At 67.4% G+C, this 115,343-nt stretch carries 103 protein-coding genes and 3 tRNA genes (2 of these 106 running past the window's edge); 51 read left to right on the top strand and 55 right to left on the bottom strand.

Going from position 1 to position 115,343, the window contains the following annotated elements:
• From dnaA to ABZ942_RS08855, 10 genes are all read left to right on the top strand, one after another.
• On the top strand, positions 1-355 hold the end of the coding sequence (gene dnaA, locus ABZ942_RS08900; protein ID WP_357380131.1) for a chromosomal replication initiator protein DnaA. 1,685 nt of this gene lie to the left of the window's left edge; only the last 355 of its 2,040 coding nucleotides appear in the window; its start codon lies beyond the left edge, outside the window; its stop codon occupies positions 353-355.
• A 971-nt stretch (positions 356-1,326) separates the two neighbouring features.
• Positions 1,327-2,502: a DNA polymerase III subunit beta gene (gene dnaN / locus ABZ942_RS08895; RefSeq protein WP_357380130.1), complete on the top strand. Its 1,176-nt coding sequence runs from the start codon at positions 1,327-1,329 to the stop codon at positions 2,500-2,502.
• Positions 2,503-2,724: 222 nt separating this feature from the next.
• Entirely contained in the window at positions 2,725-3,906 is a 1,182-nt protein-coding gene (gene recF / locus ABZ942_RS08890; protein WP_357380129.1) for a DNA replication/repair protein RecF, read from the top strand.
• 155 nt (positions 3,907-4,061) lie between these two features.
• Positions 4,062-4,619, top strand: coding sequence for a DUF721 family protein (locus tag ABZ942_RS08885; protein WP_357380128.1), 558 nt, complete (start codon positions 4,062-4,064; stop codon positions 4,617-4,619).
• 596 nt (positions 4,620-5,215) lie between these two features.
• Positions 5,216-7,270, top strand: coding sequence for a DNA topoisomerase (ATP-hydrolyzing) subunit B (gene gyrB / locus ABZ942_RS08880; protein ID WP_357380127.1), 2,055 nt, complete (start codon positions 5,216-5,218; stop codon positions 7,268-7,270).
• Positions 7,271-7,322: 52 nt separating this feature from the next.
• Entirely contained in the window at positions 7,323-9,845 is a 2,523-nt protein-coding gene (gyrA, locus tag ABZ942_RS08875; protein WP_357380126.1) for a DNA gyrase subunit A, read from the top strand.
• Between the two features lie 42 nt (positions 9,846-9,887).
• Complete coding sequence (locus tag ABZ942_RS08870) at positions 9,888-11,060, top strand: DUF3566 domain-containing protein (protein ID WP_357380125.1); 1,173 nt, start codon at positions 9,888-9,890, stop codon at positions 11,058-11,060.
• 191 nt (positions 11,061-11,251) lie between these two features.
• Positions 11,252-11,325: transfer RNA gene (locus tag ABZ942_RS08865), tRNA-Ile, on the top strand.
• 29 nt (positions 11,326-11,354) lie between these two features.
• Positions 11,355-11,462: a DLW-39 family protein gene (locus tag ABZ942_RS08860; RefSeq protein WP_357380124.1), complete on the top strand. Its 108-nt coding sequence runs from the start codon at positions 11,355-11,357 to the stop codon at positions 11,460-11,462.
• A 3-nt stretch (positions 11,463-11,465) separates the two neighbouring features.
• A tRNA-Ala gene (locus tag ABZ942_RS08855) sits at positions 11,466-11,538 on the top strand.
• A 351-nt stretch (positions 11,539-11,889) separates the two neighbouring features.
• Here ABZ942_RS08855 and ABZ942_RS08850 read toward each other — a convergent pair.
• The gene (locus ABZ942_RS08850) at positions 11,890-13,080 is read right to left on the bottom strand and encodes a hypothetical protein (protein ID WP_357380123.1); all 1,191 of its coding nucleotides are present in this window, start codon (positions 13,078-13,080) and stop codon (positions 11,890-11,892) included.
• A gap of 39 nt (positions 13,081-13,119) precedes the next feature.
• On the bottom strand, positions 13,120-13,830 hold the full coding sequence (locus ABZ942_RS08845) for a YoaK family protein (protein WP_357380122.1): 711 nt from the start codon (positions 13,828-13,830) through the stop codon (positions 13,120-13,122).
• A 457-nt stretch (positions 13,831-14,287) separates the two neighbouring features.
• Between ABZ942_RS08845 and ABZ942_RS08840 the strand changes: the two genes are divergently transcribed.
• From ABZ942_RS08840 to ABZ942_RS08825, 4 genes are all read left to right on the top strand, one after another.
• A complete protein-coding gene (locus ABZ942_RS08840) occupies positions 14,288-15,262 on the top strand; it encodes an acyl-CoA dehydrogenase family protein (protein ID WP_357380121.1) in 975 nt (324 codons plus the stop codon).
• A 784-nt stretch (positions 15,263-16,046) separates the two neighbouring features.
• On the top strand, positions 16,047-16,478 hold the full coding sequence (locus ABZ942_RS08835; protein WP_357380120.1) for a VOC family protein: 432 nt from the start codon (positions 16,047-16,049) through the stop codon (positions 16,476-16,478).
• 129 nt (positions 16,479-16,607) lie between these two features.
• A complete protein-coding gene (locus ABZ942_RS08830) occupies positions 16,608-17,615 on the top strand; it encodes an ATP-binding cassette domain-containing protein (RefSeq protein WP_357380119.1) in 1,008 nt (335 codons plus the stop codon).
• Positions 17,612-18,460 carry an ABC transporter permease gene (locus ABZ942_RS08825; protein WP_357380118.1) on the top strand — a complete coding sequence of 283 codons (849 nt, stop codon included), beginning with the start codon at positions 17,612-17,614 and terminating at the stop codon, positions 18,458-18,460. Before ABZ942_RS08830 ends, ABZ942_RS08825 begins: the two co-directional genes overlap by 4 nt.
• Before the next feature lie 150 nt (positions 18,461-18,610).
• Here ABZ942_RS08825 and ABZ942_RS08820 read toward each other — a convergent pair whose 3' ends face one another.
• A complete protein-coding gene (locus ABZ942_RS08820; RefSeq protein WP_357380117.1) occupies positions 18,611-18,811 on the bottom strand; it encodes a hypothetical protein in 201 nt (66 codons plus the stop codon).
• Positions 18,812-19,076: 265 nt separating this feature from the next.
• Between ABZ942_RS08820 and ABZ942_RS08815 the strand changes: the two genes are divergently transcribed.
• Both ABZ942_RS08815 and ABZ942_RS08810 read left to right on the top strand, forming a co-directional pair.
• Entirely contained in the window at positions 19,077-19,604 is a 528-nt protein-coding gene (locus ABZ942_RS08815) for a peptidylprolyl isomerase (RefSeq protein WP_357380116.1), read from the top strand.
• 4 nt (positions 19,605-19,608) lie between these two features.
• Entirely contained in the window at positions 19,609-20,475 is an 867-nt protein-coding gene (locus ABZ942_RS08810) for a rhomboid family intramembrane serine protease (protein WP_357380115.1), read from the top strand.
• A 167-nt stretch (positions 20,476-20,642) separates the two neighbouring features.
• Here the strand turns inward: ABZ942_RS08810 and ABZ942_RS08805 are convergent, their stop codons facing one another.
• Entirely contained in the window at positions 20,643-21,110 is a 468-nt protein-coding gene (locus ABZ942_RS08805) for a PH domain-containing protein (protein ID WP_357380376.1), read from the bottom strand.
• Between the two features lie 150 nt (positions 21,111-21,260).
• Positions 21,261-21,524, bottom strand: a complete 264-nt coding sequence (gene crgA, locus ABZ942_RS08800; protein ID WP_357380114.1) for a cell division protein CrgA — start codon at positions 21,522-21,524, stop codon at positions 21,261-21,263.
• A gap of 174 nt (positions 21,525-21,698) precedes the next feature.
• On the opposite strand from crgA, the gene ABZ942_RS08795 reads away from it, so the two are divergent.
• Together ABZ942_RS08795 and ABZ942_RS08790 are read left to right on the top strand one after the other, a co-directional pair.
• Entirely contained in the window at positions 21,699-22,343 is a 645-nt protein-coding gene (locus ABZ942_RS08795; RefSeq protein WP_357380113.1) for an aminodeoxychorismate/anthranilate synthase component II, read from the top strand.
• Positions 22,344-22,688: 345 nt separating this feature from the next.
• A complete protein-coding gene (locus tag ABZ942_RS08790) occupies positions 22,689-23,852 on the top strand; it encodes a dihydrofolate reductase family protein (protein WP_357380112.1) in 1,164 nt (387 codons plus the stop codon).
• Here ABZ942_RS08790 and ABZ942_RS08785 read toward each other — a convergent pair.
• The 8 genes from ABZ942_RS08785 to ABZ942_RS08750 form a co-directional block, all read right to left on the bottom strand.
• Positions 23,849-24,268: a CBS domain-containing protein gene (locus ABZ942_RS08785; RefSeq protein WP_357380111.1), complete on the bottom strand. Its 420-nt coding sequence runs from the start codon at positions 24,266-24,268 to the stop codon at positions 23,849-23,851. The two genes, ABZ942_RS08790 and ABZ942_RS08785, sit on opposite strands and share 4 nt — an antisense overlap.
• A gap of 104 nt (positions 24,269-24,372) precedes the next feature.
• Positions 24,373-26,277, bottom strand: coding sequence for a Stk1 family PASTA domain-containing Ser/Thr kinase (gene pknB / locus ABZ942_RS08780; protein ID WP_357380110.1), 1,905 nt, complete (start codon positions 26,275-26,277; stop codon positions 24,373-24,375).
• Complete coding sequence (locus ABZ942_RS08775) at positions 26,274-27,803, bottom strand: serine/threonine-protein kinase (RefSeq protein ID WP_357380109.1); 1,530 nt, start codon at positions 27,801-27,803, stop codon at positions 26,274-26,276. Before ABZ942_RS08775 ends, pknB begins: the two co-directional genes overlap by 4 nt.
• Positions 27,804-27,834: 31 nt before the next feature.
• Complete coding sequence (locus ABZ942_RS08770; protein ID WP_357380108.1) at positions 27,835-29,304, bottom strand: penicillin-binding protein 2; 1,470 nt, start codon at positions 29,302-29,304, stop codon at positions 27,835-27,837.
• Complete coding sequence (locus ABZ942_RS08765) at positions 29,301-30,791, bottom strand: FtsW/RodA/SpoVE family cell cycle protein (protein ID WP_357380107.1); 1,491 nt, start codon at positions 30,789-30,791, stop codon at positions 29,301-29,303. The genes ABZ942_RS08770 and ABZ942_RS08765 overlap by 4 nt, the downstream gene beginning before the upstream one ends.
• A complete protein-coding gene (locus tag ABZ942_RS08760) occupies positions 30,791-32,308 on the bottom strand; it encodes a PP2C family serine/threonine-protein phosphatase (RefSeq protein ID WP_357380106.1) in 1,518 nt (505 codons plus the stop codon). Before ABZ942_RS08760 ends, ABZ942_RS08765 begins: the two co-directional genes overlap by 1 nt.
• A complete protein-coding gene (locus tag ABZ942_RS08755; protein ID WP_014980860.1) occupies positions 32,305-32,772 on the bottom strand; it encodes an FHA domain-containing protein in 468 nt (155 codons plus the stop codon). Before ABZ942_RS08755 ends, ABZ942_RS08760 begins: the two co-directional genes overlap by 4 nt.
• Positions 32,773-32,977: 205 nt before the next feature.
• Positions 32,978-34,390 (bottom strand): FhaA domain-containing protein, encoded by a 1,413-nt coding sequence (locus ABZ942_RS08750; RefSeq protein ID WP_357380105.1) that lies wholly within the window; start codon positions 34,388-34,390, stop codon positions 32,978-32,980.
• A 227-nt stretch (positions 34,391-34,617) separates the two neighbouring features.
• Between ABZ942_RS08750 and ABZ942_RS08745 the strand changes: the two genes are divergently transcribed.
• Together ABZ942_RS08745 and ABZ942_RS08740 are read left to right on the top strand one after the other, a co-directional pair.
• Positions 34,618-34,700, top strand: a tRNA-Leu gene (locus tag ABZ942_RS08745).
• A gap of 807 nt (positions 34,701-35,507) precedes the next feature.
• Complete coding sequence (locus ABZ942_RS08740; protein WP_357380104.1) at positions 35,508-36,917, top strand: lipase family protein; 1,410 nt, start codon at positions 35,508-35,510, stop codon at positions 36,915-36,917.
• Positions 36,918-37,027: 110 nt separating this feature from the next.
• Here the strand turns inward: ABZ942_RS08740 and ABZ942_RS08735 are convergent, their stop codons facing one another.
• Positions 37,028-38,218 carry an NADH:flavin oxidoreductase gene (locus ABZ942_RS08735; RefSeq protein WP_357380103.1) on the bottom strand — a complete coding sequence of 397 codons (1,191 nt, stop codon included), beginning with the start codon at positions 38,216-38,218 and terminating at the stop codon, positions 37,028-37,030.
• 94 nt (positions 38,219-38,312) lie between these two features.
• Between ABZ942_RS08735 and ABZ942_RS08730 the strand changes: the two genes are divergently transcribed.
• On the top strand, positions 38,313-39,080 hold the full coding sequence (locus ABZ942_RS08730; RefSeq protein WP_357380102.1) for an SDR family NAD(P)-dependent oxidoreductase: 768 nt from the start codon (positions 38,313-38,315) through the stop codon (positions 39,078-39,080).
• Between the two features lie 29 nt (positions 39,081-39,109).
• On the opposite strand, the gene ABZ942_RS08725 is transcribed toward ABZ942_RS08730, so the two are convergent.
• A complete protein-coding gene (locus ABZ942_RS08725; RefSeq protein WP_357380101.1) occupies positions 39,110-39,754 on the bottom strand; it encodes a methyltransferase domain-containing protein in 645 nt (214 codons plus the stop codon).
• A 155-nt stretch (positions 39,755-39,909) separates the two neighbouring features.
• Here ABZ942_RS08725 and ABZ942_RS08720 point away from each other — a divergent pair, with 155 nt between their 5' ends.
• Positions 39,910-41,325, top strand: a complete 1,416-nt coding sequence (locus tag ABZ942_RS08720; RefSeq protein WP_357380375.1) for a hypothetical protein — start codon at positions 39,910-39,912, stop codon at positions 41,323-41,325.
• Positions 41,326-42,670: 1,345 nt separating this feature from the next.
• Here the strand turns inward: ABZ942_RS08720 and ABZ942_RS08715 are convergent.
• A complete protein-coding gene (locus ABZ942_RS08715) occupies positions 42,671-43,672 on the bottom strand; it encodes a stage II sporulation protein M (protein ID WP_357380100.1) in 1,002 nt (333 codons plus the stop codon).
• A gap of 43 nt (positions 43,673-43,715) precedes the next feature.
• On the opposite strand from ABZ942_RS08715, the gene ABZ942_RS08710 reads away from it, so the two are divergent.
• Entirely contained in the window at positions 43,716-44,510 is a 795-nt protein-coding gene (locus tag ABZ942_RS08710; protein WP_357380099.1) for an RDD family protein, read from the top strand.
• On the opposite strand, the gene add is transcribed toward ABZ942_RS08710, so the two are convergent.
• The 6 genes from add to ABZ942_RS08680 all read right to left on the bottom strand — a co-directional run bounded on the left by add (position 44,511) and on the right by ABZ942_RS08680 (position 50,657).
• Complete coding sequence (add, locus tag ABZ942_RS08705; protein ID WP_357380098.1) at positions 44,511-45,527, bottom strand: adenosine deaminase; 1,017 nt, start codon at positions 45,525-45,527, stop codon at positions 44,511-44,513.
• A gap of 33 nt (positions 45,528-45,560) precedes the next feature.
• Entirely contained in the window at positions 45,561-46,856 is a 1,296-nt protein-coding gene (locus ABZ942_RS08700) for a DUF58 domain-containing protein (protein WP_357380097.1), read from the bottom strand.
• 3 nt (positions 46,857-46,859) lie between these two features.
• Positions 46,860-47,849 (bottom strand): MoxR family ATPase, encoded by a 990-nt coding sequence (locus ABZ942_RS08695; RefSeq protein WP_357380096.1) that lies wholly within the window; start codon positions 47,847-47,849, stop codon positions 46,860-46,862.
• A 73-nt stretch (positions 47,850-47,922) separates the two neighbouring features.
• Entirely contained in the window at positions 47,923-48,951 is a 1,029-nt protein-coding gene (locus ABZ942_RS08690) for a DUF4129 domain-containing protein (RefSeq protein ID WP_357380095.1), read from the bottom strand.
• On the bottom strand, positions 48,948-49,817 hold the full coding sequence (locus ABZ942_RS08685) for a hypothetical protein (protein ID WP_357380094.1): 870 nt from the start codon (positions 49,815-49,817) through the stop codon (positions 48,948-48,950). The genes ABZ942_RS08690 and ABZ942_RS08685 overlap by 4 nt, the downstream gene beginning before the upstream one ends.
• A 264-nt stretch (positions 49,818-50,081) precedes the next feature.
• Positions 50,082-50,657 (bottom strand): TetR/AcrR family transcriptional regulator, encoded by a 576-nt coding sequence (locus ABZ942_RS08680; RefSeq protein ID WP_357380093.1) that lies wholly within the window; start codon positions 50,655-50,657, stop codon positions 50,082-50,084.
• 89 nt (positions 50,658-50,746) lie between these two features.
• On the opposite strand from ABZ942_RS08680, the gene ABZ942_RS08675 reads away from it, so the two are divergent.
• The gene (locus ABZ942_RS08675; protein ID WP_357380092.1) at positions 50,747-52,294 is read left to right on the top strand and encodes an MFS transporter; all 1,548 of its coding nucleotides are present in this window, start codon (positions 50,747-50,749) and stop codon (positions 52,292-52,294) included.
• A gap of 73 nt (positions 52,295-52,367) precedes the next feature.
• Here ABZ942_RS08675 and ABZ942_RS08670 read toward each other — a convergent pair whose 3' ends face one another.
• Positions 52,368-53,981 carry an adenylate/guanylate cyclase domain-containing protein gene (locus tag ABZ942_RS08670; RefSeq protein WP_357380091.1) on the bottom strand — a complete coding sequence of 538 codons (1,614 nt, stop codon included), beginning with the start codon at positions 53,979-53,981 and terminating at the stop codon, positions 52,368-52,370.
• 288 nt (positions 53,982-54,269) lie between these two features.
• Positions 54,270-55,970, bottom strand: coding sequence for a DUF4407 domain-containing protein (locus ABZ942_RS08665; protein WP_357380090.1), 1,701 nt, complete (start codon positions 55,968-55,970; stop codon positions 54,270-54,272).
• A gap of 277 nt (positions 55,971-56,247) precedes the next feature.
• On the opposite strand from ABZ942_RS08665, the gene ABZ942_RS08660 reads away from it, so the two are divergent.
• From ABZ942_RS08660 to ABZ942_RS08645, 4 genes are all read left to right on the top strand, one after another.
• The gene (locus ABZ942_RS08660) at positions 56,248-56,832 is read left to right on the top strand and encodes a chorismate mutase (protein ID WP_357380089.1); all 585 of its coding nucleotides are present in this window, start codon (positions 56,248-56,250) and stop codon (positions 56,830-56,832) included.
• 874 nt (positions 56,833-57,706) lie between these two features.
• Positions 57,707-62,356 (top strand): glutamate synthase large subunit, encoded by a 4,650-nt coding sequence (gene gltB / locus ABZ942_RS08655; RefSeq protein WP_357380088.1) that lies wholly within the window; start codon positions 57,707-57,709, stop codon positions 62,354-62,356.
• Between the two features lie 59 nt (positions 62,357-62,415).
• Positions 62,416-63,885, top strand: a complete 1,470-nt coding sequence (locus tag ABZ942_RS08650) for a glutamate synthase subunit beta (protein ID WP_357380087.1) — start codon at positions 62,416-62,418, stop codon at positions 63,883-63,885.
• A gap of 568 nt (positions 63,886-64,453) precedes the next feature.
• Positions 64,454-65,353, top strand: a complete 900-nt coding sequence (locus ABZ942_RS08645; RefSeq protein ID WP_357380086.1) for a cutinase family protein — start codon at positions 64,454-64,456, stop codon at positions 65,351-65,353.
• 68 nt (positions 65,354-65,421) lie between these two features.
• On the opposite strand, the gene ABZ942_RS08640 is transcribed toward ABZ942_RS08645, so the two are convergent.
• The gene (locus ABZ942_RS08640; RefSeq protein WP_357380085.1) at positions 65,422-65,724 is read right to left on the bottom strand and encodes a hypothetical protein; all 303 of its coding nucleotides are present in this window, start codon (positions 65,722-65,724) and stop codon (positions 65,422-65,424) included.
• A 115-nt stretch (positions 65,725-65,839) separates the two neighbouring features.
• Positions 65,840-66,451, bottom strand: coding sequence for a histidine phosphatase family protein (locus ABZ942_RS08635; RefSeq protein WP_357380084.1), 612 nt, complete (start codon positions 66,449-66,451; stop codon positions 65,840-65,842).
• A gap of 100 nt (positions 66,452-66,551) precedes the next feature.
• On the opposite strand from ABZ942_RS08635, the gene ABZ942_RS08630 reads away from it, so the two are divergent.
• Positions 66,552-67,130 (top strand): Uma2 family endonuclease, encoded by a 579-nt coding sequence (locus ABZ942_RS08630; protein WP_357380083.1) that lies wholly within the window; start codon positions 66,552-66,554, stop codon positions 67,128-67,130.
• Between the two features lie 130 nt (positions 67,131-67,260).
• On the opposite strand, the gene ABZ942_RS08625 is transcribed toward ABZ942_RS08630, so the two are convergent.
• Entirely contained in the window at positions 67,261-67,467 is a 207-nt protein-coding gene (locus ABZ942_RS08625; protein WP_357380082.1) for a hypothetical protein, read from the bottom strand.
• Between the two features lie 125 nt (positions 67,468-67,592).
• Entirely contained in the window at positions 67,593-70,916 is a 3,324-nt protein-coding gene (gene lysX, locus ABZ942_RS08620) for a bifunctional lysylphosphatidylglycerol synthetase/lysine--tRNA ligase LysX (protein ID WP_357380081.1), read from the bottom strand.
• A gap of 143 nt (positions 70,917-71,059) precedes the next feature.
• Between lysX and ABZ942_RS08615 the strand changes: the two genes are divergently transcribed.
• On the top strand, positions 71,060-71,278 hold the full coding sequence (locus ABZ942_RS08615; protein WP_040729260.1) for an RNA-binding S4 domain-containing protein: 219 nt from the start codon (positions 71,060-71,062) through the stop codon (positions 71,276-71,278).
• 10 nt (positions 71,279-71,288) lie between these two features.
• On the opposite strand, the gene rraA is transcribed toward ABZ942_RS08615, so the two are convergent.
• From rraA to ABZ942_RS08570, 9 genes are all read right to left on the bottom strand, one after another.
• On the bottom strand, positions 71,289-71,780 hold the full coding sequence (rraA, locus tag ABZ942_RS08610) for a ribonuclease E activity regulator RraA (protein WP_357380080.1): 492 nt from the start codon (positions 71,778-71,780) through the stop codon (positions 71,289-71,291).
• An 86-nt stretch (positions 71,781-71,866) separates the two neighbouring features.
• Entirely contained in the window at positions 71,867-72,232 is a 366-nt protein-coding gene (locus ABZ942_RS08605) for a DUF5313 family protein (RefSeq protein ID WP_357380079.1), read from the bottom strand.
• A 49-nt stretch (positions 72,233-72,281) separates the two neighbouring features.
• Positions 72,282-72,656 carry a DUF5313 family protein gene (locus tag ABZ942_RS08600; RefSeq protein WP_357380078.1) on the bottom strand — a complete coding sequence of 125 codons (375 nt, stop codon included), beginning with the start codon at positions 72,654-72,656 and terminating at the stop codon, positions 72,282-72,284.
• Positions 72,657-72,678: 22 nt separating this feature from the next.
• Positions 72,679-73,158, bottom strand: a complete 480-nt coding sequence (locus tag ABZ942_RS08595) for an SRPBCC family protein (protein WP_357380077.1) — start codon at positions 73,156-73,158, stop codon at positions 72,679-72,681.
• 37 nt (positions 73,159-73,195) lie between these two features.
• Positions 73,196-74,155: a CopD family protein gene (locus tag ABZ942_RS08590; protein ID WP_357380076.1), complete on the bottom strand. Its 960-nt coding sequence runs from the start codon at positions 74,153-74,155 to the stop codon at positions 73,196-73,198.
• Positions 74,152-74,661 carry a copper resistance CopC family protein gene (locus ABZ942_RS08585; RefSeq protein ID WP_357380374.1) on the bottom strand — a complete coding sequence of 170 codons (510 nt, stop codon included), beginning with the start codon at positions 74,659-74,661 and terminating at the stop codon, positions 74,152-74,154. Before ABZ942_RS08585 ends, ABZ942_RS08590 begins: the two co-directional genes overlap by 4 nt.
• Positions 74,662-74,693: 32 nt before the next feature.
• Positions 74,694-75,350, bottom strand: coding sequence for a YcnI family protein (locus tag ABZ942_RS08580; RefSeq protein ID WP_357380075.1), 657 nt, complete (start codon positions 75,348-75,350; stop codon positions 74,694-74,696).
• A 41-nt stretch (positions 75,351-75,391) separates the two neighbouring features.
• Positions 75,392-75,910, bottom strand: coding sequence for a hypothetical protein (locus tag ABZ942_RS08575; RefSeq protein ID WP_357380074.1), 519 nt, complete (start codon positions 75,908-75,910; stop codon positions 75,392-75,394).
• Positions 75,911-75,921: 11 nt separating this feature from the next.
• Positions 75,922-76,566 carry a DUF6474 family protein gene (locus ABZ942_RS08570; protein ID WP_357380073.1) on the bottom strand — a complete coding sequence of 215 codons (645 nt, stop codon included), beginning with the start codon at positions 76,564-76,566 and terminating at the stop codon, positions 75,922-75,924.
• 302 nt (positions 76,567-76,868) lie between these two features.
• Here ABZ942_RS08570 and ABZ942_RS08565 point away from each other — a divergent pair, with 302 nt between their 5' ends.
• The 3 genes from ABZ942_RS08565 to ABZ942_RS08555 all read left to right on the top strand — a co-directional run bounded on the left by ABZ942_RS08565 (position 76,869) and on the right by ABZ942_RS08555 (position 80,954).
• A complete protein-coding gene (locus ABZ942_RS08565; RefSeq protein WP_357380373.1) occupies positions 76,869-78,467 on the top strand; it encodes a TM0106 family RecB-like putative nuclease in 1,599 nt (532 codons plus the stop codon).
• A complete protein-coding gene (gene htpG, locus ABZ942_RS08560; protein WP_357380072.1) occupies positions 78,464-80,434 on the top strand; it encodes a molecular chaperone HtpG in 1,971 nt (656 codons plus the stop codon). Before ABZ942_RS08565 ends, htpG begins: the two co-directional genes overlap by 4 nt.
• Before the next feature lie 61 nt (positions 80,435-80,495).
• The gene (locus ABZ942_RS08555) at positions 80,496-80,954 is read left to right on the top strand and encodes a GNAT family N-acetyltransferase (protein WP_357380071.1); all 459 of its coding nucleotides are present in this window, start codon (positions 80,496-80,498) and stop codon (positions 80,952-80,954) included.
• Between the two features lie 55 nt (positions 80,955-81,009).
• Here the strand turns inward: ABZ942_RS08555 and ABZ942_RS08550 are convergent, their stop codons facing one another.
• Together ABZ942_RS08550 and ABZ942_RS08545 are read right to left on the bottom strand one after the other, a co-directional pair.
• Positions 81,010-81,777: an SDR family NAD(P)-dependent oxidoreductase gene (locus ABZ942_RS08550; RefSeq protein WP_357380070.1), complete on the bottom strand. Its 768-nt coding sequence runs from the start codon at positions 81,775-81,777 to the stop codon at positions 81,010-81,012.
• A gap of 126 nt (positions 81,778-81,903) precedes the next feature.
• Entirely contained in the window at positions 81,904-82,818 is a 915-nt protein-coding gene (locus tag ABZ942_RS08545; RefSeq protein ID WP_357380069.1) for a DUF4352 domain-containing protein, read from the bottom strand.
• Between the two features lie 43 nt (positions 82,819-82,861).
• On the opposite strand from ABZ942_RS08545, the gene ABZ942_RS08540 reads away from it, so the two are divergent.
• Positions 82,862-83,740: an SDR family NAD(P)-dependent oxidoreductase gene (locus tag ABZ942_RS08540; RefSeq protein ID WP_357380068.1), complete on the top strand. Its 879-nt coding sequence runs from the start codon at positions 82,862-82,864 to the stop codon at positions 83,738-83,740.
• A 25-nt stretch (positions 83,741-83,765) separates the two neighbouring features.
• On the top strand, positions 83,766-84,431 hold the full coding sequence (locus tag ABZ942_RS08535; RefSeq protein WP_357380067.1) for a TetR/AcrR family transcriptional regulator: 666 nt from the start codon (positions 83,766-83,768) through the stop codon (positions 84,429-84,431).
• 15 nt (positions 84,432-84,446) lie between these two features.
• Here ABZ942_RS08535 and ABZ942_RS08530 read toward each other — a convergent pair whose 3' ends face one another.
• The 4 genes from ABZ942_RS08530 to ABZ942_RS08515 all read right to left on the bottom strand — a co-directional run bounded on the left by ABZ942_RS08530 (position 84,447) and on the right by ABZ942_RS08515 (position 88,093).
• Entirely contained in the window at positions 84,447-85,172 is a 726-nt protein-coding gene (locus ABZ942_RS08530; RefSeq protein ID WP_357380066.1) for a TMEM165/GDT1 family protein, read from the bottom strand.
• 295 nt (positions 85,173-85,467) lie between these two features.
• Entirely contained in the window at positions 85,468-85,995 is a 528-nt protein-coding gene (locus ABZ942_RS08525; protein WP_357380065.1) for a peptidase, read from the bottom strand.
• A gap of 452 nt (positions 85,996-86,447) precedes the next feature.
• Positions 86,448-87,071, bottom strand: a complete 624-nt coding sequence (locus tag ABZ942_RS08520; RefSeq protein WP_357380064.1) for a superoxide dismutase — start codon at positions 87,069-87,071, stop codon at positions 86,448-86,450.
• A 410-nt stretch (positions 87,072-87,481) separates the two neighbouring features.
• A complete protein-coding gene (locus ABZ942_RS08515) occupies positions 87,482-88,093 on the bottom strand; it encodes a hypothetical protein (protein ID WP_357380063.1) in 612 nt (203 codons plus the stop codon).
• A gap of 569 nt (positions 88,094-88,662) precedes the next feature.
• Here ABZ942_RS08515 and ABZ942_RS08510 point away from each other — a divergent pair.
• The 4 genes from ABZ942_RS08510 (at position 88,663) to ABZ942_RS08495 (ending at position 92,101) form a co-directional block, all read left to right on the top strand.
• Positions 88,663-88,995, top strand: coding sequence for a rhodanese-like domain-containing protein (locus tag ABZ942_RS08510; RefSeq protein WP_357380372.1), 333 nt, complete (start codon positions 88,663-88,665; stop codon positions 88,993-88,995).
• Positions 88,996-89,018: 23 nt separating this feature from the next.
• Positions 89,019-90,083: a DUF4328 domain-containing protein gene (locus ABZ942_RS08505; RefSeq protein WP_357380062.1), complete on the top strand. Its 1,065-nt coding sequence runs from the start codon at positions 89,019-89,021 to the stop codon at positions 90,081-90,083.
• A complete protein-coding gene (locus ABZ942_RS08500; protein ID WP_357380061.1) occupies positions 90,080-90,847 on the top strand; it encodes a glycerophosphodiester phosphodiesterase in 768 nt (255 codons plus the stop codon). The genes ABZ942_RS08505 and ABZ942_RS08500 overlap by 4 nt, the downstream gene beginning before the upstream one ends.
• 333 nt (positions 90,848-91,180) lie before the next feature.
• A complete protein-coding gene (locus tag ABZ942_RS08495; RefSeq protein WP_357380060.1) occupies positions 91,181-92,101 on the top strand; it encodes a DUF5926 family protein in 921 nt (306 codons plus the stop codon).
• 259 nt (positions 92,102-92,360) lie between these two features.
• On the opposite strand, the gene ABZ942_RS08490 is transcribed toward ABZ942_RS08495, so the two are convergent.
• The 3 genes from ABZ942_RS08490 to ABZ942_RS08480 all read right to left on the bottom strand — a co-directional run bounded on the left by ABZ942_RS08490 (position 92,361) and on the right by ABZ942_RS08480 (position 94,863).
• The gene (locus ABZ942_RS08490) at positions 92,361-92,909 is read right to left on the bottom strand and encodes a ferritin (protein WP_357380059.1); all 549 of its coding nucleotides are present in this window, start codon (positions 92,907-92,909) and stop codon (positions 92,361-92,363) included.
• Between the two features lie 72 nt (positions 92,910-92,981).
• Positions 92,982-93,530, bottom strand: a complete 549-nt coding sequence (locus ABZ942_RS08485; protein ID WP_357380058.1) for a ferritin — start codon at positions 93,528-93,530, stop codon at positions 92,982-92,984.
• A 10-nt stretch (positions 93,531-93,540) separates the two neighbouring features.
• Positions 93,541-94,863 carry an LCP family protein gene (locus ABZ942_RS08480; protein WP_357380057.1) on the bottom strand — a complete coding sequence of 441 codons (1,323 nt, stop codon included), beginning with the start codon at positions 94,861-94,863 and terminating at the stop codon, positions 93,541-93,543.
• Positions 94,864-95,214: 351 nt separating this feature from the next.
• On the opposite strand from ABZ942_RS08480, the gene ABZ942_RS08475 reads away from it, so the two are divergent.
• Positions 95,215-96,009: a CPBP family intramembrane glutamic endopeptidase gene (locus ABZ942_RS08475; protein WP_357380056.1), complete on the top strand. Its 795-nt coding sequence runs from the start codon at positions 95,215-95,217 to the stop codon at positions 96,007-96,009.
• Between the two features lie 150 nt (positions 96,010-96,159).
• On the opposite strand, the gene ABZ942_RS08470 is transcribed toward ABZ942_RS08475, so the two are convergent.
• Positions 96,160-96,927, bottom strand: coding sequence for a DUF2470 domain-containing protein (locus ABZ942_RS08470; RefSeq protein WP_357380055.1), 768 nt, complete (start codon positions 96,925-96,927; stop codon positions 96,160-96,162).
• A gap of 171 nt (positions 96,928-97,098) precedes the next feature.
• Between ABZ942_RS08470 and ABZ942_RS08465 the strand changes: the two genes are divergently transcribed.
• The 3 genes from ABZ942_RS08465 (at position 97,099) to ABZ942_RS08455 (ending at position 99,387) form a co-directional block, all read left to right on the top strand.
• Positions 97,099-97,515: a hypothetical protein gene (locus tag ABZ942_RS08465; RefSeq protein WP_357380054.1), complete on the top strand. Its 417-nt coding sequence runs from the start codon at positions 97,099-97,101 to the stop codon at positions 97,513-97,515.
• 277 nt (positions 97,516-97,792) lie between these two features.
• Positions 97,793-98,707 carry a prephenate dehydratase gene (gene pheA, locus ABZ942_RS08460; protein ID WP_357380053.1) on the top strand — a complete coding sequence of 305 codons (915 nt, stop codon included), beginning with the start codon at positions 97,793-97,795 and terminating at the stop codon, positions 98,705-98,707.
• On the top strand, positions 98,704-99,387 hold the full coding sequence (locus ABZ942_RS08455) for a histidine phosphatase family protein (protein ID WP_357380052.1): 684 nt from the start codon (positions 98,704-98,706) through the stop codon (positions 99,385-99,387). Before pheA ends, ABZ942_RS08455 begins: the two co-directional genes overlap by 4 nt.
• A gap of 114 nt (positions 99,388-99,501) precedes the next feature.
• Here ABZ942_RS08455 and ABZ942_RS08450 read toward each other — a convergent pair whose 3' ends face one another.
• The gene (locus ABZ942_RS08450; protein ID WP_357380051.1) at positions 99,502-99,990 is read right to left on the bottom strand and encodes a MarR family transcriptional regulator; all 489 of its coding nucleotides are present in this window, start codon (positions 99,988-99,990) and stop codon (positions 99,502-99,504) included.
• 79 nt (positions 99,991-100,069) lie between these two features.
• Here ABZ942_RS08450 and ABZ942_RS08445 point away from each other — a divergent pair, with 79 nt between their 5' ends.
• From ABZ942_RS08445 to ABZ942_RS08435, 3 genes are all read left to right on the top strand, one after another.
• Positions 100,070-100,435, top strand: coding sequence for an antibiotic biosynthesis monooxygenase family protein (locus tag ABZ942_RS08445; RefSeq protein ID WP_357380050.1), 366 nt, complete (start codon positions 100,070-100,072; stop codon positions 100,433-100,435).
• 154 nt (positions 100,436-100,589) lie between these two features.
• Entirely contained in the window at positions 100,590-101,015 is a 426-nt protein-coding gene (locus tag ABZ942_RS08440) for a DUF4267 domain-containing protein (RefSeq protein WP_357380049.1), read from the top strand.
• Positions 101,016-101,065: 50 nt separating this feature from the next.
• Complete coding sequence (locus ABZ942_RS08435) at positions 101,066-101,527, top strand: DUF2871 domain-containing protein (RefSeq protein WP_357380048.1); 462 nt, start codon at positions 101,066-101,068, stop codon at positions 101,525-101,527.
• A gap of 65 nt (positions 101,528-101,592) precedes the next feature.
• Here ABZ942_RS08435 and ABZ942_RS08430 read toward each other — a convergent pair whose 3' ends face one another.
• From ABZ942_RS08430 to ABZ942_RS08405, 6 genes are all read right to left on the bottom strand, one after another.
• Positions 101,593-102,423, bottom strand: coding sequence for an ESX secretion-associated protein EspG (locus ABZ942_RS08430; protein ID WP_357380047.1), 831 nt, complete (start codon positions 102,421-102,423; stop codon positions 101,593-101,595).
• Positions 102,420-103,595 carry a PPE domain-containing protein gene (locus ABZ942_RS08425; protein WP_357380046.1) on the bottom strand — a complete coding sequence of 392 codons (1,176 nt, stop codon included), beginning with the start codon at positions 103,593-103,595 and terminating at the stop codon, positions 102,420-102,422. The genes ABZ942_RS08430 and ABZ942_RS08425 overlap by 4 nt, the downstream gene beginning before the upstream one ends.
• Before the next feature lie 42 nt (positions 103,596-103,637).
• A complete protein-coding gene (locus tag ABZ942_RS08420) occupies positions 103,638-103,958 on the bottom strand; it encodes a PE domain-containing protein (RefSeq protein WP_357380045.1) in 321 nt (106 codons plus the stop codon).
• Between the two features lie 159 nt (positions 103,959-104,117).
• Positions 104,118-104,468: a metallopeptidase family protein gene (locus tag ABZ942_RS08415; RefSeq protein ID WP_357380044.1), complete on the bottom strand. Its 351-nt coding sequence runs from the start codon at positions 104,466-104,468 to the stop codon at positions 104,118-104,120.
• A gap of 9 nt (positions 104,469-104,477) precedes the next feature.
• Entirely contained in the window at positions 104,478-105,608 is a 1,131-nt protein-coding gene (locus ABZ942_RS08410; RefSeq protein ID WP_357380043.1) for a septum formation family protein, read from the bottom strand.
• Between the two features lie 78 nt (positions 105,609-105,686).
• Positions 105,687-107,387, bottom strand: a complete 1,701-nt coding sequence (locus ABZ942_RS08405) for an aldehyde dehydrogenase family protein (RefSeq protein ID WP_357380042.1) — start codon at positions 107,385-107,387, stop codon at positions 105,687-105,689.
• A 92-nt stretch (positions 107,388-107,479) separates the two neighbouring features.
• Between ABZ942_RS08405 and serS the strand changes: the two genes are divergently transcribed.
• From serS to ABZ942_RS08390, 3 genes are all read left to right on the top strand, one after another.
• Entirely contained in the window at positions 107,480-108,742 is a 1,263-nt protein-coding gene (serS, locus tag ABZ942_RS08400) for a serine--tRNA ligase (protein WP_357380041.1), read from the top strand.
• Between the two features lie 237 nt (positions 108,743-108,979).
• Positions 108,980-110,845, top strand: coding sequence for a bifunctional diguanylate cyclase/phosphodiesterase (locus ABZ942_RS08395; RefSeq protein ID WP_357380040.1), 1,866 nt, complete (start codon positions 108,980-108,982; stop codon positions 110,843-110,845).
• 176 nt (positions 110,846-111,021) lie between these two features.
• On the top strand, positions 111,022-112,362 hold the full coding sequence (locus tag ABZ942_RS08390; RefSeq protein ID WP_357380039.1) for an MFS transporter: 1,341 nt from the start codon (positions 111,022-111,024) through the stop codon (positions 112,360-112,362).
• Here the strand turns inward: ABZ942_RS08390 and ABZ942_RS08385 are convergent.
• Complete coding sequence (locus tag ABZ942_RS08385; protein ID WP_357380038.1) at positions 112,359-113,003, bottom strand: TetR/AcrR family transcriptional regulator; 645 nt, start codon at positions 113,001-113,003, stop codon at positions 112,359-112,361. The two genes, ABZ942_RS08390 and ABZ942_RS08385, sit on opposite strands and share 4 nt — an antisense overlap.
• A 100-nt stretch (positions 113,004-113,103) precedes the next feature.
• On the opposite strand from ABZ942_RS08385, the gene ABZ942_RS08380 reads away from it, so the two are divergent.
• Positions 113,104-114,357: an oxygenase MpaB family protein gene (locus ABZ942_RS08380; RefSeq protein WP_357380037.1), complete on the top strand. Its 1,254-nt coding sequence runs from the start codon at positions 113,104-113,106 to the stop codon at positions 114,355-114,357.
• 151 nt (positions 114,358-114,508) lie between these two features.
• Positions 114,509-115,343, top strand: partial view of a DMT family transporter gene (locus ABZ942_RS08375; RefSeq protein WP_357380036.1) — the 5' portion only. The gene runs 110 nt beyond the window's last position; 835 of the gene's 945 nt are visible here — the first part of the coding sequence; its start codon is at positions 114,509-114,511; its stop codon lies off the right edge, out of view.

Below are 115,343 nucleotides of genomic sequence, written 5' to 3'. Positions count from 1 at the left end.
GCTGGATCTGCCGCTGGCCGAGGTGGTGCTGCGCGACCTGATGCCCGACACCGCGGCGCTGGAGATCAACGCGGCGACGATCATGGCCGTCACCGCCGAGTACTTCAACACCACGCTCGAGGAGCTGACCGGGCCGGGCAAGGCGCGGCCGTTGGCGCAGGCTAGGCAGATCGCCATGTACCTGTGCCGTGAGCTGACCGATCTGTCGCTGCCGAAGATCGGCCAGGCGTTCGGCCGGGACCACACCACGGTGATGTACGCGGAGAAAAAGATCCGCAAGGAGATGACCGAGCGGCGCCGGGTATACGACCAGGTGCAAGAACTAACAGCCCGAATCAAGCAACGCTCGCGCTGAGTTTCACTAACACCCCCGCACCGCCCCTGACCTGGGGCGGTGCTTTTTGTGGCCTGTGGATTCCTCGAGGAATCCTTGTGGAGTCCTCGAGTAAACAGCGAGTTGTGCACCGGATGGCTAACAGGCGTGGGGATGAACTGTGCGGCGTCCGCTAACAGGGTCTTATCCCCAGCTTCCCCAGGCGATCTTGCGCACAGGCGGTGACCAGCACCGCAGTCGGTCAAGGGGTTGGGGAATCCTCGAGGAGTCCATGTGGAGTCCTCGAGGATTCCTCGAGTTGTCCACGCATCGGTACACACGTGTGAACAACCGGGTGAATTCGGTGGAACAACTCGAGGAGCACTCGAGGATGAATGTGGGACAACTTCGGAACTCCACAGACGCCCCTCGTTCATCCTCGAGACACCCCGCGGTCATCCCCACGGCACCACGCTCGCTGACCTGCGGATACGGCCTCAGTGCACAGATTCCACAGTGCCTACTACTACTTCAGTTCTTCTCCTAGAAGAACCTTCTTTAAAACAGGTGTGTGGAAAGTCGGGTCGGGGAGAGTCACGACTCGAACCGCTCTCGTCCACAGGCAAGGAGGAGAGCCGGAGCAGATCTTCGATCGACACTTCGGTTGTTGGACTCCTCAGTGCTCGACATCGATCAACCCGATCGCTCAGTACGCCGATGGCCCATCGATGCGATTCACGAGACCCGTCCACTCGCGACAGCAGGATCCACACACACCCACCGCGCACTCACCGGCGTCATGAACATCGGGCCATCAAGAACCGCCGGAGGGTCGGGCTAGGCCACAGCTCTAGTCGCGGGTACGGTTTGGTGTCGGTCGCCTGTGCCACACTTTCCATGGCGGCTGATCCACATCCTGCGCGAATCAACGTTGAACGAGCCGACAGGCTTGGAGGACGAATGTCCGGCCACCGCATAACAGCTCACGGAACTGGGAGAGGACAGATCGGGCGATGGAGCTTGCAAGCATGAAGTTTCGGGTCGCCCGAGAGGACTTCGCGGAATCCGTTGCCTGGGTGGCACGTAGCCTCCCGTCCCGGCCTCCCGTCCCGGTGCTCGGTGGCGTGTTGCTCGTCGCCGACGAGGGCGGGCTGACCGTCTCCGGCTTCGACTACGAGGTCTCCGCGCAGATGCGCGTCGCCGCCGAGGTCGCCGGTCCCGGCGAGGTACTCGTCTCCGGCAGGCTGCTCGCCGACATCACCAAGTCGCTGTCGAACAAGCCGGTGGACGTGTCCGTCGACGGCACCCGCGTGCTGATCGCCTGTGGCAGTGCGAAGTTCTCGCTGCCGACCATGCCGGTCGAGGACTATCCCCAGCTGCCCGAGGTGCCGCAGCAGACCGGCGAGCTCAGCGTCGACGTGTTCGCCAATGCGGTCGGCCAGGTCGCCGTCGCGGCGGGCCGTGACGACACGCTGCCGATGCTCACCGGCATCCGGGTCGAGATCGAAGGCTCGAAGGTGGTGCTCGCGGCCACCGACCGATTCCGGCTCGCGGTCCGCCACATCGAGTGGTCGCCCGCCGACGCCGCCATCGAGACCTCGGTGCTCATCCCGGCCAGGACGCTGTCCGAGGCCGCCAAGACGCTCGGCGCTTCCGATGCGCCCGTGCAGCTTTCGCTCGGTACCGGTGCGGGCTCGGACGGCCTGCTCGGCATCGTGAACGCGGGCCGCCGGACCACCACGCGCCTGCTCGATGCCGAATTCCCCAAGTTTCGTCAGCTGCTGCCGAAGGAACATACCTCGATCGCCACCCTCCAGGTGTCGGTGCTGACCGAGGCCATCAAGCGCGTCGCGCTGGTCGCCGAGCGCGGCGCCCAGGTGCGGCTGGAGTTCTCCACCGAGGGCTTGCTGCTGTCCGCGGGCGGTGACGACGCCGGTCGCGCCGAGGAATGGCTGGAGGCCGACTTCCGCGGCGAATCGCTGACCATCGCGTTCAATCCCGGCTACCTGATCGACGGCCTGTCCGCGCTGCACGCCGACCGGGTCACCTTCGGGTTCACCACGCCGAGCCGTCCCGCGGTGTTGCTGCCCGCGGTCGACGACGAGCCGAAGGTGCTCGAGTCGGGTGCGTTCGCGGCCCTGGACAGCCCGTACACCTACCTGCTGATGCCGGTCCGGCTGCCGGGCTGAGCACCTGTGCACGACCGCGAGCCGAGTTCGACCAGTGCCTCGGTCGCCGCGAAACCGATAGCGACGCTGCGGGATTCGGCGACCAGGCGGTCGAGCTCGGCAGCATTCATGCACAGGTCATCCACACACTGTGGTTGGGCGCCAAGGGTTTCGGCACCCGTATCGAGACGTTGTGCACAACTCGGGATGGCGGAACTCGCGCAGGTAGGGGCCAGGTAGCGGATGTTCATCAGAACACTGTCGCTGCGTGACTTCCGCTCCTGGGACCACGCGGAACTCGAATTATCCCCAGGCCGAACGGTTTTCCTCGGCTCGAACGGTAACGGCAAGACGAACCTGCTCGAGGCGATCGGCTACCTGGCCACCCTCGGCTCGCATCGGGTCGCGGCCGACGCGCCGATGATCAGGCTCGGCGCCGACAAGGCGCGGATCGGCGCTTCCGTCGTCAACAGCGGCCGCGAATTGCGCATCGACATCGAGCTGAACCAGGGCACCGCCAATCGCGCGCAGATCAATCGCTCGCCGGCCCGGCGACCACGGGAGATACTCGGCATCCTGCAGACGGTGCTGTTCGCCCCCGAGGATCTCGCCCTGGTGCGCGGCGACCCGGGCGAGCGTCGGCGCTTCATGGACGAGTTGTGCACAGCCCGCCTGCCCAGGCTCGCCGCGGTCCGCAGCGACTACGACCGGGTGCTGCGCCAGCGCTCGGCGTTGTTGAAATCCGCTGGGCGGCAAGCCAGATCGAAGACCGAACTGGGCACCCTCGATGTGTGGGACGGCCACCTGGCCACGCACGCCTCGGTGCTGCTGACCTACCGGCTGCGCCTGGTGCACGACCTGTACCCGTATCTCGCGCAGGCCTATTCGTCGATCGCCCCCGAATCTCGCCCCGCCGCAATCGCTTACCGCAGCTCGACCCTGCCGCCCGAATTCCTGGACCCCGCAAGGGAACCCCAGCCGGACGACACCGAGGCGCTGGAAGCGATCATGCTGCGCGAGCTCGCCGCGGCCCGGCCGAAGGAGCTGGAACGCGGCGTCTGCCTGGTCGGCCCGCATCGCGACGAGCTCGAACTGAACCTCGGCGCGGCACCGGCCAAGGGTTTCGCCAGTCACGGCGAATCCTGGTCGTTCGCGCTGGCGCTGCGCCTGGGCGCGTTCGAGTTGCTGCGCGCCACCGGCTCCGAACCCGTGCTGCTGCTCGACGACGTCTTCGCTGAACTCGACCGCCGCCGTCGCACCGCCCTCGCCGCCGTCGCGGCGGGTGCCGAACAGGTGTTGATCACCGCCGCGGTCCCGGAGGACGTGCCCGCCGAACTCGCCGCCGTTCCGCTGCGGGTGGAAACCAGCGGCGGACCGGACGGCCGGACCTCGCGGATCGCCGAGCCCGCCACACCGGCCCCGTGACATTCGCATTCGCACTATGACGTATGCACAGAAAAGCATGGTTATCAACAGGCCCTGTGGAGAACTGATGCGTCCATCACGTCGCCCGAGGCCAGTGTTTTGTCGGTGCCCTGTCGTAGAGTGACCGTCTGGCCGCGCAATACGAGAGGAGCCTGGTGACCGATCAAAAAGGCGCCGAACCGGCAGGACAAGAGCCGGAGTTGCGCGGTATCGATCTGGCCAGGCGGGCGCTCGAAGAGGCCCGTGCGGCGGCCAAGGCGAGTGGCAAGTCCGTCGGACAGGGGCGATCTTCCCCGCAGCGCAAGCTGCGAACAGGCGCGCGTCGCCGCAGCGGTTGGTCGGGCGCGGGGCCGGATCCGCGTGATCCCCAACTGTTCGGCAAGCTGACCGGCTCGCTCGCCAAGAACCGCGGCTGGTCCACCAAGGTCGCCGAGGGCATGGTGTTCGGCCGCTGGGCCGGCGTCGTCGGCGAGGACATCGCTTCGCATGCCACCCCGTTGACCCTGAAGGACAACGTGCTGAGCATCGCGGCCGAATCCACCGCGTGGGCAACCCAATTGCGCATGTTGCAGAGCCAGATCCTGGCGAAGATCAACGCCGCGGTCGGGCCCGGTGTGGTGACATCGCTGAAGATCACCGGCCCGGCGGCACCGAGCTGGCGCAAGGGCGAACGTCACGTCAGAGGCCGCGGACCGCGCGATACCTACGGGTAAGCCGGCCGCGTTCCACGTGAAACCGCGCATCGGTATCGCTCGATGCGCCAACCGATTTCAGCCGACCAGTAATAGCTGAACCTTTCCGGCGGCGGCTCGGTGGTCCGCCCTCGACGATGGCCGAATCCCTCGCGACCTCGCCACATCACTGATATTTGATCTCCGCCCCTGTTCGGGGACTGATCCGTCGTCGTGAAGCGGATATCGCACATGATCTCGCAGGCGCTCTTAGTAATTTGTCGGCTACGCCCGGGAGCCTCGAAATGCGGGCATACCGCCCGGTGGCCGCATGCCGTCCCGACGGCCCGTCGGCCCGCACCGCCCGAATCCTTCCAGAGGCGGGCTAAAGCCTCGAAGGGCGGAACAGACTCGCGACAATCCGATTTCTCGCATTCACGGAGCCGTCAGGGGTGTCGTAGGTGCACTGTAGGTTGGGTGTACCAGTAGGATGGTGACGTAACTAGCGGCGATCACCTTCGGTGCGTCCCGTACAGCCCGCGTGGCCCTGTATTTCTCGAGCAGTCATGGCCAGGGATCAGCGCGTGCTGTGCAGTGCCTCGCCAGGAGGATCAGCAAGTAAGGAGAGCTACCGACCAGTGGCTGCCAACGACTCCAACGCATCGGGCTCGACCAACGCTACCTCGGGCAAGGCGGATTACGGCGCCTCGTCCATCACGGTCCTCGAGGGACTCGAGGCGGTCCGCAAGCGTCCCGGCATGTACATCGGTTCCACCGGTGAGCGTGGCCTGCACCACCTGATCTGGGAGGTCGTCGACAACTCCGTCGATGAGGCGATGGCCGGGTACGCGTCCAAGGTCGAGGTCACCCTGCTCGCCGACGGCGGCGTCGAGGTGGTCGACGACGGCCGAGGCATTCCGGTGGCCATGCACGCGCAGGGCGTCCCGACCATCGAAGTGGTCATGACCCAGCTGCACGCGGGCGGCAAGTTCGACTCCGACTCCTATGCGGTGTCCGGCGGTCTGCACGGCGTCGGCATCTCCGTGGTGAACGCGCTGTCCTCCCAGCTCGAGGCGGAGATCGACCGCGACGGCTTCCACTGGACCCAGACGTACAAGGATTCGGTCCCCGGCAAGCTGCTCCAGGGCGACCCGTCCAAGAAGACCGGCACCACGATCCGCTTCTGGGCCGACCCGAACATCTTCGAGACCACCACCTACAACTTCGAGACGGTGGCCCGGCGGCTGCAGGAGATGGCGTTCCTGAACAAGGGACTCACCATCACCCTCACCGACGAGCGCGTCACCGACGCCGAGATCACCGACGACGTGGTCAGCGAGACGGCCGACGCGCCGAAGCACGCGGAGACCGAAGACGTCGCCGCGCCGGTCGAACACAAGGTGAAGAAGCGCACCTACCACTACCCGGGTGGTCTGGAGGACTTCGTCCGCCACATCAACCGGACCAAGCAGCCGATCCACAACTCGGTCGTCGGGTTCACCGGCAAGGGCACCGGCCACGAGCTCGAGGTCGCCATGCAGTGGAACTCGGGCTACTCCGAGTCGGTGCACACCTTCGCCAACACCATCAACACCCACGAGGGCGGTACCCACGAAGAGGGCTTCCGCGCGGCGCTCACCACGGTGGTCAACAAGTACGCCAAGGACAAGAAGCTCCTCAAGGAAAAAGACGGCAACCTCACCGGTGACGACATCCGCGAGGGCCTGGCCGCCATCGTCAGCGTGAAGGTCTCCGAGCCGCAGTTCGAGGGCCAGACCAAGACCAAGCTCGGCAACACCGAGGTCAAGTCGTTCGTGCAGAAGGCGTGCAACGAACACCTTTCGCACTGGTTCGAAGCCAACCCGGCCGACGCGAAGACCATCGTGAACAAGGCGGTCTCCTCGGCGCAGGCGCGGGTCGCCGCCCGCAAGGCCCGGGAGTTGGTGCGCCGCAAGAGCGCGACCGACCTCGGTGGCCTGCCCGGCAAGCTGGCCGACTGCCGGTCCAAGGACCCGAGCAAGTCCGAGATCTACATCGTGGAGGGCGACTCCGCCGGTGGCTCGGCCAAGTCCGGGCGCGACTCGATGTACCAGGCGATCCTGCCGCTGCGCGGAAAGATCATCAACGTCGAAAAGGCTCGCATCGACCGCGTGCTCAAGAACAACGAAGTCCAGTCGATCATCACCGCGTTCGGCACCGGCATCCACGACGAGTTCGATATCGCCAAGCTGCGCTATCACAAGATCGTGCTGATGGCCGACGCCGACGTCGACGGTCAGCACATCGCGACGCTGCTGTTGACGCTGCTGTTCCGGTTCATGCGCCCGCTGGTCGAGCAGGGTCACGTGTATCTGGCCCAGCCGCCGCTGTACAAGCTCAAGTGGCAGCGCAGCGATCCGGAGTTCGCCTACTCCGACCGCGAACGCGACGGTCTGCTCGAGACCGGTCTGGCCGCAGGCAAGAAGATCAACAAGGAAGACGGCGTCCAGCGCTACAAAGGTCTCGGCGAGATGAACGCCAAGGAACTGTGGGAGACCACGATGGATCCCTCGGTGCGCGTGCTCAAGCTGGTCACCCTGGACGACGCGGCCGCGGCCGACGAGTTGTTCAGCGTGCTGATGGGCGAGGACGTAGAGGCCCGCCGCAGCTTTATCACCCGTAATGCCAAGGACGTTCGCTTCCTCGACGTATAAGCCGGTGCGCGTGCCACCCCACCGCAACCGCACCGCCCGCTAAGGAGACTTCATGACCGACACGACGCTGCCTCCGTACGGAGGCACCGGCGGCGACCGGATCGACCCGGTCGACATCCAGCAGGAAATGCAGAACAGCTACATCGATTACGCGATGAGCGTGATCGTCGGCCGCGCGCTGCCCGAGGTGCGCGACGGCCTCAAGCCGGTGCACCGGCGCGTGCTGTATGCCATGTACGACAACGGGTATCGGCCCGACCGCGGCTATGTGAAGTCCGCCCGTCCGGTCGCCGAGACCATGGGTAACTACCACCCGCACGGCGACAGCTCGATCTACGACACCCTCGTGCGCATGGCGCAGCCGTGGTCGCTGCGTTATCCGCTGGTCGACGGGCAGGGCAACTTCGGTTCGCGCGGCAACGACGGCGCGGCCGCCATGCGATACACCGAGTGCAGGCTCACGCCGCTCGCGATGGAGATGCTGCGCGAGATCGACCACGAGACGGTCGATTTCGTGCCGAACTACGACGGTCGTTCGCAGGAACCGACCGTGCTGCCCAGCCGGGTGCCCGCGCTGCTGATGAACGGCAGCAACGGCATCGCGGTCGGCATGGCGACCAACATTCCGCCGCACAACCTGCGCGAGCTGGCCGAGGCGATCTACTGGGCGCTGGACAACTTCGACGCTGACGAGGAGTCGACGCTCGCGGCCTGTATCGAGCGGGTCAAGGGTCCGGACTTCCCGACCTACGGCCTGATCGTCGGCGGTCAGGGCATCCACGACGCCTACTCCACCGGCCGCGGCTCGGTACGGATGCGCGGCGTGGTCGAGATCGAGGAAGACAACAAGGGCCGGACCACCCTGGTCATCACCGAGCTGCCCTACCAGGTCAACACCGACAACTTCATCAACGCGATCGCCGAGCAGGTGCGCGACGGCAAGATCGCCGGCATCTCCGACATCCACGACGAGTCCTCGGACCGCGCGGGCATGCGGATCGTCGTCACCGTCAAGCGCGACGCCGTCGCCAAGGTCGTGCTGAACAACCTGTACAAGCACACCCAGCTGCAGACCAGCTTCGGCTGCAACATGCTCTCGATCGTCGACGGCGTGCCGCGCACCCTGCGGCTCGACCAGATGATCCGGCACTACGTCAAGCACCAGTTGGACGTCATCGTCCGGCGCACCAAGTACTTGCTGCGCAAGGCCGAGGAGCGGGCCCACATCCTGCGCGGTCTGGTCAAGGCGCTCGACGCGCTCGACGAGGTCATCGCGTTGATCCGCCGCTCGGCCAACACCGACACCGCGCGCACCGGCCTGATGCAGATGCTCGACATCGACGAGATCCAGGCGACCGCGATCCTCGACATGCAGCTGCGTCGCCTCTCGGCGTTGGAGCGGCAGAAGATCGTCGACGAGTTGGCCAAGATCGAACTCGAAATCGCCGACTTGAAGGACATCCTCGAAAAGCCGGAGCGCCAGCGTGCCATCGTGCGCGACGAACTGGCCGAGATCGTCGAGAAGTACGGCGACGACCGGCGCACCCGGATCATCGCCGCCGACGGCGACGTTGCCGACGAGGACCTGATCGCCCGCGAGGACGTGGTCGTCACCATCACCGAGACCGGCTACGCCAAGCGCACCAAGACCGACCTCTACCGCAGCCAGAAGCGCGGCGGCAAGGGCGTTCAGGGCGCCGGGCTCAAGCAGGACGACCTGGTCAAGCACTTCTTCATCTCGTCGACCCACGACTGGCTGCTGTTCTTCACGAACAAGGGCCGGGTCTACCGCGCCAAGGCCTACGAGCTGCCCGAGGCCAGCCGCACCGCCCGCGGTCAGCACGTGGCCAACCTGCTCGCCTTCCAGCCGGACGAGAAGATCGCCCAGATCATCCAGCTGAAATCCTACGAAGACTCCCCGTACCTGGTGCTCGCCACCAAGAATGGCCTCGTGAAGAAGTCGAAGCTGACCGATTTCGACTCCAACCGCACCGGCGGCATCGTCGCGGTGAACTTGCGCGACGAGGACGAATTGGTCGGCGCCGTGCTCTGCTCGTCCGAGGACGACCTGCTGCTGGTCTCGGCGCTGGGCCAGTCGATTCGGTTCTCCGCGACCGACGAGGCGCTGCGTCCGATGGGTCGCGCCACCTCCGGCGTGCAGGGCATGCGGTTCAACGCCTCCGATGAACTCTTGTCGCTGAACGTTGTGCGCCCGGATACATATCTGCTGGTGGCCACCGCGGGCGGTTACGCTAAGCGGACTGCGATCGAGGAGTACACGGCACAGGGCCGGGGCGGTAAAGGCGTATTGACCGTCCAGTACGACCCCAAGCGTGGCACCCTTGTCGGTGCGCTCATCGTCGAGGACGAGGATGAGTTGTATGCGATCACATCCGGTGGTGGTGTCATCCGGACGGTGGCGAAGCAGGTTCGCAAGGCTGGACGACAGACCAAGGGCGTGCGATTGATGAACCTCGGCGAGGGCGATACGTTGCTTGCTATCGCGCGTAATGCCGACGAGCCCGATCCCGACCTGCTCGCCGGTGAAGACAGCGACACCGGTTCCTCTGAGTAGTAACCCAACAGCGGCGGCAACGAACGGATCTAAGGATTCCCATTGACCACTCCGAATCAGCCGAATGACGAGCGGCACCAGACGAACGGTGTGACCGAGCGGATCGCACCGTCCCCGATTCCGCCGCGGCCCATCCCGCGACCGGGCTCGTCGGCCGATAACGGCCAGCAGGGCGGCGGGCAGCCAGGTGGCGGCCAGCCGAACGGTGGCCAATCGGGTGGTGCGCAGTCCGCGCCCGGCCAGCAGCACGGCGGCCAGCCGGGAGGCGCGCAGTCCGGTGGTGGCCAGCAGGGCGGGCAGCAACGCGAAATGCAAGACAAGCAAGGCGATTTCGCGGGCCAGCCGAAGGGGTCGGAGCAGGCTCCCGGTCACACCGGGCAAGATCCGTTCGATCAGACTGTCCGCATGAACAACTCAGAGCCCGGCGCACCCGAGTCGGGGGATCAGTCCGGTGGCAACGGTGGTGGCCAATCGCCGTTCCAGGACGGCTGGGCACAACTGCCGCAGCGGGAACCACAGTCCAACCTGTACCGGCCCGGTCAGGCGCCGGTCACCGGACGCCCGAGCGGCTCAGGCGCCCAGGGCGGTGGCGGTGGTGGCCTCGGCGGTGGCGTGACCAACGCGCGCACCACCGCCGACCTCGCGGCCAAGGCGGCCCGCAAGGAAGCCGCCATGGTGAAGTCCGTCGGCATCGACGGACCGACCCGCAGCATCGCCCGGCCCGAGCTGATCAAGGACATGCCGGACCTCTCCGAGATCCGGCACCCGCTGCCGCCGTCGGCCGAGCACACCGGTCCGCAGACACCCATCTCGCCCGCGGTACCGGTCGCGGTAGCCGCGGCCGTCGCCACCGGCGAGCCGCTGCGGGCCACCGTGCAGATCCGCCGGATCGACCCGTGGTCCACGCTGAAGATCTCGCTCGTCATCAGCGTCGCCATGTTCTTCGTCTGGATGCTCGCCGTCGGCCTGCTCTACATCGTGCTCGAGGGCATGGGTGTGTGGGAACGGTTGAACAACACCTTCACCGACATGGTGTCCCAGGACAGCGGGTCGGTCGGGCTCATCGACGCCGGCACCGTCTTCGGATACGCGGGCGTCATCGGGCTGATCAACGTGGTGCTGTTCACCGCGCTCGGCACCGTCGGCACGTTCATCTACAACCAGTGCTGTGATCTCGTCGGCGGCATCCAGGTCACCCTCGCCGACCCCGACTAGAACTCGGACTCCCAACGGCCGGTGTCGTCCCTCGCCAAGGGAAGGCACCGGCCGTTTTCGGTATTCAGGACAGCCCGCGATGAACCAGCGCGAGCTCCCGTGGCAGCCCTGCTACCAGCCGTTTTGGAGGTAGTGCGAAAGGTCGGGTAATCTCTAGCCTCGGCTCAGGTGGAAGAACACAAGAGTCACACGGGCCTATAGCTCAGGCGGTTAGAGCGCTTCGCTGATAACGAAGAGGTCGGAGGTTCAAGTCCTCCTAGGCCCACTCCCGAACACGACAGTAGGGTGGGAACCATGAAGTTTCTTGTCACGGTAGGCGCCGTGATCGCGGTTCTCATCGGCATCTCGAAGCTCCGCCAGCGCAACGAGGCGGATATGTGGCACGAGGTCACCACCCGCTGACTCGGGGCCTTAGCTCAATTGGCAGAGCACTGCCTTTGCAAGGCAGGGGTTAGGGGTTCGATTCCCCTAGGCTCCACTCGATAGAAGGCCCATGCCCACACAACGCGTGGGCCTTTTCTCGTTCCGCGTGTTTTGTGGGGGCGGAGCCCCCACGCGCCGCCCCGGAGGGGCTTCGCCCCCCGGACCCCCCTCGCAGGTGAACTAATCAGAGTCGTTTGCTGGGTCGGTGGCTGCGGCTGGGCGCGTCTCCGGGACCACCTCCCAAGTTCGTTTGCTCGCAGGCGTGTTCCGGCCTTCGTGGTATGCCGTCAGAAGGCGCGTTGACATGTGGGTGGGGGTCTCGCCTTTGCCCATTCTCGTTTGGTTTGGGCGAAAGATTCAGCACGCCAGCGCGTTTCAGGGGTGGGCTGGCGTGCTTTTCGGTGATTCAGCGGGGGATGGCTGTGGCCTCTAGGCGCGCCAGGGTTTCTGGGGTGGGCCAGTGGCGGGCTTCGTAGCGGCGGGGGGTCATGTTGGGGATGGGGGTTAGGCCGACTACTTCGGCTACGGCGGCGAAGGGGGCTTCGAAGAGGGTGGTCAGTTCGCCGTTTTCTTCGGTGCAGAAGATTATGTGGTCGGCTTCTGGGAGTAGGTATTCGACGTCTTTGGCCCAGAGGGTGGCGGTGTGGGGGCCGGTGTCGTCGGAGGCGTAGAGGACCGAGCCGGCGTAGGCGGGGGCTAGGTCTTTGTGGTCGAGGTAGGCGAGGTGGCGGTCTATGGCTTCTTCCAGGGCTGCGGACTGGGCGCCGTATTCGGTTATGGCCAAGCCGCATCGGGCGCGTAGGGCTAGGGCGCGGTGGCGGTGGTCGGGGGATTGGTCGAGGGGGATGACGGTGCCGTTGTCGTCGACCGTGTAGGCCTGGGGGGAGATGGGGCGGACGGCTTCGCGGTATTGCTGTTCGACCTGTTCGAAGAGGGGGGTCAGGTCGTCGACGTCGGGGGCGATGATGAGGGTGTCTACGTCGGGGATGAAGGCGATGGGGCGGTGGGTGCCGTCGCCGGTGCCGGCCAGCCAGCCGGGGAGCAGGGGCCAGGAGGTGCAGTAGCCGTCGCCGTTGTCGGCGAAGCGGATCAGGCCCGCTGCCTGGTATCCGGTGGAACCGACCAGCGCGGTGAGGTTTTCGCGGGCCGCGGCGAAGACTTCGTCGGCGTTGACGCCCCAGTCTTGCAACGTTGCGGTGGAGACGATCGAGCGCGAATGGGGACGGTCGACCGCGACCAACTCGTCGATGAACGGGAATGCGGGGCGGGTGAGCGGCCGCATGCCGTCGGTCGGGGAGTCGATGCCGAAGGTGTTGGGGCGCAGGATCGGTCGCAGCATGGCGCGGACGGCGGGCCAGGTGTTCGGGCCGTCGTCATCCTTGATGCTGGCGACGAAGTTTGCGATTCGTCCGTCTCGGTCGGCGGGCGGGAGCTGTGCGGTCTCGCGAAAGATATTGCCCAGGTACAGGTCCAGGCTGCCGACGACGATCTTGAAGTCGCCGGGGTGGTACTGCGCGTCGTGCTCGCCGATAACGGTCAGTTGGTGCAGGACGAGCGCTGCGAACTGGTCGGCGTCGGTCCCGAAATTCTCCTCCACGCGGTCACCGTAACCGGCGCGACCGACGAGTGCACGGAGTCAGTCTGTGGACAGCGGGCCGTGCCGATCGAGATGCAGGTAGGTGTAGCCGGTCACGATCAGGCAGACGACCGTCGCGGTGATGAGCATGGCCCACCCGGCGACGAGCATGCTCAGCAGCCCGCCGAGCAGGGCGCCCAGCGCGAAACTCAGGTAGAGCAGGAAGTAGCCGAGCCAGTCCGCGTAATCGCCGCCGCTCATGTGGCGTTCGATGCCCTGGGCCAGCTTCACCAGGGTGCCGGTGACGTAGCTCAGTGGCACGGATACTTCGCCGTCTTTCACGAACGAGGTGTTCAGCGCGCCGACGCCGAAGGCGACGAACAGGATCGGCACGAAGTCGATGGATGCGGTTTCCGGGTTCTGGAATCGCACGATGTCGATGATCGACGCGGTGGCCAGGCTCATCGTGGTCAGCAGGGTCGGCCCGTGTGGATGCCCGGACCAGTAACGCCTGCGGCACCAGGAGGCGACCACCACGCCGCCGACGAACGACGCGAGCAGCCCGGCCGCCGCGCCCGCGGTGTCGTTCTGGTTGTGGAAGTGGCCGAGGACGGCGCGCTCGGTGTTGCCGGTCATGAACGTGACGAAGTAGCCGGAGGTATGCATGAATGCTGCCGCGCCGATCAACCCCGCCAAAGCGGCCAGCACCCAAGACAATCTGGCCTCATTGTCGAAAAGTGCCTTTTTGCGTGCTTCATCCGGTTTTGGCACAGGTCAGGCTCCTTTCGCAGTGGATGTGACTCCCTCAGTGTTACCGCTCGCCGGCGAAACGCGCATGCGCAGCGCCGTGGGTTGCCAGGCGATCACCAACGCCCCGACGAGTGATCTTCTGGCCGCACGTGGGAGCGGATTGTCGGTATACCGGCAGTACCCGAGTCATTCGAAAGCGCCGTATTCCGTGGTCAGCCGCAGTGATGCATGATGCCGTCAGTTACCAGGGGTAACCGACCGAGCCGGCTGAGAAAAGTGGCGGCGGATCGTGCGTGCGTCGGTGAGCAGGCAGGCGGTTGTGACGGGTAGCACGAAAGGAGCTGCGACACCGGGCAACAATTCGGTGGCGGTGGACGCGACCGCCGAGTGGTCGACGCGCCCGAGCTCCGGCCGCGGTTCGGCGGCTGTATCGGCAGACCAGCCCGCAAGCGCAGCCAGGGGCCACCAGCATCGCCGTGTGACGGATAGCCGGGCGGATCGCTACGCCGGTTACCGTGCAGGGGTGGACTCCGTGCTCGATTTCCTGCTGACCGAACCCATCCCGGCGACTCCGCTCGACGATGTCGCCGCGGCCTGGACGCGACATCGGGTGGCCGCGAACCGATTCGACAAGCCGGTCGATGTCGCCCTGGCCGCTGGATTCGGCGCCGACCGGCTCGGCTACGCGTTCCTGTCCGGATATCAGGAGGCGTTGCGTGCGCTGATTCCCGATCTGTCACCCGACGAGCTGGTTGCGTTGTGTGCGACCGAGGCGGGCGGCGGGCACCCGTCGGCGATCGAGACCACGCTGACCGAAGAGCTGGGCAGCGCGCGGCTCAACGGCACCAAAACCTTTGCCACGCTGGGCATGCTGGCGCACCGGCTGGTGGTGCTCGCCAGTGTCGGCACCGACCCGGACGGCCGGAACCGGTTGCGTGCCACCATGGTCGACGTCCGCGAGGCCGGGGTGCAGGTGACGAATCTGCCGACGACCCCGTTCGCGCCGGAGATCCCGCACGCCATGGTGACGCTGACAGATGTTGCGGCAGTGGTGTTACCGGGCGACGGCTACCTGGACTACCTCAAGCCGTTCCGCACGATCGAGGACGTGCACGTGCTCGCGGCGGCGCTCGGCTGGCTGGTTCGGGTGGCGCGTGCGTCGGGCTGGTCGCAGTCGGTGCGCCAGCAGCTGCTCACCGCGGTGGCCGTGGTGCGCGGGCTCGACATCGATGCCCCGGGTTCGCCGGGCGTCCATGTCGCGCTGGGTGGCGCGTTCGAATACTTCGGCCGGTCGCTGGCGGAGCTGGATTCCCTGTGGGCGTCGGCGGATTCGGTGACCAGGCAGCGGTGGGAGCGAGATCGTCCGCTGCTCACGGTCGCCGGGCGGGTGCGCGAGCAGCGGCTGGCTACGGCCTGGCGATCGGTGCAACCCGGCACCGATCCGGCGGTCTGACCTGCTCCAGAAATGGGGAGCGGGCCTCGGCGAAGGGGGGGAGTTAGCCGAGGCCCGCGTAAGGTCGGCCCGGGGGGGAGGGGCCGACCTGAATGATCCTACGCGATGATCCGCGATTGTGTGCGCGTGGGGAGGGCCACTTTTCGAAGATTTTTTGGGTGGGCTTACTTTCTGCTGGATCGGGGTCGTTTCGGGTACTCCGGCCACCCCGGTGAGCCACTGTTCGATGGTGGCCTGTTGTTTGCCAAAACCACTGTTACGCAGGCCGATACCTAGTCTCTGCCGGTTCTGGCCGGGGGTGCTGGGAGCGCCGGAAAACATGCCGACCGGTCGCCGTGTGGCGAGGATCGCTGTCGGATATGTGCGATTCACCTCGCGGGCGGGAAAGGCGCCGCGTGTCGTCTGCGCTGGCGCGTCCAGGGTGCCGGAATATGGCGTACCCCAGTGCGAACATGTGTTCGCGTTCGGTGGAGGGGCGAGTCGCATCGGCCGAGCGGCCAAGGCGCTCGGCCGCTTTCGCGTCGGCGCGCCCGGGCGCGAGTACCGAGTGGCCAGGAATCGGGTAGTCCGCTACCCGCGACCCGGCCCGGTGCCGCACGGGAGTATCGAACCGGTCGCACTTCGATCCGGCACCCCCGAGCACCGCCTGGATCGAGGTGCGACCTTTCGTCTGTCTCGAGGCGGAAAGCCGAGGCCGAATTTTGGGGCTGGGCAGCTGTCCGAAAACTCTGTACTTTGTAGAGAGAAAGCTTCGTCATACGCCAGCACAGAAGGAATCGAGCGATTGCGCATCAACGCCTGCACCCTGTCCCTGACCGTGGCCGACATCGCCGCCACGCAGCGGTTCCTCGTCGATCACTTCGGCTACACCGAGGCAATCGCGGCCGACGGCTTCGTGTCGCTGACGCATCCGCAAGCGCCGCTGGGCATCGCGGTGCACGAGCTCGGCCTCACGGTGCTACCCGAGGCACAACGGCACGTGCCGTCGCAAGGCGTCGCGATCGCCTTCACCGTGGATGATGCGGCGCGCGAGGAGGCGCGACTACGGGTCGCGGGGGTGCCCATCACGCTGCCGCTGATCGAACAACCCTGGGGCGAGAAGCTCTTCCAGGTGACCGACCCGAACGGCGTCATCGTGCAGGTTCTGGAATGGACGACGCCCGGTGCGGTCGAGCCGGCACTTTCTCATGATCGAAATACCGCACAAACCGGATGAAGTTGTCGGTGGGTGGCGCAATACTGACTCGAGTATCGGAAATTTGGCCCGATCCAGCGAAATCGGTCGATGCTGGCGCACCGACGTCGGGCAAATACATCCTATGAAAACTCACGACTCAGGAGAATCATGCCCGACGCAATAGTCGCCGAGGGGCTGGTCAAACGATACGGCGATCTGGTCGCCCTCGACGGACTCGACCTCGCGGTCCCGGAGGGCACCGTCACCGCGCTGCTCGGACCCAACGGCGCAGGTAAGACCACCACGGTCCGGGTGCTCAGCACCCTGCTCATCCCCGACTCCGGCCGCGCGACCGTCGCGGGCATCGACGTGCTGCGCGATCCGCGGACGCTGCGCTCCCGGATCGGCGCGTCCGGCCAATACGCGGCGGTCGACGAATACCTCACCGGCTTCGAGAATTTGGAAATGGTCGGGCGGCTGTATCACATGGGTGTGCAGCGCAGTAAACAGCGAGCGCGTGAACTGCTCGACCGTTTCCGGCTCAGCGATGCCGCCGACCGTCCGGTGAAAACGTATTCCGGCGGTATGCGCAGGCGACTCGATCTGGCGGGCGCGTTGGTGGCCGAACCGCCGGTGCTGTTCCTCGACGAGCCGACCACCGGACTGGATCCGCGGGCCAGGCTCGACCTGTGGGATGTCATCGAGGAGTTGGTGGCGGGCGGCACCACGCTGTTGCTCACCACGCAGCACATGGACGAGGCCGATCGGCTGGCCGACGCGATCGCGGTGATCGACCACGGCAAGGTGATCGCGCGCGGCACCGCCGACGAGCTCAAGACCATGGTCGGCGGCGACCGGATCGAGCTCACCGTGGACCATGCCGACAACCTCGATACCGCGATGCGGGCGCTGAAAGGGCTGGCGGACGGGGAGATTCACGTCGAGCCTGGGCTGCGCCGAATCATCGTCCCGGTATCGGACGGCTCGCAGGCGCTGGTCGCGGCGATCGGCAAGCTCGCCGAGCACGACGTGAAGATCCACGACGTCGGCCTGCGGCGGCCCTCGCTCGACGATGTGTTCCTCACCCTCACCGGGCACGAGGCGGAAGAACTGGTCAACGACAACGGCCGGGCCGCGGCGGACGAACTCGAAGCAGCGGAAGGAAAGACGCGATGACCACGACGGCTCCGGCATACGACCGGTCCTCGCTCGGCGACCGACTGTCGATGGTGGTCAGCGACAGCCTGACCATCGCGAAGCGCGGGGTCATCAAGATCAGGCGGGTGCCCGACGTGCTGATCTTCTCGACGCTCTCGCCGATCATGTTCGTGCTGCTGTTCGCCTACATTTTCGGCGCGGCGATCGACGTGCCCGGCGTCTCCGGTGGGTATCGGGAGTTCTTGATCGCGGGCATCTTCGCGCAGACCGTGGTGTTCGGTGCGTCGTTCACCGGTTCCGCGCTGGCCGAGGACATGCAGAAGGGCATCATCGATCGATTCCGCTCGCTGCCGATGGCCCCGTCCGCCGTGCTGATCGGCCGGACCCTCAGCGACGTGGTGATCAACGTGGTCAGCCTGACGGTGATGTCGTTGACCGGCCTGGTGGTCGGCTGGCGGATTCGCGGATCTTTCCTGGACGCGGTGCTGGCCTACGTGCTGCTCTTGCTGTTCGCCTACGCGGTGTCCTGGGTCATGGCCTTCGTCGGCCTGCTCGTCCGCGCACCGGAGGTCTTCAACAACGCCAGCTTCATTGTCGTCTTCCCGCTGACGTTCATCGGCAACACCTTCGTGCCGAGCGAGAAGCTGCCGACGGTGCTCCGGGTGATCGCCGAATGGAACCCGGTCTCCGCCCTCACCCAGGCAACTCGCGACCTGTTCGGCAACACCAACGCCCTGTCTCCGAAGCCCACCGCCTGGTCACTCCTGCATCCCGAAGTGACCACACTGATCTGGGTGGTGGTGATCATGGCGATCTTCGTGCCGCTGGCGGTCGGTCAGTACAAGAAAACCGTCAGCCGCTGAGCCGCACAACGGCTCGCCGCACGATGCTGGGCGTACCTGGTGTTCGATCGAGGAGCACCTGAGTCCGGTTGCCGAGGCCAGCTCCCCAACAGCGGAATTGACACCTGTCGGAACGGAACCGACCAGCACAGAGTCGGTTACGAGTCCGTGTCAGTTAATTCCGTGGGCCACGGGCGCAGGCGCGGAGCCGTTGCGGGAGTAGCCGATGCGCGGTGGCGCCGGGGCGGGCGCGGGCGGCTGCGGCCGCTTGCTGCGGATCAGCAGGGCCACGGCACCCGCCAGCGCGACGGCGGCCGCGACGATGAGCCGGTTACGAGTACGTGCGGATACATGTAGGGGCCCCAAGGTCATTGGCCCATGCTGGCACAACCGGACCGTTCATGCAGTAGCGCCAGCTCAGCGGCGCGCTCGGCAGCCCGGATTCGCTACCCATCCGCTCAGGTCGAGCAAGGGCGGGTGACCGAGAGCTCAGGCTCGACGCGGCGACGACCGCTTTCGTTCATGCCCGGGTAACCCGGCGCGCGGACCCGGATCCCGACCACCCGGCGCAACCCGACACGGGTGGCAGCGGTCGGTGCGCTGAAGTTCCGCGGCGGCGAGACCGTAGCATTGCGGCGTGACCTCACCGAATCAGACCGCTGTGGCAACGCTCCACACGAATCGCGGCGACATCAAGATCTCGCTCTTCGGTAACCACGCGCCCAAGACGGTCCGCAACTTCATCGGCCTCGCCGACGGTTCGGCGCCGTACACCACCGCGAACGCGAGTGGCGGCAGCACCGGCCCGTTCTACGACGGCGCCGTGTTCCACCGCGTGATGGCCGGGTTCATGATTCAGGGCGGGGATCCCACCGGCACCGGGCGCGGCGGACCCGGCTACGAGTTCGGCGACGAGTTCCACCCGGAACTGCGCTTCGACCGCGGCTACCTGCTGGCGATGGCCAATGCGGGTCCGGCCACCAACGGCTCGCAGTTCTTCATCACCGTCGGCGCGCAGCCGCACCTCAACCGCAAGCACAGCATCTTCGGCGAGGTCGTCGATTCGGAGTCGCGCAAGGTCGTCGACGCGATCGCCACCACCGCCACCGACCGCAACGACCGCCCCCTCGAATCCGTCGAAATCACCAAGATCACGATCGAATGAGGTTATGACCGCCCAGCCGCCTGCGCAGACGTGCGTTCGCCATCCCCAACGTCCTACCGGCCTGGCGTGTACGCGCTGCGGACGGCCTGCTTGCCCGGAATGCCTGCGTCCCGCGGCGGTCGGCCAGCACTGTGTCGACTGCCTTCGGCAAGAGCAGCGTGAGGTGGCGCCGGTGCGCACCGTCGCGGGTGCGCCGGTGGCCAGGGCGTCGCTGCCGTACGCGACCTACGCGCTGATCGCGATCAATGTCGCGATCTACGCGATCACCGCGGCACAGTCGAAGAGCCTGCTGGAGAATCGGACCTCGGCGCTGTTCCACGACTGGGTGCTCTTTCCGCCGTTGGTCGCCGACGGCCAGTGGTTCCGGCTGATCGGTTCCGGCTTCCTGCACTACGGTCCGATCCACCTGCTGCTCAACATGTTCGCGCTGTACATGATCGGCCGGGATACCGAGCTGGTGCTCGGGCGGTTGCGTTACCTCGCGGTCTATCTCGTGTCGCTGCTCGGGGGCTCGGCCGCGGTCATGGTGTTCTCGCAGGACACCGCGACCGCGGGTGCCTCGGGGGCGGTGTACGGCCTGTTCGGCGCGATCACCGTGATCCTGATCCGGCTGCGGCAGAACCCGAATCAGATGCTGATCCTGATCGGCATCAACGTCTTCATCAGCTTCTCGCTGCCGGGCATCTCACTGTGGGGACACCTCGGCGGTCTGGCCGCCGGCACGGTCGCGACGCTGGGCATTCTGTTCCTGCCCAGCTGGCTGCGCGCGAAATCGCAAGAGACGGCTCGCCTCATCGGGTGGGTCGGCGTCGTGGTGGTCGCACTGGTGGCGGTCGGGGTGATCGGCGCTACGGCAATGTCGCTGGCCTGATTCGAGATTCGTGGCACGGCTTCACGTGAAACACGAGAAGCCGTGCCACGGGCATCATCGGCTGCGCTTACCTGTGCCGCCGCGCGCGATCCATCAGTGCGCGCACGAATCAACTCCGCAGACTCCGCTAGCCGATGCGGCCTGTGTATAACTCTGTCCGCCGAGGCTCAGCGAGTGGTCTCACCGGACAGCCGGAGGGTCTGTACGAGGGTGTCGTACACGTCGTCGGGCCGGGTACCGAGATCCCAGCGGCCGAAGATCAGCAGTCGTTCGGTGCCGTCGTGGTCGACGTCGATCTCCAGCATCGGCATCTTGCGACCGAGGCGGCGGTAGTCGACCACCCTGGCGCGGATGATCTGATCGCGGGCGTATTCGTCGGCGCCGAGCAGGTTGCGCACAACCATGCGCGGGTCTGGGCCGGGGACCACGGTGAGCCGGGGTCGCTGCCGGAAACCCAGCCCCGCCAGCACTAATAGGCCCGCCGCCGCTAATCCGACGAGCAGACGACTGGCGGCCTCGTTGGCCAAAATCGCGGCAACGGCCAGGATGATGCCGCCACCGGTGACCGCGATGAGTGCGGGCGCCGGTGTGGTCCAGGCGAGGCGCGGGGTGGCGTCGCGCGGCTCGGGATCCAACGGCTGGGGATCGGGAGAATCAGGTGTCACGCGTCACTTTCCCCAATCGCTCCTCGAGTTGTCCACAGGTTCATCCACAGGTGTGCATGAATGACACGTCTGTAATCTAGATGTGGTGTCCGCGTTACCGGAAACAACCCAGATGTGGTGTCAACGCCACCGCATGGTCATGATCAGACCGACGACCATGAGGCCGAATCCGATCAGGAAGTTCCAGGCGTTCAGGTCGCTCATCCAGCCGATGTGGTCGGCGGCGAGGTAGTAGACGAGCAGCCACGCCAGTCCGGCGAGCATGAACCCGAGCATGATGGTGACGTACCAGACCGGCGACGGCCCGACTTTCACCTTCACCGGCGTCCGGCTGGCAGGGTTGATCGTGTAGTCGGTCTTCTTCCGGACCTTCGACTTGGGCATGACGTCCTCGTATTTCGGCGTGCAGGTCGGTACCGGCGGGGCAGGCGCGTGTGGGTTGTGCGGAGCTCGCTCGCCACGGTGGACGAGGGCTCTGGCGCCCTCCGGTGTGCCTCTAGGCTATCCCAACTGGTATTGGATGCGACGCGGTGCCGTGCGGGGACGTAATCTCGGACCATGCGTGTTCTCGTCGTCGACAATTACGACAGCTTCGTGTTCAACCTGGTCCAGTACCTCGGTCAGCTTGGCGTCGAGGCAGTGGTCTGGCGCAACGACGACGCGAACCTGGCCGATGTGGACGCGGTCGTCGCCGCATTCGACGGCATCCTGATCAGTCCCGGCCCCGGCACCCCCGATCGCGCGGGTCGCAGCATCGACCTGGTGCGCGCCTGCGCCGCCCAGGCCGTCCCGCTGCTCGGCGTGTGCCTCGGCCATCAGGCCATCGGCGAAGCCTTCGGTGCCACCGTGACCCGCGCGCCCGAGCTGCTGCACGGCAAGACCAGCTCGGTCTTCCACATCGGCGCGGGTGTGCTGGCCGGCCTGCCGGACCCGTTCACCGCGACGCGCTACCACTCGCTCACCGTCCTCGAGGACACCCTGCCCGAGGAGATCGAGGTGCTCGGCCGCACCGAGACCGGCATCGTGATGGCGATGCGCCATCGCACCCTGCCGATCCACGGCGTGCAGTTCCATCCCGAATCCGTGCTGACCCAGGGCGGCCACCGGATGCTGGCCAACTGGCTCGGCAGCTGCGGCGAGCGCCCGGCCGAGGGCCTGGTGGAGATGCTGGAGGCGGAGGTCGCCGCGCTGGTGCTGCAGTGAACGAGCGTCAGCGAGCGAATCGACGATGCGGCGCACCTTCGCAAGCGGGCGGCGCTGCGCTGAGCGACTGCGCGGCGCAGCTGTGCGGTGTCGTGATCTGCGCGTTGTCGGCCAGGCGGCCGCGGCGGTGCCAAGTTGAGCGCCCAGTGCGTGCCGGCAGCGGGCCGTGCGCCGGCTCACGAGGTGCGGCGGTGGCTCGTTCGCGAGTGCTGCTGTCGGCTGTGACGAAGGCGGACCGGTATATCGATGGCGCGAGTGCTGAGCGACTGCGCGGTGCAGCTGTGCGGTGTCGTGATCTGCGCGTTGTCGGCCAGGCGGCCGCGGCGGCGCGAAGTTGAGCGCCCAGTGAGTGCGAGCAGCGGCGGCTCCCCGGAGCATGACGCGGCGCTGGTTCGCCCGCACGTTCTGCTGTCGGTCGCGATGAGTGTCGACGGGTACATCGATGACGCGAGTGCCGAGCGGCTGCGGTTGTCGGATGCGGCGGATTTCGATCGGGTCGATCAGGTGCGCGCGGATTCCGACGCGATCTTGATCGGGGCCGAGACGCTGCGCCGCGACAATCCCCGGCTGCTGGTCGACAGTGCCGAGCGCCGGGCGGCGCGGATCGCCGCGGGCAAGCCGGAGTTCCCGCTGAAGATCACCGTGACGGCCGGCGGTGAGCTGGATCCGGAGCTGCGGTTCTGGCAGCACGGCGGTGACAAGCTCGTCTATACGACCGACGCGGGCGCAAAGCGGCTCGGCGACAGCTTGTCCGGCCTCGCCGAAGTCGTTTCACTCGGAACCGACCTCGACTTCGGCGTGCTGCTGGACGAGCTGGGCCGCCGCGGCATCGCGCGCCTCATGGTCGAGGGTGGCACCCGCATCCACACCGCCTTCCTTGCCGCCGACCTCGCCGACGAACTGCACCTGGCCGTCGCGCCCCTGCTGGTCGGCGACCCCGCAGCGCCCCGATTCCTCGATGCCGCAAGCTTTCCCGGTGCCCCGCACCGCCGGATGCACCTGGCCGACGTCAGTCAGGTCGGTGACATCGCGGTGCTGCGCTACCTCCCGAAGTCAGCAGGCAGGACCGACCAGGACTTCATGTGGCGTGCTATCGAACTCGCGCGGCTCTGCCCGCCGAGTGAGACGGCCTTCTCCGTCGGCGCGGTGATCGTGGCCGACGGCGTGCAGATCGCCACCGGTTACTCGCGTGAGACCGACGCGAAGGTGCATGCCGAGGAGTCCGCGCTGAACAAGCTCGATGCGGACGATCCCCGACTGGCGCGGGCGACGATCTACACGACCCTCGAACCGTGTTCGCAGCGCGGCACGGCGACCCGGCTGCCGTGCACCGACCGGATCCTGCGGGCGGGGATTCCCCGGGTGGTCCTCGCCTGGCGTGAACCCGCGACCTTCGTGACCAACTGCGTCGGCGTGGAAAAACTACAGCAGCACGGCGTCGAGGTGGTCGAGCTGGCCGAGTTGGCGGACGCGGCGATGGCGATGAACCGCCACCTCGAGCTGTCCTAGGGCCGACCGTAGAGCGCGGTGACGAACTCGCCGAGCTGGTTGTCGTCGAGGTGTCTGGCCAGGTCGGCCTCGCTGATCATGCCGACGAGGCGCTTGTGGTCGATCACCGGCATCCGCTTGATCCGGTGCATCTCCATCGCGTCGAGCACATCCTCGACGTCGGCGTCGGCATCGACCCAGCGCGGCGTCGACTCACACAGCTCGGCGGCGCGCGTGGTGGCCGGGGAACGGCCCTGCGCAATGCATTTCACGACGATGTCGCGATCGGTGATAATCCCGCACATCCGGTCGTTGTCGTCGGCGATGACGAGCGATCCCACGCCGAGTTCGGCCATCACCCGCGCGGCCTTCCCGACGGTCTCATCCTTGGAGATCCACTGTGCACCGGGTTTCATGATGTCCCTGGCGGTGGTCATATAGGGCTACCTCCTCGTACTCAGCCGAGCTGAAGTGGGATGAAGCAGCCCCATTCTCCTGCCGATCACACCGACCGGTCTGTGTTTTTACGAAATGCGCCCTGTCACGGCGGGCCGAGGACGCCGACGCCGACGGCCACGGTCCCGTTCTTCGGGATCGAACCGCTGGCGGACGGCTGCTGGCTCAGGATCCGGCCGACACTGCTGGTGTCGAACGTGCCCTGCGGCGACTGGCTGATCTGGCTCTGTGTGCCGGTCCAACCCTCCGCACGCAGCTTGTCCACCGCCTGCGCGACCGTGAGCCCGACCAGCGACGGCATCTTGATCTGGTCGCTGGACACCTGAACGGTGACCGTCGAGCCCTTCTCCGCATTCTGCCCGCCCGCGGGGCTGGTCGAGAGCACCTCACCCTTGGGCCGCGACGACGGCACCTCTTGGATCTGGATCTTGAATCCGGCGCTGTCCACCAGGTTCGGCTTGGCGACGTCGATGTCCTGCCCGATCACGTTCGGCACCCGGACCGACTCCGGACCGGAGCCGATGGTGATGACGATGGCCTTGTCGACGTCGACCCTGGATCCTGCCGACGGATCCTGCCCGATGACCTTGTCGGTGTCCTGCGTGCTGGAGGGCTTCTTCTGCACCTGCGGATCGATCTTCAGGTTGCTGTTGCGCAAGGCCACTTCGGCTTCGGCTTGGCTCATCCCGTCGAGCTTGGGCACCTGAACCTGCGCGGGGCCGTTGGACACCTGCAGCGTGATGGTGCTGCCCTTGTCCTGCCGGGAACCGCCGAGCGGCGCGGTGGAGATGACATTGCCGGTCGCGACCTTGCTGTCGGGCTTCATCTGGATGGCGACCTTGAAGCCCGCCTGCTGCAACGCGTCCGTCGCCTGCTGTGACGTCTTGCCCGTAAGGTCGGGCACGGCAACCTGATCCGGCTTGCTCCCCGGTCCGATCAGCACCCAGAACAAGGCGAGCAGCACGGCAACACCGGCGGCCGCGGCGACGCCGATGTAGATGGTGCGGCGTGTGCCGCCGGACTCGGGCGGTCCCTGCTCGGCGGTGTCGTCATTGCGCTCGACGGTGCGATAGCTGCGTGGCGCGGGCTCGTTGGCGCCGAAGACGGTGGTGCGGTCCTCGTCGGTCATCACCATCGGCGCGATCGGCTTCTGCCCGCCGAGCACCCGGATCAGGTCGGCGCGCATCTCGGCCGCGCTCTGATAGCGGTTGGCCGGGTTCTTGCTCATCGCCTTGAGGATCACCGAGTCGAGCTCGCGCGGCACGCCGGGATGCACGTGCGAGGGCAGCCGCGGATCTTCCCTCACGTGCTGGTAGGCCACCGCGACCGGCGAGTCACCGGTGAAAGGTGGCTCGCCGGTGAGGATTTCGAACAACACACAGCCGACGGAGTAGACGTCGGAGCGGGCGTCGACGGTCTCGCCGCGCGCCTGCTCGGGCGAAAGATATTGCGCGGTACCGATCACCGCGGCGGTCTGCGTCATCGGGTTGGAGCTGTCGGCGATCGCGCGGGCGATGCCGAAGTCCATCACCTTCACCGCGCCGGCCCGGTTGATCATGATGTTGGCCGGCTTCATGTCGCGGTGCACGATGCCGGCCTTGTGGCTGAAATCCAGTGCGGCACAGACATCCGCGACGACTTCCATGGCCCGGCGCGGCGGCAGCGGGCCCTGGCCGCGCACGATATCGCGCAGCGTATCGCCCTCGACGTACTCCATCACGATGTAGGGCAGCGGCCCGTCGTCGACCTTGGCCTCGCCGGTGTCGTACACCGCGACGATGGCCGGATGATTCAGCGCGGCAGCGTTCTGAGCCTCGCGCTTGAATCTCAGATAGAAGGTGGGATCACGGGCCAGATCGGCCCGCAGCACCTTGATCGCCACGTCCCGGCTGAGCCGCAGATCCCGCGCCTTGTGCACCTCGGACATGCCGCCGAACCCGATGATCTCGCCCAGCTCATAGCGGGAGGAGAGATTCTTCGGGGTCGTCATTGTTGTCCTTGCGAAGAGTTATTTGGCGCGCTCGGGGTGGCCGCGGGGTTCCGGGCACCGGGGTTGTTGTTCCCCGGAAATGGTATGTCGATAGTGGGGATTCGGGGCAGGGTGGTGGGCGGAGTCGTCGTCGGCTTCGTGGTCTTCGACGGTGTCGTCGTGCTCGGCGGCGGGGTGGTCGTCGTCGGCTCGGGCGTTGTCGTCGGCGGTTCGGTGGTCGTCGTCGGCGCTTCGGTGGTGGTCACCACCGGCGGCGGAACAGGTTTGGGCGTCGTCGTGCTGGTTACCGGCGGCGGTGGCGGTTTGGGCGCCGGCGTGGACGAGGTGACCGGTGGAACCTTGGTATCGGGATTCGTGTCGCCGCCGAACATCAGATAGAGCACGGCGGCGAGGAGTAACACCGCACCGGCACCGAGCGCGACCATCCACTTCTGAGTTGTGCTGAAGCGCTGGCCATTACCCGGCGACACCTGGTTACCGCCGGTGCCCGGATTGAGCATCGTCGCGGGAGCTCCGGCGCCGTTGGCGTAGCCCGCGTTGCCGAGTGCCGCACCCGCGGGGGTGGCGTAATGCACCGTCGCGCCGTCGAAATCCGTTGGCGTGGAAGGAATCGCGACGGTCGGTCCGGGCGGTAACACCCGGGTGGCGCCGGTCATCGACAGCGACGGGTTGGCCCCGGTCGGCGTCGGTGGCCTGCGACCGGCTCGCACCGCGGCCACCGCGTCGGCGAATTCGCCGCCGCGCGAGTAGCGGCCCTTCGGATCCTTGCCCATGGTGATTTCGATCAGCTCGCGCACGTTGGCGGGCAGGTCACCCGGCATCGGCGGCGGCGTCTCGCGGACATGCTTCATCGCGACGGTGATCGCGCCGTCGCCACTGAACGGCCGGGTACCGGCCAGCGCTTCGTAGCCGACCACGCCGAGCGAGTACACGTCGCTGGCGGCGGTGGCGTCCTCGCCGACCGCCTGCTCCGGCGCGATGTACTGCGCGGTGCCCATCACCATGCCGGTCTTGGTCACCGGCGAGGCGTCCACGGCCTTGGCGATGCCGAAGTCGGTGATCTTCACCTGACCGGTCGGCGTCACCAGGATGTTGCCCGGCTTCACGTCGCGGTGCACCACACCGGCCCGATGCGCCACGTCCAGCGCGCGGCCGGTCTGCTCGAGCATGTCCAGACCCTGGCCGACGGAGAGCCTGCCGAGCCGGTTCAGCACCGTGTTCAGCGGCTCGCCCTGCACCAGTTCCATGACCAGATAGGCGGTTTCGCTGCCCTGCGGGTCGGTGGTCTCGCCGTAGTCGTAGATCCCGGCGATCCCAGGGTGGTTCAGCTGGGCGGTGGTCCTTGCCTCGGTGCGGAACCGATGCCGGAACGTCGGGTCGGCGGAGAACTCCGATTTGAGCACCTTGACGGCCACCCGGCGATCGAGCCGGGTGTCCAGCGCCTCCCAGACCTGGCCCATGCCGCCGGTCGCGATCAGGCGTTGCAGGCGGTAGCGGTCGGCGATCATCGCACCGTTGTTCAGCATCCCCGTACCTTCACTCGCACATCCATATCGTTCAGCCGCCTCGCAGACCGGCGTCCAAGACCGCACGCGCGATCGGCGCGGCCACCTTGCCGCCGGTCGCGCCGAGTGCCCGGTCGCCGCCGTTCTCCACGATCACCGCGATGGCGATCTTCGGATTCTGCGCGGGCGCGAAGGCGATGTACCAGGCGTGCGGAGGGGTATTGCGTGGATCGCTGCCGTGCTCGGCGGTGCCGGTCTTGGACGCGATCTGATAGCGGGCGGAGGACTGGCCACCGGTGGTGTTGTTCTCCGACGCGATCATCAGATTCGTCAGCTGTGACGCTACCTGGGCATTGAACGCTTGGCCGAGCGAGACCGGCTTGGTCTTGGACAATTCACTGAGGTCGGGCCCTTGCAGTTGGTCGATCAGGTGCGGCTCCATCCGGACGCCGCCGTTGGCCACGGTCGCCGCGATCATCGCGTTGTCCAGCGGAGTCAGTGCCACGTCCCGCTGCCCGATGGCGCTCTGGGCCATCGCGGCGTTGTCCGGGATGGTGCCGACGGTGCTCTCCGCGACCGGAATCGGGATGGACCGGTTCTCGCCGATGCCGAAGGCGGCGGCCTGGTCCTTCAGTTTGGCGGCGCCGACCTTGACGCCGAGTTCGGCGAACGCGGTGTTGCAGGACAGCCGGAACGCGTCGGTCAGCGAGGCGGTCTGGCCCGAGCCACAGGTGGAGCCGCCGTAGTTCTCCAGCGTGGTGCTGGTGCCCGGCAGCGTGATGTTCGGCGCCGCGGTGAATTGATCGTCCGGAGTCGCGATGTTGTTCGCCAGCGCGGCCGCGGTGAGCACCACCTTGAATGTGGAACCGGGCGGATAGGTCTGCGAGACAGCCCGATTCAGCATCGGCTGGCGCGGGTCCGCGTTCAGCGCCTCCCAGGTCTGGGTGCCGTGTGCGCCGTCGTGGCTGGACAGCTGGTTCGGGTCGTAGCTCGGGGTGGACACCATTGTGAGGATCCGGCCGGTGCTCGGCTCGATCGCGACCACCGAGCCGGTGAAACCCTTGCTGGTCAGCTGGTCGTAGGCGACCTGCTGCATGGCCGGGTCGAGAGTGGTGAGCACGTTGCCGCCGCGCGGGTCGCGCCCGGACACCATGTCGATGAGCCGCTGCCCGAACAGGTGGCTGTCGGAACCGTTGAGCACCGAATCCTCGGCCCGCTCCAAACCTGTTGTGCGGTACTGCATCGAGTAGAAGCCGGTGGCGGGTGCGTAGGCCTCGGGCGAGCTCGGGTAGGTGCGCAGGTACTTGTAGCGGTCTTCGGTGGCGACCGAGTTGGCCAGCACGGTGCCGCCCGCGGAGATCTGGCCGCGCTGGCGGGAGTACTCGTCGAGCAGCACCCGGGAGTTGCGCGGGTCGGCGCGGTAGTCGTCGGCCTTGATCACCTGCACGTAGGTGGCGTTGAGCAGCAGCGCGACGATCATCACCATCACCGCGATGGCGACTCGGCGTAGCGGAGTGTTCACGTCGCGGGCCCCGCTTCCGGTCGGCCCGCTTCGGGCTTGCGCAACAGCTCGGTGGTCATCTCCGCGATCGGTGCCGCGGGCACGGCCTTGCGGGCCGGCGCCGGCGCACGCGCCGCGTCCGAGACCTTGATCAGCAACGCGAGCAGCGCGTAGTTGGCCAGCAGCGACGAACCGCCGTAGGACATGAACGGCGTGGTGAGACCGGTCAGCGGGATCAGCTTGGTGACACCGCCGACCACCACGAACAACTGGATCGCGACGGTGAACGCCAGGCCGGCCGCCAGCAGCTTGCCGAAGCTGTCGCGCACGGCGAGCGCGGTGCGCAGGCCGCGCACGATGAACACCAGGAACAGCACCAGCACCGCGGTGAGCCCGATCAGGCCGAGCTCCTCACCGATGGTGGTGATGATGAAGTCGGTCTTGGCGAAGGGCACCTTGTTGGGCCGGCCGCCGCCGAGCCCGGTGCCGGCCAGCCCGCCGGTGGCGAGGCCGAACAGCGACTGCGAGATCTGGTAGCCGGTGTTGTTGTAGTCGTCGAACGGGTGCAACCAGACCTGGGTGCGCACCTTGACGTGGCTGAAAGTCTGGTAGGCGAAGAAGAATCCGAGGGTGAGCAGCGCGCCGCCGATGATCAGCCAGCCCACCCGCTCGGTGGCGATGTAGAGCATCACCAGCACCGTGCTGAAGATCAACAGCGAGGTGCCGAGGTCCTTTTCGAAGACGAGCACGCCGACGCAGACGATCCAGACCACCACGATCGGGCCGAGGTCGCGTCCGCGCGGGAACTCCATGCCGAGTAGGTGCCGCCCGGCGGCGGTGAACAGGTCGCGCTTGGCGACCAGCACCGAGGCGAAGAAGATGATCAGCAGGATCTTCGAGAATTCCGCGGGCTGGATGCTGAATCCGGTGATCTTGATCCAGTTCTTCGAACCGTTGATCTCGGAGAATCGGCTCGGCAGCGCCGCGGGCAGCGCCAGCGCGAGCAGCCCGACCAGGCCGAGGGTGTAGCCGTAGCGGGCCAGCGTCCGGTAGTCCCGCAACACGATCAGCAGCACGATGAACACCACCATGCCGAGCGCCGTCCACAGGATCTGCTGGTTGGCGTCGGGGGAGGGCACCGGCAGCGCGTTGTAGATCGCTTCCTGTTGATCGGCCAGGTCGAGCCGGTGGATCAGCACCAGACCGAGGCCGTTGAGCACCGCGACGATCGGCAGCAACAGCGGATCGGCGAACGGCGCGAACCGGCGCACCGCGAGGTGCGCCACCCCGAACAGGGCGAGGAAGGCCAGCCCGTACTTGGCGATGTCCCAGGTGATCGTCTGCTCTTGACTGGCCTCGACCAAGAACAGCGAGACCGTCGTGATCACCGCGGCGCCCGCGAGCAACAACAGTTCGATATTGCGTCGGGTGCTCGGCGGTGGCGCGGGAGCGAAGCCGCCGGGAGGACTGGGAAAAGCCCCAGCGGACGGCGGTGCCGGCGCGGACATCAGTCCGTCACCCGGCAGTTCTCCCCCGCGATCTGGGGGTTCGGCGACGCGGACGACGACGGAACCGGGGCTTCCGACTTCGTCGGCGTCTTGATCTCGGTGCCGCGTGCGTCACCGGTGCCCGGCGCGGGCGGCGCCGGTTCGGGGGTCGGAGTGACCGCGGTGTTCGGCACGGGCGGAACCGGGGAGCCGGGTGGTGCCGGCTCCGGTGTCGGCGTAGGCAGGACGCCGGGCTGCGGTACCGACGTCTTCGCCGGGCACGGCGGCAGCAGCTCGCCCTGCGCGATGGAGCGCATCTGCTCCTTGGCCCGATCCAGCGAACCGGGCGGCAGTCCCTTGCCGACCTGCTCGCGTCCGGTCTGCTTGAGGTCGGTGACCTTCAGCTGCTTGCAGGACGACGGCATATCGGCGCCGGGATCGACCAGGGACAGCTCCCCGGTCTTGGTGACGCAGCCGACCAGGTTCACGTCGTGGATCGAATACCCGAGCACCGAGCCGGGTAGCCCGCGCAGGATCACCACCGAGCCGTTGTCGGCCCCGACGTAGTAGTTGCTGCGAATCATCTTGTAGCCGACCAGCAGTCCGACACCGACGGCAACCACCAGCGCGAACGCCAGCAGGATCCAGCGCAGCTTGTGTGCCTTGCCCTTCGGCTCCGGCTCCGGTGTCGCGGCGGCCCGGCGCGGTGCGGCCCGCGGCGGCCGCATGGCTGCCGCGCGTCCGGCCGCGGTATTCGGCGGCGGCGTGTCCTCGTCCACCCCGGACGCGGCACCGGCCACGATCGGATGGCTCTGGCCATAATCGAGATCGATGACATCGGCGACGACGACCGTGACATTGTCCGGACCGCCGCTGCGCAACGCGAGTTCGATGAGCCGGTCGGCGCATTCGTCGGTGCTGCCCTCGCGCATGGTGTTCGCGATGGTCTCATCGCTCACCACATCGGACAGGCCGTCCGAGCACAGCAGATAGCGATCCCCGGCCCGCGCCTCGCGCATGATCAGCGTCGGCTCGATCTCGTTGCCGGTGAGCGCACGCATGATCAGCGAGCGTTGCGGGTGCGTATGCGCCTGCTCGGGCGTGATCCGGCCCTCGTCGACCAGCGACTGGACGAACGTGTCGTCCCTGGTGATCTGGGCCAGTTCGCCGCCGCGCAGCATGTACGCGCGGGAATCGCCGATATGCACCAGGCCGAGTTTCTTGCCTGCGAACAGGACCGCGGTGAGCGTGGTGCCCATCCCGTCGAGCTCGGGCTCCTCTTCGACCTGATCGGCGATGGCGGCATTGCCCTCCCTGGTCGCCGAATCGAGCTTGCCGAGCAGATCGTCGCCAGGCTCGTCGTCGTCCAGGTGGGCGAGGGCGGCGATCATCAACTGCGACGCCACCTCGCCCGCGGCATGGCCACCCATACCGTCGGCGAGCGCTAGTAGGCGTGCGCCCGCGTAGACAGAGTCTTCATTGTTGCCTCGGACAAGTCCGCGGTCGCTACGCGCTGCGTAGCGGAGAACGAGAGTCACGATCGCAGCTCGATCACTGTTTTGCCGACACGGACAGGAGTGCCGAGCGGAACCCGCACGGCGGTGGTGACTTTCGCGCGATCGAGGTAGGTGCCGTTCGTCGAGCCGAGGTCTTCGACGTACCAATCATCGCCACGCGGGGACAATCGCGCATGTCTGGTCGAGGCGTAATCATCGGTGAGCACCAGCGTGGAGTCGTCCGCACGCCCGATCAGCACCGGTTGGGTGCCGAGCGAGATGCGGGTGCCGGCGAGTGAACCTTGAGTCACCACAAGAAATTTGGCGCCCTTCTGGCCCCGGCTGAAGGAGGGCAGCACCGCGGAACCGCGTGCGGCCCTGGGCTGTATCCGTATGCCGGATGCCGCGTAGATGTCGCTGCGCAAGGTGCGCAGCACCGCCCACACGAACAACCACAACAGCAGCAGGAACCCCGCACGGGTCAGTTGCAGTATCAGTCCCTGCACGGCGTTCCACCTCCTGTTCGACCGTGTATGTCGGTGCCGTAGGTGCGGTTCGACCACCCCCACCAGCATGCTGGTCTTGCCGACCCCGGTTCCGGTGCCGTGCGTGTGTTGGCAGCATCATAGGGCCGTAGGTCGAATTCGATCACGATACGACCGACGAATCCTTGATGGCCAAGTCGTGACCTGCATCGCGCAGCTTACGGGATCAGACGATACGGATCAGGATCTCGGAGTGCCCGGCGCGGATCACGTCCCCGTCGGCGAGCTGCCAGTCTTGCACGGGAGAACCGTTGACCAGCGTGCCGTTGGTGGAACCCAGATCGGAAAGCATCGCGGTTTGCCCGTCCCAGCGGACCTCGATGTGCCTGCGCGAGACGCCGGTATCGGGCAGCCGGAAATGCGCGTCCTGGCCGCGGCCGATGATGTTGCTGCCCTCACGCAACTGGTACGTACGGCCGCTGCCGTCGTCGAGCTGCAGAGTCGCCGAGTAGCCCGAGCCCGCCTGCGGGGCAGCCGGATACGCGGGCGCGGCGCCATAGCCCGGCTGCGCGCCGTAACCCGGCTGCTGCGAGTAGGCCTGGCCGTAACCGCCCTGGTCATCCTGACCGTAGGCGCCCGGCTCCGCGTAAGTCTGATCGCCGTAACCGGGCTCCTGGTAGCCCTGCTGGCCGTACCCCGGCTGGGCATAGCCCTGGCCTTGCTGGCCGTAGGCCGGATCCGCGTACGCCTGATCGCCATAACCTTGCTGGCCGTAGCCCTGCTGCTGGCCGTAGCCCGGCTCCTGGTAGCCCGGCTGGCCATAGGCGGCAGGCTCCTGGTACCCCGGCTGGCCGTAGCCCGGCTCCTGATAGCCCGGCTGCCCGTACGCAGGCTCCTGGTAGCCCTGCTGGCCGTAGCCGCGATCGGCATAGCCCTGCTGCTGGCCGTAGCCCGGCTCCTGATAGCCCGGCTGGCCGTACGCCTGGCCACCCTGCTGGTAGTCGTAGCCGTTCTGGTAATCGCTGTAACCCTGCTGACCGTCGGGCGCCGCGCCGCGCGCGTAATCCTCGCGGTACGCGCCGTTCTGCGCGCCGCCACGACCGGCAGGCGGTGGGGCGTACCCGCGGTTGCGTGGATCGGACTCCGCGGGCTCACGGCTCGGGTCGTAGCCTGAGTTCTGCGTCATGGGGCCAGCTCCTGGTTGCGGGTTTGCAGGTCGTTGTGGCGTGGGTCCAGGGCCTGGAGCTGGTGAAGCTCCGCGACCGACGTCCGGGTCGACCCGGCCGCTTGCCCTGAACTGTCCGGTGTGCAGCGTAGGGGATGCCTCGAACGCCACGTGTACTTCGCCGTAGGTCTGCCAGCCTTGCTCGCGGATGTAATCCTGCAGGTGTTTGGCGAACGCGCGGGTGGTGAGGTCGTGATCGGCGTCCAACTGCTGGTGATCGGAAGAATTGATAGTGATCACATAACTGTTGGGAGCCAACAGGTGTCCGCCGTCGAGCTCTTGGACATGATCGGCGGCCTCCCGTTGCAGCGCCGCCTCCACCTCCTGGGGCACGACGTTGCCGCCGAACACCCTGGCGAACACATCACCGACGGCGCCCTGGAGACGACGCTCGAACCGTGAAACGATGCCCATCTCGGCCTCCCTTCGGCGAGCGTCTCTTCAGCTGATTCGTAACAACGACACACGTGTATGGCGTGTCGCGTATCGAGCACGTTCATTGCATGATATCCACGATCGTCCACACCTGTAACTCTTGGAAAGATCAGCGGGTTCCCGCACTTGTCCAGCCCCCGCGTCACAGGCCCACACGGGCGATTTCGTCCTGACGCGAGGTGCGTGATACTGTCTCCGAGTCGCTCGGGCGAGTGGCGGAATGGCAGACGCGCTGGCTTCAGGTGCCAGTGTCCTTCGGGACGTGGGGGTTCAAGTCCCCCTTCGCCCACTCCACTCGTGGAAGACCCGTGCTCGCAAAGAGCGCGGGTCTTTCTCGTTTCGTCATTCTTGTGGGGGCGCGGCCCCCACGCCCCGCTCGGAGGGGCTTCGCCCCCCGAACCCCCGATGCCTGTGGAACCCCGTGTGTGGGTTGCGTGGTTGATGACTACCGCGTTGGTGCGTGAGGTGGTGACCATCTTGCTCAGGTGTGCGTGCGGTGGTCTCGTGAGTTCCGTCGTTGCCGTGTTGGTTACGGGAGGGGTGGGGGCGCGGTGATTGGTTGGGGTGAATGGTTACGGGTTTCTGTTTCGGGCAGGGGGACTCGTGGCTTGCTTCGTGACTCGGGTTGGTGGAGTTGATTTCTCGGCGATGTGGTCGTTGTTGGGGGTGAGGGGTATATCCACAAGCTGTGTACAACTATCGATATCCACACGGTGTGCATAGTGTGAAATCCGCCCAGTTGGGGTTGTTTTCGCGGATTTCGGGTTGTGTACATTGGTGTTCTCAATTTTTGAAACGGGGTTGATTCACGGGGTGGGAGCGTTATCGGATCGGACATTTCGGGCCGGAGTGGCGGTGGAAAGGTCTCAGGCGGAAGTTGATTGGGGTTGTGTCAGAACGGGGTTGGGGGAGGTGGGGGGATTTTAAATTGGTTCTTCCTCGCGTTTCGCGTTGGATTATTCAAATGTTCATCTACGATTGCGGCGGCTCACACCGGAGTGGTCACTTCGCTAATGCCTGCATTCGTCGGGGATTTGGTGCCGCTACTCCTGGTTACGGCTTGTCATGCACCTCTCCCTCAGCTGAAGGATCAGGTATGAACATGTTCAAAACACGGCACCGCCGATATGGGCGGGCAACGATGTTGGCCGCGGGTGCTGCGGCCGTGATTCAAGTGGCGGCTGTCGGCTTTGCTGCGGCTTGCCCGTGCGCTTCGGATGACTATGTCCCGATTCAGCCCGCCCTGACGCCGCCGGCGATGCCTGCCGAAGATCAGGTGTTTCTCAACCCGCCGCGCGAGGTGGTCGCGGCCAAGCAGCCGGGCGAGATCATTGCCGCCCGTGAAGTGCATCCCGCGTTCCAGTCGGTCATTCAGCCGGACGTCGACGCATGGCAGCTGTCGTACCGTTCGAACAACAGCCGGGATGAGCCGATCGCCGCGGTGACCACGGTCATGAAGCCGCGCGGTAAGGCCCCGACGAACTTGGTGTCGGTGCAGATCCCGGAGGATGCCGTCGCGGCGCACTGTGCGCCGTCGTACGTCAGCCAGTTCTCGGCGTTGCCGCCGAACTACGCGGGCACGATGGGCCCGAACTTCATGCTCCCGATGGCCCTCTACGCGGTCACCAAGGGGTGGGGCGTCTCCATCCCCGATCACGAAGGCCTGCTCTCCGCCTTCGCCGCCGGCCCGCTGGCCGGCCGGATCACGCTCGACGGTATCCGCGCGGCGGAGAACTTCAAGCCGATGGAGCTGAAGCAGGGGCGTGACACGAAGGTCGGCCTGTGGGGCGACTCGGGTGGCTCCATCCCGACGATGCACGCCGCCGAACAGCGCGCCTCCTACGCGCCCGACGTCAACGTGGCCGGCGTCGTCTCCGGTTCCACCGCATCGGACCTGCGCGACCTGGTCGACTACCAGAACAACGGGCCGGCCGCAGGCACGGTGTTCGCGGGCATCATCGGCCTCTCGCGCGAATACCCGGAACTGCAGTCGTACATCGATCAGCACATAAACCCACTGGGCCAGGGACTGCGGTCCGTGCACAGCAATGTGTGCCAGGGCTGGTCGGTGATGAGCTTTCCGAATCTGAACATAAAGGGTCTGTTCGATACGCCGGACATGACGCGTGAGGCGGTGCCGGCAAAGTATCTGGATATGACCAAGATGGGGAATACCACCCCGGACCGGCCGACGTATATCTTCCAGTCGATGGGTGACTGGGTCATGCCCGCCTATGCGACCGACCGGCTGGTGGACAACTACTGCCAGAACGGTGGCCAGATCACCTACCGGCGCATCCAGATCGGCGAGTCCTACTCACAGGCGTTCTTGTCGGTGCCGGGCACATATCAGTGGCTGCAGGAGCGATTCGACGGCGTCCCGATCGGTGGCGGCTGCAACCGGCAAGACGTTGTGGCAATTGCCAAGGATGATTCGCCGGAGATGAACGAATGGGTGTCGATCGTCGGTCCGGAGTTGACCGCAGCGGCAGCCAAACCCGCCTAATTGATCGACGGGTGAGGGTGACGTAGTCGGTACCAGGCTGACGAAGCCCGGCCAGGTGTCGTAGTCACCGAAAGAAGGCCCGGTCCATCAGGACCGGGCCTTCTCGCTGTCTATGCCGTTGTCGCCGAATCGGCTACCGGCGAGGTCAATACACAATGGGTGCCCCGATAGATTGTCGGCATACAACGATTGCAGTGGGTACACAGTGACTCGGTTGCCGCGTCGTCCCGCATTCGATTGACCAATTCCGGATCGTGCAGCAGCGCGCGAGCCATCGCGACGAACTCGAAGCCGTGCGACATCGCGGTGTCGATCGCGGCGCGCGAGGCGATGCCGCCGAGCAGCACCAGCGGCAGGCCGAGTTCGGCGCGGAAGCGCAGCGCGTCGTCGAGCAGGTAGGTCTCGCGATACGGGTAGGTGCGCAGGAAGCGGCGACCGGCCAGGCGAATGCCCCAGCGCTGCGGCGTCGGGAACTGGTCGGCGAACTCGCGCAGCGGCACGTCGCCGCGGAACAGATACATCGGGTTGCGCAGCGAGCTGCCGACGGTGAGTTCGAGGGCGTCGAGGTTGCCGTCCTGCGTGAGCCACCGTGCCACGGCGAGGCTTTCGTCGCCGCCGAACCCGCCGCGCACGCCGTCGTCCATGTTGAACTTCGCCAGCACCGCGATCTCGCCGCCGACCTCCTGACGCACTGCGTCCGCAGTCTGCCTGGCCAGCTTCGCGCGATTGACCAGGGTTTCGCCGTACTCGTCCGAGCGCTTGTTCAACGCCGGACTGAGGAACGAGCTGATCAGATAGTTGTGTCCGAAGTGCAGTTCGACGGCGTCGAATCCGGATTCCACCGCCAATCGGGCGGCGCGCGCGTGGGCGGTGATGATCCGCCGGATGTCGGCCGTGGTCGCCGACTGGGTGAGCCGCAGGCTGATCGGGCTGAATTGCCTGCTCGGCGCGAGCGCGGGTGCGCGATTGGAGGCCGCGTTCGCAACGGGGCCGGCATGGCCCAATTGCGCCGAGACAGCACCGCCTTCGCTGTGTACCGCGTCGGTGAGCCGCCGCAGCCCGGGCACCGCCTCGGGCCGCATCCAGATCTGATGCCGGTCGGTCCGGCCCTCGGGCGCGACGGCGCAGTAGGCGACGGTGGTCAGCCCGGCGCCGCCCGCCGCGACCCGGCGATGGAAGTCGATGAGCTCGTCGGTGACCAGAGCGTCGGGCGTGCGCCCCTCGAACGTCGCGGCCTTGATGATGCGGTTGCGCAGCTGGACCGGCCCGAGCCTGGCCGGTTGGAACGCGTCGTTCGACATCTGCTCACAGTAGAACGTGTTTCAATTCCGCGTTCCCGAAATGAGCTGCCGGAAGTGCCTTGACTCACAATGAGAACCTGTTCTAATTCTTGGCATGCGCAGATATGACGGCCGCCGCGTGGTGGTGACGGGAGCAGGCTCCGGCATCGGACAGGGCATCGCCCTGCGGCTGCTGGACGAGGGGGCCCAGCTGGTCGCCGCCGATATCGACGAGCCGGGGCTGGCGGCCACGGCGGAGAAGGCGGGTGACGCCGCCGAGCGATTGCGGACGGTCGCGGTGAACGTGGCCGACCCGGAATCGGTGCGTGCGGCGACCGCGACGGCGCTCGACTTCCTCGGCGGGCTCGACGTGCTGGTGAACGGGGCGGGCATCCTGCGCCCGGCCCGCACGCACGAGATGCCGCTGGACGCGTGGAACCAGGTGATCGGGGTGAACCTGACCGGAACCTTCCTGATGACGCAGGCCGCGCTGCCCGCGCTGGTGGAATCCGGGCACGGCGTGGTCGTGAACATCTCCTCGACCGCCGCGTTCAGCGCCGCCCCCTACCTCGCGGCCTACGCGGCCTCCAAGGGCGGCGTCAACGCCTTCACCCACGCGATCGCGTTGGAGTACGCCAAGCAGGGCCTGCGCGCGGTGAACATCGTGCCCGCGGGCATCACCAGCGGTATCACCACGAAATCGATCCGGGATCAGCCGGAAGGCTTCGATCCGAAGCTGTTCGCCCGGATGACCGGCTGGCTCAACGGCGGCGCGCTCGGTAGCCCGGAGGATATCGCGGGTGTGGTCGCGATGGTCGCCTCCGACGACGGCCGCTACATGACCGGTACCGAGATCAGGATCGACGGCGGCGCATTGATGTAGTGGTCACGCTAGCTTCGGATATTCGTCGCTCACGAGCCCTTGGTGGCGATCAGCAGATGATGCTGGCCGAGCGGCGGATGCGAGAACTGTTCGTGTGCCACGGTGCAGCCCGAATTCTCCAGCGCGGCAATGACGTCGGCGACCGGACGAAGCGTGAAGCCGTACGCCGTGAACGGCACCTTCGCCATCACGTCCGGGTCGCCGATGCCGATCACCACCCGGCCGCCGGGCCGGAGGACGCGGGCCAGCTCGGCGCAGACCGCAGCCAGATCGGGCACGAAGTAGATGGTGTTGACCGTGATCGCGGCGTCCAGGCTGTCGTCGGCGAGCGGCAATGCGGTGAGCGAACCCTCGGCGAGTTGCAGTCGGCCCGAGGCGATTTCGCGCGGGTAGCCGGAGCGGGCGCGGGCGAGCATGTCGGGCGAGAGCTCGATGCCGTGCACCACGCCTTCGGTGCCAACGCGCGCGAGCAGCAGGGAAAGTCCTGCGCCACCGCCGAATCCGAGGTCGGCGACGGTCTGGCCCGCGGTGACCGCGGCGGCGGTGACCGCGCCGTCGATGGCGCGTTTGTTGCCGCGGTTGAGCATGAACGCAACGCCCTTGCCGAGTGCGCCGTGCGGATTGCCGAGTTGACCGGCGATGGTGGACAACAAGCGGGCGCGCACACCGTTCATGGCGCCATCGTAGGCATACCGCCGCCGGTGCCGCTGCTGATCGACTTCCGGCTACCGAGCCGACCGGAATTTGGATCACCGACGTTTCGAATACTGTGCCGGTGGCGTTCGTTTCGGTTCGATCGAATGCTGTGTTGTCGACCCGAAAGACCGTGATGCGCGCACCACTGATCCTCCTCGCCGCCTGTTCGATGGCGCTGCTGACCGCGGGCCCCGCGACGGCGACCGGCCAGTGGGGGCCGCTGGCGCCGCCCAATCCGTATCTCGGGCCGCTCGGTACGTCGACGATGCACGGGGACGCGGGTTCGTCGGATGCCACTGCGCTGGCGGGACCCGGTGCGGGCGCGGTGTCGGTCTCGGCCTATCCGCTCGCTTCGGCCTGCCCGACGCTGCTGGAGGGCTCGGACAAGCTGGTGGTCGCGTTGTGCACGGCGATCGTCGGTCAGGCGCCGACCGTGCATCTCATCGATCCGGCGGCGCCCGGACCGGTCGGGCACTCGCTGGCCGCGCTGCCGCTGACCAAGGGCAGTCTGCTCGGTGGCGTCTACGCGTATCTGGACAACCACGATCGGCTCGCGGTGGTGGATGGCGACAATCGATTGCTCCGTATCGGTCACACCCGTGACGCGGCGGGGAAGTGGCAGCTGGCGAGCGAGCAGGTGGCCGATCTGTCGGCGGTGATTCCGGTGGGGGACAACGTGACCGGGCTGGTGCCGGATTGGGCGGGCAATATCTGGTTCGCCACCGGCAACGGCGTTGTCGGTCTGGTCGCACCGTCCGGGTCGGCGGTCACAGTGACGTTGCCCGCCGATGAGCAAGTGGCCAACAGCATTTCGGCCGCACCGAGCGGACGGATCGCGGTCGCGACAACGCACGCGCTGTACGAACTGCGGGCCGACTCGTCGGGTCGACCCGAGGTGCTCTGGCGCGCGGCCTACGATCGCGGCTCGGCCCGTAAGCCGGGACAGTTGAGCTGGGGCACCGGCTCGACACCCACCTACTTCGGGCCGAACACCGGCGCCGACTATCTGACCATCGTCGACAGTGCCGACGGACAGGTGAACGCGCTGGTATTCCGTTCCGGAGGCGGGCAATTGGTGTGCTCGCAGCCGGTCCTGACGAAGGGCGGTGCGGGGAGCGAGAATTCACCGGTCGGCATCGGCCGCTCGCTGTTCGTCGCGAGCACCTACGGCTATCCCTATCCGGCGGTGCCCGCGGGCGCGGGACCGGCCGTACCGCCGACCGCGGCGTTCACCGGCGGCATGACCCGGGTTGAGGTGGACGACAACGGTTGTCACACGGTATGGGAGAACACGGTGCGCAGTGCGGCGGTTCCCCACTTGTCCACAGCCGACGGTGCTCTGTACACAGTGACGCGGCTCGGGCCCGACAGCACCACGCCGCTGGATGGTTACGCGTTCACTGTGCTCGATCCGGCGACCGGCGCGGTGACCGACAGTCATCCGTTGCCGGGCACCATCGTCGACGATCCGCTGCAGACGTCGCCGTTGCTCACTCATGACCGACAGGTGTTGCAGGGCACGGTCACCGGGATTCTGCGCGTCGGCTGAACACGTCGGCCCGCTCGTTCCATCGGCTGTGGATACCGGTGCCGCTCAGCCGAGTTCATGGTTTATGCACATGCCGAGTGTCGGTGATTACACCTGTGGATAAATCTGTGCGTTGCTCGAGGAGCATCGATGCACACCCACTCGTGTTCTAGCGGCTTCTGGGCGCGATATTGCGCCGCACGAGGTTTGGCGGAGTCGAATTCTGGCTGTGGATGATGCTGTGTGTTGTTTCGGGATGGCCGAATGCCGTTCACCTTCGCGTTCCCTGCCTGACCTCGAGCGTTGCGGCGCAATCGACTCCGAAGCGCCTGGGTGATGGCTGTGCATGACGGCATGGCCGGGTGCGCCGAGCTGTGTACGAAAGCTGTTGAGACAGCATCGTCTTTGTGGATGACGCGGCGGTGACCGGTGTGGACATCGATCGGAATGGATAGGGGCCCACGGGGCGGCAGCGGCACGGGTGGATCCTGTCCACAGCGGTGGACGGTTCGCGACTCCCAGCCTGTGCACGAACTGCGAATGGTGCTTGCACGCGGGTTACGGCCGTTGAACGTTGTGTATAGCCGGGCGGCATGACGCGGTCGTACCGCGTCCGTCTGGGGCTTCGATCGCGGGCTCGGCGTGCGTCTTTCGGCGTGTTGCACCGGCGTGTCCCAACTGGGGAAAGCTTGCCACAGTGTCGATTTCGCCGCATTCGCGACGGTTCAGGTGGCCGGTGAGGCGAAGATCACACTCCGCCTCGGGGTTGCGGCCGAGGTGCTGAAGGGGCTCCGACGAATCGGACATGCCGTCGCCTTTTCGTGTCTGGTTATTCCTGATCTTGACACGACACATGCATGTCCACAAGCAGTTCAACCTGGTATGTATCGGGTTAATAACGCCTTAAACAAACCTGTGGTCGCTTTCTGTTCATCCGGTGTCCAGCTATCTCGATCTATTGCAACGAAGGTGCAGGTCGTTGCCCTATGTCGGCACCATGGAGCGATCTATGCCGGGTGCGCAGCTAATCGTTCGAACGAGGTTTGTATCGCCACGAAGTGGACAAGGCGGGACCTGCGGATTCCCGAGATCGCCGACTTTCCGGCCGTTTCGAACGTTCCAAAACCGACAGCTGCAAGTTAGCTGGATCTGTGAAAAACCATGCCCCCACCAGGGTTTGCTGGCGTGCTGCTTTATACGCTTGACACGGGCGGAGAGGGTTGCGTAGGGATAACGATTGTGTAGAGTCAACGGTAACGCTGGCCGCAGCTGAGCATGACTCGCTGCGGCCAGCGGAACTCAATTGGGGGACATCGCAACCGATCCGTGACGCGGCGTTGCTGTCGAGTGTCCGAACCCGCTTCGCTCAGTGTGTGCTCGGGGTTGTCTGCCGGTCGTCGCTCGCCACATCCAGCGCCGCCGTCTTCGCGAGCACCACCCGGCGACCCACCCCGAACACGTAGACCAGGAACAACGCCTCGGCGAAGAACCCGATCGCGATGCGCACCGGTGCGGGCAGCGCACTCGGCGTGACGAATCCCTCGATGCAGCCACACACCAGCAGCACGCCGACCAACCCGAGCGCCACCGTCGCGGTCGCCCTGCCCTGCCGCGCCACCGCCTCCAACCGGCTCAGCCGGCCCGGATCAATCAGCGTCCAGCCGAGTTTCAGCCCGGCCCCACCCGCCACGAAGATCGCGGTCAGCTCGAGCGTGCCGTGCGGCAGGATGAACCCGAAGAACGAATCCAGCCGCCCGGCATCCGCCATCAGCCCGGCGGAGACGCCCAGATTGAGCGCGTTCATGAACAGCAGATACACCGCAGGCAGGATCAGCACCCCGGTGAACAGCGCGATCGCTGTCACCCAGGCATTGTTCGTCCATACCTGCGCGGCGAACGCACCCTGTGGATGTTCGGAGTAGTAGGACTCGAAGGCGCCGCCGCGTTCGGTCAGTGCACCGGTGTCCGATGAAATGCCGAGAACCGTACGCGCCGAATCGAATCGGGCCACCCAGACGGCCAACCCGGCGGACACCAGCAGGAACACCGCCGCCACGCTGACCCACCACGGCCAACTCCGATACAGGGCGGCCGGGAAGCGGTGCGTGAAGAACCGGCCGATCTCCTGCCAGGTATCGGCCCGGCTGCCGATCACCCGCCCGCGCGCCCTGGCCAGCAGCGCGCTCAACCCGGCGATCAGCTCCGGATCGGGGCTGTGCGATTGCAACCGCGCCAACTGCTGCGACGTGCGCCGGTACAGCGTGACGAGTTCGTCCGCCTCGGCCCCGGTGAGCCTGCGCCGTTTGGCCAGATAATCCAGCCGTTCCCACGCCCTCCGGTGTGCATAGCTGTACGCGTCGACATCCACAGGCTTGCCTCCCACTACCGCCGGTCGGAAGAATGCTATCGACATGGCTGAATTCACCACCGGCGAAGCGGTCGCGCTAGAGCTACCGATCGCCCGGCTCCCCACCAGGGCCACCGCGTTCCTCATCGACGTGGTGCTGCAGTTCCTGCTGGCCGCCACGCTGTTCGTGCTCACCGTGAGCGTGCTGCTGCCCAGCGGCGCGGACACGGCGTGGCTGGACGTTGCCGTGCTGGTCACCATCGTCGGCGTGCTGGTCGGCTACCCGGTGGCCTGCGAAACCGCCTCGCGCGGGCGGACGCTGGGCAAGTTGGTGCTCGGGTTACGGGTGGTGCGCGCGGACGGCGGCCCGATCGACTTCCGGCACGCGCTCACCCGCGGGCTGGCCGGTGCGATCGTCGACTTCTGGATGCTCGGCGCGTTCGGTGCGGTCGCGGTGGTGACGTCGATCTGCTCGCCGAACGCGCGGCGGGTCGGTGACGTGCTCGCGGGCACCGTTGTCGTGCACGCCCAGCGGCCGTTGCCCGCGCCGCTGCTCGCGGTGCCGCCGCCGTGGCTCGCGGGCTGGGCGGTGCCGCTGCCGCTGGCCATACTGCCGGACGATCTGGCGCTCGCGGTGCGGCAGTATCTGAGCCGGTTCCGCACCCTGACACCCGTCGTGCAGCACGAGTTGGGCGCCGCGCTGGTGAGCGCGGTGTGTCAGCGGCTGCAGGTGCCGGAGCCGACCGGGTATCCGCCGCTGCAGGTGCTCGGTGCGGTGATCGCCGAGCGGCAGCGCCGGGTGCTGCCGCCGCCGATGTTCCCGGTGTTCGCGCCGATGCCGATCCGGGTCGGTCCGTAGTTACCGGTTGGCGGCGACGTAGTCGTCGATCTCGCGCAGGAACTGGTCCAGCCGCGCGGGGGTGATCCAGGAACCGCGGAACGAGTTCTTCGCCAGGGCCACCAGCTGATCGATGTCGAGGCCCGCGTGCTCGGCGAGCGCGACGTAGTTGTCCGCCGCGTAGGCGCCGAAGTAGGCGGGATCGTCGCTGTTGATCGTCACGGTGAGGCCGCGGTCGAGCAGCCCGATGATCTCGTCGGACTTCATCCGGCTGGTGACGAAGGAATTCGAGACCGGACAGCAGGTCAGCGCGATCCCCTTGCCCTTGGCCAGCTCGACCAGCCGATCGTCCTCGACGATGTTGGTGCCGTGGTCGAGCCGATCCACGGCGATGTCCTCCAGGGCCTGCCGGATGTGCTCGATCGAGTCCTGCTGATCGATATCGCAGTGCATGGTCAGCAGGAAGCCCTCGCGGCGGGCCCGCGCGAAGACGGCCGCGAACTTGCTCGGCGGATTGCCGCGCTCGTCCGAGTCGAGCCCGACGCCGATGATCCAGTCGCGGTACGGCAGCGCCTCCAGCAGCGTCGCCATCGCGTACTCGGCGGAATGGTCGCGCAGGAAGCAGAGGATCAGCTCGGCCGATATCCCGAACTCGCGCCGCGCCCGCACGATCGCGGACCGGTATCCGTCGATCACGGTGGCGAACGGGACACCGCGTCCGGTGTGCGCCTGCGGGTCGAAGAACATCTCGACGTGCCGAACACCCTCGGCGTGTGCCCTGGTCAGGTAGTCGAATGCCAGATCGTGAAAGTCCGCAGGCTCCAGCAGGACTCGCATGGCCGGGTAGTAGACCTGTAGGAACGAGGTCAGATCGTGGAACTGATAGGTCTGCTTGACCTCGTCCACCGTCTGCGCGGCCAGCTCGATCCCGTTGCGCTGGGCCAGCCGGAATTTCAGCTCCGGCTCCAGTGTGCCCTCCAGATGCAGGTGCAGCTCGGCCTTGGGCAGTCCACGGACAAACGCGGCGAGATCAGACATGGGTACATAATGCGCTGCCGGTTGCCGGACGGGCTACATCGTGCCGGACCGTTTGAGCTCCAGGTATTCGTCGGCGAGGGCCTCGGCGAGGTGGTCGGGGGAGGTGGCGACCACCGCGATTCCCTTGCGGCGCAGTGACTCTTGCACCAGGGCACGTTCGGCGAGGATGGACTCGGCGGCGGCCGCGGGGTAGAGGTCGGCGCGGGTGGTGCGGCGGGTCGCGGCTGCTGCGACGTCGGGGTCGGTGACCGAGACGATGAGCACGCGGTGGCGTTGGGCGAGGGTGGGCAGCACCGGGAGCAGGTTCTCTTCGACGGCGGCACCGTCGAGGCTGGTGAACCAGACGACCAGGCTGCGGCGGCGGGTGCGCTGGATGGCGGCGCGCACCAGGCCCGCGCTGTCGGTGTCGACGAGGGCGGGAGTGATGCCCGCCATCGCGTGCATCAGCTTGAGCTGCAAGCCTTTTCCGCTGATGCCGCGCACCTCGGCGCGCGGTTCGCGGTCGAAGGCGAGCAGGTTGACCGAGTCGCCCGCGGCGGCGGCGAGCCCGCCGAGCAGCAGCGCGGCCTCGATGCCGGCGTCCAGGCGGGTGCCGTCGCCGACCCGGCCCGCGCTGATCCGGCCGGTGTCCAGCAGCATCAGCATGTGCCGATGCCGTTCCGGTCGCCAGGTGCGTACCAGCACGTCGGTGGCGCGGGCGGTGGCGCGCCAGTCGATGCCGCGCACGTCGTCGCCCGCGACGTACTCGCGGAACGAGTCGAACTCGGTGCCCTGCCCGCGCAGGTTGGCCACATTGCGGCCCTCGAGTTGTTGCAGCCGTTTGACTTTCGAGCGCAGCAGGCGCTCGCTGCGGAACGGCGGCAGCGCGCGCACGCGGGCCGGCACGCGACGGCGGGTCTGCCTGCCCGCCAGGCCGAGCGGGCCGATCAGTCGCACGGTCACCTGGCCCGCCACCCGGTCGCCGCGATACGTCGGGGCGAGCGTGGTGTGGAAGCGGACCAGCGTGGCCGGCGCCAGATCCAGTTGGTGCGTGCGGTTTTCGGAGCGGGCGCTGTCGGGCCAGTCGTCCCACACGGTGCCGCGCAGGGCGCGGGCGCCGTTGTTCACCGCAACGAGCTCCACCTCGGTGGCGCGGCCGAGCCGGACCACGGTCAGCGGCTCCCTGGACAGCGTGAGATCGCGGGCGCGGCCGACCGAGCCGAGGTCGAACAGTAAGGCGGCGGCCAGCAGGCCCGTCGCGACCAGCACGCCGAGCAACGACGGAACGACGAAGGTGACGAGCAGCGCGAGGATGCCCGCCGCGGCGGCCAGCCGACCGGTGACGACCACGGACTACACCGGAACCGGGACCGAGAGCAGCAGCGACGACATGACACTCTCGGTGGTCACGCCGTCCAGCTCCGCCTCCGGCCGCAGCTGCAGCCGATGCCGAAGTACCGCGACGGCAAGGGCTTTCACATCGTCCGGCGTCACGAACGCGCGCCCGTTCAGCCAGGCGAACGCGCGCGAGGCCGCCATCAGTGCGGTCGCGCCGCGGGTGGACGCGCCGTGCTGCACGGCGGGGGACATGCGGGTGGCCCGGCACACGTCGACCATGTAGGCCAGCACCTCGGGGCTGATCGTCACCTTGGCGATCGCGGCCCGCCCGGCGAGGATATGCGCGGGCCTCGCCACCGGACGCAGACCGGCCGCAGCCAGGTCGCGCGGATCGAAGCCCGCGGCATGGCGCTGCAGAATGCGGAATTCGTCGTCGCGGCCGGGCAATTGGATGTCGACCTTGAACAGGAACCGGTCCAGCTGCGCCTCCGGCAGCGGATAGGTGCCCTCCTGTTCGATCGGGTTCTGGGTGGCGATCACCACGAACGGATCGGGCAGCGGCCGCGGCTGGCCGTCGACCGAAACCTGGCGCTCCTCCATCGATTCCAGCAGCGCCGACTGGGTTTTCGGTGGCGTGCGGTTGATTTCGTCGGCGAGCAGCAGATTGGTGAAGACCGGGCCGTGCCGGAAAGTGAACTCGGCCGAGTGCGGGTCGTAGATCTGTGAGCCGGTGACGTCGCCGGGCATCAGGTCCGGGGTGAACTGCACCCTGGCATGGTCGAGCTCGAGTGCCGTAGCCAAGGCCCGCACCAGCAGCGTCTTCGCGACGCCTGGCACGCCTTCGAGCAGCACGTGCCCGCGGCACAGCAGGGCGAGCACCAGAAACATGATCGCGTTGTCGTTGCCGACCACCGCCTTGCCGATCTCGGCGCGCAACGCCGCGAACGCCGCCCCCGCCTCCTCGGCGGTGGGGGTGTGGTTGGTGTCCGTCGTGGGGATGGTCATCCGACCTCCAGTGTCATGCGGGGGTTCCCCGCCCCGTCGATGGGATGAGTGCTGCGGCATGGGTGTCGGCGTTTCATCCGACCGCCGCTTCGATCCACTCGAGTTGGGTGGCAACGAGTTCCAGGGTTTCCGCGTCGGGCACCTGGCCGAACAGGGCGAGTCCGATCTGATTCGGATCTTCGCCGATGCGGGCCGCCACGGCGGCGACCAGCCGATCCGGCGGGGTGTCCGCGGTCATCCCGAGCGCCGGGCGGATGCGGCGCAGGGTGGCCGCGCGCAGCTTGGCCGCGACGTGATCGTGGTCCTTCGAGCGCCGATACAACCCGGCCTGCCCGGCGAGCAGCTCGTTCGCCGCCACCTCGACCGGTCGCGGTTCGCGCACCAGCGCACCGCGGCGGCGCGCCCGCCACCACACCACCAGGGCGGCGGCGATCAGGAATTGCAGCCCGCCGAAGAAGACCGGCGCGGGCAGCCGATCCCAGATCGCGTCGTCGCCGGTGCCGAAGCCGGAGCCACCGGAATCGTGCGGCCTGGTGCGCGGGATGTCCGGTGGTTGCTGCGGTGTCGGCGCGTTCGGCGCGCCACACGACTGCAGCGCGGCGTAGAGCAGGAGCAGCAGTGCGGCCGCGCCGGCCAGGGCGGCCCAGAACTTGGGGTTGCGCAGCAGGTCCGGCAGTGGTGGCAGCGTCCTGCGGGTGCGCGGCGCCTTCTCGGTGGCGGTGATTTCCGTGGGTTCCACGACCGGCGGTGGCGCCGCCGCGGAGAACCGGTCGGCGTACTCGAGTCTGCGGTACTCGTCCTCGGTCGCGCGCCGTCCGCCGTAGACGACCTCGTCGAAACTGTGTGCGGCCGGATCGATTTCGGCGGCGACGTCGAGTGGCAACGCGGTCGACACGTCGTCGGCGGTCTCCCGCGCGGTGCGGGACCGGCGTACCTCGAGCACGCCGCGCTGCTCCAGTCCGCGTAGCACGGCGCGGAAGCGTTCGCGCAGCGCGTTGTCGAAATCGCGGTGCTGTGCGGCGTTTTCGGCGGCCGCGCGGTGGTCGGCCGCGGCGCCGAGGCGCGGTGGGCTCGGCGGCTCGGCCGGGTTGTGCTCGTTCATCGCACCTGACCCGGGATGTGAATGTCCAAACCCTCACGGCGGCAGCGGCGGTCGACGTAGGCCACCACCCTGGTGGCCGCCTCGGCGACCTCACCGAACGCGACGATCAGCAGCGCACCGCTGGTGAGCAGCACGATCACCGGCCACCGATGGGTGCCGGAGAAATCCGAGAGATAGAACGGAATCCCCAGCAGCGGCACGGACAACAGCACGAGCAGGCCGCGCTGCACCAACCACAGACCGACCGTCTGCCATTCGGCACCGGCGACAAGCACTTTCGCGCGGGCGACGGCCGCCCGATGCGGGGCCTGTTCGACGAACATGACCGGGACGGCGACGAAACGCTTGGCCCGCAACCAACCCAGCCAGATCACGCCGAACGGAAAGGTGATGATCAGCAGGCTGGACAATGCGAGCACGCCGACCGCGACGAGGGTGTAGAGCACCTGGAACACCAGCAACGGCCCGGCCGCCGCACCGACCCTGCGCAACGCGGTGCGCCAGCCGATCGGGGCGCCGGACACCCCCGCCAGCCCGATCGCGACGGTCGCGCCGCGCAGCACGAACCGCATCAGCCACGCGCAAGCCATCGTCGAGAGGACCACCGTCCAGGCGATCGCGTCGTCCGAGTCGTCGGTCAGCCGCGCGATACCTGCGGTGACCGCGACGACCACGAGCTCGGCGGCGACCAGGGTCAGCGCGCTCGACCAGGCCAGTGCGCGCAGATTCGCCTGGATCAGCGCGAACGGCACGTCCAGCAGTTCGCGGAAGGTCATCGGACGGACCGGCACCGTCGTTCCAGGGGACCCTGGTACCGGATCGTCTCCCGCCCCGACGGCACCGGCCGGGTCGGCGGCTGGTAGCACGGGCCGAGTCTAACGGGCTGTGTCTGATTTGCGGCCCGCGCAGGCCCTACGTGGTTACGCGGGCTGCCGCCTTCGGGCCTGATGCTCGGGCCGCGTGTCTGATTTGCGGCCCGCGCAGGCCCTACGTGGTTACGCGGGCTGCCGCCTTCGGGCCTGATGCTCGGGCCGCGTGTCTGATTTGCGGCCCGCGCAGGCCCTACGTGGTTACGCGGGCTGCCGCCTTCGGGCCTGATGCTCGGGCCGCGTGTCTGATTTGGGCAAGCCCTACGCGGTCGAGTTCGTCACGGGTTCGACGCTCTTGGCCAGCAGACGTGCCACGACCTGGCGGTATCGTGCCGGTTCGATCTGTGGCAGGCCGAGCAGGGCCCGCAGGTACACGCCGTCGCCGACCAGCCGGATGATGTCCGCCTGCACGGGATCGTCGATCTCGTGGTCCAGACCGTCGGACCAGGAGTCCATCATCTCCATCAGTGCCTGCTGCACCTCGTCGACCTCGGTATCGGCCGCGGCGTCGATGGTGCGCATGGTCGCCAGCATCGAGCGGTAGATTTCCAGCTCCACCGCGTCGGCGGCATTGTCGGTGTTCGGCGTCTGCAGGTACCAGCTCGCGACGGATTGGCCACGGTCTAGGTGGTCTTTCAGTTGCTGCCCCGCGCGGTCGGTGAGTCTGCGGACCAGCCCGGCGAGCAGCGCGTCTTTGCTCTTGAAGTGATAGAGCAGCCCGCCCTTGGAGACGCCGGCCTGCGCCGCGACGCTCTCCAGCGTCACATGCGACATGCCTTTTTCCAGGAGCAGGGATTCGAGGGCGTCCAGGATTCGGTCGCGGGTGTTAGCCGTCACCGGCCGAACTATACCGGCTGGACGGTAAGGTCTGATACTGTACCGTCCGGACGGTAAGAAGAGATAGGCGACGGAAGTCGAGAAAGCCAATGACCACACACACCGCGAAGAACCCCCGGCTGACCGGGCCGAACACCGAGACCCCGCCCCGCGCCACCGTGCGCGACTGGGCGGGCCTCGTCGTGCTCGCCCTCGCCCTGCTGCTGCTCGCGGTCGACGCGACGGTGCTCGACCTGGCCGTGCCCGCGATCAGCGCCGACCTGGCGCCGACCACGCCGCAGCTGCTGTGGATCATCGACGTGTACTCGTTCGTGCTGGCCGGCCTGCTGGTGATGATGGGCAACCTGGGCGACCGGATCGGCCGCCGCAGGCTGCTGCTGATCGGCGCGGCCGGTTTCGGTGTCGCATCGCTGATCGCGGCCTGGGCCGTCTCGCCGGAGATGCTGATCGGCGCGCGCGTGCTGCAGGGTGTCGCCGGTGCGACGCTCATGCCCGCGACGCTCGGCCTGATTCGGTCGATGTTCCTGGATCCGCGGCAGCGCACCGTCGCCATCGCGGTGTGGAGCGCGATGGCGGGCGGCGGCGCGGCGGCCGGTCCGCTGCTCGGCGGCTGGCTGCTCGAGCACTACTGGTGGGGCTCGGTGTTCCTGGTGAACCTGCCGGTCATGCTGGTGCTGATCGCCCTCGGCCCGTTCCTCGTGCCGGAATCGCGGGACCCGAACCCCGGCCGATTCGATCTGCCGAGCGCGGGCCTGTCGATGCTGGCGCTGGTGCCGATCGTGTACGCGATCAAGGAGTCGGCGGCGCACGGGCTCAGCCTGCGGTTGGCCGTGATCGGTGCGGTCGGCGTCGTCGCGGGCGTGGTGTTCGTGCGTAGGCAGCGGACCTTGGCGAACCCGATGCTGGACCTGAAGTTGTTCGCGCTACCCAGGTTCCGCACCGCGGTGATCACCAACCTGCTCGCGGTGTTCGCACTGGCCGGTGTGCTGTTCTTCGGCTCGCAGTATCTGCAGCTGGTGCTCGGTCACTCGCCGATGGAGGCCGGACTGCTGTTGCTGCCCGGTCTGGCCGCCAGCGTGGTCGCGTCGCTCGCCGCGGCGTGGCTGGTGCAGCGGATCCGGCCCGGCGCGGTGCTCGGCGGTGCGCTGATCGTCGCCGCGTTCGGTTCCGCGCTGTTCCTATGGCTCGGCCCGAATCCGGCAGGCAGCACGACGCCGTTCATCCTCGGCTTCCTGTTCATCGGCGCGGGTGTCGGTGTCGCGCTGACGGTTTCGTCGGACCTGGTGGTCAGCTCGGCTCCGGTCGAGCGGGCCGGCGCGGCCGCTGCCGTCTCGGAGACCGCTTATGAAACCGGCATCGCGCTGGGCGTCGCCATCCTCGGCAGCGTGGTCATGGCGATCTTCCGCAACGGCCTCGACCTGACCAACGTGCCCAGTGACCAGGTTGGTGTCGCGTCGGAATCCCTCGGCGCGGCCACGGGTTTCGCGCGACAACTACCGGAGTCGGTGTCCGGCGCCTTCCTCACCTCGGTGCACGAGGCGTTCGCCTCGGGCATCCACTTCGCCGCGATCGGCACCGCCTCGATCCTGCTGATCGCCGCGGTGGTGGCGTTCCGGTTGCGCACCGCGCGTCCGTAACACCCCTGTCGCCCACTTGATTCGCACCCGCTTCGGAGCCACCGGAGCGGGTGCGGCGGCATTCGCGACAGTACTAAGGAGTGAGCCCGTCGCTGTGCGGCTGTTCATTTTGCCCGCCCGGACGGATGCCACGTGGTCCGGAGTTTCGGGGGCGGGCCAGCTGGGTGGGGGTGAGGCGGCCGCGGAGCGTGACGGATTCGCCGAGGTGCCAGTGCTCGGCCTCGGCGGGATCGGCGGCGGCGATGGTGTTGGCGGAGGCGAGCAGCAGGTCGTCCTGTTTGGCGAGTTCGCAGAGGCGGGCGGCCTCGTTGACCGCGTCGCCGATGACGGTGAACTCGTAGCGCTGCCTGGCGCCGACGTTACCCGCGACCACGCGGCCCGCCGCGACGCCGATCGCGGCGATGAAGTCGTTGGCGGTGTCGTCGAGCCGTCGCCGGATCGCGCGGGCGCAGGCCAGTGCGGCGCCCGAGGCGTCGGAAAGGATGGCGGGCGTGCCGAATACGGCGAGCGCGGCGTCGCCCTCGAACTTGTTGAGCAGCCCGCCGTACTCCTCTACCTCGTCCACCACGATGTCGAAGAAGCGGTTCAGGATGGCGACCATCTCGGCGGCGGGCACCGTCGCGGCCATCGTGGTCGAGCCGACGATGTCGATGAACAACGCCGCCGCCTCGGTCTCCACGCCGCCGAGGGTCGGATTGCCCGCCAGCGCCGCGTCGGCCACATCGCGGCCGACGTGCTTGCCGAACAGGTCCCTGATCTGTTCGCGCTCGCGCAACCCCTCCACCATGTGGTTGAAACCGCTCTGCAGCTCACCGAGCTCGGTGCCGTCGTACACGGTGATCGTCACCCGGAAGTCGCCGTCCTCCACCTGCCGCAGCGCGCGCCGCACGCCGCGGATCGGTGCGATGGTCGCCGACACCGTCTGCATCATCAGCACCAGACCGAACACCAAAGTGGCACCGCCCAGCGACAACACGCACACCGCGAGCCGGGCCGTACTCACCGACGAGTCGACCAGCGCCCACACCGCCACGATCATCGAAAGCGCCACCGGCACACCCGCGCCGAGCATCCAGGCGATCAGCGACCGGGTCAACACGCCCATCCCACGCCGACGTCGCGCCGGTGCCGCGTCCAACACCCGCGCCGTCACCGCCCGCAGCGCGAATTCGGCGATCAGATAGCTGTTGGCGCACACCACGATGGCGCTGAATCCGATGCCGAGCAGGATCTTCGGAATGAGTGCGGGCTCGACCACGGCATAGAGCGGCGTCAGCACGGCGGCCCCGGCGAACCACAGCACCGCCTGCCGAATCACCAGACGGCGCGGCACCGCGGCCGCCGCGACCTGCTCGGCCTCGGTGGGCACCTGGTTCGGGTCGGTGGCCCAGCGCAACGCACGTAGCCCGCTGACCGTGCCCCACCACATCCCGATCAGCAGCGCCAGGGCCGAGTACAACGGCGTCGCGATGACGTCGAGCAGCAGCAGTTCTCTGGTGAAGATCGTCGGCCCGGGTAGCACGAACCCGATCAGCGCGAAGGTGACGGCCATCCCCGCCAGGTTCGCGGCCACCAGCGGCACGGTCAGCAGCAACTGCACCCGGAGCCTGCGCATCCCGGATGACTCGTCCACCGGTCCGAGCAGCCGCGACCCGAAGGCGGCTGTCGAGACGTCACTGTGGGCCATAGGAGGAAAGCCTAAGCCGGACCAGCCGCGAAGAGCCGGACCAGCCGTCCAAGATCGTCCGAGCGCCTCGACTATCGGTGCCCGCGAATCGGTGCGGGTTATCAGCCTGGCACGCCGCGGCAGCGCATCCGGTCTGCGCCGGAGTGCGTGGTCGTGCCGGATCCCGCGTCGCGGCGCGAAGCCGTGCTGGATCGGACAACGGAGTAGGACGGCGGCGTTCGAATACGCCGCCGACACCGTGCGGGCCCGGTTCGCTCGAACGCGTCGCATGACCCCCACGGTAGGCAGTCAGTGACCGCGCGGCAGTTCCCGCTGGCCACGGCCCTGCAGCTCGGACTGCCCGCGGCCGCTGAGCTCGTCGTGCCGCTGGCCCGACAGACCGTATGGCTGAGCCGCCGTGCCCTCCGGCAGGGCCGAGTAGCGCGGGTCCTGCTGCCCGTAGTCCGCGTCGACCACGGTGGCGGCGATGCGTTGAGCGTGCAGCGCCTCCGGCGAACCCGGCGCGAGCTGATAACCGGGGTGTGAGTCCTGGGTATCGATGGTGACCTTGCGGGTGCGCTTGAGGGTGAAGGTGATCTCCTCGACCTCTTCGAACGCCTGCCGCGCCGTGCGCAGCGGATGCGTGGCGTTGTCGATCGCGTTGGCCACGAACGACGGGACCAGCGGGCGGATCAACCTGGCCGCGGTGTCGGTGAACGGCACCGTGCCGATCAGCGGAAGTTCCAGGCCGCCACCGGTCTTGGGTGCCGGCGCGCTCGGCGCGAGTGCCCGTGCGGTGACGGGGGCGGGCAGGTTCGGCGTCGCGAATCCTTCGGCAGACACGGAGCTGTCCTTTCGATCGTCAGCCGGTGCGGCTGGTAGTTCGGGGCGGCGCGGCGGTTCGGTGATCCCGATCTGCAGGCCGCCGATGGCCGCGACGATCCGGGTGCGCTGGCGCTCCCGGTCGATGGCGGTGTCCGCCTCGGCGGCGAGGCGCGCTGCGGTGAGTTGTTGTTCGGCGAGCAGGGCTTCGGCCGCGACCCGCGTCTCGGCCCGCTTGACCGCGATGGCGGCGTCGGCCTCGTGCTCGGCCTGGTTCTGTACATCCAGGAAGGCGGCGCGACGGTCGAACGAGGTCTGCCCGCGCCACCACCGCAGCACCAGCGGCAGCAGGGCGAGCGCGAGCAAGGCGATGATCGTCAGGATGCGCAGCGGCATGGCGCCTGCGTGGTGCGTGGTGTAGTCGTTCATCGCCTGCCAGCGCGCGCCGAGGCCGCGGTCGGCGCCGGTGAAGGCGGCGGATTCGGCGGTGGCGACGGCCTTTTCGTCGTCGGCGATGCGGGTATCGAGCACGTCGACCCGGCCCTGGGCCGTGGCCAGCTGCCTGCGGGCGTCGTCGAGCATGTCGTTGGCGGTCTGGGCTTCCGGTCCGCGACCCGGCACCCGGGTGATCTGGAGCTGGGGGCAGTCCGGGCTCGGGCTGAGTTCGCAACGGGCGATCACCAGCGAACGATCGACCTCGGCCTGCGCCTTGACGATCGACTGATCCAGCGCGGTCCGGTCCGCACGGGCCTTGTCGAGATCGGCACGCGCGGTGACCACCTGGGGTGCGGACGCGACCGAGCGCTGGGCGCGCTCATCGAGGGTCCGGTCGACGCTGCCGCCGAACACCACGATGGCGGCCAGCTCGGCGATCAAACCACCGGCCAGCACGGCAACGCCGAGACGCGCGAGCAGCCCGAGTCGATCAGGCCCGCCCGCGGGTCGTGCGGTCGCCAGTGCCCGCGCGATCGCGCCGGCGAGCACCGTGACGAGCAACGCCACCAGGATGATCGCGAGCACCGCCCAGGTGCCGGTAGAGGCCAGCGCGAGCGCGGTGATCAGACCGGACACGATCGCGAACAACAGCACCGCCGCGCCGGTGACGGCGTATCCGGTGCGTTCGTGGCGGTAGGCGACTTCGCTGTGCTGACCTCCGCCGAGCCAGGTGAACAAGCCGGTGAGGGTCATGGGAACTCACATCCTCTTGGTCCCAGTACATTTCGCGGGCTCAATAAACCGTCACGGTTTCGTTGTCACAGCGTGACAGGGCCGCACCCGACACACCGAGCGGCAGCGGACGTATGTGGCCAGGCTCACAAACCGGCGATGTCGTGCGGCAACGGGGGTATGTGGCCGCTCGTGCGGTGCCCGTTTCCGTGCCCCGTACCGCCGGGGCGTGGGGGTGGGTTCGCTTACTCTGACTCGGTGATCCGTTTCCGCGCGAACCATCTCGGGAGGTCAGGCCATGCGGTTCATCGCGCTGATGATCATTTCGGCGGCACTGATCGTGTCCCCCGTTAGCGCAGGCGCGGATCCGGGCAGCGATCAAGGGTCGCTGGACCGCCTGGTCGCGCTGGTACTGGAGCGACTCGACACCGGCGACGCGGTGGCCGCGGCGAAGTGGGTGAGCGCCGCCCAGACCGGCACCGAACCCACCATCGACGATCCGGGCAGGGAAGCCGTGGTCTACGACGCGATGGCCCGTCTCGGCGCGGGTCTGGACCTGCCGGAAGGCTGGGTGCGGCAGGTGTTCGCCGGTCAGATCGAGTCCAACAAGGTCGTGCAGCGCGGCCTGATCACCCGCTGGCGGTTCGACCCGGCCGCCGCGCCCGGGTCGGCACCGGATCTGGCGTCGGTGCGCCCGGTGATCGACCGGGTGAACATCGACATCGTCGACCAACTCGCCGCCCGGCGCGCCGAACTGAGCGCACCGGATTGTGCGGAAAGATTGGCCGTCAGCGTCTTCGGTGTATTCACCGCCGGTAATACCGACGCGCTGCATCAGGCCGCGTTGGTGCGCGCCGCGGCCGCGCTGTGTGCGCCGCGCTGAACGCTGCACACCGTGCGCAGAACGGTTCTGAGGACGCCCTTAACCCATTTTTAAGCACGAACTTCAGGCGTTGAGTTCGGCTCCGTCGGCGATTATTCGGCGAAAGCCGTTCCGGCCCGCAATAAGTCACGTCTATTACCGCCTGACGGCGTATAGGTTTCAGCCGCCGAAATGTGTCGAATACCACTCCGCCATGTTTGCTGTGCGTGTGCTGAAGGCCACAGCAGGCAAAAGAATCCGGACGGTCGGATCCCATCGCTGGCTCGTCAGGACCCTGTCGGAAATCTCTCATCCAGCCCGCTTCCGAGTTAGCCGCCGCCGAGGGGTTTGCCGGATGCTGAGCGAGGGAAATCATCTTCGATGCAGGTGAGAGCGGTTTCCTGACCTTTTTGCGAGGTTTGGGGCCGCTCTCGCGCGCCAGCGTCCGGCGGCTGGCCTCGAGTGCCGCAGGATCGATCATGGGCTACTCGCTGCTTTACACTGGACGACGCGCACACGTGGAGGACCGAATGAAGAAGCCCAGCTAGACCCGGTTATTAGTGCAACCTAAGTTGGTTGGGCCCCGGACCTGACTTATCGTTTGCTCTTACGCCGAACACAGAATGATCGGCACCCTCGCCCGCTCGGGCAGCTCCTAGCCGGTGCTCAGCGTAGCTGGCGAGAACCCGCACGGAGGTAAGGATCTCGTTAGGGATCTGTTACCGACGAGCACCCACTACGTCACTGAAGCGGGTGAACAACTGGAGACGTGACTGCACGCCGAAGACCATCAGCGCGGCTGGTTTCGGAACGTACGGGCGCAGTCTTGTACGGAGGCATTCAGACGAAATTGCCTATTTCTTTTTCGTCGAACGCCCTTCTTGAAGGCAGAGGCATGATGCAACTTCCTGGCCACCGGTCACCTGGACCCGTCGGGCTCTACGACCCGGCGAACGAACACGACGCCTGCGGTGTCGCGTTCGTCGTCGACATGCACGGCCGCCGCAGCCGCGACATCGTCGACAAGGCTATTACGGCTCTGTTGAACCTGGAGCACCGCGGTGCTGCGGGTGCGGAGCCCAACAGTGGTGACGGCGCAGGCATTCTGATCCAGATTCCGGATCGGTTCTTCCGCGCCATCGTGGACTTCGAATTGCCGCCGGAGGGCTCCTACGCCTCCGGCATCGCCTTCCTGCCGCAGGCCCGTCGTGAGGCCGCCCGTGCCGCCTACGGCGTGGAGAAGATCGTGCAGGAAGAGGGCCTGGCCGTGCTCGGCTGGCGCGAGGTGCCGATCGACGAGTCGTCGCTGGGTGCGCTCGCCCGTGACGCGATGCCCACGTTCCGGCAGATTTTCATCGGCTCTCCGAGGGGTGCGGCCGAGCAGCTGTCCGGAATGGACCTGGAGCGGCGCGCATACGTCATCCGCAAGCGGGTCGAGCACGAGCTCGGCAAGGCGGGCCCCGGCGAGGGCACGGTCGGCAAGGAGTCGGTGTACTTCCCGAGCCTGTCCGGCCAGACCTTCGTCTACAAGGGCATGTTCACCACGCCGCAGCTGCGCGCGTTCTACCTGGACCTGCAGGACAGCCGGGTGGAGTCCGCCCTCGGCATCGTGCATTCGCGCTTCTCCACCAACACCTTCCCGTCCTGGCCGCTGGCGCACCCGTTCCGCCGGGTCGCGCACAACGGTGAGATCAACACCGTCACCGGCAACGAGAACTGGATGCGGGCGCGCGAGGCGCTGCTGCGTTCGGACATCTTCGGCACCGACTCGGCGGGCAACAACCGGCTGGAGAAGATCTTCCCGGTCTGTACCCCCGGGGCGAGCGATACCGCGCGCTTCGACGAGGTGCTGGAACTGCTGCACCTCGGCGGCCGCAGCTTGCCCCACGCGGTGCTGATGATGATCCCCGAGGCGTGGGAACGCAACGAGACGATGGATCAGCGGCGGCGCGCCTTCTACGAGTACCACTCGATGCTGATGGAGCCGTGGGACGGCCCGGCGTCGGTGTGCTTCTCCGACGGCACCGTGGTCGGCGCCGTGCTCGACCGCAACGGCCTGCGGCCCAGCCGCATCTGGATCACCGACGACGGCCTCGTCGTGATGGCGTCCGAGGTCGGCGTGCTCGACATCGACCCGTCCAAGGTCGTGCGCAAGGTCCGACTACAACCCGGCCGCATGTTCCTGGTCGACACCTCGCTGGGCCGCATCGTCGGCGATGACGAGCTCAAGACCGATCTTGCGGCCGAGCACCCGTACCAGGAATGGCTGGACGCGGGTGTGACCAAGCTCGAGGACCTGCCCGACCGCCCGCACGTGCACATGTCGCACGACCGGGTGCTGATCCGCCAGCAGATCTTCGGATACACCAACGAAGAACTGAACCTGCTGATCTCGCCGATGGCCAAGACCGGTGGCGAGGCGCTCGGCTCGATGGGCACCGACACTCCGATCGCGGTGCTGTCGTCGCGGCCCCGGCTGCTGTTCGACTACTTCTCCCAGCTGTTCGCACAGGTCACCAACCCGCCGCTGGACGCGATCCGCGAAGAGGTCGTCACCAGCCTGCGCCGGGCGCTCGGCCCCGAGGCCGATCTGATGCACCCCGGCCCGGAGTCCTGCAAGCAGATCGCCATCGAGCAGCCGATCCTGGACAACGACCAGCTGGCCAAGCTGGTGCACATCAACGACGACGGCTCCCAGCCCGAGCTGCGTTCGGTGATCGTGCGCGGTCTGTACCCGGTTGCCAAGGGCGGCAAGGGACTTCGCAAGGCGCTCAAGGCGATCAATACCCAGATCTCGGCCGCCATCGACGGCGGCGCGCGGATCATCGTGCTGTCCGATCGCGAGTCCAACGAGAAGCTGGCGCCGATCCCGTCGCTGCTGCTGACCTCGTCGGTGCACCACCACCTGGTGCGCGAGCGCACCCGCACCATGGTCGGGCTGGTCATCGAGGCCGGTGACGCCCGCGAGGTGCACCACATGGCCATGCTGGTCGGCTTCGGCGCGGCCGCGATCAACCCGTACATGGCCTTCGAGACGATCGAGGACATGCTCGAGCGCGGCGCGCTCGAAATGCCAGGCAGCACCGGCGATCACGCCGAGGACTTCCGCAAGGCGGTCTACAACTACAACAAGGCCGCCAGCAAGGGCGTGTTGAAGGTGATGTCCAAGATGGGCATCTCCACCCTGGCTTCCTACACCGGCGCGCAGCTGTTCCAGGTGATCGGCCTGTCCCAGGAGCTGGCCGACGAGTACTTCACCGGCCTGCGCTCGCACCTGGACGGCATCGGACTCGACGACATCGCCGCCGACGTCGCCGAGCGGCATCGGATCGCGTTCCTGGAGAACCGCAACGAGCGCGCGCACCGCGAGCTCGAGGTGGGCGGCGAATACCAGTGGCGGCGCGAGGGTGAGTACCACCTGTTCAACCCGGACACCGTGTTCAAGCTGCAGCACGCGACCCGCACCGGGCAGTACTCGATCTTCAAGGAGTACACCAAGCTGGTCGACGACCAGACCGAACGGCTCGCCTCGCTGCGCGGCCTGTTCAAGTTCAAGAAGGAGCGCGCGTCGATCTCGATCGACGAGGTCGAGCCCGCTTCCGAGATCGTGAAGCGGTTCTCCACCGGCGCGATGAGCTACGGCTCCATCTCGGCGGAAGCCCATGAGACTCTCGCCATCGCGATGAACCGCCTCGGCGGCCGGTCGAACTCGGGTGAGGGCGGCGAATCGCCGGCTCGTTTCGAGCCGGAGGAGAACGGCGATTGGCGGCGCAGCGCGATCAAGCAGGTGGCCTCCGGCCGCTTCGGCGTGACCGCGCACTACCTGACCAACTGCACCGACATCCAGATCAAGATGGCGCAGGGCGCGAAGCCCGGTGAGGGCGGCCAACTTCCGGCGCACAAGGTGTACCCGTGGGTCGCCGAGGTGCGGCACTCGACGCCGGGCGTCGGCCTGATCTCGCCGCCGCCGCACCACGACATCTACTCGATCGAGGATCTGGCGCAGCTGATCCACGACCTGAAGAACGCGAACCCGCAGGCGCGGATTCACGTGAAACTTGTTGCGGAGCCCGGCGTCGGCACCGTCGCAGCCGGTGTGTCCAAGGCGCACGCCGACGTGGTGCTGATCTCCGGCCACGACGGCGGCACCGGCGCCTCGCCGCTGACCTCGCTCAAGCACGCGGGCGGTCCCTGGGAGCTCGGCCTGGCCGAGACCCAGCAGACGTTGCTGCTCAACGGACTTCGCGATCGGATCGTCGTGCAGGTGGACGGTCAGATGAAGACCGGCCGCGACGTGATGGTCGCCGCGCTGCTCGGCGCCGAGGAATTCGGTTTCGCCACCGCGCCTTTGGTGGTCTCGGGCTGCATCATGATGCGGGTCTGCCACCTCGACACCTGCCCCGTGGGTGTCGCGACGCAGAACCCGGTCTTGCGTGAACGCTTCACCGGCAAGCCGGAATTCGTCGAGAACTTCATGCTGTTCATCGCCGAAGAGGTCCGGGAACACCTGGCGCTGTTGGGCTTCCGCACGCTGGACGAGGCCATCGGCCGGGTCGACCTGCTCGACACCGCCAGGGCCAAGCAGCACTGGAAGGCCAGCAAGCTGGACCTGTCGCCGATCCTCGACAACGTCGAGACCGCGTTCATGTACCAGGACCGCCGCTGCACCAAGACGCAGGACCACGGCCTGGACAAGGCGCTGGATCAGCAGCTGATCTCGCAGAGCCGCGACGCGCTCGAGCGCGGCCAGGCGGTGAAGTTCGAAACCAAGATCACGAACGTGAACCGCACCGTCGGCACCATGCTGGGCCACGAGGTGACCAAGCTCTACGGTGGCGCCGGCCTGCCCGACGACACCATCGACATCACCTTCACCGGCTCGGCGGGCAACAGCTTCGGCGCCTTCGTGCCGGCCGGCATCACGCTGCGCGTGCAGGGTGACGCGAACGACTATGTCGGCAAGGGACTTTCGGGTGGCCACCTGGTGGTGCGCCCGTCGCTGAACGCGCCGGCCGAGTTCGTGGCGGAAGAGAACATCATCGCGGGCAATGTGATCCTGTTCGGCGCCACCAACGGCAAGGCGTTCATCCGCGGCGTGGTCGGCGAGCGGTTCGCCGTGCGTAACTCGGGCGCCCTCGCGGTGGTCGAGGGGGTCGGTGACCACGGCCTGGAGTACATGACCGGCGGCCGGGTGGTCATCCTCGGCGAGACCGGGCGCAACTTCGGCGCGGGCATGTCCGGCGGTGTCGCGTTCGTCTACAACCCGAACGGCACCTTCGAGTCCAGGCTCAACCCCGAGCAGGCCGACGCGGTCGAACAGCTCTCCGGTGACGACTTCACCTGGCTGCGCGACATCATCACCCAGCACCGCGATCAGACGGGTTCCGCTGTCGCCGAACGCATTCTGGGCGATTGGTCGCAGCAGGTGAACCACTTCGTCAAGCTCATGCCGCGCGAATACAAGAAGGTGCTGCTGGCCATCTCCGAGGCGGAGAAGGCGGGCAAGGACGTCGACGAAGCGATCATGGAGGCGGCCCGTGGCTAGTACGCGACGCACCCAAAAGCTGAGTCCGATGTCCACAGGCAAGATTACGGAGGCCGAACGTGGCTGACGCACAAGGTTTTTTGAAGCACACCTCGCGGGAACTACCGACCCGTCGACCGGTCGAGTTGCGGTTGATGGACTGGAAAGAGGTCTACGAGCAGGGGTATCCGAAGGAGACCCTGCAGCGCCAGGCCAGCCGCTGCATGGACTGCGGTATTCCGTTCTGTCACAACGGCTGTCCGCTGGGCAACCTGATCCCCGAGTGGAACGACCTGGTCTACAAGGGCCAGTGGCGCGAGGGCATCGACCGCCTGCACGCCACCAACAACTTCCCGGAATTCACCGGGCGGCTGTGCCCCGCGCCGTGCGAGGCGTCCTGTGTCCTCGGCATCAACCAGGACCCGGTGACCATCAAGCAGGTCGAGATCGACCTGATCGAGAACGCCTTCGACGAGGGCTGGGTGACCCCGGTCTACCCGACCCGGCTGACCGGCAAGAAGGTCGCCGTCGTCGGCTCCGGCCCCGCCGGACTCGCGGCCGCACAGCAGCTCACCCGCGCCGGGCACACCGTGACCGTGTTCGAGCGGGCCGACCGCATCGGCGGGCTGCTGCGCTACGGCATCCCGGAGTTCAAGATGGAGAAGCGCTTCATCGACCGCCGGATGGCGCAGATGGAGGCCGAGGGCACCATCTTCAAGACCGGCGTGAACGTCGGCGTCGACATCACCGCCGAGCAGCTGCGCGAGCAGTACGACGCGGTGGTGCTGTCCGGTGGCGCCACCATCGCGCGTGACCTGCCCATTCCCGGTCGCGAACTCGACGGCATCCACCAGGCCATGGAGTTCCTGCCATGGGCCAACAAGGTGCAGCTCGGCGACGATGTCACCGATGCCGACGGCCTGCCGCCCATCCACGCGAAGGGCAAGAAGGTCATCATCATCGGCGGCGGCGACACCGGCGCCGACTGCCTGGGCACCTCGCACCGGCAGGGTGCGGAGAGCATCCACCAGTTCGAGATCATGCCGCGACCGCCGCAGGAGCGCGCCGCCTCTACACCGTGGCCGACCTACCCGCTGATGTTCCGGGTGTCCTCGGCGCACGAAGAGGGCGGCGAGCGGGTGTTCTCCGTGAACACCGAGCGTTTCGTCGGCGCCGACGGCAAGGTCACCGGCCTGCAGGCGCACGAGGTCAAGATGGCCAACGGCCGCTTCGAAAAGGTCGACGGCACCGACTTCACCCTGGAGGCCGACCTGGTGCTGCTCGCCATGGGCTTCACCGGACCCGAAAAGCCCGGCCTGCTCGAAGATCTCGGCGTCGGCTACGACCAGCGCGGCAACGTCCAGCGCGACAAGAACTGGGCGACCAACATCCCCGGTGTCTTCGTCGCGGGCGACATGGGCCGCGGCCAGTCCCTCATCGTCTGGGCCATCGCCGAAGGTCGCGCCGCGGCCTCGGCGGTAGACCGCTTCCTGGAAGGTGAGACGGCGCTTCCCGCCCCCATCACCCCCACCATGGTCGCCCAACGCTGACCAGAAACCCCTCTCTTACCGGAGCGGAAAAAGCGCCTGTGGACATCGACGTCCACAGGCGCTTTTGTTTTCCGACACTCCCGGGGATGGTTTCGGTCGTCAACGGATTGCGAGCGGCTGTGCGCAAGCCACCATTTCGAGGGCCTCGGTGTTTGCCGAAGTCCGGCGTAACTCGCTGATCGGTGGCGGTATAGGGCTTTTTATAGCCGTTGGAGTGGGGGGTTTCGATATGAGGCTGAATTTGCTGCATGATTGCGGAATGTTGAACCGCGGAGCGGGGCCGGTCGGATGCGGTTGAGCGGTGGGTTGTGCTGGGGTGGTTGGGTTTTGGGCATTCGACGGAAATCGGACACGTCCCGGAGTTTCGGATGGCGCGAGCGGCCTCGGCCCTCTATTGTGATCCCGTCGCGCTGCTGATCTTGGGATGCGGGTTTGGGGTCGCAGCCGTCACGGTGGTGGGTGACCGGTGTTAACCCAGTGTGCACTGGAAGGTCACCTGTCGGGTTCAGAGTTGGTGCGCAACTTGTCGGGGATGCCCACGAGGGGCATTGGTTTGGACTGGAGCGGTATGCAGTTGAAGAAGGTTGTCGCGGCTCTTGGTGCATCCGCGACGGTGTTGTCCGGCATGGTGTTCGGTGCCGGTTCCGCGAGCGCGGACCCTGGCTGCCCAAGCCTCTACGTAGTGGCGATCCCCGGTACCTGGGAAACCGGCAAAGACAAGAAGCCGCAACCCGGCATGCTGGCGGGCGTCACGAATAACCTGCCCCGGTCGACGGACGTCGACTATGTGACTTATGCCGCGACCGCTTTCCCGTGGGAAGGCGAAGTCTACGGCAACTCGAAGAAGGAAGCCGTCGATCGGGCGCGCGGCCTGATCTCGGACATGGCGCACTCGTGCGGCGCGACGAAGATCGCGCTCGTCGGGTACAGCCAGGGCGCCGACGCGGCCGGTGACCTCGCGGCCGAGATCGGCACCGGGCTCAGCGTGATCGCGCCCGAGCGGATCGCCGGTGTCGGCCTGATCTCCGACCCGCGCCGTTCGCCGACCGACGTTCAGGTCGGTGCGCCCGCGCCCGGCGCGGGTGCCGGTGGCCCACGGGTGGGCGGCTTCGGCTGGGTCAGCGACCGCACCCGCAGCATCTGCGCGACCGAAGACCTGTACTGCGCGACCGAGCCGGACGACTTCGTCACCCGGTTCGCCGGCTTCATGGCGCAGGCGTCGGATGCGAACCCGGCCAACATGTGGCGCTACCAGATCGAGGCCGGAAACATCGTGGGCGACCTGTTCGCGCACGGTGGCGTGCCGACACTGCAGGCGCAGCTGACGGACTCGGCGAACGAGCAGCGGGCCAAGGATCTGGAGCGGTTCTACAAGTCACAGGCGCACACGCTGTACGGTAGCTACCCGGTCGGTGGCGGCCAGACCGCCGTCTCCTGGATGCACAACTGGATCGCGGGCATGGCCTGATCCACTCGGTATAACGCGAAGGCCCACCTCCTGGCACGGGAGGTGGGCCTTCGCGTTGTCGAGCAGGGTTATCCGGAGCCCGTCGGCGGCAGCAGCTGCTGGAACTGCTGCTGGAGTTGCGGCGCGCCACCCGGATGCGGGTGATGGCCGCGGTGCGGTCCGCCGGGACGGTGCTTGTGATGGGGCCGGTTGATGTCGGCGCCCTGCTGATCCACGTCACCGTTGGCCGCCTGGACCTGAATCGTGGCGTCGGGTGCCGGGGCCTCGGCGGAGGCCGTGGCCGCGAACGCGCCTAGCGGAAGGGCGACGAGCGCCCCCGCCGCGGCGATCCCGATGATGCGACGCCGCATGGATGTTCTGGAGAGCGACACGGAATTCCTTTCTCTCGAACTGTGTGCCACTTGGGGTGGCTCACCGGTCCCATAGAAGGTTCCGTCGCTGGGACGGCGGTGCGACGTCCCTGCCAATCGTCTGTGAATGAGACGCTCAGGATTTGATATTGCGCGGCAACAGGTCCCAGACGTGCCCGTTCTCGTTGACCGTCGCCGCGGTCCGCCGCCCGGTGCGGGAGAACAGGATTCGGGTGATCGAACAGTAGTCGATCGGGAAGGTCAGCGGCCGTTCCAAACCGAGTATTTCCTGCAGCAGCACGTTGACCACGCCGCCGTGCGTGAAGGCGACCACCGTGTCGGCCGGATCGGTGCCCGCGGCGATCTCGGTGACCGCGTCGAGCACTCGGGATTTGAACGCCCCACCGTCGATCTGGTCCGGAAAGTGCCCCGCCTTGATCCGTTCGTAGACCTCGCGGAACTCGACCTTGGCGTCCTCGATCGGAATGTAGGCGGGCAGGTCGCGATCGTATTCGGCGAGGTCATCGATGATGTCCACGCCGAGCCCGAGCTTCGCGGCGGTCGGTGCCGCGGTATCGCGCGCCCGGCGCTGCGAGCTGCTCACCACCCGGGTGATCCGATGCTGACTCAACGCGGCAGGCACCCGCTCGGCCTGCTCGAGCCCGACGGGCGCCAGCTCGGGATCAGCGGGCCCGGCCGAGTTCACGATCCGAAGCGGTTGGGCATGGCGAACAAGAATCAACTGCACCCGCCCCACTCTGCCGTATACCAGGTGGCGTCGTCACCAGCGCTGACAGTGATCGCGCGGAACGTGGTCAAGCGTCGATACCCGTGCCATAGTCGGAACCATGACCGTCGAACCGTTTCCGCAGTGGCTCCGCCCGCCACCGGGGGGTTTCGTCGCCGAGGATCTGGACCGCCTGCCCGACCTGCCCCCGCATACCGAGCTGATCGACGGGAGTCTCGTTTTCGTAAGTCCGCAGGCGAAGTTCCACATGCTGGTGATCTCACTGCTCGATTCGGTATTGCGGTCGCTTGCGCCTGCGCGGCTACGTGTTCGCCGTGAGATGACGGTAACTCTCGGGCCCGCTCAACGCCCCGAGCCGGACCTGATCGTGGTTCATGCCGATCGTGATGGCGGCCCGGACCTCACCACTTACCAGGCTGACGATGTGGTTCTGGCCATCGAGGTAGTCTCCGCTGAGTCGCGTACGCGTGATCGGGAGCGCAAGCCTCAGCTGTACGCCCGGGCCGGTATCACCCACTTCTGGCGGGTGGAGAATGTCGACGGTCGCCCGGTTGTCTACGTCTACGAACTTGATCCAGCGACAAAGGCCTACGCGCTCACCGGTATTCACCACGACCGCCTGAAACTCACCGTCCCCTACGACATCGAGATCGACCTGACCGATATCGATCGGTTCTAGACGAGAAACCCTTTGGCATGCGTGCGGCTCGAAGCACGTTCAAGCGCACCGCTATCTGACGGGTCGCTCAGCCGGACAACGTAAATGGCCCGGCCCGCGTGCTGCGAACCGGGCCATTCAGGTACGAGGGTTACTGCTTCCTGCGCCGCATCAGCAGGTAGACGCCGCCGATGATCGCCGCGACCACCAGCAGGCAGCAGAGCCCGCCGATGATCAGGCCCCCGCTGCTGCGTTTCCGCTTCTTGGCCGCCAGCTCCATCGCCGAGTTCCAGGTGTCCGGGCTCGCCCAGACGCTGTGGTCCACCAGGCTCATATTGGTCAGCAGGTCAAGGTACATTTCCGAACCCCATCTCGTGAATCGGGCTCCTCCCGGGGCCGAATGTGCCCGGCCGCCCCGGCCCGAATTTCCCAGGGTAGCCGTCCGATTCGTCCCTTGTGAGCCCTTAGCCGGCAATGCTTCGTTCAGCGTGGCTTCACCAACGGGAACGGCAAGGTCTCGCGGATGCTGCGCCCGGTGATCAGCATGACCACCCGGTCCACCCCCAGGCCGAGCCCGCCGGTCGGCGGCATCGCGTGCTCGAGCGCCTGCAGGAAGTCCTCGTCGAGCTCCATCGCCTCCGGGTCGCCGTTGGCCGCGAGCAGCGACTGCTCGGTGAGCCTGCGCCGCTGCTCGACCGGATCGGTGAGTTCGCTGTAGGCGGTGCCGAGTTCGACACCCCAGGCGACCAGGTCCCAGCGTTCCGTGACGCCGGGAATGCTCCGGTGGGCACGGGTCAGCGGGGACACCGAGGTGGGGAAGTTGATGTAGAAAGTCGGTTCCGCCGTGTGGGATTCGACCAGATGCTCGTACATCTCCAGCACCACCTGGCCCGGATCCCAGCCGTGCTGATAGGGCACCTCGGCCTTGTCGCACAGCTCGCGCAGCTGCTCCAGGTCGGTCTGCGGGGTGATCTCGACGCCGAGCGCCTCGGACACCGCGCCGTGCACCGTCTTCACCGGCCACTCGCCGGAGATGTCCACCTGCTCGTAGGAGCCGTCGCTCCGCGGCCGCAATGCCACCATCGCACCGTTGGCCGCGAGCGCGGCATCCTGGATGAGCTGACGGCAGACGTGCATCATCCGCTCGTAGTCGCTGTGCGCCTCGTACGCCTCGAGAATGGTGAACTCGGGATTGTGGCTGAAGTCGACGCCCTCGTTGCGGAAGGTCCGGCCGATCTCGAACACCTTCTCCATGCCGCCGACGCACAGCCGCTTCAGGTACAGCTCGGGCGCGATCCGCAGATACAGGTCCAGGTCGTAGGCGTTGATGTGGGTGAGGAACGGGGTGGCGTTGGCGCCGCCGTGCACCTGCTGCAGGATCGGCGTCTCCACCTCCAGATAGCCCCAGGCGTTCAACGAGTCGCGCAGCGAGCGGACCACCGCGCTGCGCTTGGCGAGCACCTCCCTGGTCTCCGGATTGATCGCCATGTCGACGTAGCGCTGCCGCACCTTCGCCTCGGGATCGGACAGGCCTTTCCACTTGTCCGGCAACGGATGCAGGCACTTGCCCAGCATCCGCCAGTCCGCCGCGAGCAGCGAGAGCTCGCCGCGTCGGCTGCTGCCGATCTGACCGCTGACCTCGATCAGGTCGCCCAGGTCGAAGAACTCGGTGAACTCGGCGCTGCGCTCGGCACCGACCCGGTCGCGGTCGATGACCAGCTGAATATCGTCGGTCCAGTCACGCACCACCGCGAAGATCACGCCGCCGTAGTCGCGGATGCGCAGCAGCCTGCCGCACACCCGGACCGTGGTGCCGCGCGGCGACTTCCTGGCCCCGGCGACGGTGTGCGTCGGCGGGTAGGCGACCGGATACGCCTCGACGCCGGACTCGGTGAGCCGATCCAGTTTGTCCATCCGGACCCGCACCTGCTCGGGACGGCGCGGCAGCTGTTCCTTGCCCTCGACCGGACCGAGTTCGGGCGGGCTGCCGTCGGCGTGCAGCCCGGTCATGGTCGCGGGCACCGCGCTGTGCATGCCGGTGTGCGAGATCGTGTCCGGCTCCTTGCCGAACCGCGGCAGGAAGCCCTCGGCGAGCGCGCTGGCCACCGCGACCCGCGGCAGCTGCCTGCGTTCCTCGAACAGGAAAAACCTTGGCACCCAATGTGGTTGGTACTTCACGTTGGAGCGATACAGCGCCTCCAGCTGCCACCAGCGCGAAAAGAACAGCAGCACACCGCGCCACAGCCGCAGCACCGGACCGGCGCCGATCCGCCCGCCCTCCTCGAACACCGAGCGGAACACCGCGAAGTTCAGCGAGACCTTGGTGATGCCCTGCTGCTCGGAGTTGAGCGCGAGCTGCGAAATCATCAGCTCCATCACGCCATTCGGGCCGAGCGGATCGCGGCGCATCAACTCCAGCGAGACGCCGGTGCGGCCCCACGGCACCAGCGACAGCATGCCGAGTACCCGGTCCTGTCCGTTGACCGCCTCGACCAGCAGGCAGTCCGCGTCCAGCGGATCGCCGAGCCGGCCGAGCGCCATCGAGAAGCCGCGTTCGGTCTCGGTGTCGCGCCAGGTGTCCGCGCGGGCGATCACCTGCTTGAACTCGTCGGCGGGCACGTCGCGATGCCGCCGGATCCGGACGGTGATGCCGTGCTTGCGCAGTCGGTTCGCGGCCTGGCGGACCGGCTTCATCTCAGGGCCGGCCAGCGAGAACGTCCTGGTGTCCAAGATGGCCTCGTCGCCGAGCCGGATCGCGGACAGGCCCGCGCGCCGGTACGACGTCGCACCGATTTCGCTGGCACCCATCACCGCCGGTGCCCAGCCGAACTGGTCGGCCAGCCGCAACCAGGCGTCGATCGCCTGCGGCCACGCCTCGCGAATGCCGATCGGGTCGCCGCTGGCGATGCAGACGCCCAGCTCCACCCGATAGGTGACCGCCGCCTTGCCGCTCGGCGCGAACACCACCGCCTTGTCGCGCCGGGTCGCGAAGTAACCGAGCGAGTCCTCCAGATCGGACCGTTCCAGCAGGCCGCGGATCGCGGATTCGTCGGTGCCGGTCATCGCGTTTGCCGCCCGCTGCGAGCGCAGCAGGATGATCACCGCGGCGAGCAGCGCGATGGCGCCGAACAGGCCGAGCAGGAAGTTGACGAACGGGCGCGGGTGGCCGTCGAAGTGTTCGTTGTCCACCAGCACCGCTGCGGTTACCCGATACAGCGCCCAGCCGGGCCGCTGCGCGCCGCGCGGCAGCGAACCGGGGAACAACTCGACCAGGCCCCAGCCGAGCAGGAAGCCGACCGTCAGGCCGCCGGCGAGCACGCCGAGCGCCTTCCAGCCCGCCCCGCGGCGCACCTTCGTGTAGAACTCGCGCCAGGCCGCGACGAGCACGACGACCACGGCGAGGTGCACGATCAGCGCGACCAGTGCGTCGATGGAACCCGAGTCCGCGAACTCCAGGCCGTCGGCCAGCAGGGCGTGCAGCAGCACATAGCCGATCAGCAACCACCAGGCGATGCGCTTGCGGCTGGCGAGGGCGCCGGCGAGCAGGCCGATGATCAGCGCCCACATCAGGTTGGTGTCGGGTGCGTCGAAGTAGTAGCTGTCGATGTAGCGACGCGGCACCTGGGTCAGGAAGCGCAGGCCGGGCGAAAGGCTCCAGAGAAAACACGCCACCGCGAAAACCCCGACCACCAGACCCGCGATATGCGGGACCTCTGTCAGTCGTCCATGCCCTCGATGGGGGACCGGTGGGGTCGGTCTGTCCGCGGGCGGTTCGATCAGGTGTTGCCGGGCTTGCGTGGTGGTCACTGAACCAGTGTGTACGGTGCCGCCGTCGCGGTGCTCGAAGACCACCCGGGCATGTCGGTTCTCGGCGCGTCGCATACGCGTGTCAGCGCCGCGCGCGGGGGCTGGCGTTTACCGATTTCGGGTGCAAGGTAAGGATGTATCTCATGGCAGAACCAGTCGACGTACCGATCGATGACGAAGGCATTCGGCTCGGTCAGTTCCTGAAATTGGCCAATCTGATCGAATCCGGCTCCGAGGCCAAGACGGTGATCGCCTCCGGCCTGGTGCGGGTGAACGACGAGGTGGAACTGCGCCGCGGGCGGCAGTTGCAGATCGGCGATGTCGTCACCCTCGCCGGTCATCAGGCGAGGGTGTCGGTCTGACCTGCTACTTTCAGTCTTCGGCGCGGACCACGACGCCGTCGTGGTCGCTGTAGAGCATGTCGCCGGGCACGAAGGTGACGCCGCCGAATTCGACCGGGACATCCCGGTCGCCCGCGCCGGTCTGGGTGCTCTTGCGCGGGTTGGTGCCCAGCGCCTTGATGCCGATGTCGAGGGTGCGCAGGATCGCCGAGTCGCGCACCGCGCCGTTGATGATCACGCCGGCCCAGCCGTTGTCCACGCCGCGCCCGGCGATGATGTCGCCGACCAATGCCGTGTGCACACTCGCGTCGCCGTCGACGACCAGCACCTTGCCGGTGCCCGGTTCGCCGAGCGTCTGCTTGACCAGCAGGTTGTCCTGGAAGCAGCGGATGGTGGTGATCCGGCCGGAAAAGGCCGCGCGGCCACCGAACTGGATGAACTGCGTGTCGCAGCTGCGGATCTCGGGGCCGATCTCGTCGGCCAGGTCGGCGGTAGCCACGACATCATTCTGCGATTCGGTCACCAGCTCAGCTTAGGACTGGCCGAGCAGGACTTCCGGGAGGGCCGCTCCCGTTGTGAGATCGATCGCTACAGGTATGCCGAGCGGCGCTAACGATGCCCGTAGTGCAGTTCGTACATCTCCCGATCGTGTTCGGAGAACTTGGCGCGGTCCACCAGATCCGGGTTCAACCCGTGCTGGACCAGACGGTAGCGGCGCCAGACATAGCTGAGCGCCACGGTGAAGATGATCATCGGGACGATCATCATCACGATCAAACCGAGCTTCAGTGGCATCGGGCCCGGAAACAGCAGGACCAGGGCGAAGAACGGAATGACGGGTCCGAGGAACCGGACGAGATATCGCTCCATGGCCCCGTGTCCGACGAGGTCGCGGATGACCCACTCGTGCAGCTCCTCGGGGAGCTCGCGGCCCAGATCGTAGGCGATCCGCTGCCGAATTGTGGGGGTTTTCATACCTGAAGGCTATGCCTGTGGTATCGGTCACCGCTAGGTTGCTGCGGCCCTAACCTCGGCCGTGCCTGCGCTCGTAGGCGAGGCGTTCCGGCTCGGCGCGGCGGCGGGCATCCGCATCGGCCAGCGCGGGATCGAGGCCGTGCTTGATCAGCCGATGCCGCCGGTACACGTACATCAGCGCCACCGTGAAATAGATCAGCGGCAGGTACAGCAGCGCCATCATCGCCAGGCCCATCCACAGCGGGCCCGGCAGCAACAGGAACAGCATGAGCACCGGAATCAGCGGCAGCAGGATGCGCAGCAGATAACGCCGGGTCGCGCCGGGGCCGACCAGGTCCTCGCGCACCCAGTCGGTCATCGACGCGGGCAGGGTGCGGCCAGCGACGTATCCGATGCGCTGGAAGAAGGACGGTGTGGTGCTCATCGGTCAAGCATCCCGCACGACATCAATGCACGGACTCATCCGATTCGGCCGTGCGGGTCTGGTGGAACGCGGTGATCTGCGTGATCAGATTGTGCGTGGTGTGCTGCACTGCGATCTTCACGAACGGTTCGATGGTCTTGCCCAGCGCGCGCCCGGCCAGTCCGCCGCCCACCCGGAAGTCGACGATCGCGTCGACGGTGCACAGCCCGTCGCCCTTGGGGTGGAACAGGAAGGTCGACTCCACATCGAAGCCCTTGATCGACTTCACCGCGATGACGGCGTTCTCTTCCCAGCGCACGACCTCGATGCGCGACTTGAGCGAGGCCGGTCCGAGCTTGATGTGGCCGTCGAAGGCGGCGCCGACGCCGACCGTCTGCGCGCTGACCGGGGTGAACGACTGGATCCCGTAGAGGAAGCGGGGCAGGTTCTGATAGTCGTTCACGTAGGCGAACGCGGACTCCGCCGACGCGGCACAGTCCTCGACGATCTTCACTTCGGTCATGCGAAAACAGTAACTGGTTTCGATCTAGGTCGCCTGGTCACGCCGTCACCGCGAGGGTGGCGGCCAGCCCGAACGCCAGCGCCATCACCACCACCTCGATGGTGGCGCGGTGCAGCGAGGCCTCTGCGGTCATCCGGTGCTCGGCGGCCCGGTGCACCCAACTGCGCCGCCACCACCAGCCCAATGCCAGCAGACCAACCAGCACAACGGTTTTCGCGAGCAGGATGCGGCCGTAACCGGTCGTGACGAACGGCATGATCCCGCCGACCCGCACCAAACCGTTGAGCAGCCCGGTCACCGCCACCGCCGCGACCAGCGGCAACGCCATCGTCGAATACCTCGGCAGCACCACGGCCCACTCGCCGCGGGTGCGCACCACCAGCGCGAGCGCGACGAGCAGCCCGAACCAGGCCGCCGCCGCCAGCGCGTGCACCGCGGCGAGCACCGACCCGAACGTCTGCTGCGACATGTGCCCGGTAATCGGCCGCAGCGCCAGCGCGACCGCCGCGAACACCAACACCAGATCCGCCGACGCGATATCCGCCCGCCGGAAGGCCACCGCCGAATAACACGCGACCACGCCGACCCCCACCAGGATGGCGATGCCGACCTGCCCACCGCTGAGGTGCACCAGATAGGCGCCGAACTGCCCGGCCGCCAACGTGCCGACCGGCACACCGACCACCTCGGCCGCCTCGAACACCAGCACCGCGAACTCGGTGCCGCACCAGAATCCGGCCAGCACCGCGAGCAACCGCCACGGCGGCGCCAGCCGCTCGTGCACCCGGGGCAGCGCGGCCAGCCCGAGCACCGTCGCGCCGACACCGTCCGCGAGCACCCGCACCGTCGCCTCGGCCGCGAAACCCGCGGGCAGCGTCAGCGCCCAGGCGAGCAGCACCCCGAGCAGCCCGGTCGGGACGATCAGCAGCACCGACCACGGCGCGCGTGCGGTGCCCCGCCGCGCACCGCCCCGGCCGCCGATCGTCCTACCCGTCACTGCTGCTTCGGTTTCCGGCCCCTGCCGCCGAACAACGCGAACGCCAGCCCGCCACCGAACAGCACGACGGCGCCGACGATGAAGACCCACAACGGAACTCCGCCGGAGTCGGCCGAGTCGGCGTTACCGCCGCTGGCGTTCGGCTTGTCGCCGTGCACACCGTTACCGGCCTTGCCGAGGGTGAAATGCCGCTTGCCGCTGACCGGATGGCCGTCGGCGGAGGTCACCCGGTAGGCGATGGTGTACTCGCCGACCGGACCGAGCTCGCCCACCTCGACGCTGACCGTGTTGCCGTCGACCGTCGGCGCACCCTTCGACCACAGGTAGCCGTCCGGGCCCACCACGGTGAGCGCGGGGAAGCTCGGCTGCAGCGCCTCGTTGAAGGTGATGCTCGCCCGCGCCGGGCCCGCGTCGATCGTGGCGCCGTCGTCCGGCACGCTGGCGGTCGGCGCGGAGTGCGCGGCGGCGGTTCCCGTTGCGGCGAAACCGAATCCGAATAGGAACACACCGGCGACGAGGGCGGTGAGTAGCCGCCGGGTCACGACTGCCGCGCCCGGATCACATTGCCGAGGCCGAGTGCGACGCCGAGCAGGCCGAGGGCCAGGCCGATGCCGCCGAGCCAGCGGGCGGTGTTGTCGTTGTCGGTGGACGCGCTCGCGGCTGCGGTATCGACGGTGCGGTCGGCCGCGTGGTCGCCCGCGCCCTTGGCCAGGGTGAGCGACGGGGCCGGATGCTCGGGCTCCGCGCCGTCCTTACCCTCGGGCTGATTCCAGTCGACGACCTTGCCGTCGCTGTAGGTCTGCTTGGCCGGGAAGCTGACCTTCTCCTGCGCAGGCAGCGGGCCGACCGCGATCGCGAAGCGCTGGAACTGGCCGGGACCGACGCCGGGGTTGCCGGGCTCGGCGGTCCAGGTGATCGCGGTGATCTCCGACTTCTCGTTCTTGTCGGTCTTGGCCGACCAGCCCGGAATCGGTTCGGTGCGCGCGCTTTTCAGGTTAGGCAGGGTGACGGTGAGCGCGGTGGTGCTCGCGGTGTCGGATTCGGTGGGCACCCGGAGCGTGATAACCCCGTACTTGCCCTGCTGGGCGCCCGGCGCGTCGACGGTGACGTGCGCGGCGGCGGTGCCGCAGGCCAGGAACGCGAGGGTGGTGGCGGCCACGGCCGTGCCGGTGGCGCGCGAAATCGAACGGTGCATGAGGGAAAGGCTTTCTGTCCGAAGGGGAGTGGTGCGGCGGGTCAGGCCGGCACCGGCGGCGCGCGCGGGCCGATCGCGCCCTTCGGCGGGCAGTGGTAGTGCGGGAGGCCAGGATTGGACCAGTGCACCGGTCCGACGATGCGGGGCAGCCGCGGCTTCGCGAGCACTGCGCGGACGGCACCGGAGGCCACCGCGTAGAGCCGCTCGGTGATCGAGATGACCGCCGCGCAGCCGAGTGTGGCGATGGCGTGTGCGACGAGCATCCAGCCGGAGGGCAGCGGATTCGTTGCGGCAGTGGCGTGTTCGTGGCCGAGCAGCCCGGACAGCGCGACATGGCTCGCCAGCTGCCCGAGCATCAGCAAACCGAGCACCGAACCACGGCCGCGGGCAAGCGCATTCGCCGCGCCACCCGCCAGCGCGGCGACCAGCAGCACCAGCGTCAGTTCCGTCGAACCGGGAAAGCCGCCGCCCGCCGAACCATGCGCGGCGACGGCGAGTGCGCCGACCAACACGCCGACCAGACCACCACGCAGGTGGCCGGTACCGGGTGCTGGGGGCATCGCGCGGAGGGTCAGCGCACGCCGAGCTGGGCGAGCACGTCCGCCTCGACCCCGGACAGTTCTTCGGCGATCGACGCGTGCACGGCCCGGCGACGCGGCGCGGGCATCTGCTCGGCGGTCTGCACCGCGGCGGACAGGCTGTCCAGCCGCGCCTGGGTGGCCGCGATGAACTTCTGCGTGTCGCCCCGGTCCTTGCCGCCCTGCACACCGATCTTGTTGAGTGCCGCTTCGGTATTCACGATCCTGGCCTGCAGCTTGGCGCCGTGGCCGCCGAAGTCGCCGAGCTGGTCGATGCCGATACCGAGCTGCTGGGCCTTGCGCGTGTCCAGCTGCGCGCGCAGGAAGGTGGCAGCGCGGTAGGCCAGCGGCGCGAGCACCGGGATGAGCACCCTGGCGACGCCGAGGTACTTCTTCACCTGACTCGCGCTGAACAGCTCACGCTCGGCCTTGGCGGCCAGCTTGAGCGAGGCCTTCTCCTCCGCCTGCAGGGCCGAGATCTGCGCCTTGGCCACCTTGCGCTGGGTACGGCCCTCCGCGCGGCGGGCCTTGCGGTCGTTCTTGGCGACCAGCTTGGCTTCCAGACCCGCCTTGTGCTTGAGAGCTTTCGCCTCGGCCCTGCGGCTCGGGCGCCGCTTGCGCTTCGTGAACAACCCCATCGAAGGCCCTCCGTCATGCTGGTTTGCCATGGCAGTACGACGCCGGGGAAAGCCCGTCCGCCCATGTCACACGGTTTGCCGTTTACCCTATCGGGTCCGTCGCGACACCAGCGAGGGTATCCATCGTGACACCGGCGAGAGCGGTTCGCCGCAAGGCTGTGCCCACGGGGTTCGTGGGTTTGTCGGGGGTAGGGACCATACTGCATAACGTGGAATCGGGCATCGATGACCGAGCAGGTCGCAAGCACAACGGCACGGCCGTCGAACGGCCGAGCGGCGTTGTCGGCGCGCCGACTCCGTTCATCGATGCCAGGGCGCTGATCGGTTGTCGGCATCGGCTGCATCTGGACGCGGCACATCCCGGTGCGTTGCAGGGGGTCTCGGAGGATCCGGGGGTGCGGCAGCGCAGGGAGGCGGCGACGGCGCATCGGGTGCGGGTACGCGACGCGTTGCTCGCGGCGGATCCTGCAGGCTGGGTGGTGATCGATCCGACGCTGCGCGCCGCCGAACGCGCCGAGGCCACCATGCGGGCGTGCGCGGCTGGCGTGCAACACATCTGGGGCGGGCTGCTGCCGCAGGAGCCGGAGACCGGCAGGCGCGGCGGCTCGGAGATCCTGCTGCGCGATCTCGATCGCGGCGGGTACATCCCGGTGATCGTGGTGAACCACAAGGTGACCGACCCGCGCCAGCCCGAGCCCGCCGACTTCCATCCGACCACCACCGACCCGTATCACTGGAACCCGCGCCCGGATCGACACCGCAAACTGCGCCAGCAGCCGCGCGACCAGCAGCGGCTCGCGCACCTGTACCGAATGCTGCAACGTCACGGCATGGCCAGCCCCGCACTGGTCGGCGGCGTGATCGGCTACCACTTCGACTGCATCCTGGTGCACGACCTCGGCCCGGTGCTGGCCGACTACGACCAGCGCTACGCGGACCGGGTGGCGGTGGTGCGCGGCGAACTACCGACGGTGCCGTCGAAGGTGCCCGAGTGCAGGCAGTGCCCGTGGTGGTCGCGCGGCATCGAGGGCCCGAGCTGCGAAGGCTGGCTTGTCGAACACCGCGACGTCAGCCTGGTCGCGCCGGGTTCCCGGGCCGAGGTGTTGCGCAGGCACGGCGTGCAGACGATCGACGACCTGGCCGGCTGGGCGGGCGACGACCCGGACGACTGGCAGCACGGGCCGTTCGACGAGGCCGTGGTCACCGCGCGGGCCTGGATCGCGGGCGCGCCGCTGGTTCGCCGGGTGGAGCCGGTACGGGTGCAGCGGGCCGACGTCGAGGTGGATGTCGACCTGGAGAGCTTCCAGGAGTACGGCGCGTACCTGTGGGGCACCCTGCTCGACGGGGTGTACCGCCCGTTCGTCACCTGGGATCCGCTGCCCACCGAGGACGAGGGCCGTTCGTTCGGCGAGTTCTGGACCTGGCTGATGACCACCCGCGCCGAGGCCGCCGCGAACGGGAAAACCTTTGCCGCCTACTGCTACTCGCGCACCGCCGAGGACAAGTGGCTGTACGAGTCGGCGCGTCGATTCGCCGGGCGGCCCGGCGTGCCGACGGTCGACCAGGTGCGCGCGTTCGTGGACGGGCCGGAGTGGGTGGACATGTTCCAGGCCGTCTCCGAGCAGTTCATCTGCCCGAATGGCAAGGGCCTCAAGAAGATCGCCCCGGTGGCCGGCTTCGCCTGGCGCGATGCCGAGGCGGGCGGCGAGGCGTCGATGAGCTGGTATCGGCTGGCCGTCGGCTACGAGGGCGAGCCCGACATGTCCCAGCGCACCCGTTTGCTGGAGTACAACGAGGACGATGTGCGGGCCACCCAGGTGCTGCGCGATTGGATGTCGAACCGGGCAGACCTCGAGGTTCCTGGCCTAGAGGATTTCGGGCGTCGTACTATCGCGTCGTGACTGAGCACGTCGAACAACTCGAGTTCCAAGCAGAGACCCATCAGCTGCTCGAGCTGATGATCCATTCGGTCTACTCCAACAAGGACACCTTCCTGCGGGAGTTGATCTCGAACTCCTCGGATGCGCTGGACAAGCTGCGGCTGGAGTCCTACCAGGACAAGGATCTGCAGGTCGACACGTCCGACCTGCACATCGAGCTGGAGGTCGACCAGGACAACCGGACGCTGACCGTGCGGGACAACGGCATCGGCATGTCCCGCGCCGAGGTGGTCGACCTGATCGGCACCCTGGCCAAGTCCGGCACCGCCGAACTGCGCAAGAAGCTCAACGAGGCCAAGGGCGCCGCCGCGGGCAACATCGACACCGCGGAACTGATCGGCCAATTCGGCATCGGCTTCTACTCCACCTTCATGGTCGCCGACAAGGTCACGCTGACCACCCGGCGTGCCGGCGAGAACGAGGGCACCCGCTGGGAGTCGGCTGCGGGCAGCTCGACCTACACCATCGAAACGCTGGACGAGGCGCCGCAGGGCACCTCGGTCTCGTTGCAGCTCAAGCCCGCCGACGAGGAAGACCACCTCTTCGACTACACCAAGGAGTGGAAGCTCCGGGAGATCGTCAAGAAGTACTCCGACTTCATCGCCTGGCCGATCCGCATGCAGGTCGAGCGGACCGTCACCGAGGGTGAGGGCGAAGACAAGACCGAGAAGACGGTCGTCGAGGACCAGACGCTCAACTCCATGAAGGCGCTGTGGACCCGGCCGAAGAGCGAGGTCAGCGACGAGGAGTACAAGGAGTTCTACAAGCACGTCAGCCACGCCTGGGACGATCCGCTGGAGATCATCCCGATGAAGGCGGAGGGCACCTTCGAGTACCAGGCGCTGCTGTTCCTGCCGTCGCAGGCGCCGTTCGACCTGTTCACCCGCGAGCACAAGCGCGGCGTGCAGCTCTACGTCAAGCGGGTGTTCATCATGGACAACTGCGAAGAGCTGATGCCGGAGTACCTGCGCTTCGTCAAGGGTGTGGTGGACGCGCAGGACCTGTCGCTCAACGTCTCTCGCGAGATCCTGCAGCAGGACCGGCAGATCCAGATGATCCGCAAGCGGCTGGTCAAGAAGGTGCTGTCCACGGTCAAGGAGCTGCAGGGCGCCGAGGATCAGACCAAGTACCAGACGTTCTGGAAGGAGTTCGGGCGCGTCCTCAAGGAGGGTCTGCTCGGCGACGTCGACAACCGCGAGACCATCCTCGGCGTCTCCTCGTTCGCCTCGACGAACTCCGAGTCCGAGCTGACCACGCTCGCCCAGTACGTCGAGCGGATGCCGGACGGCCAGGACGCGATCTACTACATGACCGGCGAGTCCCGCCAGCAGGTCGAGAGCTCCCCGCACCTGGAGGCCTTCCAGGCCAAGGGCCGCGAGGTGCTGATCCTCACCGACCCGGTGGACGAGATGTGGGTCGGCTCGGTGCCGGAGTTCGACGGCAAGGCGTTCGTCTCCATCGCCAAGGGCGAGGTCGACCTGGAGTCCGAAGAGGAGAAGAAGGCCTCCGAGGCGCTGCGCGAGCAGCAGGACAAGGACTTCGCCGAGGTGCTCGGCTGGCTCGGCAAGACCCTGGACGAGAGCGTCAAGGAGGTGCGGCTCACCAGCAGGCTCACCACCTCGCCCGCCTGCCTGGTCGGTGACGTCTTCGACTTCACTCCGATGCTGGAGCGGATGTACCGCGCGTCAGGTCAGCTGATGCCCGAGACCAAGCGGATCCTCGAGCTCAACCCGACCCACCCGCTGGTCACCGGCTTGCGCGACGCCTACGACACCCGCAAGGACGACGCCGACGCGGGCAAGGTCCCCGAACTCACCGAGACCGCCGAATTGCTCTACGGCACCGCGGTCCTGGCCGAGGGCGGGGAACTGAAGGATCCGGCCCGCTTCGCCCACATCCTCACCGACCGCCTCACCCGCACCCTCTGATCCGGTCACCGGCGGGGACCACCACCCGGTGGTCCTCGCCGGTGTCTGCACAATGAGCTTCGTGCCGAATTCGACTGAGCTGGTCATCCGGGCGGCGCGGCCTGCGGACTACGACGCGATCGCGGGTGTGGTCGACGAGTGGTGGGGCCGCGAGATCCTGCCGGTGCTGCCGCGGCTGTTCCTCGATCATTTCCATCGGACGAGCCTGGTCGCGGAGACGGCGGAGCGGCTGTCGGGGTTTCTGATCGGGTTTCCGTCGCCGTCCGAGCCCGATGAGGCCTACATCCATTTCGTTGGGGTGCATCCGGATTCGCGGAAGAGTGGCTTGGCGCGGGAGCTCTACGAGCGGTTCTTCGTGACCGCTCGGGCGCATCGCAGGCGGGTCGTCACGGCGATCACCGCGCCGACGAACGAGACGTCCATCGCGTTCCATCGCCGGATGGGGTTCACCGTCGACGGGCCGGTGCCGGACTACAACGGCCCGGGACGGCACCTGATGACCTTCCGGCGCTTCGTTTGAAAAGCGAAAAGCCGCTGCCGAACTCGGTCGGCAGCGGCTTCGCGGGTGTTCGTTCTCAGCGCGGGGCCATGCGCAGCGCGCCGTCCATGCGGATGGTCTCGCCGTTGAGGTAGTCGTGCTCGACGATGTACTGCGACAGCTGCGCGTACTCGTCCGGGCGGCCGAGGCGGGACGGGAACGGCACGCCGGCCTCGAGGCCCTTGCGGTACTCCTCGGTGACGCCGGCCAGCATCGGGGTGTCGATGATGCCGGGGGCGATGGTGTTCACCCGGATGCCGAACTGGGCCAGGTCGCGCGCGGCGGGCACGGTCATGCCGTGCACGCCCCCCTTGGACGCCGAGTACGCGATCTGGCCGATCTGGCCCTCGAACGCGGCGACCGAGGCGGTGTTGATGATGACGCCGCGCTGGCCGTACTCGTCCACGGTGTCGGTCTTCGAGATCGCGTCGGCGGCCAGGCGCATGACGTTGAAGGTGCCGAGCAGGTTCACGGTGATGACGGTGCGGAACAGCTCCAGATCGTGCGGGCCGTTCTTGGACAGGATGCGCCCGGCCCAGCCGACACCGGCGCAGTTGACCACGATGCGCAGCGGCGCGCCGGACTCGACGACCTGCGCCACCGCGGCGCTGACCTCGTCATTGCTGGTGACATCGGCCGGAATGAGGGTGACCCCGGCAGGCACGTTGTCGCCGGCGCGCTCGATCGACTGCGGCACATCCAGTCCGAAGACGGTGGCCCCCAGCTCGGCGAAACGCTTGGCGGTGGCGGCGCCGAGGCCGGATGCGCCTCCGGTGACAATGGCGGCGGAACCCGAAATCTCCACGATGGTCCTCTCGTTCGTGACAGCCAGTTGGCCCTTTGTCAATTGCACCCTAACGGGTGCCCGCAACCGGCCCCCTGAGGCATCCCTCTCACTCCCGAGCGGACCATCGCCCGGCCGCCGCGGCGGCTACTGGAGGGTTACTTTGACACCGCCGGAGAAGATCGAGTCGTGCAGCACGATGTGGCTCGGCACCGCGCCGGGCGGCAGATCGAACACCACCTGAGCAGTCACCGCATTACCGGGGTTGACGCTGGCGTACATGCTGGTGTCGGACTGCAGATCGATCGCGGCCATGGTGTCGTTCTCGAATTTACGGTTCTGTGCGTCGAACAGATACTGCGCGCTCGGACTGAATCCCTGTGGTTTGTCCGAGATGTTCTGCACCGTTATCGAGACAATGGTGTACGCGCCCTGGGCTTTTCGCTGCAGGTACGGATTGTCCCCCACCACGGCGAGGCCGTTCTGAATCCCGGTGACGACGAATTCGAACTTGCCGTCCCGCACCGGTGTATTGAGGCCGGGCAAGCCTGCCGATGGCTTTGCGGCAGGTGGTTTTTCCGCAAGCGGTGCGCCGGGTGCACTGGCGGCGCTGGTTGCCGGGGCGGCCGCGGCACTGCTGGCCGTCTTGTCTGTCCTCTTGTCGTCTCCACTGTTGACCGCGGCGATGATCGTGCCGAATCCGCATAGTCCGACAATGACTGCGACCACGATGAGCGCGATCTTGCCGCCACTGGATTTCTTTTGCGGTGGCCGACCGTATCCGGGCCCGGGCGGCGGTGAAAACTGGCCGGGCTGCGGTGGTTGTTGTCCGCCGCCGGGAGGAGGTTGGCCACCCCAGTTCGGATTCTGAGGTTGCTGCGATGGGTATTCCCCCTGCGGTGGCATCATCTGTTTGCCTTCTGCGAGAAGTGATCTAGCTGATGCCGCCTGTATCGACCTCATGTGGTGTGCGTTACGTTCATTTGCTAACGGTATAACTGAAATAAGCGCAGGCAGTTGGCTATTCCACAGGTCCGTGCCGTCATTCGGGGCACCGCCCAACTATTTGCGAACAAACATGTTCTTAGGTGGTACGGTCGCTTGCATGAAGCTGTTCGCGGGGGCGTCTGTTGCTGGGCGCAAGGTGTTGATCACGGGGGCGGCGCGGGGGATCGGGGCCGCGCTGGCTCGGCAGTTGCATGCCGATGGCGCCCAGGTGGCGCTGCTCGGCTTGGAAGCGGAGTTGCTGGGGGAGGTGGCTCGGGAGTGCGGGGACGCGCCGTGGCGGTACTGCGATGTGGGGGATCGCGAGCAGGTCGATCGGGTGGTGGCGACGTTGGTGGGCGAGCTCGGGGGCCTCGATGTGGTGGTCGCCAATGCGGGGGTCGCGCGACAGCTGCCGTTGCTCGGGGGCGATCCCGCGGTGATGGAGGAGACGCTGGCGGTCAATGTGCTCGGCGTCTACTACACGTTGCGCGCGGCCGGGCCGCACATCAGCCACGCGAATGGTTATGCGCTGGTTGTCTCTTCGCTCGCCGCGGCGGTGCACCTGCCGCTGGTCGGCGCGTACAGCGCGTCGAAGGCTGCGGTGGAGGCGCTCGGCAACACGCTGCGGATCGAGCTGAAGCACACCGGGGCCAAGGTGGGCATCGCGTACTTCGCCGAGCTCGACACCGACATGACCTCGCGTGGCTTCGGCACCGACGCGGCCCGTGCGATCATCGGTCGCTCCACCGTTTCCGGCGTCGCACCGCTCGGGCCCGCCATCGATTCGGTGGCGAAGGCGATCGCGCGGCGGCGGCGTCAGGTGGTCTCGCCCTGGTGGGTGGCCTTCGTGCTGCCGTTCCGGCCGATCGCCCAGCGGGTGATCACACTCGCGTTGCGTCGAGGTGTGCGGCGCGCCTTGGAGATCGCGCGCAAGGAAGAGGCACCCTTCACCACGGACCAACCGGACCGACCCCGCAAAATGGAGCGGCACGCTTAGCCCGACCTAACCACCGGAGTCATCGATGCCCGAATCGGCAACCAGCGCACGCCAACTCCCGCGCGGTAGGCACGGCCTGCCGCGTGAACAGGTGGTCGCTTCGCAGCGCGAGCGCATCCTGATCGCGATGGCCGAGGCGATGGTCGAGAACGGTTACGTCGGCACCTCGGTCGCGGCGATCCTGAAACGCGCCGGGGTGTCCAGGGAGACCTTCTACGAGCAATTCCGTTCCAAGGAGGCCTGTTTCGAGGCCGCCTACGAGCGGGCGGTGCAGAACCTGCTCGGCCGCATCGAGGATGTGTCCGGCGATCCGACCGAGCCCGAGCCGGACGGCATGGCCAGGATGGACCGGATCTTCGCGGCCTACCTGCAGCACCTGGTCGACGATCCGGCAAGCGCGCGGCTGTTCCTGGTCGAGGTGTACGCGGTCGGCTCGGCGGCGATCAGCCGCCGGGCCCAGCTACAGGAGCTGTTCGTCGTCCGGATCGCCGACGTGCTCGGCGCACGGACCGACGAGCAGCGCTTCGCCTGTCAAACCCTGGCCGCCGCGATCAGCGCGATGGTCACCGGCCGGATCGCGGCCGACGACCTGGACGGTCTGCTCGCGCTGCGGGTGCCGCTGTTGAATCTGGTGCGTCGCGGTGGGGCGCTGTTCGGGGACGCGTTGCTGTCCGCAGACGAGTCGCGCTAGCGCTGCGTCACCGAACTACCGACGGACCTCGGGGTCCCCGGCCGGGATCGATGCCTGTTCGGGTACCGCCGGAGCCGGGCGCAACGCGCGGATGAGCAGCATGGTCGCGCCGCCCAACACCGGCGCGATCGCGGCAAGCGTCGCGACGATCAGCCCGCTCAGCGTCGGAGCTGCCGTCGAGATCAGTGTTGCCGCACCGAAGTAGAGGAACAGCAGGCCCGAGCCGATGCCGATGGCTCGTTCCGGCAGGTGCTTGCCGACCAGGATGCCGATGCCGATGGCGAGCGCGTCGGCGGCGACCATGCCGATCGTCGAGCCGATCCACACGCCGACCCAGTCGTAGTCGGTGGCCAGCGCCGCCGTCGCGAACATGGTCCGGTCGCCGAGCTCGGCCAGCAGGAACGCGGACAGCACCACGAAGAACGGCGCGGTGCTCGCCCGCAACGACTTAGGCGCCTGCTCTTCCTCGTCCGCGCGGAAGTGTTCACGCAGCGTCCACAGGCCGACGGCCAGGAAGGTGAGCGCGGCGACCAGCGAGATGGCCCGCGTCGGCAGCGCCGATCCGAGGAAATAGCCGACGCCCACCGAGATCAGGTGGACCGCGGCGGAGGCGGTCGCGATGGCGCCGAGCACCACCCACCAGCGGTAGCGCAGCGCGAACGTCAACGCCATCAGCTGGGACTTGTCACCCAACTCGGCGAGAAAGACGATGCCGATACTCAGCAAAACAGTGGCGATCATGATGTGTGCGACTCCCGGGTCTCCGGCCTGCCGGTCGGAGTCTGGGTATGCCTCCGGCCGACAACGAATAGTTGTCTAGGCCGAAGGTCTCGCCCACCGGATTGTTCCGGTTCACACAGCCGGACCCGAACCCTCGTGGGGTGGCGGGTCAGTATGTCGACTGTGCAATTGGGGGCTACTCCCCTTCGCTGTCACCGACTCTACCCGCACGCGTCCGAGTGTGCCAACATGGTGTAGCCCAAATCGCAATGCGCGCAATAAGTTTGGCGATCCGTCCAGCGGGTTTCGGGTACCCTTACGCGGCCAGCAGCATGGCCAGAACCGCGGTGTCGGGATCGCTGATCGGGTCCAGTCCGACGCGGCTGACCAGGGAGGTGACCGTGCCGTCGGATTCCGCCTCGGCCCAGGCGGCCCGGTGTTCCAGCCCGAGATGCGGCACGCCGGGCAGCAGCACGCAGCCCGATGCGGCGCCCGCGCATTCCGGCAGCGACGGCCGGGTTTCCGAGGGCGGATGCAGCATCAACAGGGCGGCCGGCACATGATCGGCAAACCGGCCGGGCGCCAGCGCCTCCGCACCGAGCACCGTGCCCTCGGCCAGCACCAAGCCGACCGTGCCCGGTGCCGGATCGTCCGGTAACTCCTCGCGCACCCCGAACACCGTCGAGGTGGTCAGCAGCCCCGGCAGCGTGGCCACCCGGACCGCGAGCACCAGTACCTGGGCCCATTCCTTGGTGGTGTCCGGCCAGCGGCCGGAGATGACGAAGCCGCGCAGCGAGCCACGGGCATGGAAAGGCGTGATGCCGATTGGTCCATTCATCCGCATGATGCCTCCCGTCGTATAACCGGGGGCGGCTTTGCCCGTCCTCTGTGGATTCAGAGAATGACTGACGAAACACCTGGCACACAAGTACCAAAGAGTGCCAGCTGGCCAGCGGAAACAGGCTGACCAGCGATTGTCTTCGCCCACATGCGGCGATCCCGGTGATTGTTGGCCGGACTGAGACCGCGCTGCGCCCCGGGCGTGTCCGGCGGCAATCGCCCAGAAACGAGCAAACCCGCGAACAGCGGTCCTGTTCGCGGGTTTTGCTGACTGCTCTCGCAACCACACCGGCATTACTGCGGGTTTCGAGCGAAGCGAGATAGAGCATTGCTCGTTTGCGGCCCGGCTCGGGCCCGAGTGACCGCTGCTCGCGACTGCGTCGCAATCGCATCGGCCACTCGGGCCCGAGCCATCAGGGGGCCGCAAACACGCCGCGCGAAGCGCGGCAATCACATTCAGCCGAAGATGAGGCCCTTGCCCTGGCCGACGGCGCGCGCGAAGCGATCCTGCACGTCTTCCCAGTTGACGACGTTCCAGAACGCGGTGACGTAGTCCGCCTTGACGTTCTTGTACTGCAGGTAGAAGGCGTGCTCCCACATGTCGACCTGCAGCAGCGGGATGATGCCCAGCGGGACGTTGGCCTGCTGGTCGTAGAGCTGGAAGGTCAGCAGCTTCTGGCCGAGGGTGTCGTAGCCGAGCACCGCCCAGCCGGAGCCCTGCAGGCCGTTGGCCGCGGCGGTGAACTGACCGCGGAACTTGTCGAACGAGCCGAACTGGTCGTCGATCGCCGCGGCGAGGTCGCCGGTCGGCTTGTCGCCACCGTTGGGGGACAGGTTCTTCCACCAGATGGAGTGGTTGACGTGGCCGCCGAGGTGGAAGGCCAGGTTCTTCTCGTACAGGAAAATGGCGCCGTGGTCGCCGCTGTCCCTGGCGGCCTCGAGCTTCTCGAGTGCGGTGTTCGCGCCTGCGACGTAAGCGGCGTGGTGCTTGGAATGATGCAGCTCATTGATCTGCCCGGAGATGTGGGGCTCCAGGGCGCTGTAGTCGTAATCCAGATCTGGCAGCGTGTACTCAGCCACGATGTCCCTTCCTATGTCGGGCTGTGTGCGCCCATCTCGAGCACACCCAACCATCATTCGTACACCCGCTCGGTTCCAACCGGGCCTGATGCCCCCGCATTCCGTTGTGGGCTTGGGCTGTGCACCTCGAAGTCACCTCGGCACCGGATCGAACCTCGCAAATAGCATCGAACCACGTCGTGGTACGACGAACTAGTGGAGCGCGGTACGACGAACTAGTGGAGCGGCTCCGCTCCGCGTCCGTCGTAGTCGCACCGGATCGGGCACCGCCCGGCCGGGCAGCACCGATCCTCGTGCCGGATACCCACAAGGTCGTCGGTCATCCCCGTCCGCCGCCGATTCCCTGAGGCCCGCACAGAAACGAATACCGCACATCCGGAAGCCGGGTGTGCGGTATCGGTGTCGGTGGATCAGAGCGGCGGCGCGATGCCGGGACGGGTAGCCCGCGGGTCGCCCGCGTCGTGGGCCTCCCACCAGCGTGCCGCGCCCGCGATGAATTCCGCCAGCGGGATCTCCCGGCCGGTCGAGTCGTTGATGAGCAGGTTGTCGAACCAGACGCGCACGTCCAGCTCACGCGGGTCGATGCCCTCCTCCTGGGAGAACTCGAGGACGTGGGCGGAGATGTGCTCGTCGATCTCGGTGTCGAAGCTGAGCAACTCGCTCCACAGGGCCCAGCCGCTGTCGTCGAGGTCGATGAACTCCCAGCCGTGCAGCCGGCCGCCGCCGAAGCTGCGGATCGCCTCGTCGAGGCCGTCCAGCTGCAGGGGCAGTACCTGCGGTTCGAGGTCGTCCCAGTTCTGCATGCGCAGCGATGCCGCGACGCGGCCGACTCCAGTGAAGGTCACCTGAACCCGGTAATCCTCGGTGGGCGTTCCGTTCTCCGGAAGCGTCAGCACCTCTAAGTCGAGTCGTAGTTGCTTGGCCGCCGCGTCGACCTCGAGGCCGAGGCATGTCGCCTCGGACAGAGCGACGTTGAGCCCAGCCGTGTCCATTCCGTCGAGTAGCCCCCTGCTCACGTTCATGGCCACAGGCTACCGACAGCTACCGGTGGAGCCCAGTATTTCAGTTTTTCGCTAGTGTTCTCGTTTTTTATGGAACCGAATCGGACCGGCCGCCGTCCAAGTACGTATCGGAACCCGTTGAGCCCGCGAGTTTCGAGGTCGGCGGCGAATGACCGCTCCGGGATTGGATGCTGGAGGGGAGTCCCGGATCGGTTGTTCGCGCCGCACGTTCATGCCGCGAATCTGCTGTTGGCCCGCGAAACGCCCCGGATCGGGGTGCCTGGGCCCGGAGTGGGCGTTAGCCGGTGGGTAGCTTTGATAGCCAAATCCTGAACTGGTGCGCTGTCTGATAGCTGCAACCTGTGGATGAAGTTGTGGATTATGTGGATAACTCTGTCGGAGGTATGCACATGCGCGTCCCGAGCGGGGCGTCGATCAGGGATCCGGGACGCAGAACATACCTGAAGTATCGGCTCGATGTCGAGTCGCCGACGGCCGAGGCGCGGGCCGGAACTCCACGGCACCCGCCCACCCATGGCAGGATCGAAACCGTGACGAGTCCCCATGTTCCGTCGGTCCCGGTGGACGCGGTGCCGAGCGAGTTCGACAGCAGCCCGCCGAAGCCGGCCGAGGGCACGCGGGCGATCCTGCTCGATGTGCGCGAAGACGACGAGTGGCAGCTCGGGCACGCGCCGGGGGCCGTGCACATCCCGATGGTCGACGTGCCCGCCCGGGTGGACGAGCTGGATTACGACGTCGATCTCTACGTCATCTGCAGGCAAGGCGGCCGTTCCCTCCAGGTGGTCGAATACCTCACGCACATCGGCTTCGACGCCATCCAGGTGAACGGTGGCATGGTGGCCTGGCAGCAGGCGGGCCGCCCGCTGGTCGCGGACGGTGACCGGCAGGCGAAGATCTACTAGTCCGGCAAGACACAGGAGGCACGGTGAGCACGGTCGTACAACCTTGTGCGCGGTGTGGCGCGCGCTGGGCCGTGCAGTCGACCCCGATGCACTGGTGCCCGCGCTGCCGCGGCGTGTTGCTCTCGCCCGCGCCCATCGACGCGCCCGCCGAGCGGCGTAACTATCGCTGGGTGGCGCGCAGGCCCGACCAGCGCACCCGCCGGTCCCCGGTCCCCGGTCGTCCGCAGAGCCGGGAAACCCCGCGCTACACCCAGATTCCGCGCTGGGGCCTACTCGACCCGCCGCCACGACCCACCGACGCACCGGCCCGTCCGCTCACCAGGCTGACCAAGTGGGCGTCCGTGCTGCCGATCGCCACCGCGGCGTTGTTCGCGCTCGCCGCCGTCGCCGAACTGCTGCGCTATCTGCTGTTGTTGCGCAATCGCACGCGGCTGATCCATCCGGCGGTGCTGCTCTGCTCCGATGTGTTCGTTGTCGCCGCCGCGCTGCTCGCGCTGTTCCTCGCGTTGCTGACCGCGGTGGCGGTGGTCGGTTGGTTGATCGACACGCGCAGGCACGCCTTCCAGGAAACCGGCCGCGCCGACCCGCGCTCGGTGCGGGCGCTGGTGCTCGGCTGCGTGATTCCGGTGGTGAACCTGCTGTGGCCCGGCGTTTTCCTGACCGAGATCGTCGCCGAGCGCGCCGATCCGCGGGCGCTGCGGGCGATCCGGATCTGGTGGGCCGCCTGGGTGTTCGGCGGTCTGGTCGCGGTGGCCGCGCTGGTGTGGCGGACCGCGGATTCGTTGCAGGTGAAGGCGGACGGGGTGCTGTTCACCGCGTTCACCGACCTGGTCGCCGCCGCGGTCGCGCTGCTCACCCTGGCCATGATGCGGGCGGTGGAGGAGCGAGATGTGCTCGGCCGCAGCCGGACCGCGCGGCGCTGGTTGATCGCCGTCGACCCGGCCGTGCCGGTGATCGAGCCGGTGCAGCCGGGCGGGCGGGCGCAGCGTGCGGCCGTCGAGCCTGCGCGGGAGACGGATTCGGTGCCGGACACAGATGACGACAACGGTGCAGTGGACCGTGTGCACGAGGAGGTTTTGACCAAGTGAGCGAGGCCAGTCGCGCACCGTTCGTGGTGGCGCACCGAGGCGCATCGGCGGCGCGCCCCGAACACACGCTCGCCGCATACGAATTGGCGCTGCAGGAAGGCGCGGACGGCGTGGAATGCGACGTCCGGCTGACCAGGGACGGGCACCTGGTGTGCGTACACGATCGCACCGTCGACCGGACCTCCTCCGGCACCGGCCTGGTCAGCGAGATGACCCTGGACGAACTGAAGGAGCTCGACTTCGGCGCGGACGGTGCGGCGGCCGAGGTGCTCACCCTCAGCGAGCTGATCACGCTGGTGCTCGATTGGCGCAGCAGGCCGACCAAGTTGTTCATCGAGACCAAGCACCCGGTTCGCTATGGCGCGCTGGTGGAGAACAAGCTGCTCGCCGAACTGCAGCGGTTCGGCATCGCCACTCCCGCGTCCGCGGATCACTCGCGTGCGGTGGTCATGTCGTTCGCGGCCACCGCGGTCTGGCGAATCCGCCGCGCCGCGCCGCTGCTGCCGACGGTGCTGCTCGGGGAGTCGTCGCGCTATCTCGGTGGCGGCGCCGCGACCACGGTCGGTGCCACCGCGGTCGGTCCGTCGGTGAAGACGCTGCGCGACCACCCGGAACTGGTCGACAAGGCCGCCGCAGCGGGACGTGCCACGTATTGCTGGACCGTGGACGACCCCGATGATGTGCGGTTGTGCGCGGAGCTCGGTGTCAGCTGGGTCGCCACCAACCATCCCGGGCGTACCAAGGCGCTGCTCGACGCCGCCTGAGTCGCTCGAAACAGGCTCGCGCTGGTCACTTCCTGAACCGGATGACCACTCGGCGCTGACCGGAGTGGATTGCCGGGCGGTGGGATCGACTGGCGTTGATTATCAGCCGACGTGGATGAAGTCCTACGCCGACATTCATCTCGCGCAACAGCGAGGCGAAAGGCGGCTTGACACAACCGGTCCGATGTCCAGGTCGCCTCGGTCCACGGTGTGCGCGAACTGGGTTGCGCACCTGCGTAGTTGGCCGATCGCCGGTCCGTGTTCCGTCTCCGACCGCGTTCGGTGCCGTGGCGCGCGGGGTGTCGCCGCGCACACCATGTAGGTTGACCCCCCGTGGGTAAGAGCAAGCGGAATAGTCCTAAGCCCGGAGGGAACCGGGCACTGCGTCTCGCCGAGCGGAAGGTGGCGCTGGAGCAGGCGACCCAGGCCGTCTCGCGTCCCTTCGAGGGGCTGGCCGCGGAGTGCGATCTGGTCGCGCTGTGCGAGTTCGTGCCGTCGGCGACCGCCGAGCTGAAGCTGGCACCCGGTGTCGCGGCCGAGCGGTCGGTCGTGCTCGCCACCGTGCTGCCCGGTGCGGTGGCCGCGCTGGTCCGGGCCGGCGATCAGCCGAGCGGCTATGTCGGTGCGCAGGTGCAGTTCCAGGGCGCCGACCTCGGTGCCGATCTCGCCGCCGCGATCCTGTGGACCCAGTCCGCCGAGCCCGGCGATTCGCTGGCGTCGGTGGAGAGCGTGGCCGGCGGCCCGCGGCTGACCGACGTGATCGATCCCGGTGCGGACCTGGAACTCACGGTGCACCAGGACTTCGACTGGTGGGTGCCGGAAGGCGTGCAGCCCGACCCGCAGGTCGCCGCGACCATCGAGCAGGCCAAGCAGGCGATCAAGCCGTCGGCGCGGATCGCGCTCGGCCCGGACGCGACCGGCGCGGCGTGGTGGGTGGACGCGGGCGACAAGGCGCACATCCGCTGGGTCCGTCCGGAGAACGAGGACGACCTGATGCTGGCGCTGGCCCGCCTGCACGCCGCGGGTGGTCTGCACCTCGGCGAGGGCTCCCGGTTCGCCGGCTCGTTCCGCACGCACGGCGTGCTGGTTCCGGTCTTCGATCTGGATCCCGAACAGCATCCCGACGAATGGGTAAAGCCCGCACAGGAATTCGATGCCCGGCTGGCCGAGGCGCTGGCCTCGGAGGTGCCGTTGACCGCCGGTGAGCGCCGGTCCAGGGATGGCCTGCGGTCGCGTCAGGTGACCCTGCGCTGATCGTCGGCAACGGCACGGAGAATTTTGTGAAGAATCCCCCTTTCTAATATTGTCAGTGTTGGGTTCTCCGCTACTATCGGACGCTGGTGGACTCACCGACCTGATGATTGAAAGAGGAAAGACTCCATGGACGAACTGATCGCCGCGCTTCGGCTACTGCTCAGCTCCATCAGTGCCAAGTAGGCCATCTGCCTGAACGACAAAAAGCCCAGCTCTTCGTGAAGAGCTGGGCCTTTTTGCGTTTAACCGGCAACGCGGATCAGATGGATCCGCCCGCGGCCGAAGGTGCACCGGAAGCATCGCTGGCACCACTCATTTCCCTGGCGATGAACTCTTCCAGATCGAACAGGTTGGACCCGGCGCGCTCGGCGATGGTGAGCAGGGTGGTCATGTTGGCGACCTCCTCGACCTGCTCCTTCAGGAACCACTGCATGAACTGCTCGCCCAGGTAATCGCCCTCTTCGCGGGCGGTGCTCGCCAGCTGGATGATCTGGTCGGTGACCGTCTTCTCCTGGGCCAGGGCCAGCGCGATCGGCTCGTGCACATTCTCGAACTTGGACTTCGCCGCGTCGATACCGGACAGGTCGACACTGATATCCCGGTCGAGGAAGTACTGCACGATCATCATCGCGTGATTGCGTTCTTCGACCGCTTGCGCATAGAAACGCTTGGCCAACTGCGGCAGGTCCGCATTGTCGAACCACACCGCGATGGCGATGTATTGATGCTCGGCGTTGAATTCATGCCTGATCTGATCGTGGAGCAGGCCGTGGAATTTGCTGCGTGGGGACTCCGGATGGCTGGACATAGTGTGCGACATTAGCGCTGGTCACAGCGCTTGTCATCCAAGTGCAACCTTATTGAGGCTAGTATTGCCTAATTAATTCTTCGCTGCCCCAGCCATTCTCGGGGTCGCGTTGTCGGCCCGTTGTGGGGCGCGAAGTTCGCGTGCGATGAAGTCCTCGACGTCGAAAAGATCGCCCGTCGAACGGTCGATCACGGTCAACAGCGTGGTCATCTTCGCGACCTCTTCGACCTGTTCCTTGAGGAACCATTGAATGAAGCGCTCGCCGAGATAATCACCCGATTCGCGAGCCGCCCGCGCGAGCCCGGTGATCTGCCCGCTCCTGGTCTGCGCCGTCTCCAGCAGGAAAGCTATTGCGGCACGCGGGGATTCGAAGGTCGACCGGACCTCGTCCAGGGCGCCGATGCGGACCTCCAGATCGCGGTCGAGCAGATACTGGACCATCCGCAGTGCGTGCGCGCGTTGCTCATCGGACTTGGCATAGCAGTGTTTCGCCAACTGCGGCAACCGATTCGAGTCCAGGTACACGGCGGCCGCGAGGTACTGCTGCGCGGCCGTGAAACCGTGACGAATCTGCGCACTGAGCAAAGTGGGGAACGGCTGATCGAGCTCGGTATCCGTCATGTAATCGACGCTACCGCGTCAGCAGGTCCTCCGGAATCGGTCTGTCCGAGGCAATCGCATCGAAGAACTGGCCAGCCTTGTTCTTGTCCCACAGCAGCACATTGCCGCTGTCGGTATCTTCGAAGCCGCCGACCGGCACCGTCGTCGGTATTGTGTCGCCGCGCATCGCCCAGCCGAGCTGCGCCAAATTCCAGATATGGTCGCCGTTGTCGACCTTCAGCGATTTCACGGTGTCGGTCGCCAGCGGCCACAGCTTGAACGGATTGGCCAGCGTCGCACCGCTGGTCGCCTTCTTCACCAGCGCCGCCATGAAGATTCGCTGATTGTTGATCCGATCCAGGTCGGCCAGCGCGGTGGCGCGGCTGCGCACGAAGCCGAGCGCCTGCGGTCCGTTCAGCTTCTGGCAGCCGGCGGGAAGGTTGATCCCGGCCAGCGGATCGTCGATCGCCTTCGGCACGCAGACGTCGATGCCACCGAGCGAGTCGACGACCCCGGCGAAACCGCCGAAGCCGATCTGTGCGTAATGATCGATGTGCACGCCGGTCGCGATCTCGACGGTCTGCACGAGCAGTTGCGCGCCGCCGATCGCGAAGGCGGCGTTGAGCTTGTCCTTGCCGTTGCCCGGAATGCTGACGTAGGAGTCGCGCGGCAGGCTGATCACCGTGGTCTTACCCGACTTCGGGATGTGCACCAGCATGATCGTGTCGGTGCGTTCCGGACCGACCTCGCCGCCGGTGGCGAGCTGCTGCTCCTGCTCGGGCGTCAGGCCCGCGCGACCGTCCGAGCCGACGAGCAGCCAGTTGGTGCCCGGCGTATCGCCGACCCGGCCCGCATAGCCGGCCAGCGCGGGGATGCGGGTCAGCGAGCCGTCGAGTTTCACGACGGCGCCGACCACGGCCACGATCAGGATCAGCAGCAGGACCAGGAACCAGCGGAAGTAGTGGCGCTTGCGGCGCGGCCGCGGCGGCCGCGGCTGGCGTTCGCCGCGCGGCGGACCGGGCGGCGGTGGTGGCGGGCTGCCTCGGTACGGCCGCTGCGGTGGCGGTCCCTCGCGATAGGGGACCGGCTGCTGCGTCGGCGCGTGGGTCGGTGCCCGGTGCGGCTTGTCCAGCGGTGGCGGTCTGCGTGATGCGACGTTTTCCGGCGGGACCTGCGAATAGGCGAGCGGCTGCTGCGGGCCGCCGCGGTGCAGCACCTGGGTCGGCTCGATGTAAGGCGACTGCGGGTCACCCGGTGGCCCAGCACGGTGCGGCCCGGGACGCTGCATCGGCGGCTGGCCGGGCGGCGGCACCCCGCGCATCCGCGCGCGGTACTGGGGGTCGTCGCCATTCATCACTGAGACTCTACTTATCCGTCGTCGTTCGGGGAGGTCGTGCGACGGATGATCTCGCTCCGATTCCGGCGTTCGTCGTACTCGACTGCCCTGAGTACGACGCGCCGGTATCAGTGCCCGTCCGTCGGTGCACTCTCTATGAATTCGCGTGTGCCGTCCCGTTGTTATCGCAATGCGGAGAACAGTTGGATCACGAGCTCCGCTCGACGGTATCGATGCAGGTGAGGGCCTTGTCGGCGGATCGATGTGTTTGTCGACACCGCGCCGCTTCGGCCTGCCGCGTGGACGACGGTCACCCGGCGAGTGTGTGGTGCGCATCGCTGGTCGCGGATGGGCAATAGATTCGAGCCTATGCGTGATGAGTCCGGGGTCGAGAGCGGCGCGTCCGAGGTGACGGATCGGGAGCGGCTCGGGATCAAGCTCGAGATCGCGGTCGTGCTGGTGATCACCTTCGGATCGAGCGGGCTCAACGCGGCGCTGTCGCTGGTGGAGAGCGCGATCGCGGCGGGTGGCGTGGGCGGGCAAACCGTCGCGCTGAATCCCTCGCGGTCCGCGCAATCGACCATCGATCTGCTGTTCCAGCTGCTGAGCGTGACGCGGCTGGCCGGGTGGGCGGCGCTCGCCCTGTATCTGTTGTGGCGCAGCGGAATCGGTCCGCGCCTGATCGGGCTCGCGGCGCGACTGCGCTGGCGCGCGGATGTCGTGCCCGGGCTGGTGCTTGCGGCCATCATCGGGTTGCCGGGTCTCGGCCTCTATTTGACCGCGCACGCCATGGGGATGAGCGTGACGATCGTGCCCGCCTCGCTCGGCGACCACTGGTGGCGGCTGCCCGCTTTGATCCTGTCCGCCTGCGCCAACGCGCTGGCCGAGGAGATCATCGTGGTCGCCTACCTGATCACCCGCCTGCGCAAACTCGGCTGGTCGGAGAACCGGTCACTGGTCGCCTCGGCCCTGCTGCGCGGCAGTTACCACCTGTACCAGGGTCTCGGCGGCGGCATCGGAAACCTGGTGATGGGCTTGATCTTCGGCCGCTACTGGCAGCGGACGAACAAACTGTGGCCGTTGATCCTGGCCCACGCCACCATCGATACGGTCGCCTACGTCGGCTATACAGTCCTGCACGGCCATGTTTCGTGGCTGCCCTAGTCGAATACCCGATCCGCGACGTGAATCTGGTCGGCTGCAGCACCGATCAAAGGCTTGGCGGCCACGTCCCCGAGTAGATGCGCACAGCCCGCCGGCGCCGCTCAGTCCTACTGTGCGAGTGCGGGAGTCGGGGTTCTGAGCAGGACAGGGTCAGATGCGGCGGAGTCCGTTGAGGAATGGGCAGCCCGCCAAGGTGCGGACCGCGCGGCTGAGGGATTCGATGTCGTCGGCGGGGGAGCTGAACGGGAGGCGGAAGTCGTGGTCGCCGTCGCGGCCCTCGATGCGCAGGGTGAGGCCGTAGCGGTCGATGGCGAGCGGGTGCACGATGCCGTGCTGTAGCCGGGGCGGCAGGTGGCGGGCCAGCTGCGCGACGACGTCCGCGTGGTCGGCGTCCATGTGCTGTAGCCAGGCGGATTCCAAGGTGCAGAACGGATCCGGCTGGGCCAGCCGCAGTTCGTCGATGCTCACCGATTCGGCACCGGTCGAGTCGGCCACCACCGCGGAGTTGATCACCAATCGCAGCAGGGTCGCGCTGTGCCCCACGTCGAGCAGGCCCGGATCCGGGTTTTCCTTGGCCACCTCACCGGCCAGCGCGCGCTGGGCCTGCGCGGGCACCGCGCGCACCCAACCACGCAGCCACACCAGCGCGCGCACCGGTTCGCGCAGCGGCAGCGGGGCGTGATCGGTGAGCTCCAGCACCGCGGGTGCGCCCGCGTCCGGGGAATTCCCGGCCACGATCGCCGCCACCGAGGTGGTCGGCACCGCGATCACCGCGTCGCCGCACTCGCGCACGTGATGCACGGAGATGGGCGTCGGGTCGATGCCGGGCATGGCCAGCACCGCCTGCTCGGCATGCGCGCACGCACTGCGCACCCGCTCTGCGGTGGACGGTGTGACAGTCGATGTCGGACGCGGCATGCAAACCTCCGTGGTCGGGCGTTGTTCGCCTCGCTCGGGCGCTCAATTAGGTTACCCTAAGCTAAGTGACGAGCGGAACATCCGCAACCATTCGCCCCATCCTGATCCTGAGAATTCGCCCGCGCGTTCGCGCTCGGCAGCGCGCCCGGACCCGGTTGTTACGGTGGATCAGTGGCGCACGGATCGGAATCAACCGCAGAACCAGTACTCATCGCACTGACGACCCCCGCCCGACGCAGCATCGTCGACGGCCTGGTGCGCGCCCCGCAACCCGGCGGCGCCGCCCCGATCCTCGACGCGGACGCCCCCGATCCCGACGTCGCCGCCTTCCTGGCCACCATCGTCCACACCGACACCGGCTTCATCGCCCGCACCTCTTCAGGTCCGCGCGCCCTGGCCATCGTCGCCGCCACCGCCGCCGCCCTGTGCGGAGAGGACATCCGCGCAGCCCTCGTCACCCCGGACACCACTTTCCTCAACGCCCTGAAACCCCCTGCGGTAGAAGCCCTCCGAACCGTCCTCCTCGCCATCGAGACCGACGCCAGCGCCGAAGTAACCCAAGCTCTCCACCTCCTCGCCCGCCCCTGAGCCACGACTAAGACCGTGCGCAACCTGGTTTGCCGCGCATGTTGTGGGGCGCCGCGCACGAAATCGCCAGCAGATTCGCGCGCGGCACGCGGATTCGCGCGCGGCAGACCATCGCACAGCATGCGTGGCACGCGGCTGCGGTGCGGTAGCTCGGGATGTCGCCAACAGAACGTCGAGCTCGGCGGCGCGCTGGGGTGGGCGGCGGAAAAGCCTGGTCGGGTGGGGGTGGTGGTTAATAGCGGGGGCGGCGGTCGCGGACGCAAGTAAGGTCGTAACCGTGCCGCGTATCGCGTACTTCGGGCCCTCCGGAACTTTCACCGAGATGGCCCTCGCCGAACTCGAAACCTCGGGGGCCTTCGAAGGGGTCGTCGAGCGGGTTGCCGCGCCCAGTCAGGGGGCCGCGCTCGAGCTGATCCGGTCCGGAGACGTGACGGGAGCGGTGGTGCCGATCGAGAGTTCGGTCGAGGGCTCGATCTCCGCGACGCTCGACTCCCTCGCCATCGGTCCGCGGCTGCAGATCATCGCGGAGACCGAGCTGGAGGTGACCTTCACGATCCTCGGTCATCCCGGCACCAGCCTGTCCGAGGTGCGCACGCTGGCCGCCTATCCGGTGGCCGCCGCCCAGGTGCGTGAGTGGGTGTCGCGGGAGCTGCCGCAGGCACAGCCCTACGTGTCGGCGTCGAATGCCGCGGCGGCCGAGGACGTGGTGGCGGGCAAAGCGGATGCCGCGGTGTCGACGGCGCTGGCCGGTGCGCGGCTCGGGTTGGCGGTGCTGGCCTCCGGCGTGGCCGACCATGAGCAGGCGATCACCCGTTTCGTGCTGGTCACCCGTCCGCGCGTGGCGCCGCCCGCGACCGGTGCGGACCGGACCTCGATCGTGCTGGAGTTGACGAACGAGCCGGGCTCGCTGATGCGCGCGTTCGCCGAGTTCGCTACCCGCGGCATCGATTTGACCAGGATCGAATCCCGCCCCACCCGCACGGGCATGGGCACCTATCGCTTTTATCTCGACTGCGTCGGGCACATCGATGACACCGCGGTGGCCGAGGCGCTCAAGGCTTTACATCGCACCGCCCGGATCCGGTTCCTCGGTTCCTGGGCCGCGACGTCGGCAACCGGCACGCCACCGCCTTCGGACGAAGCGGCTGCGGAGTGGCTGACCCAGCTCAGAAAGGGGGTGGCGGATCTGTGACCGAAGCGAAGATCGGCCCGGGCAAGTTGGTTCTGGTCCGGCATGGCGAGACCGAGGGCAACGTCGCGAAGCTGCTCGACACCAAGGTTCCTGGCCTACCGCTCACCGAACGCGGTGCGGCACAAGCCAAGCTGTTCGGAGAGAACCTGCTGAACCCGCCGCAGGTGCTGTTCTGCTCGGCGGCACAACGTGCCCGCCAAACCGCCGGCTATATCGAAGCCGCAACCGGCGTGCCTGCCGTCGTCTTGGACAACGTGCAAGAGGTGCAGGCCGGCGACCTCGAGGGCAAGCACAGCGAAGAGGCCCACCTCTACTTCCAGCGGATCTACCGCGCCTGGCACAACGGCGACCTGGACCAGCGCGTCCCCGGCGGGGAATCCGGACGCGACGTCCTCGCCCGCTTCCTCCCCATCATCGAGGAACTCCGCGAAACGTACCTGGCGCCGGACTCGGCCACCGGCGATATCCTCCTGGTAAACCACGGTGCCGCAATGCGTTTGGTCTCCCGCTACCTAGCCGACGTGCTACCCCCGTTCACCACGAACAACCACCTCGACAACACCGAAACCATCGAACTCGTCCCCCTGCCCGACGGCACCTGGGACTGCACCCGCTGGGGCCGCTTCACCCCACCCTTCGGCTACGACGTCGCCCCCACCTCCGACGACCCGATGGGCTAGCAGCGCCTCCCGCGCATGAATCCCTTGCCCCGCAAGCGAATTCGCTGACAATCGTGCTCGGCATCCGGCTGTGTCGTTTCGAACCGCGCTCGCGGGTCGCTCGGCAGGCTGAGTTCACCGTGCTTCTCGGCGGGCGCGGCGCCGTCGTTGCAGGCCGGGGTGGATCCCGGCGGGGAGGTCCGCGTGCGCGGCGATGCGCTGGAGGAACGGAAGGAGCAGGGTTCGCTCGGTCTCGTCGAGGGGTGCGAGGATTTCCGATTCCAGCGCGTCGGCCTCGGCTTCGACCGCCTCGAGCACTTCGCGCGCATGATCGGTGAGGTGGACCGCGTGTGCGCGACGGTCGTCCGGATGCGGGCGCCGGGTTACCAGTGCGCGCTCCTGTAGCTCGTCGACCAGTCCGACCATCGCGTTGCGGTGGACCCGCAGCAGATCCGCGAGTTCTTGCTGACTGCGACCATCCGCCGCTGCGAGGTGGCCCAGGACCGCGAAGTGGGCGGGATCCAGATCCAATCGCGCCAGCTGCTCGGTGAACCGGTACGCCACGTGATGACCGATCTGCGACAACAGGAATACCCCACGCGAGTCCAGCGGTCGGTTCACCATGACCCTCACATTAGCAACTCAACATGATTGCCATCTAACAGGATTGACATATAAGAAGATTGTCATTTACCGTGACAATATGACAGCTTCAAGCAACCCCGCCGTCCCCGACACCGACGCCCCGGTCACGGTGATCAACACCATGGCCGTCCCTGTGGCACAGCGGGATCTGTTCCTGCAGCGCTGGCGGGAGAATGCCCAGTACATGGCGTCCGCGCCCGGCTTCCGCCGATCCCGGATGCTCCAGGCGGCCGCCGAAGCCGCCGAGGCGGTCTTCGTCAACATCGGCGACTGGGACAGTGGCACCGCCCTGCGCAGCGCCCTCGACACCCCGCGATGGCGCGAGCTGAATCAGCGGATCCAGGACGATCTCGACCTCACCGCACGACCGATGATCTACCGTCTCGCCCTCGACGTAGCACCCGGTGACGTGCTGTCCCGGTGACCGCCGATCCCTCAGCACCGGGCCGACTCATACGAGACAGCGGTCGGACGGGCCGGTACCCCTCGGCAGGACCGGATGCTTTGCCGGACAACAGTTCTGATCGGCCGCAGCTGAACCCTGTCCCAGTTTGTCTGAACATCACGGAGAACGAACCATGTCGCGCAAGAACCTCAACACCGTCCTGGCCACCGCCGTCGTCGGGTTCACCTTCTACCTCTCGTTGTCCTTCATCCTGACCCCCGAGACGGCGGCCCAGGGCTTCGGACTGCCGAGTTGGCCCGCTGGCGGCGACGGCTTTCTCATCGTGAAAGGCTGCCGCGAACTCGCGATGGGCCTTGGCGCAGGCATCCTGCTGGTGACCGGCCGGCGCCGCGCGCTGGGCTGGGTTCTGCTGATGACGGCCGTCGCCCCGCTCGGCGACATGGTCAACGTCTTGGCCCATCACGGCTCCACGGCCATCGCGTTCGGCGTCCACGGCCTGACCTCCGCGCTGATCGTGGCCACGGGCCTGCTGCTCCTCCGTGAGGCCGGCAAGACCCAACAGGCCGCTGCCCCGGCGCTCGCAGTGCAGCCCGCCTGAGGTCTGCCCGCCCCCGAACGACCGCAACATATTTCACGAACGAGGACCCGATGAAACAGCTCTACTGGGCCGCCGTCGCCTATACCGCACTGGGACTGCCGTCGGGCTTGTTCTACCGCGAACTCACCAAAGCCCACCAGTTCACCGGCAAGACCGAACTCGCCGTGGTCCACACTCACCTGCTGGCGCTGGGCACGCTGTTCTTCCTGATCGTTCTGGTGCTCGAACACCAACTCGCCCTGTCGAACACCCGCAGCTATCGCTGGTTCTTCGTCGTCTACAACACCGGTGTCTGCTGGGTGGTGTCGTGCATGACCGTCATCGGTGCCCGGACCGTTCTCGGGTACGGCGAATACAAGCCGCTATCGCACCTGGCCGGGGGCGGTCACATCCTGCTGACGATCGGATTCGTGCTGTTCTTCGTCACCGTGCACCAGGCCATTACAGCTCGCCGCGAGGAGCAGCCAGGCGGCACCACAGTCAGTTCCTCGGCCGGGCAGCACGTTTCATGACCGGCCGAGGACCTTGCTGGGGTGCGTCGCCCGAGTTCGTCGGACGCGTGGGCAGTGCTGAAGTTCTAGACCTGCTCCGGCTTACGCGGGAACTCCGCACGCTCCGGCAGCTCACTGATCAAGTCCTGCAATGCCGTTCGCAACCGTGCGGGCGTCCCGGTGGCAAGCGACGTCCACTTCACGCCGTCGTCGGACTTGCTCGCGGTCGCGATGAAGCGGCCGCCGCGAGTGTTGAAGACGGCGATGTGGTTGTCGGTGACGTCGCGGGTGCCGTCGCCGTACACCACGGCGACGATCTCGGCGTGTGAGTGGATCTGCACCATGGCCGAGGCGAGGGCTTGCGCGTCGGCCGGCGGGGTGCCGACCTTCGCCAGTCGGGTGGTGGTGGCTGCCGCGTCACCGGTGTCGTCGAAGATCGGCACCAGCTGTTCGGTCGGTGCCCGCATGCCGGTGAGGTCGAGCGGGTCGGCCGGGCCGAGGGCCGCGATCACCGGGCCGGGCAGGTCGTCCTCGGCCTCGTCGATCACGTAGGACTGCGGCCCGCGAAGGGCGACGGTGACAACGTCGTCGCCCTTCGCGAGACACATGCGACTCACTTGACCGTCCACGAACAGCCGCAGTGCGACCACCCAGTGCGGTCGGTACAGCGCGAGCAGCCGATCTTCGAGTTCCTGATGGATCACGTCACCGATCAGCAGTTCCCGATCGGCGAGCGACTGGGCGGCCACGGCCATCGCGGCATCGTGATCGGCCACGTTGTCGTATTGCCCGCGTGCGTCCAGCACGACGGGCACCTCGTCGATCTCCAGCTTCTCCAGGAGAAACTGCATCTCGTCGAGCGACAACACCACCGATGCGAGCATCGACGGGCCGCGGCCCGCACCGAGCACCGTCACTTAGCGGCCGTACCGGCTGCGTCGGCGCCGATCACTCCGTCGGCGGCGTAGCGACCGTCGTTGAAGTGCTCCGAGCGCAGGTAGTCCTGGCTCTTGTGTTCGGTCTCGTCGTCCTCGTCGCGAACCTGGTTGCCCAGCAACGGGCTACCCGGCGTGTTGTTGCGCTGGACCGGTGCCGCGGTGGGCTGGCTGACCGAGACGTTCTCGGCGACCGGTGCCGCGGTGGGTGCGCCACCGATCGTGCTCGAGCCCCAACCTTCGGGCAGCTTGAGTGAACCATTGCCGAGCGACACGGAGGCGCCGGAGCCGAACGACGCGGATCGCGTTCCCGCGGACACCGCGGCGGAGGCCAGACCCGCGCCGCCGACCATGGTGGTCGGCGCGACACTGCTGATTCCGGGTGTCGCGGCGGTGGTGACGGCCGCGATCGCGTGCGAGCCGATGGTGCCCGCGGTGGACACACCGGTGGTCGCCACCGAGCCCGCGAAATTGGCCGCCTGCGTTGCCGCGCCGACCACGCCGGGGTTGTTCACGAGTGCCGCCGCCGTCGAGATCGCGGTCTGCACCGGATCGGCGTTGGTGGCCTGGTAGGCCTGATCGGCCTGGCCCGCGGAATCCGCGGTGCCCGCGCCGTGCGCGATCGCGGGCGGGTTGATGAACTCGCCCGGCGTCAGCACCATCGCGGTGGTGGCCGCCTCGTAGGTCTCCATGGTCAGTGCCGCGCGCAGGTCGAGCGCGGCCTTGGCCGCCTCGGCCGCTTCCGAGGAGCCGTTCAGCACACCGCCGGTGGAGGCGGCGGCGACCCGCGCCGCGTCGACGGCGGCGATCTCCGGGAGGCTCGGCATGGCCAGCGAGGCCACGGTGTACGCGATCGCGTTGCCCGCCGCCTTCGAGCCCATGGTGGCCGCCATGACGCCCTGCTGCTCGGCCCAGCCGATGAAGCCGGTGAGCTTGGACAGCGCCGAGATGCCGTTGATGCCCTGCATGCCGACACCGAGCTCCGCCATCACCCGGGCGACGGTCGCGGTGGCGTCGACCCAGGCGGCGGTGAGCCCGCCCCAGGCGGTGGCCGCGGCCGAGATCGGGATGGCGTGCGCGCCCGAGTTCAGCGCGATCGAGTTTCCTTCTGCGAGGCGGGGCAGCCAGAACACCCCGGTGATTCCTGCGGTCATGCTTTCTCCCCTTGCTTGTGCTGTGTGCGATGCCCGCAGGCGTTAAGCGATTGTTCCGCTGATGATGCTGACGACGCCCGCTCGGGCGACGTCCTCACCGATATGGGTGACGAGCTGGCTGCGCAACGTCGCGGCGGCGTGGTGCAGCTCCAGGATCCCCTGGGCGACCGCCTGGTCGTGCGTCATCGCACCACGGTTGAGGTGGTTCGCGGCGTGCAGCGACACCTCGTCGACGCCGGAGGGGATGACGTGCGTCGCGGGCGCGGTCACCGCAGCGGCGGCAGCCAGCCGCTCGGCGAGTAGATCCAGCTCAGCGGCGGCAGCGAGGACGACTTCGGGTTGTACTAATACGTGGCCAACCATGACTCGACTCCTTCTAGTGGCGGCTATGGGGCGGAACCACGAGAATTCCCCCTTCGAGTGATAGGACGCGACAGCGAAGCGATCGGTTCCATCGAATCCCCTAAAGTTTCTTCCTGTCTCACCCCAACTGCAACCGCACTCATACAGCTGGGATAAAGACTAGCCCCATCCCAGCTGATGTAGGCGGTCTTCGTCAATGCCGAAATAGTGTGCGATCTCATGGATCACGGTGATTACCACCTCTTCCACCACTTCGGCCTCGTCCGCGCAGATGGCGAGGATGGACTCGCGATAGATCGTCACCGTGTCCGGCAGCGAGCCGCCGTAGTGGCTGTCGCGTTCGGTCAGCGCTATCCCGCGATAAAGCCCGAGTAAATGTGGATCCTTCGGATTGCGTGGTTCGATCAGTACGACCACGTTATCGATGGCCCGGGCCAGCTCCGGCGGAATGCGGTCGAGCGCGTCGCCGACCAGCTCCTCGAAACGGTCCTCGGACATGGAGACCGGCATCGTCGCGGACTACCTCGGCTGCGGGGGCAGCGGCGCCGCGCCGGGCAGCGGCGTCGGGGTCGAGCGCCCGGTGTTCGGCGGCGGCTGCGGAGCCTGGCCGTTGATCAGGATGTCGCCCTTCGCGGAACCGGTGATCGGCGCGAACCCCTCCCGATCGGCCCCCTTGCCGACCATGCAGTCCAGCTTGCGACTGCCCGCCAGCCAGCTGCGCGCGTCCAGGTAGTCGAAGAACAGCGTCAGCGTCTTGTTGCGCACCACGTCGGGCCCGCCGAGATAGTCCGACGAGGTCCGCGCGCATTCGTCCTCGACGAACTTGTCCTGATCATCCTTGGCGGGCGGCCCGCCCTGGAACCGCTGGCCGAGGTCGATGGTCGACACGACCTCCACCGCGTGCACCTGCCCGCAATCCACCGGATCGGTCGGCAGGTTCTGATTGATGCCGAGGCATACGCCCGGCCCGTACACCTTCGACTGATCATGTTCGGCGGCGCTGCCCACCGACGGCGGCGTGCCGGTGCTCGCCGCGTACTGCAGTCCGCAGCGCAGTGTGCGGTCGCCGTGCTGCCAACCGTCGGGACTCGGATACATCAACCCGACGATGTAGCGCCCGCGCGGATCGAACTTCCCGCCCAGGTACTGCTGCACCGCGGGCACGCAGTGCTCTTCCTTCAGCTCGGTCAGCCGCAACGAGTCCGGGAACCGCGAGCCGGGCCCGAACTCCTTGCCCGGGTACTTGCTCATGTCGACATCCGCCGCGACCTCGAACATGTGCTTGGTATCGCAGCGCACCTTGAACAGATCGGAGTGGTCCGGCTTGGACCAGCTCAGGCAGTCGCCCTTCACCGCGGTGCCGAATTCCTTGTCGACCACCGGCTCACCGGGCGAGCCCGGCGTGTGTGCCTCGATCTTGTTGTTGTCGAACCCGGTCACGAACAACGTCACCAGCGCGGCGATCACGGCACCGGCGGCCACCAGCAACAGTCCCCAGCGCAGCGTCGGCGCGGGCAACGGCGTATCACCGGTGAACAAGCCCCGAAACGTGTCGAGCGAACGGCGCGCCCCGCCGGGGCGCGACGGCAGGCCACGTTTGGTCAGCCGGCTCGATGGCTCTGGCTTGGGTGCACGATCGGAGGAGGACATCGCGATCCATCATGGCAGTCTCCGAGCCGCGGTGCCACGACCTGGTCTGATCAGCGCTTTTCGCCGCGGCCGGCCAGGTTAACCGCGGAACGCGGAGACGAAGATGCCGGGAATCCGCGCCGGGTTGCCGCTCGCGTAGAACTCGGTCAGCTTGCGTCCGGTCTCCGCCGCGGCCGCATTGTCGACGAACCACGGCGGCTTCGGCGACAACGCCAGCTCACCGTGCAGCACCGAGCGCGGCGCGGGCCGGAACGGTCCGTGCACCACCGTGCGTTCCACGTCGTCCAGCAGGAAAGCGTTGTGCACCACGCCGATGCCGCTCTGCACGTCGTCGAGGGTGTGGCCGGGGAACGCGCCCCACGAGGCGCGCGGGGCGAGGAAGGCGAGTCCGGTCCAGGCGTTCACCGCGATCGCGCCGTAGCGCAGCCGTTCGATGGCGCGGTCGAAGCCGATGCCGAGTTTACGGATGGTCGCCGGATGGGCGAGCACGTTGGCGCCGAGCGTGCCTGCGAGTTCGTTGTTCGCGAAATCGACCGCCTGCTGCAGGAATTCACCATCGGTGTAGGGCAGTTCGACCACGCCGAGGACGGGGGAGAAGTATTCGGTGCGCAACAACGGCGTATCGGTGAGCGGCAGCTGTTCGACCAGCACCCGACCCGATCCGACCTGTTCGGCGTCGGGATAGGCGGCGAGCGCGTCGGCCACCCGCGCGTCGCTACCGGGGTAATAAGCGGTGCGCTGCGGCGCCTGCGCGAGGGCGGTGCGCAGCTCGGCCAGGAACTTGTCCTTGAGCGCCCAGTCCTTGCTGAGCACGATGGCCTGCGCGGCGATGCAGTTGTAGCCGCCGTTGTGCAGCCGCTGGGTCGCCACGTGCTCGGCCTGGAACCGCAGATCGGCAGCGGACCAATCGCCCGGCACCACGATGGTCGGCGAGACCCCGCCCAGCTCGCTGGTGATCGGCTTGTCCAGCAGCGGCCGCTTGTCCTGCTTGCGCTCCAGTCCCTCCGGCCCCGGTCCCCACACGATCGCGTCGTGTGTCTGCGCACTGCCGGTCATGTGCACATGCGCGACGTCCGGATGGTGCACGAGGTAGCCGCCGGTCGCCGCGCCACCCGTCACGATCCGCAGCACGCCCAGCTCACACAGCGGCGCGAACACCATCTCGAACACCGTGTACAGCGGATCGGTGATCGGGTTCAGCTTCAGCACGACCACGCGGTTGTGTGCGTACAGCTCGTACAACGCGTCCAGCGGCGGAATGGAGGTGATGTTGCCCGCGCCGAGCACGACCCCGATGCCGCCGGTCGCGGTCGGATCGAGCTGCGCCAGCCCGGCCCGCCGCCGCGCGGTCGCGGCGTCGACGCCCGGCCGCAGCCACACCTCGCCGTGAAAACCGTTGAGCAACAGCCGGTCATAGGTGCTCAACGGCAGAATCGGGACCGCGACCCGATTGCCCGGCGCGGCCTTGATCGCCACCCCGTCGAGCGGACTGCGCCCGTCCTCCAGCGCGGCCATGGTCGCGGACAGCGCCGCGGTGGCCTGCAGCAGGGTCATCGGCCCGGACATCCACTCCTCGCCGACCAGCGGCGAGTCCGCGTCCAGGCCCTTGATGGTCCGTGCGGCCCGCACCCAGTCGTCGGCGAAGCGGCCGGTCCGGGCGTGGATGTCGTCGAGGAGTTCCCGGCGGCGGCGCAATGGGGTCTGTGCCCACACCTTCGCGCCCGCGGTCAGCTCGGCCAGTGCTTCATCGATCGCTGAATCGTCGAAAGTTGTACCCACAAGCCAACTATGCGCGCGCGAGCGGCCGAGCGGCCAGCATCCTGGGATATCGGGGTGAAACAGTAATGGCCGGACCACTAGGCTGAGGACCCATGATCGACCTCCGATTCCTGCGGGACAACCCCGACGCGGTCCGCGCCTCGCAGCGCGCCCGTGGCGAAGACCCCGCCCTCGTCGACGCCCTGCTCGCGGCGGACGCGGCGCGCCGCGCGGCGGTGGCCACCGCCGACAACCTGCGTGCCGAGCACAAGGCGATGGGCAAGCTGGTCGGCAAGGCGAGTAAAGACGAGCGCTCCGGGCTGCTCGCGCAGGCGCAGGAGATGTCGGTCAAGGTCAAGGAGGCCGAGGTCGCGCAGCACGCCGCCGACGCCGACATGGACGCCGCGCACCGCGCCATCTCGAACGTGGTGCAGGACGGCGCGCCCGCGGGCGGCGAGGCCGACTATATGGTGCTCGAAACCATCGGCACGCCACCGGAATTCGACTTCGAGCCGAAGGACCACCTGGAACTCGGTGAGTCGCTCGGCCTGATCGACATGGAACGCGGCGCGAAGGTCTCCGGCGCCCGCTTCTACTTCATGACCGGCTACGGCGCGCTGCTGCAGCTCGGGCTGCTGCAGCTGGCGGCGCAGAAAGCGGTGGCCAACGGCTTCACCATGATGATTCCGCCGGTGCTGGTGCGCCCGGAGATCATGGCGGGCACCGGCTTCCTCGGTCAGCACGCCTCGGAGGTCTACCGGCTCGCCGAGGAGGACCTCTACCTGGTCGGCACCTCGGAGGTGCCGCTGGCCGGTTACCACTCGGACGAGATCCTCGACCTGAGCAACGGCCCGAAGCGGTACGCGGGCTGGTCGTCGTGCTTCCGCCGCGAGGCGGGCAGCTACGGCAAGGACACCCGCGGCATCATCCGGGTGCATCAGTTCGACAAGGTCGAGATGTTCGTCTTCACCACGCCCGAGCAGGCCGACGCCGAGCATCAGCGGCTGCTCGGCTGGGAGCGGGACATGCTCGCCGCCGTCGAGGTCCCGTACCGGGTCATCGATGTTGCCGCAGGCGATCTCGGCAGCTCGGCCGCGCGCAAGTTCGACTGCGAGGCCTGGGTGCCCACCCAGCAGACCTACCGGGAACTCACCTCCACGTCGAACTGCACCACTTTCCAGGCCCGTCGCCTTTCGGTCCGCTACCGCGACGAGAACGGAAAGCCCCAGATCGCAGCCACTTTGAACGGCACGCTCGCGACGACCCGCTGGATCGTGGCGATCCTGGAGAACAATCAGCAGGCCGACGGTTCGGTGCGGGTACCAGCGGCGCTGGTCCCGTTCGTCGGTACCGAGGTGCTGACTCCGCCGAAGTAGGGCACACCCGAAGTCCGCCGCGCAGCAGGCGATAGGCGGACATTCGCCCGTCCGAACTGCCTGCGGTTCGCCTCTGTACAGACCGCGCCGGTGCCGACGATTGTGGGGTATGGGCACCGGCGGCCAAGTCGCGTTGGCAACCCGAATGTTTCGCGAAGATGAATAGCTACCAGTTCGCCATGCCGGATTCACGGGATGTGGCAACCGCTGGGATTCGTTGTGTCTAGGCTATTCCCCGTGCGAGGAATCGGGGCGCGCGGCGATACCCGAACCCGGGTGCGGGCGGCATCGGCGCTGGCGACAGCTATGGTCATGGCTCGGACCACCGGGGCGTTCTACGTCATGGGTGGTGTGCTGGGTCTGCTGATTACTGCCATCGCCCCGGGCGAGGAGGGTAATCGGCCGCTGGTCGGCACGGCTGCGGCGATTGCGCTGACGCTCGGACTCACCCTGCTCGCGTGGGGTCCGCGCCTGCCACACTCCGTCCATCACGGGTACGTCGCCATCGCGACGGTGCTGGTGACGGTCGCGGTCTATGCCTTCCCGAATACCGTCGGCGCGATCAGCCTCGCCGCCTTCTATGTCTTCGTCGCCTGTGACGCCGCGCTGTTCTTCGCGTGGACGCAGGCCGCCGCGCATATCGCCTTCGCCATGGTGCTGTGCCTATGGGTATTGCCCCTGCGGCCGGTGCATCCCGGGTTGCCGTGGTGGTCCGGGCTGATCCCGGCCGGGGTGACCTTGGGTGTCGGCGTGGTCGTCGGGATTCTCACCCGGATGGCATCGGAAGCCGATATCGACGTGCTGACCGGCCTTTTGAACCGGCGCGGCTTCGATCGCGCGCTCAACTCCGCGATCGAGCAGGCCACCCGCACCGGCCAGGGGCTCGCGCTGGTGCTCGTCGACCTCGACCGTTTCCAGAAGATCAACGACCACCTCGGCCACCGCGCCGGCGATGCCGTGCTGCAGCGGGTCGCCGACACCTGGTCGAAACTGCTTGCGTCGGACCAGCGCCTGGCCCGCTACGGTGGCGACGCGTTCGCGATGCTGTTGCCGAACACCACTGAGCAGGCCGCCATCCTGCTCACCGAGCAGTTGCGCGCGGCGGTGACCACCGGCTGCTCGGCGGGCGTGACCTCTTGGCAGCCAGGCGAATCCGGTTCGCTGCTGGTGAGCCGCGCGGACGTCGGCCTGTATCGGGCCAAGCAGGCGGGCCGCAACCGGACGGTGCTCGAGTCCTCGCGCCAGCTGCCGCTCGCGGTGGAATTGCGCGAGGCCATCGACCGCGGCCTGCTCGACGTGCACTACCAGCCGATCGTCAGCCTCACCGAGGGGGGCGGCAAGGCGGTCGGTGTCGAGGCGCTGCTGCGCTGGTCGTCGAGCGCGCAGCCGGACGTCACCACCGAGGGCCTGATCCGGGTCGCCGAGGAATACGACCTCATCTCCGATCTGGACGAGCTGGTGCTGCGCCGGGCCTGCGCGGACGCGGCGCGACTGCAGGACACCTTCGCCCAGCTCGATCTGACCTTGAACGTGAATGTCAGCGGCTTGGAACTGGCCGAGGCAGGCTATGCCGATCGCGTCGCGGGCATCCTCGCCACCACCGGCTGGCCGCCCGAGCAACTGGTGCTCGAGGTGACCGAGAGCGAGCTGGCGGCCGAATCGCATACTGCCATCGCGAATCTGCACACCCTGCGCGACCGTGGCGTGCGCATCGCCATCGATGACTTCGGCACGGGATACTCCTCGCTCAGCAGGCTGGCCACGCTGCCGAGCGATATCCTCAAGGTCGACCAGTCCTTCGTCGCCGCGATCCGCTCCGACTCCCCGGCGCCGCCGCTGCTCGGCGTGATCGCCGCGTTGAGCAGCGCGCTGGACCTGCAGGTGATAGCGGAAGGCGTGGAGACCGAATACCAGGCCGCGGTGCTCACCGAACTCGGTTTCGCCCTCGCGCAGGGGTACCACTACAGCGACTCGCATCCGGTGGCGGACCTGATCAGTGACCTCAACGAGAACCACGGACGGGTCGGGCCCGGCACGCTCGGCCGGGAGCTCGACGACGGCGATTCGATGCACGCTGCCAACGGTTGGCTGCCACTCGGATAAATGCTTGACGCAGCATGCCGCAGGTACCCATGCTGATTCACATGCGTTTGATCGTCTACGTCTGTTGATCTGTCAGCGGGGTGTTCGCCCGGCTGACGGGTAGGACACTCAGCTCGCTCCCGACCGCGCCGCATCGGTGCTCGGAATCGACGGTTCGTTCGCTGACCGTCCGTGCGGTGCTCTTCAAGGGCATCGGCGACCTGATCCCGCTCTATGCGCTGTATGCCTTGCTGTTCGCCGACCATGGGCTGAGCACCGGGCAGATTTCCTCGCTGTTCGCGATCTGGTCGACCACTGCGTTCCTACTGGAGGTGCCGTCCGGCGCGTGGGCGGACACGGTCTCGCGACGCGCGCTCCTCGTCCTCAGTGGTGTCCTGTTGACCGCCGGATTCGCCCTGTGGACCCTTGTCCCGAACTACCTCGGCTTCGCCCTCGGATTCGTACTGTGGGGCGCCGCAGGCGCTTTGGTCTCGGGCACCTTCGAGGCCCTGCTCTACGACGACCTTGCCGCCCGTGCCGAGCAGTCCGCCTACGCCCGCATCCTGGGCTACACCCGCGCGGCCTCGGAAACCGCGGTCGTCGTCGGTATCGTCGCCGCTACCCCGCTGTACCTCTGGGGTGGTTACGCGCTGATCGGTTGGTCCAGTGTGGGATTCGCCGCGCTGCACACGGTGATCGCGATGTCCCTGCCGAGCGCGCCGAAGGTGGTATCCGCCGCCGACATCGATGAGCTGGAAGACGCAGCCACGACACCGGCGACCGGATCGTTACCTGACAAGAGTGCCTCGATGCCGGATTGCCTTGCTACCGAGAGGAATCGGAACGTCACCACCGATGGTCTGGCCCGAGCGGTATCGGGCGACGCGAGGGTGGGCACGGCGAGACCGTTCGCGCGCTACCTCACCATGTTGAAGACCGGTGTCGGGGAAGCGATTCGGGTACGCACGGCACGCAACGGAGTACTGCTCGGAGCTCTGCTGTTCGGAATCACGGCATTCGACGAATACTTCGCGCTGCTCGCCGAGTCGGTCGGCGTGGCGACGGCGGTGGTGCCGCTGCTCGTCGGACTGACCGTGCTCGGCTCGCTGGGTGGAGCACTACTGGCCGGCCGTACCGAGGGCATGTCGGGCCGCACCATGGCGATCGCCGTCGGCCTCGGCGGCGTCCTTTTCCTCGGCGGCGCGCTGGTCGCCGGCCTCGCCGCGCACCAGCCGAGCGCCGTGTATGTCCTTACCGGCCTTGGCTTCACGGCGATCGGCTGCTCCTACGGTATCGTCTACAACGCAGGTGTCGTCGCCGGAGCCCGCCTGCAAGACGCGATCGAGGGCCCGGCCCGCGCCACCGTGACCTCGGTATCCGGCCTGCTCGGCGAGGTCGTCGCGCTGGCGGTATTCGCCTTCGCCGCCCTCGCCACCACCGAGTGGTCGCTATCGATCACCCTTGCCCTGCTGGGCGCCACCATGCTTCCCATCGCCTTGCTGACCCCGTCCTGGCTGCCGCCGAGGCGCCAGGACTAGTCGAGCCGGACGCCGATGAGATGGCCTGCGGTGAGCAGGAATTGGTCGGTGGAGCGGTCGATGAGGTCGGCGCGGGTGATCGGGAGGGTGCCGGCCAGCCAGCTGTTGGTGGTTTCCCAGAGGCCACCGAGCAGGTGGGTGGCGGCGAATTCGGCTTGGTCGCCCGCGCTTTCGACCACCTCGGCGCCGACCTCGCCCGCGCACACCGCCATCATGATGCCCGCGAACGAGCGCATCACCTCGGCCCTGCGCATCAGCAGGGCCGGGTTCAGCTGCGCCTCGACGGTGGCGATGCGGGCCTTGCGCGGGTCGTCGGCGATCAGGTCGATGGCCGCGGCGATCGCCGCCCTGGTCTTGGCTCGGATGTCGGTGGGCGTGGTGACGAACGCGGTGACCACCGCCTGCCCGATCTCGTCGACGATCCGGTCGAACAGCTCGCTGAACACCGCGTCGAGATCGCGGAAGCTCTCGTAGTAGTACCGCTCGGACAGCCGGGCCTGGCCGCACAGCCCGGACACGGTCAACTTGGCGAAACCCGAGGTCCCGATGATTTCCTGCGCGGCGTCGAGCAGTGCGGCGCGCCGCCGCGCTTTGCGCTGTTCGATCGGCACGCCGCCGTAGGACCGCGAGGTGGTAGCCATCCGAATCATTCTGGCATATATCCTTGCCAGATATCGGATTCTGTGGGACGGTCTTGTCAGAATGCTCGACCGCGAACCTCGATCCGACGGGTGAAGTGCAATGGCGCATGACAACCAGAAACTGCCCACTCCGCAGCTGTTCACGGAGTTCCCGTACAAATACGCCGTGCCCGTGCTCGCACCCGGCGACCTGAGCTGCACCGCCGCCCAGCGCGACTCGTTCCGCCGATTCACCACCGTCGGCGATCCGCTCGCCGACGCCATGGTCGCGATGTTCAAGCAGCTGCCGGTCGGCGAGGGCCGCCGGATGTTCGAGGTCGCGGTCGAACGCGGCATCGCCGCCGTGCCCGACGCCCCTGCCGAGCTGACCGCGTTCTTCGAGCAGGTGGAAGCCGAACCGTACTGGCTGGACCGGGAGAAGATCGACCGCGGCGCCCGCGTCGTCGGCCGCACCAGCGTCTGGGGCGGCATCGCGATGGGCATGTTCGCCCTGATGGGCGGCTACCTGGCCTCGCGCGCGGACAAGACCCTGGTCGGCACCGGCGATCTCGATGCGATGGCGCCGCGCCGCCTCGCCGAAACCACCCAGTGGTGGCTCGATGTCACGACTCCCGGTGGCCTGCAACGCAATGCGGTCGGCTACAAGAGTGTGCTGCGGGTGCGGTTGATGCACGCGCTGGTGCGCGCAGGCATGAACCGGCGCCCCGACTGGGACTACGAGGCGTGGGACCACCCGGTCAACCAGGTGCTCACCGTCGGCACCCTCGGCCTGTTCTCCATGGCGAATCTCGTTGGCGCGCAAGCGCTCGGCCTGCAGTTCTCGGCCAAAGAGAAGGACGCGGTCTTCCAGCTCTGGCGCTACGTCGGGTTCCTGCTCGGCGTCGACGCGGAGATCCTGCCGACCTGCGAGACCGATACCTGGCGCGCCTTCTGGATTCTCGCCGACACCGAATTCATCCCGGACGCCGACTCCCAGCGCCTGGCCCAGGCCCTCATCCCGGCAGCGGGCGGCCTGTTCGTCGGCAACACCACCGCCGCGCACCGCGCGCTACGCCGGGTGATCACGTCCTACATGGTCGCGTACAGCCGAATCATCCTCGGCCCCAGCAACGCCGACTTCCTCGGTTTGCCCGACAGCAGATTCTTCCAGAGCGCGGTCATGGCCACCGCCGTCGTCAACGGCGCCCTCGAAGTGCCTCGTCGAATCCTCCCCGGCGCCACTCGCTTCCACGAAAACCTCGGCGCCCGCATCCGCACCCGCCTGGTCCGCGGCTCCATCGCCCGAAACGGCGGCGACCGCACCTACGCCCGCCACGACACGTACGCCACCCGCCCGGCGCTCCGCGCAGGCTGACCCGCAGGCCCCGCGCAGGAACTGTTCCGGTGCGCGCGAATTTGCTGGCAATCGTGTGCGCGGCGAGCAAATCCATGCGCGGTTCGACGCGATGGAGGGCGCATCGGTGCGAGGGGTGTGCGGCGGTAGCGTGCCTAGGGTGATCGCGCGGGTGAGGTTGGGGCTTGGGTTCGGGTTCTGCATCGGTGCGGGAGTGGCGGTGCAGGGGCGGATCAATGGTGCGCTCGGGGCGCGGCTGGATGATGGAATTGCTGCGGCCACCATTAGTTTCGGGTCTGGTTTGTTGATTCTGGTGATCGCGTTCGTGTTCAGTGGTCGTCTGCGCGAGGGGGCGGCAAAGGTTCGGACCGCGCTGTCGGCGGGGACCTTGCGGCCGTGGCATCTGCTCGGCGGGCTCTGTGGCGCCTTCTTCGTCGCGTGCCAGGGGCTTACCGTCGCGGCGATCGGCGTCACCGCGTTCACCGTCGCCGTCGTCGCGGGTCAACTCCTGAGCAGCTTGGTGGTCGACCGCCTCGGCGTCGCCCCGAGTGGCCGAACTCCGGTCACCGTGTTGCGGTTCGGCGGTGCCGCGCTGGGCGTAGTCGCGGTGTTGATCGCCGGGGTCGGCCGCTCAGGAGCACCGGCCGGAGCACTCTCGGTCCCTGACTCCCTGCACGGCGCACCGACCGCACTGCTGATCATCCTGCCCGCACTGGCCGGCGTCGGGCTGGCCTGGCAGCAAGCAGTGAATGGTCGCGTCGGCGAGGTCGGCGGCTCGCTCTCGGCCACCTTGGTCAACTTCTGCGTCGGCCTCGCCGCCCTGGTCGTCATCGAGGCCGTCGTGTTGATCGACTCCGGTTTCCCCGACGAATTCCCCACGCAGCCTTGGCTTTATCTCGGCGGCCTGATCGGCATCGCCTTCATCGCACTGGCCGCCGTCACCGTCCGCTGGATCGGAGTCCTCCTGCTCGGCCTGACTTCCGTTGCAGGCCAACTCCTGATGTCGA

It is taken from the genome of Nocardia sp. NPDC046473, from assembly GCF_040645995.1.
In the GTDB taxonomy this organism is placed as follows: Bacteria; Actinomycetota; Actinomycetes; order Mycobacteriales; family Mycobacteriaceae; genus Nocardia.
Note: the sequence above shows the minus strand (reverse complement) of the source record. Positions and strands in the feature narration are given on the sequence as shown.

Excerpts from the sequence above, each read along its gene's own strand:
- ABZ942_RS08720 (WP_357380375.1), top strand. The coding sequence starts at position 39,910 with ATGCGCGCACCACTGATCCTCCTCGCCGCCTGTTCGATGGCGCTGCTG.
- ABZ942_RS08515 (WP_357380063.1), bottom strand. The coding sequence starts at position 88,093 with ATGAACGTGAGCAGGGGGCTACTCGACGGAATGGACACGGCTGGGCTC.
- ABZ942_RS08600 (WP_357380078.1), bottom strand. The coding sequence starts at position 72,656 with ATGAGCACCACACCGTCCTTCTTCCAGCGCATCGGATACGTCGCTGGC.
- ABZ942_RS08445 (WP_357380050.1), top strand. The coding sequence starts at position 100,070 with ATGACAGCTTCAAGCAACCCCGCCGTCCCCGACACCGACGCCCCGGTC.
- ABZ942_RS08480 (WP_357380057.1), bottom strand. The coding sequence starts at position 94,863 with ATGAATGGCGACGACCCCCAGTACCGCGCGCGGATGCGCGGGGTGCCG.
- ABZ942_RS08540 (WP_357380068.1), top strand. The coding sequence starts at position 82,862 with ATGAAGCTGTTCGCGGGGGCGTCTGTTGCTGGGCGCAAGGTGTTGATC.
- ABZ942_RS08440 (WP_357380049.1), top strand. The coding sequence starts at position 100,590 with ATGTCGCGCAAGAACCTCAACACCGTCCTGGCCACCGCCGTCGTCGGG.
- gyrA (WP_357380126.1), top strand. The coding sequence starts at position 7,323 with ATGACCGACACGACGCTGCCTCCGTACGGAGGCACCGGCGGCGACCGG.
- ABZ942_RS08820 (WP_357380117.1), bottom strand. The coding sequence starts at position 18,811 with ATGACCTTGGGGCCCCTACATGTATCCGCACGTACTCGTAACCGGCTC.
- ABZ942_RS08810 (WP_357380115.1), top strand. The coding sequence starts at position 19,609 with ATGACCGCCCAGCCGCCTGCGCAGACGTGCGTTCGCCATCCCCAACGT.
- ABZ942_RS08615 (WP_040729260.1), top strand. The coding sequence starts at position 71,060 with ATGGCAGAACCAGTCGACGTACCGATCGATGACGAAGGCATTCGGCTC.
- gltB (WP_357380088.1), top strand. The coding sequence starts at position 57,707 with ATGATGCAACTTCCTGGCCACCGGTCACCTGGACCCGTCGGGCTCTAC.
- ABZ942_RS08730 (WP_357380102.1), top strand. The coding sequence starts at position 38,313 with ATGCGCAGATATGACGGCCGCCGCGTGGTGGTGACGGGAGCAGGCTCC.
- ABZ942_RS08475 (WP_357380056.1), top strand. The coding sequence starts at position 95,215 with ATGCGTGATGAGTCCGGGGTCGAGAGCGGCGCGTCCGAGGTGACGGAT.
- ABZ942_RS08425 (WP_357380046.1), bottom strand. The coding sequence starts at position 103,595 with ATGACCGCAGGAATCACCGGGGTGTTCTGGCTGCCCCGCCTCGCAGAA.
- ABZ942_RS08860 (WP_357380124.1), top strand. The coding sequence starts at position 11,355 with ATGAAGTTTCTTGTCACGGTAGGCGCCGTGATCGCGGTTCTCATCGGC.
- ABZ942_RS08695 (WP_357380096.1), bottom strand. The coding sequence starts at position 47,849 with ATGACCATCCCCACGACGGACACCAACCACACCCCCACCGCCGAGGAG.
- ABZ942_RS08665 (WP_357380090.1), bottom strand. The coding sequence starts at position 55,970 with ATGACCCTCACCGGCTTGTTCACCTGGCTCGGCGGAGGTCAGCACAGC.
- ABZ942_RS08580 (WP_357380075.1), bottom strand. The coding sequence starts at position 75,350 with ATGCACCGTTCGATTTCGCGCGCCACCGGCACGGCCGTGGCCGCCACC.
- ABZ942_RS08605 (WP_357380079.1), bottom strand. The coding sequence starts at position 72,232 with ATGAAAACCCCCACAATTCGGCAGCGGATCGCCTACGATCTGGGCCGC.
- recF (WP_357380129.1), top strand. The coding sequence starts at position 2,725 with ATGTTCATCAGAACACTGTCGCTGCGTGACTTCCGCTCCTGGGACCAC.
- pknB (WP_357380110.1), bottom strand. The coding sequence starts at position 26,277 with ATGACGACCCCGAAGAATCTCTCCTCCCGCTATGAGCTGGGCGAGATC.
- ABZ942_RS08450 (WP_357380051.1), bottom strand. The coding sequence starts at position 99,990 with ATGGTGAACCGACCGCTGGACTCGCGTGGGGTATTCCTGTTGTCGCAG.
- serS (WP_357380041.1), top strand. The coding sequence starts at position 107,480 with ATGATCGACCTCCGATTCCTGCGGGACAACCCCGACGCGGTCCGCGCC.
- ABZ942_RS08595 (WP_357380077.1), bottom strand. The coding sequence starts at position 73,158 with ATGACCGAAGTGAAGATCGTCGAGGACTGTGCCGCGTCGGCGGAGTCC.
- ABZ942_RS08490 (WP_357380059.1), bottom strand. The coding sequence starts at position 92,909 with ATGTCCAGCCATCCGGAGTCCCCACGCAGCAAATTCCACGGCCTGCTC.
- ABZ942_RS08385 (WP_357380038.1), bottom strand. The coding sequence starts at position 113,003 with ATGGCTACCACCTCGCGGTCCTACGGCGGCGTGCCGATCGAACAGCGC.
- ABZ942_RS08825 (WP_357380118.1), top strand. The coding sequence starts at position 17,612 with ATGACCACGACGGCTCCGGCATACGACCGGTCCTCGCTCGGCGACCGA.
- ABZ942_RS08380 (WP_357380037.1), top strand. The coding sequence starts at position 113,104 with ATGGCGCATGACAACCAGAAACTGCCCACTCCGCAGCTGTTCACGGAG.
- ABZ942_RS08530 (WP_357380066.1), bottom strand. The coding sequence starts at position 85,172 with ATGATCGCCACTGTTTTGCTGAGTATCGGCATCGTCTTTCTCGCCGAG.
- ABZ942_RS08435 (WP_357380048.1), top strand. The coding sequence starts at position 101,066 with ATGAAACAGCTCTACTGGGCCGCCGTCGCCTATACCGCACTGGGACTG.
- dnaN (WP_357380130.1), top strand. The coding sequence starts at position 1,327 with ATGGAGCTTGCAAGCATGAAGTTTCGGGTCGCCCGAGAGGACTTCGCG.
- ABZ942_RS08750 (WP_357380105.1), bottom strand. The coding sequence starts at position 34,390 with ATGGGCATCGTTTCACGGTTCGAGCGTCGTCTCCAGGGCGCCGTCGGT.
- ABZ942_RS08535 (WP_357380067.1), top strand. The coding sequence starts at position 83,766 with ATGCCCGAATCGGCAACCAGCGCACGCCAACTCCCGCGCGGTAGGCAC.
- ABZ942_RS08470 (WP_357380055.1), bottom strand. The coding sequence starts at position 96,927 with ATGCCGCGTCCGACATCGACTGTCACACCGTCCACCGCAGAGCGGGTG.
- ABZ942_RS08785 (WP_357380111.1), bottom strand. The coding sequence starts at position 24,268 with ATGACCACCGCCAGGGACATCATGAAACCCGGTGCACAGTGGATCTCC.
- ABZ942_RS08570 (WP_357380073.1), bottom strand. The coding sequence starts at position 76,566 with ATGGGGTTGTTCACGAAGCGCAAGCGGCGCCCGAGCCGCAGGGCCGAG.
- ABZ942_RS08575 (WP_357380074.1), bottom strand. The coding sequence starts at position 75,910 with ATGCCCCCAGCACCCGGTACCGGCCACCTGCGTGGTGGTCTGGTCGGC.
- ABZ942_RS08660 (WP_357380089.1), top strand. The coding sequence starts at position 56,248 with ATGCGGTTCATCGCGCTGATGATCATTTCGGCGGCACTGATCGTGTCC.
- ABZ942_RS08795 (WP_357380113.1), top strand. The coding sequence starts at position 21,699 with ATGCGTGTTCTCGTCGTCGACAATTACGACAGCTTCGTGTTCAACCTG.
- ABZ942_RS08735 (WP_357380103.1), bottom strand. The coding sequence starts at position 38,218 with ATGTCGAACGACGCGTTCCAACCGGCCAGGCTCGGGCCGGTCCAGCTG.
- ABZ942_RS08625 (WP_357380082.1), bottom strand. The coding sequence starts at position 67,467 with ATGTACCTTGACCTGCTGACCAATATGAGCCTGGTGGACCACAGCGTC.
- ABZ942_RS08830 (WP_357380119.1), top strand. The coding sequence starts at position 16,608 with ATGCCCGACGCAATAGTCGCCGAGGGGCTGGTCAAACGATACGGCGAT.
- ABZ942_RS08675 (WP_357380092.1), top strand. The coding sequence starts at position 50,747 with ATGACCACACACACCGCGAAGAACCCCCGGCTGACCGGGCCGAACACC.
- ABZ942_RS08775 (WP_357380109.1), bottom strand. The coding sequence starts at position 27,803 with ATGCTGAACAACGGTGCGATGATCGCCGACCGCTACCGCCTGCAACGC.
- crgA (WP_357380114.1), bottom strand. The coding sequence starts at position 21,524 with ATGCCCAAGTCGAAGGTCCGGAAGAAGACCGACTACACGATCAACCCT.
- ABZ942_RS08415 (WP_357380044.1), bottom strand. The coding sequence starts at position 104,468 with ATGCCGGTCTCCATGTCCGAGGACCGTTTCGAGGAGCTGGTCGGCGAC.
- ABZ942_RS08645 (WP_357380086.1), top strand. The coding sequence starts at position 64,454 with ATGCAGTTGAAGAAGGTTGTCGCGGCTCTTGGTGCATCCGCGACGGTG.
- ABZ942_RS08765 (WP_357380107.1), bottom strand. The coding sequence starts at position 30,791 with ATGTCCGCGCCGGCACCGCCGTCCGCTGGGGCTTTTCCCAGTCCTCCC.
- ABZ942_RS08420 (WP_357380045.1), bottom strand. The coding sequence starts at position 103,958 with ATGGTTGGCCACGTATTAGTACAACCCGAAGTCGTCCTCGCTGCCGCC.
- ABZ942_RS08410 (WP_357380043.1), bottom strand. The coding sequence starts at position 105,608 with ATGTCCTCCTCCGATCGTGCACCCAAGCCAGAGCCATCGAGCCGGCTG.
- ABZ942_RS08710 (WP_357380099.1), top strand. The coding sequence starts at position 43,716 with ATGGCTGAATTCACCACCGGCGAAGCGGTCGCGCTAGAGCTACCGATC.
- ABZ942_RS08525 (WP_357380065.1), bottom strand. The coding sequence starts at position 85,995 with ATGCGGATGAATGGACCAATCGGCATCACGCCTTTCCATGCCCGTGGC.
- ABZ942_RS08485 (WP_357380058.1), bottom strand. The coding sequence starts at position 93,530 with ATGACGGATACCGAGCTCGATCAGCCGTTCCCCACTTTGCTCAGTGCG.
- ABZ942_RS08725 (WP_357380101.1), bottom strand. The coding sequence starts at position 39,754 with ATGAACGGTGTGCGCGCCCGCTTGTTGTCCACCATCGCCGGTCAACTC.
- ABZ942_RS08740 (WP_357380104.1), top strand. The coding sequence starts at position 35,508 with ATGAACATGTTCAAAACACGGCACCGCCGATATGGGCGGGCAACGATG.
- ABZ942_RS08630 (WP_357380083.1), top strand. The coding sequence starts at position 66,552 with ATGACCGTCGAACCGTTTCCGCAGTGGCTCCGCCCGCCACCGGGGGGT.
- add (WP_357380098.1), bottom strand. The coding sequence starts at position 45,527 with ATGTCTGATCTCGCCGCGTTTGTCCGTGGACTGCCCAAGGCCGAGCTG.
- ABZ942_RS08670 (WP_357380091.1), bottom strand. The coding sequence starts at position 53,981 with ATGGCCCACAGTGACGTCTCGACAGCCGCCTTCGGGTCGCGGCTGCTC.
- ABZ942_RS08690 (WP_357380095.1), bottom strand. The coding sequence starts at position 48,951 with ATGAACGAGCACAACCCGGCCGAGCCGCCGAGCCCACCGCGCCTCGGC.